Source organism: Streptomyces sp. NPDC090032 (assembly GCF_044748025.1).
Taxonomy (GTDB): domain Bacteria; phylum Actinomycetota; class Actinomycetes; order Streptomycetales; family Streptomycetaceae; genus Streptomyces.
Genome location: NZ_JBIVFF010000002.1, coordinates 228,249 through 322,501 on the forward strand (window position 1 = coordinate 228,249; position 94,253 = coordinate 322,501).

The following is a 94,253-nucleotide window of genomic DNA, read 5'->3' on the forward strand; positions in this document are numbered from 1 at the left end:
GCGCCGCGCTTGTGGCAGGTACGGACGAGGAGTTCGGTGTACGCGTGCATGAACGGAGCCGTCATGGTGACCTGGGCGCGGTCGGGCAGCAGGAAGTCAGCGCGGTGGCCGAAGGTCTTGATCAGGCTGAAGAGGTAGTCCCAACGGCCGGCGTTCAGCCCGGCACCGTGTTCCCGGAGTTCGTAGAGGATCTCCTCCATCTCGAACGCCGCGGTGATCGTCTCGATGAGGACGGTCGCCCGGACCGTGCCGCGGGGGATGCCGAGAAGTTCCTGGGCCAGGACGAAGACGTCGTTCCAGAGCCGGGCCTCGTAGCGGTTCTCCAGCTTGGGGAGATAGAAGTACGGGCCGTGGCCGGCGTCGATCTGACGTTGCGCGCAGTGGAAGAAGTACAGGCCGAAGTCGACCAGTGCGGCCGGTACTTGGTGCCCGTCGAACTCCAGATGCTCCTCATCGAGGTGCCAGCCGCGTGGGCGGACCACGATCGTGGCGAGCGGTCGGTCGGTGGCCAGCTGGTACTGCTTGCCCTGCGGGGTGGTGAAGTCGATGCGCCGCTCGATGGCGTCGAGGAGGTTGATCTGCCCTTCGATCACGTTGGCCCAGGTCGGTGCCGTGGCGTCCTCGAAGTCGGCCAGCCACACCTGGGCGCCGGAGTTGAGCGCGTCGACCGTCGTGCGGCGCTCGGGCGGTCCGGTGATCTCCACGCGCCGGTCGGTCAGGCCGGGGGCAGCAGGTGCGACGCGCCAGTCCGGGTCACGGCGGATCCGCTCCGTCACCAGCGGGAAGTCGAGGGGGGACCCGGCGGCGAGCCGGATCGCCTGGCGCCGGCGCTCCCTGAACAGGTCATGACGGCGCTGGTGGAAGGCGGTGGTGAGCGCGCCGATGAAGTCCAGGGCGGCGGGGGTGAGGATCTCGTCGTGGCGGTCGCCGGGAGCGGCGAGGACGCGGACGCGGCGCGTGAGGAGCTGCGGTGACATCGGGTTCTCCTGGCTGAGGGCGGAGCGGGGCGGGGCCCGGACGGGGACGGTCGTCCGGGCCCTGTCCGGCTCAGGGGGACTGACGGGGGCGGCGCGCGGAGCGGCGTACTAGTGGAACTGCTCCTCCTCCGTGGAACCGCTGAGGGCCGTGGTGGAGGAGGCCGGATTGACGGCGGTGGAGACGAGGTCGAAGTAGCCGGTGCCGACCTCGCGCTGGTGCCTGACCGCGGTGAACCCGTGCTGCTGTGCCGCGAACTCCCGCTCCTGGAGGTCGACATAGGCGGCCATCCCGTGCTCGGCGTAGCCGCGGGCCAGGTCGAACATGCCGTGGTTGAGGGAGTGGAACCCGGCCAGGGTGATGAACTGGAACCGGTAGCCCATGGCGCCCAGCTCCCGCTGGAACTTGGCGATCTGGTCGTCGTCGAGAGCCGCCTTCCAGTTGAAGGAGGGCGAGCAGTTGTAGGCGAGCATCTGGTCCGGGTACCGCGCGTGGACCGCCTCGGCGAACTCGCGGGCCTGAGCCAGGTCCGGGGTGCCGGTCTCGACCCAGATCAGATCGGCGTACGGGGCGTAGGCCAGACCGCGTGCGATGACCGGGGCCATGCCGTTCCGGACCCGGTGGAAGCCCTCCGCCGTGCGCTCGCCGGTCACGAACTCGGCGTCGTGTTCGTCGACGTCGCTGGTGAGAAGGTTCGCGGCGAGCGCGTCGGTGCGGGCCACGATGACGGTGGGCACGTCGGCGATGTCGGCGGCGAGGCGGGCCGCGTTGAGTGTGCGGATGTGCTGCGAGGTCGGGACCAGGACCTTGCCGCCGAGGTGGCCGCACTTCTTCTCCGACGCGAGCTGGTCCTCGTAGTGGATGCCGGCCGCGCCCGCGGCGATCATCGCCTTGGTCAGCTCGAAGGCGTTGAGCGGTCCGCCGAAGCCGGCCTCGGCGTCGGCGACGATGGGGGCGAGCCAGTCGATGGACGAATCCCCCTCGCTGGTGGCGATCTGGTCCGCGCGCAGCAGCGCGTTGTTGATGCGACGCACCACCTGGGGAACGGAGTTGGCCGGGTAGAGACTCTGGTCGGGATAGGTGTGACCGGCGAGGTTGGCGTCGGCCGCCACCTGCCAGCCGGACAGGTAGATGGCCTGCAGCCCGGCCTTGACCTGCTGTACGGCCTGGCCGCCGGTGAGTGCGCCGAGCGCGTGGATGTAGTCGTTCTCGTGCAGCTGCCGCCACAGGCGCTCGGCTCCGCGGCGCGCGAGGGTGTGTTCCTCGCGGACGCTGCCGGAGAGACGGACCACGTCCTCGGCGCTGTAGGTGCGCTCGATGCCCTGCCAGCGCGGGTCGTCGGCCCAGCGACGGGCGAGTTCCTCGGCTGCCTGCGGGCGTGCTTGTGCCATGACGGTCACCGTTTCCTCGATGCGTAGGTCTGCGAAGCTGTTGCCACCACGCCCCGAGGGGCGTCTGGGGATGGCACTGTGTGTCTGAGTAGGGGTGCGGCCCGCTGTCCCGCCGTGGGGAGGAGCTGAGCAATGCTGCCGATGCGGACGCGTCCTTCGCCGGGATCTCCGACGTCAGGGCGTGAATCGCGCCCCGGTTCCGGGTGGCGTCCGCCGGGGTCCGGCGGGCCGCACTGGAACTCTGGCACTGGCACTCAGTGCCATCAAGCGTGGATCAATGCCAACCTTTGCGAATCTTCCGACCCTTGATTGCCAAGATTGCGAAGGCCCGGTGCGGTGGTGACTCACGTACGCTGAGGCCGTCCTGAGGGGGAAGGAACACCATGGCGAAGACCTACGCGGGCGCGCGGCTGCGCCGACTGCGCGAGGAGCGCACCATGAGCCAGGCCGAGATGGCGCGCACGCTCGGCATCTCGCCCAGCTACCTCAACCAGATGGAACACGACTCGCGCCCCCTCACGGTTCCGGTGCTGCTGCGCCTCACCGAGGTTTTCGGCGTGGACCCGTCGTTCTTCTCCGAGCGGGACGCCAGTCGCCTGGTGGCGGATCTGCGTGAGGCACTCGCCGCCGAGACCGACGGGGCGCGCATCTCCGCGACGGACCTGGGAGAACTCGCCTCCCGGATGCCCGCGATCGCCCAGGTGCTGCTGGACCTCGGCCGCCGCAACCAGCGCCTGGCCGAACTGGTCGGCGCGAGTGGCGACCGTGGCACCGGCCTCGACGCACCACGCTCCCCGCACGAGGAGATCCGCGACTACTTCTACCGGCGCCAGAACTACCTCCACGAGATCGACCTCGCGGCCGAGGACCTCGCCGGCGTCATCGGCATCCGCCCCGGTGAGGTGCTGAGCACGCTGGCGGCCCGCCTGGCGGACCGGCACGGGGTGCATCTCAGCGCGGAGGCCGGCGAACGCCTGCACCACTACGACGCCGCGACCCGCACACTGCACCTGTCGACGCGGCTGAGCCCCGGCCAACGTGCCTTCCGCATGGCCACCCAGCTCGCCCTGCTGGAGCACGCCGACGACCTGGACCGGCAGGCCGCCGAAGACTTCGCCCCCGGATCACCCGCCCATGCCCTGGCACGGATCGGCATCGCCAACCACTTCGCCGCCGCGCTCATCCTCCCGTACCGCGACTTCCACACCGCCGCCGAAACGGTCCGCTACGACATCGAGCGCCTCACCGACCACTACGGCCTCGGTTACGAGACCGTCTGCCACCGTCTCAGCACGCTCCAGCGGCCACGGCTGCGCGGCGTTCCGTTCTCGTTCGTCCGCGTGGACCGTGCAGGCAACGTGTCCAAGAGGCAGTCGGCGACCGGGTTCCACTTCTCTCGCGCCGGCGGCACCTGCCCCCTCTGGAATGTCTACGAGGCGTTCGCTTCACCCGGTCGAATCCACGTCCAGGTCGCCGAAATGCCCGACGGGCAGAGGTACTTGTGGACCGCTCGCGCCGTCACCCGGCACCGTGGCGGCTGGGGCGAACCGGGCAAGACCTTCGCGATCGGCCTGGGCTGCGAGATCCGCCACGCCCACCGCCTCGTCTACTCCGACGGCCTCGACCTCGGCCGGACGGCGGCGGCCACCCGGATCGGCATGGGCTGCCGCGTCTGCGAACGCCTCGAGTGCCCGCAGCGAGCCGCACCGCCGCTCGGCCGGACGCTACGGATCGACCAGAACTCCAGCACCTTCGTCCCCTATCCGGTGGCACAGGACGGTCCGGAGAACCGACGCCCGGTGTGAGGACCCCGGACGGCCTCAGCGGAGCGCGGCCACCAACCCCGGTCTCCGGGTAGGCCCGGTTTCGACGGTCACTCCTTCGCGGCGAGCGGCGACGGCATTTCGTCGGCGTGCGGCGCCGCTCTGCGAGCAGTGTCGTTCTGTTGTCCAACTGCGCTGGGACAGATGGCTGTTCATGTGATGGATGCGTCGTGTGTGACGACAACAATCGCGTGCTCATCCACCAACGGCAGTGCGGCGATCTCCATCAAAGCCCTCCCTCGGCAGCACGGACGGCAGACGGCACCACATGGTCAGTACAGCACGGCCGTCACTTCACAGCACGGCCCTCACTTCGCGACCTGGCCCTCCGTCTTCCGTGAACCCTTTTCGCCGAAGGCGCGTAGGAACGCGTGCGGCGGCGCGGACGTCCGCCGCGCTCCCGGTACGGCGAAAGGAACAGCAATGGCGGGCACCGGAAACATCAAGGTCTCTCCCGATGAAATGCGGGAGGCGGCGACCTGGATGGACAACCAGCGGCAGCGCATGCAGGACGCCATCAGGGAAGCGAAGAACAAGATCGACCACGTCGTCGAGAACTCTTATGACACGCCGCAGTCGAAGGCCAAGTTCCAGCCCATGTGGGACAGCTACCAAAAGCAGCTGGAGCAGGGCGTCGACGAGATGCAGCAGATCGGCGACTACCTGAAGAAGACCGCCGACGCCTTCGTCAGCACCGACGACCAGACCGGCGGCGGGATCGGCTGACGCCGTACTTACCGGCCGGGGCCCGGCCCCCCGTAGCGGGGGCCGGGCCCCGGCCGGACCGGCGCAGGGCCGACCAGGAGAGGGACGACATGTCATCCCCGATCGAAATCCCCATCGACGAGCTGAAGAACGTCATCAAGCTGCTCGACGACATCAAGTCCCGTATCGCGGACAAGACCGGCCTCGAACGGGTCGGTGTCGAGAGCGACGTGGGCGACCCCAAGCTGATCGACGCCGTGACCGGCTTCGACGACGCCTGGAAGGGCGGGCACGAGCGCGTCCAGGACAACGTGGACGAGTTCCAGAAGGCCAACCAGGGAATCATCGACAACTTCGAGCAGACGGACCGTGAGACCACGGACGCGCTCGACGGCGACAACTAGGGAGCGAGTGTCATGGCTCAGACGGTCGACGCGACATCCACCGTGGCGGCTCCCCGGCAATTCACCCTGAGTTACCCCCAGACCTGGTGGAAGCTCGATCTCGACGCACAGACCAGGGACGCGAACATCCGTCGGGTCGTCGAGGCCCAGGTGCAGGGCGACGACAACATCGACCGCGAACTCCTCGACTCGCTGATCCGCAGCACGCGGACCACCGCACGCGAGGCACACGCGCAGGGCGCCCTGCAGGTGGCGGGAATGATCCAATTCACCGATGCCGGGGCGGTGTTGAGCGCGACGACGCTCGTCATGCGGGTGACACCCCCCGAGGACAGCTCCACCGACCTCGGTGAACTGCTCATCCCGGTGGCCCTGAAGAACGCCGACAACCCGATGGGCCGGGGCACCCGGGCCAACCGGGTGGAGATGATCCAGATCGACGAGATCGGCCCCGCGGGACGTGCCACCTCGATCGAGGACATCGACTACTGGGGGCGCGGCACCGTCCGCACGGCGACGATGAACACCATCGTGCCGGTGCCGCACAGCCGCGACTTCCTGGTCGTCTCCAGCCTGACCCCCAACCTGAGCCTGACGGAGGCGTTCTTCGACCTGTTCGACGCCGTCGCCGGCACGCTCCGGTTCCTGCCCTGACGACTCCCGACCATCCCGAGCAACGGAAAGTGAGGTCGGCGCGATGGCACGCCCCGACGTGGCCGAATGGGCGGTGCTCGGCCTCTCCGAGGACCCGACACCGGGCGAACCCGACATCCTCAAGGAACTCGCCAAGGACTACCGGACGGTGTCCGACGACGCCCATGACGCCTTCGACACCTTCGACCGCATCAAGAACCAGGACCTGGGCAAGGGCAAGTCGATGGAGGCCCTCAAGAAGGTCCTCGAGGAACTGCCCAACCAGGTGGCCGCCCTGCGGGACTCGTACGACATCGCGGCCAAGGCCATCGACGCGTACACGCCCCAGCTGTCGAGCCATCAGGACAAGGCGGCGCAGGCCCTCAGGGACGGTCAGGCCGCGCGGATCAGCCTCGACTCGGCGATCGCGACCGCTACCTCGGCGGCGCTTCAGGTGACCACCCTGGACAACGCCCCGCCACCGCCCGACAACGACGACGCCCGGCGTTCGGCGCGCGAGGCGATGGACAAGGCCAGGGACGCCCGCTCCCAGGCCGACAGTGCCGTGAACCTGGCGCAGAGCGAACTCGACGCCGCGAAGAACCTGGCCCTGGAGGCCCAGGGGCTGCGTGAGCAGGACGCCTCCGTCGCCGCGACCGCGATGGGCGACGCCCAGGACAAGGCCGTCAAGAAGAAGAACTTCTGGGACAAGCTCTGGGACACCATCGGTTCGATCTTCGGCATCATCAGCGCCGTGCTCGGCGTGATCGCCTTCTTCATCCCGGGACTCGGTGCACTCGGCCTCGTCCTGGGCGCCGTCAGCCTGGTCCTCGGCCTGGTGCCGCTGGGTATCAATATCGCCAGAGGCGTCGTCACCGGGGACTGGGACATCGCGGGGATCGTGCTCGGTGTCGCCGGCGCCGCGTTCGGCGGGTTCGCCGTGGTCAAGGGGCTCGCCGCTGGGTGGGGCGGCATCACGAAGGGCGTGCTGAACAACTTCAAGGGCATCAAGGGCGGCCCGGTACCGCCCCCGCGCGGCGGCGGTGGGGACATTCCGCTGCGCAACCTGCCGCCCGTACCGCCGCCCCGTTCGGTCCCGAACTACTCCAGGCCGTTCGGACCGGGCAACATGCCGCCGCCCCGTACGGTCCCGAACTACTCCAGGCCCTTCGGGCCCGGAAACATGCCGCCGGCACCGCTGCCCCGTCCCGTCCCGCCGGCACCGCTCCCGAACAACCCGAGCGCGATCACCCAGTATTTCCAGGACATCAAGAACAACGTCTGGGGCTGGGACAAGATCCCCGGCAACATCGGCACCAGCACCGCCTTCGGCGGCACCATCTACGCGCCGGGTGCGACGGACGGCGCGTGGAGCAGCATCGTGCACACCAAGCCGCTGGTGGGCAACACGAACGACGACGGCACCTGATCCGCCGGTCCACCGCAAGGCATGTAAAAAGGGCTCCCGCGCCAGGCGCGGGAGCCCTTCTCCGTACCTCGATCAGGACGCGGCCGGTGCCTCCGGCAGCGCCACCTCCGGGATCTGCACCGTGCGCAGCACCCCGTCACCGAGGTGCATCATCGCCCGGCCCGCCTTGGCCGTGCCGAGCCGGCCCCGGGGGATCTTCGCGCCGATCAGATCGCCGTCACCGACGTTCTGCGGACTGAGCAGCAGCCCCTGCCGGTTGCGCCGCATGTCCGCGCTCCAGCCGGAGTACGCGGATGCGATCCGGTCCAACTGGCCTGAGGCGATGAGGCCTTGACCGATCTCGGCGCCGGTCCGCGCGATGCGGTTGAGTACCTCCTCGGCCTGGGTCTGCAGCAGCAGGTCCGCGTCGTCGAGGATCACCACGACGCCGCCCGGGGCCTGTGCCAGCGCCTCCTCCAGGGCGTCCGGCTCGATGTCGGCGCCGTCGAACACGGCGAGCACCCCGGGCCGTCCTGCCAGGCCCCGCAACGGGGAACGGCGCGGTGCCCCGACGACGATCGTCGTGCCGGCGTCGAGCAGCGACAGCGCCATGGTCAGCAGTGCCGTACTGCGGCCCGACCGGGACGGACCGGCCACCAGGAAGGTGGGCGTCAGCGTCAAGTCCGGTCCCAGCGCCCCGAGTTGGTCGCCGCCGACTGCCGCCATCGCCCACATCGGGCCCGGCCGCTGCGCGGGCAGATATCCGGCCGCCTGCTCGTAGTCGAGCCGCTCCGGCAGCACGTCCACCCTGAACGGCCGTGCAGAGGAGGGCACTTGGGCGTCCCGCTCCTGGCATCCGGCACCGATCCGCTGCAGTTCGGCGGCCTGTGCCTGACCGCTGCCGTCCGGGCCGAGCAGCGCAATCTGCACCTCGGCCTTGTCCGCGCCACGCAGTGCGCGGCCGGAGGGGATGTCGTCGGGCACCGAGCGCTGGTTGACGCCGATGTTCGCGTACTCCGACTTCTCGTTGAGGCGCAGCACCAGCTTGTCGTCGGTGGTCGAGCTGATCCGGCTGGTGAACAGCGACCGGTCGCCCGCGAGCACCACATGGATGCCGACGCTCGCGCCGTCCCGCAGCAGTCCCGTCACCGCGTCCTGCAGGCTGCCGCCGTCGAACTCGCCGAGGGTCTTCTCGAACACCTCCCAGCGGTCGAGCAGCAGCAGGATGTGGGCCGGCCGCTCCTCGGGCGGCAGGGCCCGGCGCAGCTCCGGCAGATCGGCCGCGCCCCTTGCCGCGAGCAGTCCTTGACGGTGCGTCACCTCACGGACGAGCCGGGACAGCAGCCGAGCGACCCGCTCGGGCTGGGTGCGCTGCACGACGGCCCCGCAGTGCGGCAGCGACTCCAGGGCGAGCAGCGCGCCGTTGCCGCAGTCGATGCCGTACACGTGCAGATCGGCCGAGGAGTACGCACGGGCCGCCGACCCCGCGAGGGTGCGCAGCGTCTGTGAACGGCCGGCCCGCGGGGAGCCGATGATGTGCAGATGCCCGAGCGTGGCGGGGTCGAGGACCAGCGGGCTCTGTGTCTGATCCTCGGGCCGGTCCACGAGGCCGTACGCGACCGGCTGCAGCGCGTAGGAACCGCTGTCGGTGACCGGCGGGAGGTCGTCCGGGACGAGGGTGGAGGGCAGCGCGGGCAGCCACGGGCTGTGCTGCGGCGCGATGTTCATGTCCCGGTTGGCGAGCCGGATCGCCTCGACGAGGTCGGCGAGGTCGGTGATCGCGTCGTCGGACTGCTGCCGGGTGGCGCGCGGCCGTCCGGGCAGCGGCTGGCCGAGCTGGCTCCAGCCGATCGGCACCACCCATGGGGCGGGCGCCGTGTCCTGCGCGGTGCCGGGGCGCCGCCCGCCGACCCGCCCGGCCTGGAACGGCACGAGCGAGTTCTGGCCCAGGCGGACATAGGCCCGGCCGGGCGTGCTCTTCGCGATCGAGGCGGCCTCCGGGGAGGTCAGCACGTCCTGGCTCTCCGCGCTGTCGGTCACCCGCAGCGCGATCCGCAGGTTGGTGTTGGCGCGGATCTCGGGGGAGACGACGCCGCTGGGACGCTGGGTCGCCAGGATCAGGTGGATACCGAGGGAGCGGCCCCGCTGGGCGATGTTGACCAGGCCCTTCACGAAGTCGGGCAGATCGCGCACCATCGAGGCGAACTCGTCGATGACGATGAGCAGTCGGGGCATCGGCGTCCGGCTCGGCTCGCGCACCAGCAGATCGACGTAGTCCTCGATGTCCTTGGCGCCTGCCTCGGCGAGGATGTGCTCGCGCCGCCGCAGCTCCGCCGAGAGCGAGGTCAGCGCCCGCTCCACGAGATGGGCGTCGAGGTCGGTGACCATGCCCACGGTGTGCGGCAGCAGCGTGCAGTCCTTGAACGCGGAGCCGCCCTTGTAGTCGACCAGGACGAATGTCATGGCGTCGGGGCGGTTGGCCACCGCCAGCGACGCGACGATCGTCTGCAGCAGTTCGGACTTGCCGGAGCCGGTGGTCCCGGCGACCAGACCGTGCGGCCCGTCGCGCTTGAGGTCCAGGGCGAACGCGCCGTCGAGGGAGATGCCGACCACCGCCGACGTGGTGCGGCCGCCGGTCTTCCAGCGTGCGCTGATCTGCTCGGGAGTGGGGGAGTCCAGTGCCAGTACGTCCAGGAGGCGGGCGGCGCCGGGCAGCACCGCGCCCTCGTCCTCGGCGCCGCCGCTGTCGCGCAGCGGGCCGAGCGCGCGGGCGATGGAGCGGCACCAGTGCGCGGACACCACGTCGGCCCGGACCCCGGGCACGGTGGCTGAGCCTGATGTGCCGACCCTGAGGGTCCCGTCCCGCTCCTCGACCACCACGGCCTGGCACTCCTCGGGCAGCAGACGCTCCTCGGTGTCCAGGCACACCGTGTGCACCCCGACCGCGGGGCCGTCACGCAGGATCTGCACCACACCGGGCAGCGACCGCAGCCGGCGGGCGCCGTCCAGGACGACGAGGACGTCGGGCTCGCGGGTGCCGGCGCCGCGCGAGTCCCGGGCCGCGGCGGTGCGCGCCGCGATGAGCGCGGTGAGTTCGGCGACCCGGCGGGCCGAGGTCTCCGTGTCGGTGCCGACGGTGGCCGGCACCTCGCTCGACTGGTGGCGCACGTGCGGCAGCCAGCGGATCCAGGACCACACCTGCTCGCCGTCCTGGCCGCTCGTCAGGATGTAGATCCGCAGGTCCTTGGGGCTGTGCAGGACGGCGGCCTGGGCCGTGACCCAGCGGGCGAGAGCCCGTGCGGCCGGGCCGTCACCGGAGATGCCGAGCACCTTGTGCTCGCGCAGCGCCACCGTGACCGGCACGTCGAGCGCCGTCCAGGACACCTTGCGCCGGTGCTCGTCCTGAGTGGGGTCGGTGAGGACGACGGCGGACGGCTGGTCGGCGGTACCCACCCGCAGTTCGAGGAAGTCCGCGTCGGAGGTGCGCCGCTCCCACAGCCTGCGGCGCGGTCCGACCGCGGTGAGCAGGACGCTCGCCGGATCGGGGAAACCCCGGCGGCGCGAGGTGCGTTCGGTGACCAGCGCCTCCTGCGCCTCGGTCTCGATGCGCTCCTTCTTCTCGTTGTACTCGGCGAGCGTCTCGGCGTACGTCTGCTTGCCGCTGCGCTTGCTCACGTAGTGGTTGGCGACGATGGCGACCGGCGAGAGCAAACCGAACAGCAGCGCGTACAGGCGGCCGAAGATCAGCACGGCGGCGACGGCCATCACGACCGGCAGGATCGCCGTGATGTACGGCAACGGGCGCTTGGCCGGCTGGGTCGGCGGGGACGGCAGGGTGAACTGGGTCTTCGGCACCGGCGGGCGCAGCCGCGGTGGCCGGTTGTAGTCCCAGCCCGTGCCGTCCTCGGAGCGCTGCACCGCAGCGTCGGGCCGCTCCGGCACGACGAGTTCGAGCAGGCTGTCACCCACCCGCAGCTGGGCGCCGACCGGCCAGGACTTCTCCTTTTCGAGCGGCTCGCGGTCCAGCTCCAGCTTTCCGTCCGACTTCTGCGGTGAGAGGCGGCAGCGCCCGCCGGGACCGACGCGCAGCCCCGCGAACATCAGGTCGGGGACGCTGCGCTGGATCTGCGGGGTGCCGTCGGACGCGAGGCCGATCCGGTAGTCACCCATGTCGAGCCGGTGCACGGCACCGGCGCCGGGGCCGCCCACGACCCGCGCCTCGACCAGGCCGCTCGGTTCGTCGGGGTCGTCGCCGCCCGGGTGGCCGAGTCCGACGATCGCGGCGTCCCGCAACGGCGAGTCCCGCAGGGGGAGTTCGGGCGGCAGTTCGCCGCCGTCTATATGGATCCCGGAGCCGGTGGGCGGCAGCGGCCGGCCGCCGGCCTCGGCGAGCGCCTGCGCGATGGCGCCGACCGGGGTGTCGGGGTCGGCGTCCAGATGGACATCGAAGGCGTCGCCGGTGTCGTCGACGACGGTGAAGATCAGGGACACGGGGGACTCCTCCTGAGAGGCCGGAACCGATGGAGAGGGAAGGGAGAGGGGAGCGGTAGGGGAGGGAGAGGGAAGGGGAAACGCTGAGAACACGGGGGTGAGAGCCGTCGCCGGGGCGTCGGCAACGGGCCCTACGGCCGTGGCCGCGAGGTGGTTCACGAGGTCGTTCACGAGGGAGGGCAGGAGCGGCCGCACCACGGGTCACGTCACCCGGCCAGGGGGCCCGGTGAACCATCCCGGTGTAGGCCGCGTAGCCACCGGTCGACCCTCCCCGCACCGCACTTGACGTGATGAAGGTGGTTGCCATGAACCTGCTTGTCGTCCTGGCCGTCGTGCTCGTCCTGGCCCTGATCGCTGCCATCTCGGTGCTGGTCCGCACCGAGTTGAAGGCGAAGAGGCCGGTGTCGGACGCGCCACGGGCCGAGGTCACCGGACGGGAGGCACTGGACGCCATCGACCTCGGCCTGCGCCGGCTCGCGGCCGACTGCCGCCGCTCCGGCCGCTCGCTGCCCGATGTCTACGCCCTCGGCTACACCGGTGCCGAACTCTCCCTGCGGCTCACCGACCCCGACGCGCACGCGCCCGCCCCGTGGACCTCCGACGAGGAGGGAGAGGAATGGCGCGCGCAGACAACGGAGTTGAGCGACGCCGGGGCCGATGTCTCGGCGACGCAGCCTTACCCGCTCGCGGTGACGGTCGGGATCCACAAGGGCGAGCGGGTGCTCGTCGACCTGTCGCGGGCCTCCGCGCCGATCTCGGTGACCGGGGACGGCGAAGCCGTACGGCAGTTGGTGCGGGCCCTGGTGACCGAGCTGATCACCGGCCCCGTGGGGCGGCGCGCGGAGGTGACTCTCGTGGGGTCGGCCGCGACGGCCGAGATGACGGTCGGGCTCGGCCTGATGTCTGCGCGTCTGCACACCGTCGCCACCCTCGACGAGGGCCTGACCGGCGGCGTGGACCAGGCCTCGGGCCGCGAGCGGACCGGCTCGACCGCGGTGACCCAGGTCTTCCGGCTGATCGAGGGCGGCGGCCCGGTCGGGGTACAGGGGCGGGCGCCCCGGCTCTTCGTGCTGCACGCGGCCCAGTTCGTGGAGGAGCGCGCCGCCATGACGAATCTGCACACCGCCGACGCGCTTCTCGTTCTGGGGGAGGCCCCGGACTTCGCGTGGCGCTTCCACGTGAGCGCCGACGGCTCGCTCGACACCGGGCCGCTCGGCCTGTGGATCAGCACGCACGCCGGCAAGCTGGCATGACTCGTGGGCATATGTGATGTGTGCATGACAACTCCAATTTCTAAGCGGCCGTCAGACCACGGCTGTTGAGCCCGTCGCGCAGGGCACGCATCGCATAGTGCGTGCGCGACTTGACCGTCCCGGGCGGTACGCCCAGCACGCGTGCCGTCTGGTTCACGCTGCGCCCCATGTAGTAGACGTGCAGCAGGACTTCGCGCTGGAACGGCGCGAGATCGCGCAGCGCGTCGATCACGATCTGGACCGTGAGCGCATCGTCCACCCCGTCGGCGACAGGCAGTTGAGCCATGTCCGGGCCCTCCTCCTCGGGCGGCCGCGCCTGTCGTCCCCGGTACCCGTCGATCACCAGGTTGCGTACGACATGGAAGAGCCATGGGCGTATCGCCTCGGCGGTCGGGTCGAGCTCCGCGGCGTGCTGCCAGGCGCGTATCGCCGCCTCCTGCAGCACGTCCTCGGCGCGATGCCAGTCGCCGCCGAGCAGCCGGGCCGCGAACCGGAGCAGTACGGCTCCGTGGCGTTCGTACACCGCGCGCAGGAACACCTCGGCGGACACTGTGTCCGCGGGCGCGGCCTTGACGGATGCGGTCTTGGCGGGCACGGCCCCGACGGACACGGCCTCGGTGGGCGCCGCGTCACGGGCGGTCGTTGGGGGAGAAACCAGCATGGTTGTTTGCCTCCGGGCACTCCGAGTGCACCTTTGCACTTCTGAAGTCGGGCGTCGCCGGTAACAGACAGGTCCCATCCGTCACTTGGAGCGACTACAGCAGTTTTACGGCGATGCGGGCAACAAGGACGGGCCCGTTCCGTCACGGATGCTGACCGACTGTGACCGGTCGGGGCCGTGACGGTCAGGGTGGCGACGTGCGGCCTCTTCGCCCGGGTCGCGTGTCCGGATGCCCGCTCTGCCCGAAGCCGGGCCCGCTTTCGGTCCGTCGACCCTTCGGTCGCGGTCCGAAGCGGGCCCGCTTCCGGGCAATCAGACCTGAGGTCTGTCGTTCGGATCAGGCCGTCTGCCGTGCTGCGTGACCTACTGCGCGCCGTCCTGCTGCGCGAGCCGGCCCGCCTCGGCCGGGCCGAGCGCGCGGGCGAAGACCCGGACGTTACCGATGGCGCCCGGCCAGAAGTCGGCCCCCTTGCCCTTGAACTTGCCACGCCCGATCACGAGATGGCCCGTGGGCTGCTCGGGGTTCTGCGCCGTGATCTTCCCGGCCGCCTTGCCGTCCACGTAGATCCGCAGCTGGCTGTCGGCGTGGCTGTAGGTGCCGGTGAGGTGGTACCAGCGGCCGAACTCCGGGGCCGGTACGCCCTTGGCCAGGGCGCGCTTGTTGGCGAAGCTGAACGCGAAGCGCTTGCCCTCCGGGACGTACTGGAGATAGAAGACGCTCGAGTCCTTGCCGTCGAGCGAGACGGCCGTGCGGAACCCGTCGGCGTCGAGCCGCACCAGGGCCGACACCGTGTAGTCGTCGTTCACGGTGTCGAGGACCTGGGCTCCGGTGTCCGCGGACCCGGTCCGCCCGTCGAAGAGCAGGGCCGAGCCGTGCGGGCCCTGTGCCCAGCCGGCGCCGCCGATGAGCGTCGCGCCGTGCCCGCCGACCGGGTCGGCGACCGACTGGCCCTTCTTCTCACGCGCGGGCCACCAGCCGACGCCCTGCAGAGAGGCATCCGAACTCACCTTGTCTGAGGGGGACTTGGGCTTGGCCTCGGCCGAATCGCCGCCCTGGATGTTCAAGGCGACGAAGGTGAGAGCTACGGCGAGTACGGCGATCAAGCCGATCAGGGACCACCGGATGGTCTGCCGCTGATTCATGGGAGGAACCTCTCCTGAGCTGCGAGGGGGCGGTGTCTGCTCGTTGGCTGACGGATCGCGTCCGGAACTGGTTCACCGGCCGGTGCGGCCGGCAAACGGGCGGATGCGGGCAGCGCCCGATACGGAACGGGTGGGTGTCGACTCGCGGGGCGGAGGTATAAACACTCATCCGGGCCTGTTCGGGCCCGCATGCCCGAACACCCAAGGGACATACGGGAGTTGAAATGCGGTCAGAGGAGCGGCACCACCGGCTGCTGACCCTGGCGCGGCGGCGGGGCCGGGTCGAGGTCGCCGACCTTGCCGCCGACTTCGGGGTCGCACCCGAGACCATCCGCCGGGACCTCGGCGAACTGGAACGGCGTGGCCTGGTGCGCCGTACCCACGGGGGCGCGTATCCGGTGGAGAGCGCCGGGTTCGAGACGGACCTCGCACAGCGGGTGACGCTCCACGTGGAGAACAAGCGACGGATCGCGGCACAGGGCGCACGGCTGCTCGGTGACGCCGAGACCGTGTTCGTGGACGAGGGTTACACGCCGCAGATCCTCGCCTCGCTGCTACCCGCCGACCGGCCCCTGACGCTGGTGACCGCGTCGCTGCCGACCGCCGCGGCGGCCGTGGAATCCCCGCACCTCACGGTGCTGCTGCTGGGCGGGCGCGTCCGTTCCCGGACGCTCGCGAACGTCGGCTCCTGGGCCTGCGCCATGCTCTCCGGACTGGTCATCGATCTCGCCTACCTCGGATCGAACGGAATCTCCCGGGAGTTCGGGCTGACCACCCCCGACCCGGTCGTTGCGGATGTGAAGGCCAAGGCTCTGGAGGTGTCGCGGCGGCGCGTCTTCCTGGGGCATCACGGGAAGTTCGGCGCCAGCAGCTTCTGCCGCTTCGCCGAGGTCGGCGACTTCGAGACGATCGTCACCGATACCGGTCTGCCCGCGGCCGAGGCCCGCCGCTACTCCCTGCTGGGCCCCCAGATCATTCGGGTGTGACCATGTACCGATCGGGGCGAGCTGGTTCCGTCCGTTGATGTGCGCCACCGTGGAGGCAACTCGCACCCGTGTGGGCGGGCGACCTGCACGGCACCGGCTGCTCCCGGCACACACCCCGCACGGCCGGCGACATGGCACGGGCCGTGTGCCAGGCCGCCCGCCCGTACCGGTCGAGACTTCGGCCACGGCGACCGCCGTGCCGCGCCGGCCGTTGCCTGCGGGAGTGCGTCCGGCCGGACGGTCACCCCGTAGGGCGGGTCATGTGGAGGAGGTGTGTGTGGTGGACGACGTGTGATTCTTCATATATGCGGTGCGTGTTAGCCTGCCCGCGGTCGCGATCAGATGCATACGGGGGAGGCACCACGGTGGGCTTGGACGGCTACCAGGTCAAGGCGGGGATGACCGGCCAGGCTCAGCAACTCGACGACGCCGGAACGGACATGGACGGCGTCAGCTCGGCCGTCAAGTCCCGCACGAGTTACTCGTACGGCGATGTCGGCGGCGATGACGCCGCGTCGGCACTGAACGCGTTCGTCAAGGCCTGGGAGGCGGAGGCCAAGACCCTGGCGTCGGCGTTGCACGAGCTGGGTGGCAAGGTGCAGTTGGCCAAGAAGACCTACCACGGCACCGACGGCCTGGTGAAGACGCACGCGGACAGCGTCCCCGTCGGCGGCGCGAGCAGCCTCACCGACACATCGACGCAGGGCGGGCGCACCTCGGCCCTGTCCAGCTACTGAGGGGCGGGCCGGTGTCGTTCTTCTCCAACCCCCTCAACTCCCCTTCCTTCCGCCTCGAGTGGCTCGCCGGGCTGTCCAAGAAGATGCTCGGTGCCGGAAGCAAGAACGAGGTCCTCGACCTGATCGACGACGCCCTCTCGGTGCCCGAACCAGGCGGCGACCAGGGCGTGTTGGAGGGCCTGGCAAGTCTCTATCGCGGCCAGCTCGACCCGGTCGGCAGCGTCTTCGAACAGGTCGACCGGGTGGGCCGCAAGGGCCTTCCGGAGGTGTGGGTCGGCGACACGAGCGTCCTCGCCTCCGACGTGGTGAACGCCGCCGGGCGGTCCGCGACACAGATGAGCGAGGCGTTCCAGGGTTGCGCGACGGTGCTGCTGACGCTCGCCGACGCGATCGGCGCCGCGCAGCGCAAGGACGAGCAGGGCCGCGGTCAGCTGCTGGAGCAGAAGAAGACGCTCGGCGGCAAGGACGGTTTCTTCGACGACCTGCACGAGAACGACGAGGAGGAGTGGGACCGCAAGAACGCCGCCCACTTCGGCTCCTACGCGGTCGACCTGATGCACGCCGCCGTCTCCGACGCGCAGGAGGCCACCCGCGTCGCGGCCCGGGACCTGAACAAGTGGGCCGCCGAGGCACGGGCCGGAAAGATGCAGACCAGCGAACTCACCGCCGTCGACAAGCTGATGCTCGCCGACACCGGCGTCGCGGGCGCCGACACCGAGCTGAACGAGACCCTCACGGCGGGCGACCTGGCCCGCGCGTCGACGCGTATGGACCTCCTGAACCTCGACGACGAGACCGCCATGGAGCGGATGCTGGCGAAGTCGGACAACCCGCAGGAGCGGGCCTACCTGATGAAGGCCCTGGCCGCCGGCCACAGCGTCGCCGAGATCGAGACGTTCCAGAACAAGATCCACGGCAAGGACCCCGACTGGATGCGCCGCCACCTCACGCCGGTGGTCACCGCCACGGACAGCATGGACGACGAGGGCCTCGCGTCGGACGGCTCGAACAACAACAAGGACTACGTCACGTTCGACGGCCAGCGGTGGATCCAGGGCGGCGACGGCTCCGAGGGCACCTGCGTGGCCTCGTCCACCGTCACCTCCCGCGCCATGGTCGACCCGATGTACGCGCTCGACCTCACCGGCGGCCCCGACGGGCAGCAGGACGACCCCGAGGCCTTCAAGCAGCGCCTGGTGGCAGAACAGCACCGGCTGCACACCGAAGGCGACGGCGGCAAGAACTGGGGCGGCATGGGGCCCGAGGGGCAGGAACGGATCAACGACACCGCCGTGGGCAGCGCCACCGGCACGGACTACCAGCGCCAGGACCTGAACAGCAATGACGACCGCAGGGCGGTCCTCACCCAGGTCGAGAACTCGGTGGCGCAGGGACGGCCGGTCCCGGTCGACGTCTCGGGCAAGGAGGGCGCCCACGCCATGACCATCATCGCCCAGGAGGGTGACATGCTTCAGGTGTACAACCCCTGGGGCCAGACCACCTGGGTCAGCGAGGACGACTTCATCAACGGCCACATGGGCAAGGCTTCCACCAGTGATCTCCCCAACGCGTACAGCGTCTATCTTCCGCGGTAGCAGGGGCGGTGCCGCGATCGCGGCGGCCGTGCTCCTCGCTCTCGCCACGGGCTGCGGCTCGGGCACCGACGAACCGGCCGGCGGCTCCACGAGCAGCGCGAGCCACCCCTCGGGCGCCACAGGCCGCCCGACGAGCCACCCGGTGAAGGACACCAGCATCACCGCCGAGCCGGGCGAGCGCTTCACGCTCACCGTCGACCAGAACGCCTCCACCCGCGAGTACTGGTACCTGGTCGACCCCGAGCCCGACAGCTCGGTGCTGGTCAGCCGCGGCCGGGAAGACGCGTCGGACTCCGGTGACGAGCCGGTGGCCGGCGCCGGCCACCGGCTCACCTTCACCTTCGAGGCCAAGGGCAAGGGGACCACCCGGTTCACGCTGCTGCACTGCACGTTCACCACCTGCCAGGGCAACACCTCCAGCCTGCCCCCCGAGACGACCGGACCGTCCGCCACCCCGACCATGGGGACGGCCACCCCCTCCAAGGCCCCCGAGCGCATCACCTACACCGTCACCGTCCACTGAGCCGCAGCGGACCAGTCACATGAGACGAGACACCCGAGGCCCCGCCATGAACGACGACGCCCCGTACCCGCCCGACCGCACGGACGACGAGCTGGCCCAGCTCGACATCACCGTCCTGCTGCGTTACGGCCTCACCGCCGCGCCCGGCACCCGGCGCACCGCCCTGTTCGGCGACGGCGCCGCAGCAGCAGCAGTCATCCTCGACCGCCTCGGCACCGAGCCGCGCTCGGTCGCCTTCCTCGCCGACACCGTGCGCGCCGGCGGACTCGCCAACGCCGCGGAGCTGCCCGAGCCCCTGCCCCGCCGGGAGGCGGCCGTCCTCGTACGGGAGTGGCTGCAGGCCGGCACCGAACTCGTGGGCGGGATCACCGCCGACGACACCGCGGCCTCCTGGCTGCACGCCGTCGCGACCATCATCGAACTGAAGCAGCTGACCCGGGCGCGAGGCCGGAGTACGTGATCCGAGCACTCCCCGGCAAGGGCCTTCTCGCCGGAGCCGGCGTGAACCGATGTTCCTCACGGCCTTCGAGTCCGATGCCTGCCGGTGTACAGTGCACAACGCCCTTGACCTGCACAAAGCAGGCAGGGAGCCGTACTAGGAGTGAGTGCTGAATGCTGCGCACCATGTTCAAGTCCAAGATCCATCGCGCCACCGTCACCCAGGCCGACCTGCACTACGTCGGGTCCGTCACCATCGACCGTGACCTCCTCGACGCCGCCGATCTGCTGCCCGGCGAACTCGTCCACATCGTCGACATCGACAACGGCGCCCGCCTCGAGACGTACGTCATCGAGGGGGAGCGGGGGAGCGGTGTCATCGGCATCAACGGGGCCGCGGCCCACCTCGTGCACCCCGGGGACCTGGTGATCATCATCAGTTACGCTCAGGTCGACGACGCCGAGGCGCGTGCGCTGCGGCCCAAGGTCGTGCACGTGGACCGGGAGAACCGGATCGTGGCCCTGGGCGCCGACCCGTCCGAGCCCGTTCCCGGCGGGGACACGGAGCGCAGCCCCCAGTCGGTGGCAGCCACCGCCGGCTGACCGGCCGGCCGCAGACGCGAGGAGAGCCCATGAGCGACATCGAGATCCGCGACGAACGAGACAAGGGCCTCCTCGTGGCCCGCACGGTGGGAGAGCCCGAAAGCGCCGCCCTCGGGTACATCCAGTACTTCGTCGTCGACGCGCCCGAGAGGGCCCTCGTGCCCGTGCACACCGTCGTGGAGCCCGAGCACGAGGGCCGGGGCATCGCAGGATCCATGGCGCGCGAGCTCTACGCCATCGCCGCCCGCGAGGGCATCGCCGTCGCGCCCCTGTGCCCGTTCGTCGCACAGTGGGCAGCCCGCCACCCCGGAGAGGCTCCCGTCGCCCCTCCCGAGCTGATGGACGCCGCGGGGCGCGCTCTCGCCGATGACCCGGCGAAGTGGTGACCGCGTGATGCTCGCTCTCCTGCACACCTCCCCGGTCCACGTCCCCGTCTTCGACGCCCTGCGCGACATCGACCACCCCGGTCTCGCCCTGCGTCACCTCGTGGACGAGAGCCTGCTCGAACGGGCCAGGACCGCCGGGCCCGACGCCGTCGCGGACGACGTGCGCGCGCTGCTCGCGTCCGCTGTGGCCGACGGCGCGGGCGCCGTGCTCTGCACCTGCTCGACCATCGGCGGGGTCGCCGAGGCCCAGTCGGCCGCCGTCGGCGTCCCCGTCCTGCGGGTGGACCGGCCGATGGCCGCCGCCGCGGTCGAAGCCGGGCGGGCCGTCGCCGTGGTCGCCGCCCTGGAGAGCACCCTCGCCCCGACCGTCGCCCTGGTCGAGGAGGAGGCCGCCCGGGCGGGCCGCGCCGTGGACGTGACCACGGTGCTGGTCGCCGGTGCCTGGGAGCGTTTCGAGGCCGGTGACCGGGACGGCTACCGGGACCTCGTCGCCGCCGCCGTGGACGGGCTCACGGGCGTCGACGTCGTCGTGCTCGCCCAGGCCTCCATGGCTCCGGCCGCCGACCGGACCGCCACGACGGTCCCCGTCCTCTCCAGCCCCCGCCCCGGCCTGCGCGCGGCGGCGGACAACACGGCCTACGCTGAGCCGAGTTGAACGCGTTGCAGCGAATGCGACCGGCTTGAGCTGAACGAGGAGAGCCAGATGGCCCAGGACGAGACCGGCCCCGACGTCGTGATCAGCCCCACGGGATGGGTCGCCGAGCAGGCCCGCCTCTACGAGGAGTCCGGCGGCATGGAAGGCACCACGCTTCCGGGCCCGATGAGCGCGCCCTGCCTGCTGCTCGACTACCAGGGGCGCCGCTCCGGGCAGTGGCGCCGCACGGTCCTGATCTACGACCGCGACGGCGACGACCACCTGATCGTCGCCTCGAAGGGCGGCGCCGACCAGCACCCCGAGTGGTACCTGAACCTCGAGGCCAACCCGGATGTGCGGCTGCGCGTCGGAACGGAGCGGTTCACCGCCCGCGCCGAGACGCTCTCCCCGGAGGAAAAGGCCAGGGTGTGGCCCCACCTCGTGGAGATCTTCCCTCCGTACGAGGACTACCAGAAGAAGACCGAGCGGGACATTCCCGTCGTACGCCTCACCCGTACCAAGGGCTGAGAGCCGGACGGGGCGGTGTGTGGACCCGGCGGGCGTGGGCACGCGTGCCGGGAGACAGTGGCAGGGACCGGCCGCGCCCCGTCGGAGCGCGGCCGGCCTTCTACCCCCCTGGAGGAATCGATGACGCATCCCTTCCCCGACCCCGTCACACCGCCCACCCCGGGGCCCGACGTCCCCGATCCGGGGCCGTTCCCGGCCCCGATCCCGACGCCTCCGGCGCCCGGTCCGGAACCGGGTCCCACGCCGCAGCCCCCGCCTCCGCCGCCGACCCCTGGTCCGCCGGACCCCGACCCGCGGCCGACGCCCCCCGAGCCGGAGCCTTCACCCGTGTAGCGGCACGACCCGCGTGCCTACGCCGACACCTCGGACCGGTCGCCGCCCCACAGCGTGTGGAACGTGCCCTCGCGGTCCGTGCGGCGGTACGTGTGGGCGCCGAAGAAGTCCCGCTGGCCCTGCGTGAGCGCGGCCGGCAGGCGGTCGGCGCGCAGCGCGTCGTAGTACGCGAGCGCGGCGGCGAAGCCGGGCGCCGGGACGCCCTCGACCGTCGCGGCGACCAGGACGGCACGCCAGTCGTCCTGCGCCGCGCCGATCTCCTGCGCGAACTGCTTGTCCGCGAGGAGGCTCGGCAGGTCGGGCCGGGCGTCGTACGCCGCGGTGATCCGGTCCAGGAACGCGGCCCGGATGATGCAGCCGCCGCGCCAGATCGAGGCGATGGCGCCCAGGTCGATGTCCCAGCCGTACGCCTCGCTGCCGGCCGTGATCTCGTGGAAGCCCTGTGTGTACGACACGATCTTCGACGCGTACAGGGCCTGCTCGACCCGGTCGGCGAAGGCCGCGGCCTCCGGCTCGCTCAGCGCGGTGGGCGTCGGGCCCGCCAGGTCCTTCGAGGCGGCGCGCAGGTCCGCGTGGCCGGACAGCGAGCGCGCGAACACGGCCTCGGCGATGCCGGACACCGGAACGCCCAGGTCGAGCGCGATCTGCACGGTCCAGCGCCCCGTGCCCTTCTGCTCCGCCTCGTCGACGACGACGTCCACGAAGGGCTTGCCCGTCGCCGCGTCCAGGTGCGACAGGACCTCGGCCGTGATCTCGATCAGATACGAGTCGAGCCGGCCGGTGTTCCACTTCCGGAAGATGTCGGCGATCTGGGCGGGGGAGTAGCCCGCCACGTCGCGCAGGAGCTGGTAGGCCTCGCCGATGAGCTGCATGTCGGCGTACTCGATGCCGTTGTGGACCATCTTCACGAAGTGACCGGCGCCGTCCGGGCCGACGTGGGTCACGCACGGGGCGCCGTCCTTGGCCTTCGCCGAGATCTTCTCCAGCATCGGGCCGAGCGCCGCGTACGACTCCTCGCTGCCGCCCGGCATGATGCTCGGCCCGTTCAGGGCGCCCTCCTCGCCGCCGGAGACGCCCGTGCCGACGAAGTGGATGCCGCGCTCGCGCAGTTCGCGCTCGCGGCGCCGGGTGTCCGCGAAGTGCGCGTTGCCGCCGTCGACGATCATGTCGCCGGGCTCCAGGAGCGGCGCGAACTCCTGGATCACGGCGTCCGTGGGGTCACCGGCCTTCACCATGATCACCAGGCGGCGCGGCCTCTCCAGCGCGGCCACGAACTCCTCCGCGGTCTCGGTGGGGACGAACTCACCCTCCGATCCGAACTCCGCGACGAGGTCGTGCGTGCGGGACGCGGTGCGGTTGTGCAGGGCGACCGTGTAGCCGTTCCTGGCGAAGTTCCGGGCGAGGTTGCGCCCCATGACAGCGAGCCCCGTGACACCGATCTGGGCTGACTTGCTCATGCCTGTCACTCCTGAAGTAGGGAGGTGATCGTTCTTGTTCATTTGTAGCGCGGTGAGGCGTACCGTGACGCTGCGACGCTCTCTTCGCGCCCTGCGGACTCACTACGGACCTCTACGGACATCTCTGCGGAAGTCTCTACGGACAAGGAGTCGCCCGTGCCTCATTTCGACCTGCCGCTCGACGAACTGCGGTCCTACCGGCCGACGTTGGCGCGGCCCGAGGACTTCGACGCGTTCTGGGAAAAGACCCTGGCCGAGGCGCGGGAGCACGACCTCGGAGCACGCTTCGTGCCGGTCGACGTGCCACTGGCAGCGGTCGACGTATTCGATGTTACGTACGCCGGGTTCGGAGGGCATCCGGTCAAGGGCTGGCTCGTCCTGCCCGCGGGGACGAGCGAGCCGCTGCCCGCCGTCGTCGAGTACATCGGCTACGGGGGCGGGCGCGGGCTGCCCCACACGAACCTGATGTGGGCCGCGGCCGGTTTCGCGCACTTCGTCATGGACACCCGCGGACAGGGCTCCGGCGGCAGGGTCGGGGACACCCCCGACCCGGTCGGCAGCGGACCCGCGCACTCCGGCTTCATGACGCGTGGCATCGAGGACCCGCACGAGTATTTCTACCGGCGCGTCTTCACCGATGCCGTGCGGGCGGTCGAGGCGGCCCGTTCGCACCCCCTGGTCGACGCGTCGCGTGTCGCGGCGCTCGGGGGCAGCCAAGGCGGCGGCATCACGATCGCGGTCGGCGGCCTGGTGCCCGACCTCGTCGCCATCGCGCCCGACGTGCCGTTCCTGTGCCAGTTCCCCCGCGCGGCCACCCTCACCGAACGCCACCCGTACCGCGAGATAGCCCTGTATCTGAAGGCGCACATCGGCGCCGACGAGCAGGTCTTCCGTACGCTGTCGTACTTCGACGGCGTGCACTTCGCGGCGCGCGGCACCGCGCCCGCCCTCTTCTCGGTGGCGCTGGAGGACGAGACCTGTCCGCCCTCCACGGTCTTCGCCGCGTTCAACTCCTATGCCGGGCAGGACAAGACGATCAAGGTGTACACCTTCAACGACCACGAGGGCGGCGGGCCCTTCCAGCAGGCCGCCCAACTCGGCTGGCTGCCAGGCAGGTTGCGCGGCTGATACACGAACTACGCCTGGGAAAAGCCCCCTTGACCACTCTTGGCTCTTCGTGTCACCCCTGTGCGGGTCTTGTCATGAGTGTGCCGGAGCGGCTAACTTGCCGCTTCTGACGTATGTCTGAGGGGGCTTCCATGGCCGTACGCGGTCGGCATCGCCGGTATCAGCCGAACCGGATCAACCGGGCGTCGCTCACCGTCACCGCGGGCAGCGCGGGCATGGCGATCCCTCTCATCGGCGCGGGTGTGGCACACGCGGCCGACGCGGACACCTGGACCAAGGTCGCGGCCTGCGAGTCGAGCGGCAACTGGAGCATCAACTCCGGCAACGGCTACTTCGGCGGCCTCCAGTTCACACAGTCCACGTGGGAGGCCTACGGCGGGACCGCCTACGCCGCGCGCGCCGACCGCGCGACCAGGAGTCAGCAGATCGCCGTCGCCGAGAAGGTCCTCGACGGGCAGGGCCCGGGCGCCTGGCCGGCCTGCTCGGCCCGCGCCGGCCTCACCCGTGGCGGCGACACCGCGGGACCGCACACCGAAACCGTCGGTCAGAAGCCCCAGCGGACGGTCAAGGACGTCAAGCCCGAGGTCACGCCCCAGTCGACGGCGGGCACGGCCCAGATGTACACGGTGGTCGGCGGCGACACCCTCTCCGGCATCGCCGACGCCCGTGAAGTGCCGGGCGGCTGGCGGAAGTTGTACGAGGCGAACCGCCGCACCATAGGCTCCGACCCCGACCTCATCCTGCCGGGGCAGCGGCTCGCCCTGCACCCGTCGGCGAAGCCGCGCGACCCGGCCGCCCCGCAGAAGCGCGAACGGCATGCCGAGAAACCCGCCGCGAAGCACGAGAAGACCGACGGAGACAGGAAGAGCGACCAGAAGCGGGACACCGCCCCCGCGAAGAAGACCGGCACGGCCACCGCCACCCGGCCGCGGACCGAGAAGCCGGCCGCCTCCCAGGACGTCATCGCCCCCGTCTCGGCGAGCCTCAGCACTCCGTACCGCGCGGCGGGATCCTCCTGGTCGAAGGGCTACCACACGGGCGTCGACTTCGCCGTGTCCACCGGCACGACCGTGAAGGCCATCGCCGCGGGCCACGTCGTCTCCGCGGGCTGGGGCGGCTCGTACGGGTACGAGGTCGTGATCCGGCACGCCGACGGCAAGTACAGCCAGTACGGCCATCTCTCGGCGCTCAGCGTGAAGGCGGGGCAGCGGGTCGTGGCCGGTCAGCGCATCGCGCGCTCCGGCTCCACGGGCAACAGCACGGGCCCGCACCTGCACTTCGAGGTGCGGACGGGGCCCGGCTTCGGCTCCGACGTGGACCCGCTGGCGTACCTGCGGGCGCACGGCGTCAGGATCTGATGCGCTCGTCGCGCTCGCCGCGGGAGCCGTACCACCTGTCGTAGCGGTCGCTCTCGTCCTTCGCGGGGCCACGCGAGTCGGCGTCCCGCACGGGCGCCTCGACGCGCCGCGTCAGCGGCTCGCCGTCGGTGATCGCGCGCGGTGACCTGGGCACGGGCTGGGCGGGGAGCGCCGCGACGACCGACTCGGCGGCCGCCTTGCGCGACCCGCTGATCCGCTCCGTCGTCAGCAGGATCAGGCCGCCCGCGGCGACGACACCGCACGCGAGCGCGAGTGCGGTGCCCGTCGTGCCGTATCGGAACGTTTCACCGAAGAGCGTGAGCCCGACCGCCGCCGCGACCACCGGGTTCACCACCGTCACCGTGGCGAGCGGCGCCGCAAGGCCCGCGCCGCGGTACGAGGCCTGGGACAGGAGCATGCCGGACGTGGCGAGCGCCGCTATCACCAGGAAGCTCCAGAACTCGGCGAGCGCCCCGTCCTCGGTCCACTCCACCGCCACGGACTTGGTGAATACGGACGCGATGCCGAACGCGACACCCGCCGCACCCGCGAGCAGAACACTGCGCACCACGGGGTGGCGGTGCACGGCGTGGGCGAGGGTCATGAGGGTGAGGACCGTACCGACCGTCACGAGGGCGACCATCAGCCGCTCCGTGCCTTCGAGGGACTGCTCGGACGCCGACCCCGTGAGGGAGAGCAGACCGGCGAGACCCACCGTCGCCATGATCGCGCCACGCCAGGCGGTGGCCCCGGCCTTGCGGTGCACGAAGAGCGCCGCCATCGGCAGCGCGAACACGATCGTCAGCGCGCCCAGGGGCTGCACCAGGCTCAGCGGCCCGTACGCCAGGGCCGCCACGTGCAGGAGCGCTCCCAGACCGTTGAGCGCGACCGCGCACCACCACACCGGGCGGCGCAGCGGCGCGTACGTATGCTGGGGGGAGGACACCGCGACGCGCTCCTGGAGGATCGCGCCGCCCGCGTACGCGACCGCGGAGACGAGGGAGAGCAGCACGGCCAGTGTGAGTGCGCTCATCGGCCGCTCCTCACTGTGCGGCAGCGCATCCCGTGGCGCGGCGAACGGTCGGTTTCCATACCTCTACGATCTCTCTTTCCTGCGCTCACGTCGTCGTACCTGAGCACGCATTGGGTCCTACTGCCGATGGAGTACGACCCGCCACGGGGCCTCCACCCGGCGGGGGATATGGGGTGCACCCCACCCGTGACCTGCGGACGCCTACTTGCTGTACTGGAGCCGTGACAGTCCACATCGACCTGCGCGAACTCGGTTCCCTCGGCGGATTCTTCGCTCTGCATGACGCGAGGGAAGCGGAGAGTGATCTATCGACGCTGGAGCGTGCCTATCAGGTCGAGGCCGTGGCCCGCGACCCTCTCGCGTACCGCGTCGAGAAGGTCGCGCGGGCACTGTCCGTGCCCGAACCGCGCGTCGCGGTGTCCGTGGCCCAACTCGGCCTCGCGGCCCGCCTCTGGTCGGTGGCGCTCGGCAGCGCAGCCCTCTTCGGGCGCGTACCCGACCTCGACCCGGCGCTGCTGCTCTGGAACCCCGACGCCAGTGCGCCCGACGACCTCTTCCTCGTCGGTGCGGGGCAGCTCCCCGCCGACAGCGCGCACCTCGCGGAGCTCGTCCTCGACGGTCACCTGGAGCCCCTGTCGGCCGCCCTGCGCGCCCGCCACCGCGTCTCGGCCCCGCTGCTGCGCGGCAACGCCGGGTCCGCGCTCGCCGGCGCAGCCCGCGAGATCAGCCGCTGGGCGCGCCGCGCCGGGCGCCCCGACGTCGCCGCCCGCGCCCGCCTCCTGACCACGGAACTCTTCGCGGACCCCCGTCTCGCCGCGACCGGCACCCGCACCGGCACCGCCTTCCACCGCACCAGCTGCTGCCTCATCTACCGAGCCCCCGGCTGCGGCCTCTGCGGCGACTGCTGCTTCGAGCGGCCGCCGCAGCACTCTTCCCCACCGGCCGCTTCTGGGTGACCATGAAGGTGCGCGGCCGGGCATGCTACGGACGACGGGGGTGCTGCATGAAAGTGGGGCTGCTGACCCGGGAGTACCCGCCGGACGTCTACGGCGGCGCGGGCGTCCATGTCGAGTTCCTCGCAAGGGAGTTACGCCCCCTCGTCGACCTCGACGTGCACACGTGGGGCGAGGGCGGAGCCGAGGGACTGCGGCGCCACCGCGCATGGCAGGCCCTCGACGGGGCGAACGACGCACTGCGAACCTTCTCCGTGGACCTGTCCATCGCCGCCGCGCTCGAAGGCCGCGAACTCGTCCACTCCCACACCTGGTACGCCAATCTGGCGGGCCACATGGGCAAGTTGCTCCACGGCATCCCGCACATCGTGACCGCGCACTCGCTCGAACCCCTGCGCCCCTGGAAGGCCGAGCAACTCGGCGGCGGATACGCCCTGTCGGGCTGGGCCGAGCGCACCGCAGTCGAGGCGGCCGACGCGGTCATCGCGGTTTCGGGAGCCATGCGCGACGACATCCTGGCCTGCTACCCGGCGATCGACCCCGCGAAGGTCCGCGTCGTCCACAACGGCATCGACTCCGCCCTCTACCGTCCCGACCCCGCCACGGACGTCCTCGCCCGCGTCGGCATCGACCAGGACCGCCCGTACGTCGTCTTCGTCGGACGCATCACACGGCAGAAGGGTGTGCCCCATCTCCTGCGGGCGGCAAAGGAGTTGGACCCGTCGGCCCAGTTGATCCTGTGTGCCGGAGCGCCCGACACCCCGGCCATCGGGCGTGAATTCCGCACCCTCGTGGACGAGTTGCGCACGCTGCGGGACGGCGTCCACTGGATCCCGCAGATGCTGCCCCGCACCGATGTGGTCCAACTCCTCACCCATGCAAGAGCGTTCGTCTGTCCTTCGGTGTACGAGCCCCTCGGCATCGTGAACCTGGAGGCGATGGCGTGCGGCACCGCCGTCGTGGCCTCCGCCGTCGGCGGCATCCCCGAGGTCGTCGCCGACGGGGCGACCGGCCTGCTCGTGCCCTACGAGGAGCGCGACCCGCAGGCATTCGAGAGCGGGCTCGCGCGGGCCCTGAACCGGCTGGTGGCCGACCCCGGCGAGGCGGCCCGCATGGGCGCTGCCGGCCGGGAGCGCTCGGAGCGCGAGTTCGGCTGGGACACCGTGGCCCGGCGCACGGCCGACGTGTACGAGGAGATCCTCAATTCGACGCAGCCGGTCGAGAAGGCGTGACAGACAGGCAAGACGGAGCAGTTCCTCGAAGCGAAATAGATCCTCAAGGCGAAGCTGGGGGCTGGGATGCGCGGTGGACCTTCGGTGCTCGGGATCGTACTGGCGGGCGGGGAGGGCAAGCGGCTGATGCCCCTCACGGCCGACCGGGCGAAACCGGCGGTCACCTTCGGCGGCACGTACCGCCTCGTCGACTTCGTCCTGTCCAACCTCGTCAACGCGGACATCCTGCGCATCTGCGTCCTGACCCAGTACAAGTCGCACTCGCTCGACCGGCACGTCACGACGACCTGGCGCATGTCGAGCCTGCTCGGCAACTACGTCACGCCCGTCCCGGCCCAGCAGCGGCTCGGCCCGCGCTGGTACCTCGGCAGCGCGGACGCCATCCTCCAGTCCCTGAACCTCGTCCACGACGAACAGCCCGACTACATAGCGGTGTTCGGCGCCGACCACGTCTACCGCATGGACCCGCGCCAGATGCTCCAGCAGCACATCGAGAGCGGCGCGGGCGTCACGGTCGCGGGCATCCGCGTACCCCGGGCGGACGCCTCGGCGTTCGGGATCATCACGCCGGCCGGCGACGGCACACGCGTGGACCGCTTCCTGGAGAAGCCGGCCGACCCGCCCGGCATACCCGGCTCCCCGCACCAGGTCTTCGCCTCCATGGGCAACTACGTCTTCACCACGAAGACCCTCATCGACGCGTTGCAGCAGGACTCCGAGACACCCAACTCCGTTCATGACATGGGTGGTTCGATCCTCCCGATGCTCACGGAGCGCGGCGTCGCCCAGCTCTACGACTTCGACGGCAACCACGTCCCCGGCGAGACGCCCCACGAGCACGGCTACTGGCGCGACGTCGGCACCCTCGACGCGTACTACGAGGCGCACCTCGACCTGCTCTCGGACAAGCCTGCCTTCAACCTCGACAACCGGCGCTGGCCCATCTACACGCACCCCGGGCAGCTGCCGCCCGCCAAGTTCTGCGCGGGCGGCATCGCGGGCCAGTCGATCGTCAGTCCGGGCTGCGTCATCCGAGGCCAGGTCACGCGCTCCGTCCTGTCCCCGGGCGTCACCGTCGAGGAAGGCGCCGTCGTCCAGGGCTCGGTCCTGCACGACAACGTACGGATCGGCAGGGGCGCGGTGGTGCGCGGAGCGGTCCTCGACAAGAACGTGGACGTCCCGCCGGGGGCGGCCATCGGCGTCAACCGCGAGCGTGACGCCGAGTTGTACACCGTGTCGAAGGGCGGGGTGATCGCGCTGGGGAAGGGCCGACAGGTCGTGGCCTGACGGTTGTTCCGGATCCGGAGGGCAGACCTCGTCGGCGGATGCCCTGAGCCGTGCCTCGTTCGCGGGCTCCCGCTGTCGTGTCCCTTGACGAGTACACGCACGCGCCAGAAGAATGACCGCGCTGCGCTTTGACAACGTTGTCTAGGACTCTAGGAGGCGGTCTCGCCATGAGATGGACCCAACGGCTGCGCGGAGTGGGGACGGCGGTGGCGGCGGCCGCGCTCCTGGGCGGTGCGCTCGCCGTACCGTCGGCCCAGGCGGCCGCGGCCACCGACGAGGGCCGGCTCACCGATCTGGTCAACCCGTTCATCGGCACGGAGAATGAGGGCAACACCTACCCGGGCGCCGCCGTGCCCTTCGGCATGGTGCAGTTCTCGCCCGACACCGGCCACAACACGGGCTACGACTACTCCGAGAACCACATCCGCGGGTTCTCCACCGTGCATCTGTCCGGCGTCGGCTGCGGCCTCGGCGGCGATCTGCCGGTGCTGCCCACGACCGGCGACATCACGTCGACCGACTACGCCAAGTACGCCGCCGAGTTCAGCCACGACGACGAGAAGGCGAGCCCCGGCTCGTACAAGGTCGGCCTCAAGACGGGCATCGAGGCGGAGCTGACCGCGACGAAGCGGACCGGCGTGCAGCGGTACACCTTCCCCGCCACGGACAAGGCCAACGTCCTCATCAACGCCGGCCAGTCGCTGCACAAGACCCTGAACACCAAGGTCGAGATCCTCGACAACCGCACCGTGCGCACGGCCATCACCGGCAGCGGCTTCTGCCAGGACACGAAGCCGTACACGGTGTACACGATCACGCGCTTCGACCGGCCGTTCACCACGTCGGGCACGTGGAAGGGCGACGCGGTCACCGAGGGCTCCAAGGAGTCGACGGCCGGCGGCGAACGCAGCGGCGCGTACGTGCGCTTCGACACCACCAAGGACCGCAGCGTCGAGGCGACCACGGCGATCTCGTACGTCGACGCCAAGGGCGCGGCGCTCAACCTCCGTTCTGAGGGCGGCCGTTCGTACGACCGTGTCGAGCACGCCGCGCAGGCCGCGTGGGAGGGCCGGCTCGACGACGTCAAGGCGCAGGGCGGCAGTGACACGCTCCGCCGCACCTTCTACTCGTCCCTCTACCGCTCGTTCCTCGCGCCGAACATCGGCAGCGACGTCGACGGCCGTTACACCGGCTGGGACCAGAAGATCCACCAGGCCAAGGGCTACACGTACTACCAGAACTGGTCCCTGTGGGACACCTACCGCACCCAGGCGCAGCTCCTGTCGCTGCTCGCGCCGCGCGAGTCCCGCGACATGGCGATCTCCGTCATCAAGATCGACGAGGAGAGCGGCTGGCTGCCCAAGTGGGGCTACGGCACGGTCGAGACGAACATCATGACCGGCGACCCGGTCACCCCGTTCCTCACCAACGCGTACCAGCAGGGTCTGCTCAAGGGGTATGAGGAGCAGGTGTACCGCGCGCTGAAGAAGAACGCCGACGGGGTCCCGCCCGCCGACTCCGCGCCGGTCGGCCGCGAGGCCAACAAGGAGTACATCGCGGACGGCTTCGCGCCGTACATCAAGGACCGCGCGCATGTGAAGCCGGGCGACTCCGACTACGACCACGGCGCCTCCGCGACCCTGGAGTACGCGCTGTCCGACGCGATGCTCGGGCAGATGGCGAAGGACCTGGGCCACAAGGACGACGCGGCGCGGTACACGCAGCGGGCGCAGAACTACCGGAAGATCTTCGACAGTTCGACCGGCTTCTTCCGGGCGCGGGACGCGGCGGGCACCTTCACGGGCCCGGCCGACCCCGCCAAGAGCGAGGGCTTCCACGAGGGCACGTCCTGGCAGTACCAGTGGCTCGTCCCGCAGGACCTGCCCGGCATGGTCGGCCTGATCGGCGGCACGAAGCCGGCCAACGACCGCCTCGACTCGTTCTTCGCGTACGACCAGCTGGTGCAGGACCCGGCGAAGACCGCCCGTGAGGTGTGGGTGAACGGTCCGTACGACTACTACAACGCAGACAAGTACAACCCGCAGAACGAGCCCGACCTGATCGCGCCCTACACCTACCTCTCGACCGGCCAGCCCTGGAAGACGACCGACGTGGTGCACGCCGCGCTCACGCTCTTCACGGACGCCCCGACGGGCATGACCGGTAATGACGACCTCGGGACCATGTCCGCCTGGAACGTCCTGTCGTCGATCGGAATCTTCCCGGTCCAGCCCGGCACGGACACCTGGGGCCTTTCGACCCCGGTCTTCGAACGGGTGGACGTGACCCTCGACCGGCGCTACTACCCGAAGGGCCGCCTCACGGTGAAGGCTCCGGGGACCTCGGACTCGGCGCGGTACATCCAGTCGGCGCAGACCGACGGCACCTCTTTGGGGAGGACCTATCTGACGACGGACGACATCCGCGGGCTGCGGGAGCTGTCCTTCACGGTCGGCGACAAGCCCTCCACCTGGGGCACTTCCGCCGACGCGGCGCCGCCGGCGCTGAAGTAACGCACCGCACGCCCCACCGGCACCACGAGACCCGCCCCTTCACTGAAGGGGCGGGTCTTAATCTGTTGTTTACTGTGTGTAGCTTGATCGTACTTGACCGTAATCACTGGAGAGCGGTTGACTGCTTTCCCCCCGTCGTCGAACGCGAGAGCGGCCTCAGTGAACTCTCAGCAGTCCCAGCGCACTCGGCCCGCGCCCAGCCCGGACCTCCTCGCGCCACTCGACCTGGCGTTCTGGAACATCGAGACCGCCGAACACCCCATGCACCTGGGCGCCTTGGGGGTGTTCGCCGCAGGTTCGCCGGGCGACGCCCGGCACGCGGCGGAGCTCCTCGCCGCCCGTGCCCCCGCCGTCCCCGGCCTGCGCATGCGCATCCAGGGGGTACGGATCCCCGTCGGTGGCGCGGCACGCGTGCCCGTGTCCGACTTCGCCCCGCTCGACCACGTACGGCTGGGCGATCCCACCGCGGACTTCCACGCGGCGGCCGGCGCCCTGATGGAGCGGCCGCTCGACCGGGCGAGGCCCCCGTGGGAGGCGCATGTCCTGCCGGGCGCGGACGGTACCTCGTTCGCCGTCCTGTTCAAGTTCCACCACGCGCTGGCCGACGGGCTGCGGGCGCTGACGCTCGCCGCGGGCGTGATGGACCCGATGGACCTGCCCGTCTCCCGGACGGCGCCCGCCGCCGAGCCGCCCCGCGGATTCCGGCTGCCGTTCCCCGGCATGCACGACCTGCGGCTGGGAGACCTCGACCCGCGCAAGCTGCCCGGCCTCCTGCGGGAAGGCGCCTCCAGTGCCGTCACGGCGCTGGACATCGGCACCTCCGTCGTCCGCGCCACCTGGGACGTGCACACCTCGCCCGCCTTCTCCTCGACCGCCACCGGCACCCGGCGCACCGAGGGAGTCGTCCTCGAACTCGACGATGTGCACCGCGTCCGCAAGACGGTCGGCGGCACCGTCAACGACGTCCTCATCGCCGTCGTCGCCGGGGCCCTGCGGCGCTGGCTCGAAGAGCGCGGCAACGGCAGCGAAGGGGTGCGCCCGCGGGCCCTGATCCCCGTCTCGCGGCGCCGTCCCCGTACGGCCCACCCCCAGGGCAACCGGCTCTCCGGCTATCTGGTGAAGCTGCCGGTGGACGAGGGGGACCCGCTCGCCCGGCTGCGTTCGGTGCGCACGGCCATGGACCACAACAAGGACGCGGGCCCGCAGCGCGGCGCCGGCGCCGTGGCTCTGCTCGCCGACCACGTGCCGCCGCTCGGTCACCTGCTCGGCGGGCCCGTCGTCGCCCACGCGGCGCGGCTCCTGTTCGACATCCTCGTCACGAGCGTCCCGCTGCCGAGCCTCGGCCTGCGGCTCGGCGGCTGCCCGCTCACCGAGGTCTACCCCCTGGCGCCGCTCGCCCAGGGGCAGTCCCTCGCGGTCGCGGTGTCGACGTACCGGGGGCGTGTCCACTACGGCCTGGTCGCCGACGCGGCCGCGGTCCCCGACCTGGACCTGCTCGCGACCGGCATCCGCGAGGAGCTGGCGGCGCTGGTGCGGGTGTGCGAGACGGAGCGGGGGACGGTCTGACGGCCGTCCTGGTCGCCACCGGCGGCGCCCTTCGGCCGTACCGGACCAAGGTCCAGGACCGACGTTCCCGGCCGGGCCCGGGAGCGGGATAAACTGCCCACTTGGCGGAATGTCGACAGCAGGTTGTAAGGTTCCGCCTTTTGGGAGTATCCGCGGTCACTCACAGCACGCCGCGGTCCGAGTGACGCGAGGAACGCAGCGGCGATGACGATGACAGAAGACAGCCCGACGGGCGCCACCGACGCCACGGTGGTGTCGCAGGATTCGTTCGGCCCCGGGATCGACCCCGAGCGGCTCGCCGTCTGCCTGAGCGTGCTCGACGAACTCGACAAGCTGGATGTCGACCACCCCGACGCGATCCAGGTCCGGCGGGCCACGGCCGGTGTCTACCGGACCGTGAAGCAGCGCCGCCGCCAGGACCGCCGCGCCGCGAAGACCGCCCACGACAAGGCCGTCACCGAGGCCACCGCGACCGGCTCCGCCGAGCGCATCGACGACGAGACCGAGGGCCTCCTGCCGTCCTCGCAGGTCAAGGAAGGGCAGCTCGCGGGGATACTCCAGCGTCCCCGCTCCTGCTACACCTGCAAGGCCCGGTACGTCGAGGTCGACTACTTCTACCACCAGCTCTGTCCCGAGTGCGCCGCCGTGAACCGCGCCAAGCGCGAGATCCACGCCGACCTCTCCGGTAAGCGCGCCCTGCTCACCGGCGGCCGCGCCAAGATCGGCATGTACATCGCGCTGCGCCTGCTGCGCGACGGCGCCCACACGACGATCACTACACGGTTCCCCAAGGACGCCATCCGCCGCTTCAAGGCGATGGACGACTCGGCGGACTGGATGGACCGCCTCGAAGTCGTCGGCATCGACCTCCGGGACCCGGCCCAGGCCGTGGCCCTGGCCGAGCAGGTCGCCGAGCAGGGCCCGCTCGACATCCTCATCAACAACGCGACGCAGACCGTACGCCGGCTGCCCTCCGCCTACGCCGCCCTCGTCGACGGCGAGAGCGCCCCGCTGCCGGCCGGTGAGCTGCCCGCCCACCACGTCATCGGCGCGTTCAACTCCGGCGCGGTCGACGGCCTGGCCGCGCTTCCCGCCGGAATCGCCGGCATCGATGCCCAGCAGGTCGCCGATCTCGCCCTGGTCGCGGGCAACGCCAGCGTCGCCCGGCACCGGGACGGCAGCGCCATCGACGCGGGCGGCCTCGTCCCGGACGTCGTCGAGAGCAACACGTGGGTGCAGACGATCGAGCAGATCTCCCCGGTGGAGCTCCTCGAGACCCAGCTGTGCAACTACACGGCGCCGTTCATCCTGATCAGCGCGCTGCGCCCGGCGATGGCCGACGCCGCGAAGAAGGCGTCCAGCGGGCGCGCCTACGTCGTGAACGTCTCGGCGATGGAGGGCGTCTTCGGCCGCGGCTACAAGGGCGCGGGGCACCCGAACACGAACGCCGCGAAGGCCGCCATGAACATGGTGACGCGGACCAGTGCCCAGGAGATGTTCCAGACCGACGGCATCCTCATGACCTCGGTCGACACCGGCTGGATCACCGACGAGCGCCCGCACTACGACAAGCTGCGCCTCGCCGACGAGGGCTTCCACGCCCCCCTCGACCTGATCGACGGCGCGGCCCGCGTCTACGACCCGGTCGTCCGCGGCGAGGCCGGCGAGGACCTGTACGGCGTCTTCCTGAAGGACTACGCGCCCGGCAAGTGGTAGTGCCTCAGCGAGTGTCCGGCAGCCGGTGACGGAGCTGCTGGTGGACGGCATCGGTAGGGCCCGCGGACGCGGCCCTGACCCGGGTCCCGCCGTCCACCAGGAGGTCGGCCCCCGTCACCCAGGCCGCCTCGTCCGACACCAGCCAGCGCACCGCACGCGCCACGTCCACCGGCTCCCCGATCCGGGCCAGCGGCAGCCCCGCCGCCACGGACTCCTCGGCGTCCTCCCACACGAAGCGCGCCATCTCCGTGCGCACGAGACCGGGGGATACGGAGTTGACCCGCACCGACGGGGCCAGTTCGCCCGCGAGTTGCTGCGTCAGGTGCAGCAGCGCCGCCTTGCTCGTCCCGTAGGCGCCGACGCGGGGGCCGACGTGCCCGGCGCCCTCCGTGCAGATGTTCACCACGGCCCCGCCGTGCTCCGACATCCACGCCCGCCAGGCGCACTGCACAAGCCGCAGCGGCGCCTGCACGTTGACGGCGAACGCCTCGCGCCAGACCTCCGGATCCGCCTCCATCAGCGGCCCGTACGGTTCGTTGGTCGCGGCGTTGTTCACCAGGATGTCGAGCCGGCCGAACGCGTCGAGGGCCCGCTCCGTCAGCTCCCACAGATGCGCGGGATCCGCGACGGACCCGGCGAGCCCCGTGGCTTCGGCGCCACTCTTCGTCAGCGCGGCGACGGTCTCGCGGACCCCGTCCGGATCGCGCGCCGTCACACACACCCGCGCCCCCGCGCCCGCGAGCGCCTCGGCGACGGCCCGGCCGATGCCCCGCGACCCCCCGGTCACGACGGCCACCCTGCCTTCCAGCGAGAGCTCCGAAGTCATGGGGCGTACGGTCTCATGACAGGGCGTCAGTCCGACATGTCAACTACGTAGCGATGATGTGAAGTTGGTGGACGGGTGCCCCTGCGCGACCAGCTCGGCCACCGGCCGCCAGTCCTCCATCACCCCGGCGTCGAGGCCCACGACCTTGCCCGCGTCGTCCGCCTGACGCAGCGTCACCGCATCGTCGGCCAACGGGTCTTGGGCGAAGGCCACCGCTTCCTCGGGTGTCATCGGCCCGCCCTGCGCCTCCAGCGTGAGCGCGCTCTGCGGCGAAAGTCCGCGCGCCGGGTCCGACATCGCCAGGTAGCGCTTCGCCGGGACGTGCAGCTGCACCAGGCGCGCGACCCGCTCCCCGAGCAGTCCCCGTACCGCGTCCGCTGCCGTGTCCGCGTGGCCCGCGTCGTCGCCCGGGCGCAGCAGGTGGCCTATGTCGTGGACGAGCCCCGCGAGCTGGAGCTCCTTGTCGCTGGGGTGGCCGCGGCGCAGCAGCGCGGCGGTCTGCAGCGCGTGGTCGTGCAGGTCGACGGGGTCCCCGCTGCGGTCGGGGGTGTCCCACGCGCCGCGGCAGGCGTGCAGAAGATCCATCAGCTCGTCGACGCTGCGCAGCTCGACCCGTGTCATGTGTGGCTCCTCCCTGGACCCGCTTGCCGGTGTCCCGGCAGGACACCATGGCCATCTTTCGCCGGGGACAACGGGACATTAACGGCGAGTCCGGACCGGCGATAAGCTGATCGCGGCAGTGATCTTCAGTGCCGGCGTGGCTGCGGGGCCGAGGAGGAGACGGACACGGATGGCAGGCGGGCAGTCCCCGGCGGTGGACGAACCCAGTGATCCGGACTTCGATCTGCGCGTGCCGGACCAGCGGCGCGGCGGCCTGCGGGCCCAGGGCCCGGTCGTGGCGGTGGTGTCGCTCGGCGGCGCCCTCGGCGCCTGCGCCCGCTACGGCGCCGCGCTCCTGTGGCCCACATCGCCGGGCGCCTTCCCGTGGACGACGCTGTGGGTGAACGCGCTCGGCTGCTTCGTGATCGGCGTGTTCATGGTGATCATCACCGATGTGTGGGCGGCGCACCGCCTGGTGCGGCCGTTCTTCGGCACCGGCGTCCTGGGCGGCTTCACCACGTTCTCCACGTACGCGGTGGACATCCAGCGGCTGGTGGACGGCGGCCGGGTCCGGACGGGCCTGGTCTATCTCGCGGCGACACTCCTGGTGGCGCTCGCCGCGGTCGCACTCGCGGTGGAGCTGACGCGCCGCGTACTGGCGTGGAGGAAGCGATGACGCGACTGACCGGGCGTGCCCTGCGGGTGACGGTCTTCGTCGGCGAGCACGACACCTGGCACCGCAAGCCCCTGTACAGCGAGATCGTGCACCGGGCGCACAAGGCGGGCCTCGCGGGGGCGAGCGTCTTCCGCGGCATCGAGGGGTTCGGGGCCTCGTCCCTGATCCACACCTCGCGGCTGCTCTCGCTCAGCGAGGACCTGCCCGTGGCCGTCGTGATCGTCGACACCGAGGGGCGGGTGCGGGCGTTCCTGCCGGAGCTGGACGAGCTGGTGTCCGAGGGCCTGGTCATGCTCGACGACTGCGAGGTCATCCGGTACGTGGGCCGCGAGAGCGGCGGAACGCGGGCGTGAACTGGCTTCTCGTGATCGCCGGGGCGATGGTGGGCGCGCCGCTGCGCTACCTCACCGACCGGGCCGTGCAGACCCGCCACGACAGCGTGTTCCCGTGGGGCACGTTCACGGTGAACGTCTGCGGCTGCCTCGTGCTCGGGCTGCTGACCGGCGCCGTCGCCGCGGGCGCGGCCTCGTCGCAGGCGCAGCTCCTCATCGGCACGGGCCTGTGCGGCGCCCTGACGACATACTCGACGTTCTCCTACGAGACCCTCCGCCTCGGCGAGGACGGGGCGCGGCTCTTCGCCGTGGCCAACGTGGTCGCGAGCGTCGCCGCCGGACTCGGCGCCGCCTTCGCGGGGGTCGCGCTCGCGGACGCCCTCTGGGGCTAGGTCGAAATGGGGCCAGGCCGCAAAAGGCCAGGCCGCAAAAGCCCGGGTCGAGAAATCGGCGGGACGAAAGCCTGAACGCCACGCCCGTCACATCCGTACCCTCCCGTACCAACAAGTAGCTCGCCCGCACGGCGAGTTGACGCCGGTATTGGGAGGACTGCTTGCGACGCATCAACGGGACCGCGCTCATCTTCGCCGCCCTGGTGGCCACCCTGGGCGCGCTCGCCTTTCCGATCTGGTCGTACGCCGACCGCTCGGGCACCGGGCAGGCCAACCTGAACGCGGGCAGCGTGGCCACCCAGTGGGGCCCCCTGTCGGCCACCGACCGGGACTTCCTGGTCAAGGTGCGGCTCGCCGGGCTCTGGGAGATCCCGGCCGGCCAGCAGGCGATGGAGCGGGCGCCGACGCAGGCGATCAGGATGGCGGGCGACCACCTCGTCGTCGGCCACACCGACCTCGACAAGCGCGTCCGGTCGGTTGCGGGCCGGCTCGGCGTGGAGCTGCCGAACCAGCCCAACCCGCAGCAGCAGGGCTGGCTCGACCAGCTGACCGCGGCGAGCGGAAAGGACTACGAGAACAAGTTCGCCAACCTGCTGCGCGACTCCCACGGCAAGGTCTTCGCGCTGATCGCCCAGGTCCGCCACACCACCCGCAACACCCTCGTCCGCGAGCTCGCCACCGACGCCAACCAGACCGTCCTCGACCACATCACCATGCTGGAGAACACCGGCGACGTGGACTTCGACGCCATCGCGAACGAGGCGGCGGGCAGCGCCACCGCCAGTCCCACCGGACCGCCGCCCCCGGGAGGCGTGCTGCCGCCCGCTCCGAACCCCGCCGAGCCCTCCGGTTCGCCGTATGTCACGTCCCAGCCGTCTGCCGAGCCGACCGACGATCCGGGGCGATCGATCAATACGGACCGGCCTGATCCAGACGAAATCCCCTAGTCATCGCCCAGTCGGGTGTCATATTGCCGATGGCCGAATGAATCCCCGGCGGCCCCCAGCCGTCTCTCTGGTTTCGGCCCCATCGAGCGGGGCCCTGCTCATATGGATACTCTGTAGCCGACGGACAGCACAACGCGGTCCTACCAGCACCCGTGGTCCGTCGCGGGACGGCCCCATCCTGGGCCGCCCAGGCAGGAAACCGGCGCCACCGCGCCCGAACCGGTATCGAAACCAGGCCCGACCGGGCGCCGGAAGCCCGACGGGAACGCCGGGCGGGACGCGCCGGACAGGGTTACCCGACACACAAGGAGTGCGCGGTGACACCAGAGAAGACGAATCGCGAGCAGCGCCCCCGAGAACGCACGGAGCGCGCGGGACGGCGGCCCGAGAAGCTGGGCAGCCTCGACGTCTGGGCCCGCTCGGCCCCGATCAGGCTCGCGGGCTACGAGGAGGACCTAGCCGAGCCCCACATCCTCCCGAGCGTGGACTGACGGACCCCCGCCCCGTAACCGCCCCTGACTGCGCGTGCCAGACTCACGCACATGCTGATCAGGGACGCGGAGGACAAGGACTGGGCGCAGATCTGGCCGTTCTGGCGGCGGATCGTCCGATCCCGCGAGACGTACGCCTGGGACCCGGACACCCCCGAGGCGCAGGCCCGGACCCTGTGGATGGGTCCGGGCAAGCGTGTGTTCGTCGCAGAGGTGGACGGCGCTGTCGTCGGCTCGGCCTACGTCACGCCGAACTACGGCGGTCCCGCCGCCGGCATCGCGAACGCGGGCTTCATGGTCGACCCCGCCCACGCCGGCCACGGCATCGGCCGCACCCTTGCGCAGTACGTTCTGGAGCGTGCGAAGGCCGACGGCTACCGCGCCATGGTGTTCAACGCGGTCGTCGAGACCAACCCCGCCGTCGCCCTGTGGACCTCCCTCGGCTTCACGATCCTGGGCACGGTCCCGGACGCGTTCGAGCACGCGCGGCACGGCCGGGTGGGGCTGCACATCATGTACCGCGCGCTGTGACGCGCCGGCCCCCGACAGCCCCGGGTCCCCGCGGACCTGGTTCGCGCCTTCTTCGCACCCGCTGACAGACGGCCGTTTTCGGACATTCGTCGCGGGTGCCCGCCGCGGGCTCGGTGCCGATGAGAGGTCATCGGATCACTCTCTCAACTTCCGCCTCTGCGCGGCCCATTGACGTGCCCGCGGACCCCTACCATCATCAGACCTCCGATGAATGCCCAGCCTTGAGCCGCATCAGGGAGTGCTGAGTATGAGTTCGTACCCAAGACGCCAGGTCCTCGGAACAGCGGCGGGCATGGCCGCCGTGGCCGCGGTGCCGCTCGTCGCCGCCGGACCGGCGGCCGCGTCCGACGCGACGGCCACCGAGCGGACCGCCTCCGCGGACGCCGTCTGGGGCCCCGTCCCCGACCCGGTGCCCGTTCCGCTCGACGCCCACTTCGACAACGACGGCGTCGACACCTCGGCCGCCCGCGGCGGCGACTTCGACGGCAGCGGCTACACCTTCCCCGGCGAGGAACTGCCCGCGGGGCGCGTCGAACTCGACGGGATCGCCTACGACTTCCCGTCGTCGGCGGCGGGCGCGAAGAACAACATCGTGGCCATGGGGCAGCGCGTCGAGCTGCCCAAGGGTCGCTATCTGTCCGCCCTGTTCCTCACCGCGGGCAGTTACGGCAACGCGTCCGGCAGCGCGACCGTCCACTACGCCGACGGCTCCACCGCGAGCGCCGGACTCGGCGGCGCCGACTGGTACTCCTCCGGCGGCCCCCTCTCCGCCGCCTACCGCTACAAGCCCGACGGCACCAAGGACACCAGCCGCGTCGGCATCGGCACCAGCGAGATACCCCTCGACGCGCAGCGCGAGGCCGTCGCGATCACCCTGCCCAAGCTCAACCCGGCCGAGGAGAACAAGACCGCCCTGCACGTCTTCGCGCTCTCGCTCCAGCCGGCCGCGCAGGGCCGGGCGCTGGCACTGCGCGACGCGCGCTCCACGTTCTCGCTCCTGGAGTCCACCGGCGCGCAGAGCGTCGAGGCGACCGTCGTGAACGCGGGCACCGTCGGCATCGTCACCGGCGACGCCCTCACCGTCAGCGTCGACGTGCCCGGCGCCCGCACCGTCGAGCCGGCCCGCGTCACGCGCCTCGCCCCCGGTGAGCAGGCCCGCGTCCGCGTCGGTATCCGCAACCGCGCGGGCACGGCGCCCGGCACGATCCAGGACGGCAAGGTCGTCGCCACCGGGCGCGGACACGAGGCCGCCGCCAGCTCCAGGAAGCTCACGCTCGGTGTCCCCGACTACGAGCCGACCGACGCGTCCCTCTCCGGACACCAGGCCCCGTACTGGTTCCACTCCGCGAAGTTCGGCATCTTCATCCACTGGGGCGTCTACTCGGTGCCCGCGTGGGCGCCGGTCGGCAAGCAGTACGCCGAGTGGTACTGGGACCAGATGCAGGACCCGAACAACCCGACGTACGCCCACCACAAGGCGACGTACGGCGAGGACTTCGCGTACGACGACTTCATCCCGATGTTCACCGCGAAGAAGTGGGACCCGCGCGCGTGGGTCGAGCTGTTCCGGGACGCGGGCGCCCAGTACCACGTCCTCACGTCGAAGCACCACGAGGGCTTCGCGCTCTGGGACACCAAGGTGTCGGACCGCAACTCCGTGAAGATGGGTCCCAAGCGGGACATCATCAAGGAGCTCTTCGAGGCGTCCCGCCGCTACACCCCCGAACTGCACCGCGGCCTGTACTTCTCGATGCCCGAGTGGTTCAACCCCGACAACCCGTGGATGGGGCACGCCCCGCGCAACCCGTACACCCTGGAGCCCGTCCCCTACACCGGCTACACCTCCGGCAAGGACTACGTGAAGGGCCTCCAGGCCCCGCAGATGCTGGAACTCATCCACGAATACGACCCGCAGCTCCTGTGGTGCGACATCGGCGGCGTCAACGACTCGCACAACGTCCTCGCCGAGTTCTTCAACCACGGCAAGAACCGCCCGAAGCCCTACGAGGTGGCCGTCAACAACCGCTCCGGGATCGGCTTCCACGACTTCACGACACCCGAGTACACGACGTACGACAACACCGTCGTCGCCAAGTGGGAGTCCAGCCGCGGACTCGACCCCTACAGCTACGGCTACAACGCCGAGACGCCCGACGACAAGTACATGACCACCGAGGAGGTCGTGCACAGCCTCGTCGACATCGTGTCGAAGAACGGCAACTTCCTCCTCGACATCGGGCCGCGCGCCGACGGCACCATCCCGGAGATCATGCAGACCCGGCTGCGCGAGACGGGCCACTGGCTCAAGGTCAACGGCGAGGCCATCTACGACACCACGTACTGGTCGCGGATGGCGCAGCTCGGTGAGGACCTGCGGTTCACGGTCAGGCCGAACAAGGCGTTCTACATCCATTCGCTCGCCGAGCCGGGCGCACAGCTCACGGTCGAGGCCGCGGTGCCGGTCAGGGCCGGGGACAAGGTCACGATGCTCGGCTACGACCGTCCGCTCAACTGGCGTACCACGGGCGGGAAGTTCGTCGTGGACGTTCCGGCTGCGGCACGCGCGGCGGGCGAGCACGTGTGGGTGTTCAAGGTGGAGTGGAAGGGCTGAGGTATGACGGGGTGAACCCGTGAGTGAGTGAGTGAGTGAGCAGCGGCGGACGGGTCGGGGGCCGTCCGCCGCCTGTCGTGCGTGCCGTACCCAGTCCTCTGATTCATCCGATGAGTTCCGCGAGATGTCCAAGTGATTGCAAGGAACGATCCATTGACACTCCCTCACGAGGGCTTGAATCATCGGACCTCATGACGGATCCGAGCTCCAAGATCACGCCCCGGCGACGCAGACACCGACTGATCGGCACCGTAGCGGCGTTCCTCCTGCTTGCGGCACCGGCCCCCCTGGCGCGTGCGGCACCCCAGGACCCCATGCCCCGCACCGTGCCGAGCCTCACCAACTGGACGCCAGAACAAGGCAGTTACTCCTTCGGGCCCGGCGCCCGCCTGGTCGCGCACGACGCCGCCTCGCGCCGCGTCGCCGCCACCCTCGCCGATGACCTGCACTCCGCGGGCAAGGGCACCGTGCGGGTCACCGGCGGTCCGTCCCGTGCCGGCGACATCGTGGTCGATGTGGAGCCGTCAAAGAGCGGATCCCTGGGCGCCGAGGGCTATGAACTCCGTGCCGCACAGCGGCTCGAGATCACCGGAGCGGCCGAAGCCGGAGCCTTCTACGGCACCCGCACCCTCCTCCAGCTCCTCGCCCAGGGCGACCAGGTGCCGGCCGGACGCACCGTCGACGTGCCCCGGTACAAGGAACGCGGCGTCGGCGTCTGCGCCTGCTACGTGCACATCTCCACGGACTGGATGGAGAACCTGGTGCGCGACATGGCGTACCACAAGCTCAACCAGCTGCTCGTCGAGCTGAAGGTGAAGAGCGACCGGCACCCCGAGGCCAACACCTGGGGCTACTACACCAGGAGCGAGATCCGCCGCCTCGTCGCGCTCGGCGAGAAGTACCACGTCACCATCGTTCCGGAGATCAACTCCCCGGGGCACATGGACCCCTGGATCGAGAACCGCCCCGACCTCCAGCTCACCGACTCCGACGGCAAGCCGCAGCCGTCCCGCCTCGACATCACCGCACCCGCGGCCTTCGACTACTACAAGAGCCTCATCGACGAGTACGGCGAGGTCTTCCCCGCCAAGTGGTGGCACATGGGCGCCGACGAGTACATGCTCGGTTCGGACTTCGCCAAGTACCCGCAGATCGAGGCGTACGCGAAGAAGAAGTACGGCGAGAACGCCACGCCCCAGGACGCGTTCATCGACTTCGTCAACCGTGTTGGCGAGTACGCCGCGAGCAAGGGCAAGCGGCTGCGCATCTGGAACGACGGCCTCACCGGCGCCAACACCGTCCCGGTGACGGCCGGCACGACCATCGAGCACTGGCTCGGCGTCAACGTGAAGCCGAGCGAGCTCATCGCACAGGGCTACCCCGTGATGAACTCCGCCTACGCCCTCTACCTCGTGCGCGGCGGCTTCCACACCGACACGCAGAAGCTCTACGACGAGCAGTGGGATCCGCGCAGCTTCGAGGGCGAGAAGCTCGCCTCCCGCGAAGGCATCACCGGCGCCAAGATCAGCCTGTGGCCCGACAACGGGCGGGGCGAGACGGAGAACGAGGTCGCCGCTGCGGCCCGGCTGCCCCTGAGCCACATCGCGCAGGCGACGTGGAGCGACCCGCACCCCGACGCGACGTACGCCGGCTTCACCGCACGGGCCGAGGCCGTCGGCCGGGCACCGGGACAGCGCGACCTGACCCGGCCGCCCGTCGCCGACGGCACGTACACCCTCGCCGACACGCGCCACCACACCCAGGCGGCCGGCTTCGAACTCACCCGCACCCCGGACGGCTATCTCACCCTCAAGTCCACCGCGACCGGGAGCTGCCTGGAGACCCGCAGCGGAAAGCTCACCCTCAACGTGCCGCTGCAGCCCGGCTCGGCGGTGACGCAGGAGACCTGCGACGCGAAGAGCACCCTTCAGCGCTGGCAGGTGTCCCGCGCCGGCGGTGGCTACGTGCTCACCAACGCCGTCACGCGCATGACCCTCGACGCGACATCCGACGGACGCCTCGTGCAGAACCCGCCCGACCAGCAGAACCCGACCATCTGGACGCTGACCCAGCGCTGAACCGGCGCTGTCCCGAAGGGATCCCACCCGCAGATGACCGTCAGCAGACGACTCTTCATGGCCGCCGCCGTGACCACCGCCGTGGCCGCGTCGAGCAACTCCCTCGCCCTGGCCACCCCGGCGGCGACCCGCACCACGGCGGAAGAACCCCACTTCCGCATCCCCATCAGCACCGAGGACTCCCCGGAGGACCTGGTCGCCAAGGCCTCCCAGGTCCGCCCGACGAAGCGTCAGATCGCCTGGCAGAGCCTGGAGAAGACCGCCTTCCTGCACTTCGGGGTGAACACCTTCACCGGCCTCGAATGGGGCACCGGCGACGAGGACCCCAACGTCTTCCAGCCGACCGGGCTCGACACCGACCAGTGGGCACGCGCCCTGCGCGACGGCGGATTCAAGCTCGCCATCCTCACGGTCAAGCACCACGACGGCTTCGTCCTCTACCCGTCCCGCTACACCAAGCACAGTGTCGCGTCGAGCAGTTGGCGCGGCGGCCAGGGCGACGTACTGCGCTCCTTCGCCGGCTCCATGCGCAAGTACGGCATCAAGGTCGGCGTCTACATCTCGCCCGCGGACGAGAACCAGTACCTCGACGGCGTCTACGCCAACGGCAGCGAGCGCTCCGCCCGCACCATCCCCACGCTCGTCGAGGGTGACGACCGGGCCGGCGCCGACGACATCCGCACGTTCACGCTCGACGCGACCGACTACGGCGCCCACATGCTCAACCAGCTCTATGAGGTGCTCACCGAGTACGGGCCCGTCGACGAGGTGTGGTTCGACGGCGCGCAGGGCCGCATCCCGCCGGAGAAGGTCGAGACGTACGACTGGGACAGCTGGTACGCGGTGATCCGCGCGCTCGCCCCGGGTGCCACCATGGCCGTGCGCGGGCCGGACGTGCGCTGGGTGGGCAACGAGGGCGGGCTGGCGCGGGAGGACGAGTGGAGCGTCGTCCCGGTCAAGGACTCGGGCAACGGGAGCGTCGACTACGCCCTGCGGTACGACGCGCCGGACCAGGGCAGTCGTGACGCGCTCGCGCAGTCCCGCGCCGTGGCCCAGTACCTCCAGTGGTGGCCCGCCGAGTGCGACGTCTCCATCAGGCCCGGATGGTTCTACCACGCGGACCAACAGCCCAAGAGCGTCGACCAGTTGGCCGACATCTGGTTCCGGTCCGTAGGCCGCAACTCCGTGCTGCTGCTCAACATCCCGCCGGACAAGGACGGCCTGCTGCCCGCCGCGGACGTGGCGCGGCTCAAGGAGTTCCGCGAGCGCATCGACCGCGAACTGCCCGAGGATCTTGCGGCCGGCGCCCGCGTGCGGGACGACCGCGAGGGGACCCGAACCGTGGACCTGGGCACCGAGCGGGAGGTCGACCGGATCCGGCTCGCCGAGGACATCCGGCACGGGCAGCAGGTCGAGCAGTTCGTCGTCGAGGCGCGGGTCGGCGGCGCCTGGACGGAGGTGACGCGGGCCGGCACGGTCGGCGCGAGCCGCGTCCTGGTCCTGCCGGCGCCGGTGAAGGCCCGCGAGTGGCGCCTGCGGATCACGCAGCGACGCAGCGGACCGCACATCGCACGGTTCGGGCTGTACCGCTCCCGGGTCTGAGCCGCGAAGCGAGGTGTGTGTGGGGTGGCCCGCCGGGTGCGGGCCACCCCACGCGTGCGAGGATCGGCCGATCCGGTCCAGCGTGTGTACGAGGCGGAACCATGACTGCGGAAGACATGACCCCGAAGGCGGCCTGCTGCGCCGCGCGCCGTGAAGGTGCCGGCGAGCCGCAAACCCTGCCGCTCGCTCCGCCGGCCCGTCGCGCCTCCGGCAAGGGCATGGCGAATCTGCCTGGAGGTACGTTCCGGATGGGCAACGAGGACGACCGGGCTAACCCCGGCGACGGCGAGGGACCGGTCCGCGAGGTCACCGTCGGCCCCTTCCGGATCGACGAACACGCCGTCACCAACGCCCAGTTCGCGACCTTCGTCAAGGAAACCGGCTTCGTGACCGCCGCCGAGCGCTTCGGCTGGTCGTACGTCTTCGCCGGGTTCCTCGACCCCCGCCTCGCCCGCGCGACGCCCGCGCCCGCCGGCACTCCCTGGTGGCGGGGCGTCGAGGGCGCGACCTGGCGCACCCCGGAAGGCCCCGGCTCCGGCATCGGGGACCGGGCGCGGCACCCCGTGATCCACGTCGGCTGGGACGACGCGAGCGCCTACGCCGCCTGGGCCGGCAAGCGTCTGCCCACCGAGGCCGAGTGGGAGTACGCGGCCCGCGGCGGCCTCGACCAGGCCCGCTACCCGTGGGGTGACGAGCTGACCCCGCGCGGCCACTGGCGCTGCAACATCTGGCAGGGAGAGTTCCCCGTCGTCAACACCGGCGAGGACGGGCACACCGGCACGGCGCCCGTCGACGCCTACCGGCCCAACGCGTACGGCCTCCACAACACCGTCGGCAACGTGTGGGAGTGGGTCGCCGACCGGTTCACCGCCGAGCACCCGGCGGGACCGCTCACCGACCCGCGCGGCCCCGCCGAGGGGGACACGCGCGTGATGCGCGGCGGCTCGTACATGTGCCACGACTCGTACTGCAACCGCTACCGCGTGGCCGCGCGCACCGCCAACACACCGGACTCCAGCAGTGGGAACTGCGGCTTCCGGTGTGCGGCGGACGTGTAGGGCCTGTCAGACCCGGGTCCCGGTCACCCGGCGGCGTACACCCGCTCCCCGCCCACGAACGTCTCCAGGACGCGCGTCGTACCGATCTCCTCGGTGGGACCCGCGAACGGGTCCCGGTCGAGCACGGCCAGATCGGCGAGGCGGCCCGGCGTGATCGAGCCCGTCACGTCGTCCAGGTGGTTCACGTACGCGCTGCCCGCCGTGTACGCGGTGAGCGCCGCGTCCAGGCCGATCCGCTGGCCGGGCAGGAACACCTCGGTGCCGGGGGCCGCGTCGGGCAGGACGCGGTTGACCGCGACATGGATGGCCTCGATGGGATCCGGGCTGCTCACCGGCCAGTCGCTGCCGGCCGCGAGCGTCGCGCCCGAACGCTGCAGATCGCCGAACGGGTACTGCCACGCGCTGCGCTCCGGACCGAGGAACGGGATCGTCAGCTCGTCCATCTGCGGCTCGTGCGCCGCCCACAGCGCCTGCATGTTCGCCGTCGCGCCCAGCTCCCTGAACCGGCCGATGTCGTCGGGGTGCACCACCTGGAGATGGGCGAGATGGGGGCGGGTGTCGGTGCGCCCGTTGGCGCGCCTCGCCGCCTCCACCGCGTCGAGGGCCTCGCGCACGGCCCGGTCCCCGAGGGCGTGGAAGTGCACCTGGAAGCCGCGCGCGTCCAGCTCGGTGACGTACTTCTGCAGGTCGAGCGGCGGGACGAAGCTGATGCCGCTGTTGTCGGAGGCGCAGCCGCAGCCGTCCAGGTAGGGGCCGAGGAGGGCCGCCGTGCCGTTCTCGGCCACACCGTCCTGCATGATCTTCACGGTCGAGCAGCGCAGCCGCCCGCGCGTGCCCGCCGCGCGCCGCGCCACCAGCTCGTCGATCTGCTCGGTGCCGCGCGCACGGTCCCACCACAGCGAGCCGACGACCCGCGCCGTGAGGCGGCTGTCCCCGGCCGTCGCGAGGTACGCGTCCGTGGGGTCGGTGAGGTTGGCGTGGTCACCGAGGAGGGCGTCCTGCCATGCGGTGACGCCCAGGGAGTGCATCAGTGCCTGGGCGCGCAGCAGGCCGGTGATCTTCTGCTCCAGGGTGACGGGCGGCAGCAGCCGGCCGATCAGGTTCGCCGCGCCCTCCTGGAGCATGCCGGTCGGAGTGCCGTCCGCGTCGCGCTCGATGCGGCCGTCGGCGGGGTCGGGCGTGCGGGCGTCGATCCCGGCGAGTCGCAGGGCGCGGGAGTTGACCCAGGCGCCGTGGTGGTCACGGTTGACGAGGTAGACCGGCCGGTCGGGCACGAGGGAGTCGAGCTCCGCGGCCGTGGGCAGGCCGCCGGGGAACGCCTCCATCGACCAGCCGCCACCGGTGATCCACTCGTCGTCGGGGTGCGCCTGCGCGTACGCGGTGATGCGGCGGCGGTACTCGTCGAGGGTCGTCTCCCCGCTCAGGTCGCACTGGCCCAGCTCCATGCCGCCGCCCACCGGATGCGCGTGCGCGTCCTGGAAGCCGGGGACGAGCAACTTGCCTGCCAGGTTCACCACTTCGGTGGCCGGGCCGATGAGTTCGCGTACGTCGTCGTGGCCCACGGCGACGATCCGCTCGCCGCGCACGGCGACGGAGGTCGCGCGCGACCGGGCGGGGGAGAGGGTGTGGACCGGGCCGCCGGTGAAGACCAGATCGGCGGGTGCGGTGTCGGGCATGGGACGTGACTCCTTGGGGTGTGAGGGGAAGGGGGCTGGTCAGGAACGTTCGGTGGCCAACGGGACCGTCTCGGGAGCGGTGCCACGGCCCGTGACGAAGTACGGGGAGCGGCGCACGTACTTGGCGTACGCGGCCATCGCCACACCGGACGCGACGATGGCGAGCGGTACCGACAGCATGAACCACCCGTTGTCCGGGCTGAGTTCGAAGCGGTCGCTCATCGTCACGTACGAGCGGGCGAGGTAGACGCCGATGCCGAGGAGCGCGATCCCGCTGACCGCGGGCGCCACGACCGCGCGCAGCGCCCCGGACAGCGGCCCGCGCAGGGCGGAGCGGAAGCGGACCGCGCAGGCGAGCGCCGTCAGGCCGTAGTACAGGGCGACGACCAGGCCGATGGAGTTCACGGCGGCCAGGATCATCTCGTTGAGCTTGGGGATGGCCAGGGCGAGCAGGGAGACCCCGGCCGAGATCGACATGATCAGGACGGTGCCCTGGGCGGGGGAGCCGTAGCGGGGACTGACGCGCGTCCACACCTCGCCCATCGTGCGGTCGCGGCCCATGGCGAGCAGGCCGCGGGCCGTCGGGATGACGCTGGACTGGAGCGAGGCCACCGCCGAGAACATCAGCGCGAGCAGCGGCAGTGTCGCCCACGGCTCGTCGGCGAGCTTCGCGCCGAGGTAGGTGAGGCCCTGCGGGCCCTGGGCGATCAGCTCGGGCAGGCTCATCTCGCGCTGGAAGGCCACGGCCCCGTAGAGGAACATCGCGAGCATCGTGAACAGCGCGATGAAGCCGCCCCGGCCGGCGTCCCGCACGTTCTTCGTCTCCTCCGTGACGCTGAACGCCGCGTCCCAGCCCCAGAAGAAGAACACCGCGAGGACGAGGCCCTGCGCGAACGCCGTGCCGTCGTGGATCGCGAACGGGTTCAGCCACGACCACTGGAAGGCGTGGTCGCCCGACACCAGGGCCCAGCCGCAGAACGCGAGCAGGACCGCGTACTCGAAGACGAGCAGCCAGGTCTGCAGCCGCGTGGCCTTGCGGACGCCGGTGATCGCCGTGTACGTCACGACTGCCAGGACCACGAGGCCGACCACCGTGCTCAGGGCCGTCGAGTTCGGGTCGAGCGTGAGGCCGAGGGCGTGGTGCCAGCCGGCCTTGTTCGCGAACTGGAGGAAGACCGACCCGGTGACGGCGCTGGTGTACGCCATGAAGATCACCGTGCCGATCAGGGTGACCCAGCCCGTGATGAAGCCGGGCCACGGGCCGAGCGACTTGCCGACCCACACGTAGCCGCTGCCCATGTTCGGCTCGGAGCGGTTGAGGCGGGCGTACGCGGAGGCGATGCCCAGGATCGGCAGGAACGCCACGAGCAGGACCGCCGGGGCCTGGAGGCCCACCGTCGCGGCGAGCGCGCCCATGCCGATCCCGATGCTGGTGGTGGCGGCGGTGCTGGACGCGGCGATGGCGACGCCGTCGACGACACCGAGGGAACGGCGCAGGCCAGGGGGTTCGCTGCTCATTCGGACACTCCTGAAACCGGAGGAGGGGAGGGAGGGTGCGATCAAACAGGCCTTGTCAATGTTGCGTCAATGGTGTTGACATAAGGGGACGGGCGGCGCGACGGAAGGGATTTCGGGATGACCGAGGGGCGGATTCCGGTGGAGCGGCGGCGCCGCAAGCCGACCAAGTCGGGGGTGCTGCTCTCCGGTGACCTGATCGTCGACTGCGCGCTGCGGCTCGTCGCGCAGCACGGGCCCGACGCGCTGAGCGTGCGCAGGCTGGGCGCCGCGCTCGGCTGCGACCCCAGCGCGGTGTACCGCTATTTCCACAACACGGACGACCTGCTTCTCGCCGTCGCCGACCGGATCATCGGCGAGAGCATGGACGGCTTCGAGCCCGGCGACGACTGGGTCGCGAACCTGCGGAACATGGCGCGCCGGATCCACCGCGCCTACAGCGAACACCCCCGGATCGCCGCCCTGGCCGCGTATCGGGTGACCCGTAGGATCAACGAGGTCCGGGCCGTGGAGACCGGTATCGGGCTGCTGCTGAGCGCGGGCTTCGACGACGCCACGGCTGTGCGGTACTACGCCGCGTTCGTCGACACCGCGCTCGGGCACGCGGCCCTGGACGCCGCTCATCTGGCGCTGCCGCCCGAGCGGCGGGCCCAGGACCACAGCGCCTGGACGGACACGTACCAGTCACTGCCGGCGGACTTGCATCCCCGACTGGCCGCCGTGCGCGAGCACCTGCCCATCATGGCGCAGAGCTCCTTCGAGACGGCGCTTGAACTGCTGCTCTCGGCGCTGGCGGCCCAGGCGCCGCGCTGAGGGGCCGGGGGTGCGGGGGAGGTCAGGCCGGCTCGGCGTCGAGCTGACTGCGCATCCACGCCTCGACCTCGCCCACGTGCGCCGCCGCCGCGGCGCGCGCCGCCTCCGGGTCGCGGGCGACCAGGGCGCGGTGGATCCGGGCGTGCTCGCGGCCCGTGCGCTCGAACGCGCCCTCCTCCTGGTAGCCGCGCCACACGCGTGCCCGGAACGTCCGTGACGAAAGACCCTCCAGGATCGCGGCCATCGTGTCGTTGCCAGCGGCCGTGGCGATCGCCCGGTGGAACGCGAGGTCGTGGGAGAGGATCTCCTCGGGGTCGTCCGTGGCCGCCATCGCCGCCAAGTGCAGCTCCACCTCGGCGAGTTGCTCCGGCGTGATCCGCGCGGCCGCGAGCGCCGTCGCCGTCGATTCGAGCACGCGGCGCACCTCCATCAGCTCCACCAGACGGGCTCCGCGTGAGAGGTCGGCGACGACACCGAACGTCTCCAGGAGGTCCCCGGCGTTCAACTGCGTGACGTAGATGCCGGATCCGTGCCGCGCCTCCAGGACGCCGAGGACCGTGAGCGCCCTGATCGCCTCGCGCATGGAGCTGCGCGAGATACCGAGCTGGGTGGCCAGATCGCGCTCCGTGGGCAGCCGCTGACCCGGTTCGAGCAGTCCCTCGCCGATCATCGCCTTGATCTGCTCGATGGCCCGCTGCGTCACGGTGCCCTTCTGCGGGGCGGTCTGTTCCACGGACGCTCCTCAATTTGCCGGATGCGCCGCAGTCTAGCCAGAGATGTGGTCCGACCACTACGGCCTGAAACACGGAAAAGTTGGCGCCGAGGGGTGTTGTGGCCGCCAAGTGGTCTGATAAATATTTCCGCCATCAGGTACCAGAAGTCGCTCGATCTCGCTCGATGAGGAGCCGTCAGATGGCCGGCAGAACAGTGCGCAAGCGGAACAGGTCGCGGATCGTCGGCGCGGCGGCGGTCGCCGCTTGCGCCGCCCTGGTGCTCACCGCGTGCGGCAGCACGAAGGACGACGTCGCCTCAGGCGGCAAGGGCGGGGGCGACGGAAAGGGCAAGGTCGGAGTCATCCTGCCGCTGCTCACCTCGCCGTTCTGGCAGTCGTACAACGACTACGTGCCGAAGATGGCGAAGTCCGAGAGCGTGGACGCGCTCAAGACCGTCAACTCCAACAGTGACCCCTCGCAGCAGATCACGGACATCAACAACCAGCTCAACCAGGGCGTCAAGGGCCTCGTCGTCGCGCCCCTCGACAGCGCCGCGATCTCCGCCGGCCTCGACCAGGCCGAGCGCAAGGGCGTCCCCGTCGTCGCCGTGGACGTCGCGCCCGAGAAGGGCAAGGTCGCCATGGTCGTGCGCGCCAACAACGTCGCGTACGGCGAGAAGGCCTGCGAGTACCTCGGCCAGCAGGTCAAGACCGGCAAGGTCGTCCAGATCATGGGTGACCTCGCCTCCGTGAACGGCCGCGAGCGCTCGCAGGCCTTCCGCGACTGCGTCAAGAAGAAGTACCCGGACCTGAAGGTCCTGGAGATCCCCGCCAAGTGGGAGTCCGACACCGCCGCGTCCAAGCTGGACACCCTCCTCAACGCCAACCCCGACATCAAGGGCATCTACATGCAGGCGGGCGGCGTCTACCTCGCCCCCACCCTCCAGACCCTCAAGTCCAAGGGCCTGCTGAAGAAGACCGGCGAGAAGGGCCACATCACGATCGTCTCGAACGACGGCATCCCGCAGGAGTTCGCAGCGATCCGCAAGGGCCAGATCGACGCGACCGTCTCCCAGCCCGCCGACGCCTACGCCAAGTACGGCATGTACTACATCAAGGCGGCGATGCAGGGGAAGACGTTCAAGCCCGGTCCCACCGACCACGACTCGGAGATCGTCAAGCTGCCCAGCGGCATCCTCGAGGACCAGCTGCCCGCGCCGCTCGTCACCAAGGACAACGTCGACGACCCGAAGCTCTGGGGAAACACGGTCAAATGAGCACCTCGACGACAACCACGCCGGCGCTCCGTCCGCTGGTCGAGGCGTCGGGCATCGCCAAGCGGTACGGTCCCACGGTCGCCCTGCAGGACGGTCGTCTGACCGTCCTGCCCGGCGAGTCCCACGCCCTCGTGGGCCGCAACGGCGCCGGCAAGTCGACCCTGGTCACGGTCCTCACCGGCCTCCAGGCGCCGGACGCGGGCACCCTCCTGTTCGACGGCGAGCCCGCGCCCCCGCTCAGTGACCGCGACGCCTGGCGCGCCAAGGTCGCCTGCGTCTACCAGAAGCCGACCGTCGTACCCGAACTGACGGTCGCCGAGAACCTCTTCATCAACCGGCAGCCCGGCAGCCGCCGCGGCTTCTTCTCCTGGCGCACGCTCCAGGAGGAGGCCGCGCAGGTCCTCGACACCTGGGACATCCACGTCGACCCCGACGCCCGCACCGCCGACCTCAAGGTCGAGGACCGCCAAATGGTGGAGATCGCACGGGCGTTGAGCGGCGGCGCCCGCTTCATCGTCCTCGACGAGCCCACCGCACAGCTCGACAACCGTGAGATCGAGCGCCTCTTCACCCGCATGCGGGCCCTCCAGGAGTCCGGCGTCACGTTCCTGTTCATCTCGCACCACCTCCAGGAGGTGTACGAGGTCTGCCAGACGGTCACCGTGCTGCGCGACGCCCGCTGGATCACCACGGCGCCCGTCGCGGAACTGCCGCGCGCCGCACTGGTGGAGGCGATGGCCGGCGAGGTCATCGCCGAGGAGCGCGCGGCCGCCCGCGCGGCCGTGGAGCACGAGCCCGACGCCACCGTCCTCCTCGACGCGCGCGGCCTCACCTCGGATGCGTACCACGACGTCGACCTGACCATCCGCAGCGGCGAGGTCGTCGGGCTCGCGGGATCCAGCGGCAGCGGCAAGATCCAGCTCGCCGAGGCGTTCGCCGGACTGCACACGCCGACCGCAGGAACGGCTCGACTGGATGGCAGGAAACTGCCGTTCGGCGACGTGAGTGCCGCGCTCGCCGCGGGCGTCGGCTGCGTCCCGCGTGACCGGCACGAGCAGGGGCTCGTCACCGGCATGACCATCGGCGACAACGCCACGATGAGCGTTCTCGGGCGCCTGGGCCGCCACGGCTTCGTCGGCACCGACCGCAAACGCCGCTTCGCTGCCGACCTGATCGACCGCCTCGACATCCACGCGGAGGGCCCCGACCAGCCGGTGTCCGACCTCTCCGGCGGCAACGCCCAGAAGGTCGTCATGGCCCGCGCCCTCGCCTCCGACCCTCGCCTTCTCGTCCTCATCAACCCCACCGCGGGCGTCGACGTGAAGTCCAAGGAGTCCCTGCTGTCCCGCATGGACAGCGCCCGCGAGGACGGCACCGCGGTCCTCGTCGTCTCCGACGAACTCGACGACCTGCGCCGCTGCGACCGGGTCCTCGTCCTCTTCCACGGGAAGGTCGTCGCCGAGCACGCGGCCGGCTGGAACGACCACGAGCTGATCGCCTCCATCGAAGGAGTGGACCATGGCTGACACGAAGGCCCCGTCGGCCTTGACCACGACGAAGATCGGAGCGCCCGGAAAGGGGCCCGCCAAGGCCGTACTGCTGCGTCGAGCTCGCGAACTGGCCCTGGTTCCAGCCCTGTTGCTGCTCATGGTGCTCGGAGCGATCGTCAACGACTCGTTCCTCACCGAGCGCAACCTCATCTCCATCCTCGGGGCTTCCGCGGCCCTCGCGATGGTGGTGCTCGCCGAATCGCTCGTCCTGATCACGGGCAAGTTCGACCTCTCCCTGGAGTCGGTGGTCGGCATCGCGCCCGCCGTCGGCGCCCTGCTCGTCCTGCCGGTCTCCCAGTCCGGATTCGGCACCGAGTTCCCGACCGTGCTCGCGTTGCTCGCGATCCTCGTCGTGGGCGCGGCGATCGGGGCCTTCAACGGCATCCTCGTCGTGAAGTTCAAGCTCAACGCCTTCATCGTGACGCTGGCCATGCTGATCGTCCTGCGCGGACTGCTCGTCGGCGCGACCAAGGGCAAGACGCTCTTCGGCATGCCCGATGCGTTCTTCTCCCTCGCGACCACGACGTTCCTGCGGATCCCGATGTCGGTGTGGCTGGCCGCGATCGCCTTCGGAGTGGTGGGCCTCTTCCTGAAGTACCACCGGATCGGACGCGCCCTGTACGCGATCGGCGGCAACGCCGACGCCGCCCGCGCGGCGGGAATCCGCGTCGAGCGCGTGATGCTCGGCGTGTTCGTCATCGCGGGCGTCCTCGCCGCGGTGGGCGGGATCATGCAGACCGGCTACGTCGGCGCGATCAGCGCCAACCAGGGCAACAACATGATCTTCACCGTGTTCGCGGCGGCGGTCATCGGCGGCATCAGCCTCGACGGCGGCAAGGGCACCATGTTCGGCGCCCTCACCGGCGTCCTGCTGCTCGGCGTCGTCCAGAACCTGCTGACCCTCGCCCAGGTTCCGTCGTTCTGGATCCAGGCCATCTACGGCGGAATCATCCTCCTCGCCCTGATGATCGCCCGTGTCACGACCGGCCGCGCCCAGGACTGACCCCTGCCTCAGCAAGAAAGGCCACTCGTGTCTCCAACTGCCGCCCGCATCACCGCGGTTGACACCTACGACATTCGGTTCCCCACCTCCAGGGAGCTGGACGGATCCGACGCCATGAATCCGGACCCCGACTACTCCGCCGCCTACGTCGTGCTCCGCACCGACGCCGCCGACGGAGTCGAGGGGCACGGATTCACGTTCACCATCGGCCGTGGCAACGATGTCCAGGTCGCCGCGATCGACGCCCTGCGGCACCATGTCGTCGGCCGGGGGGTCGACGAACTGTGCGCGGATCCGGGGACGTTGAACCGCGACCTGATCGGCGACAGCCAGCTCCGCTGGCTCGGCCCCGAGAAGGGCGTGATGCACATGGCGATCGGTGCCGTCGTCAACGCCGTGTGGGACCTGGCGGCCAAGCGCGCCCGCAAACCGCTGTGGAAGTTCCTCGCCGACGCGACACCCGAGTGGCTCGTCTCGCAGATCGACTTCCGCTACATCGCCGACGCGCTCACCCCCGACGACGCGCTCGCGCTTCTCAGATCGGGCCGCGAGGGCGCGGCCGAGCGCGAGAGCGCCCTGCGTCAGCGCGGGTTCCCCGGCTACACCACCTCGCCCGGCTGGCTCGGCTACTCCGACGAGAAGCTCGGCCGGCTCGCCCGGCAGGCCGTCGCCGACGGCTTCCGGCAGATCAAGCTGAAGGTCGGCGCCGACCTGGCCGACGACATCCGGCGCTGCCGCACCGCCCGCGCGGTGATCGGCCCGGACATCCGCATGGCGATCGACGCCAACCAGCGGTGGAACGTCGGCGAGGCCATCGAGTGGACCAAGGCGCTCGCCGAGTTCGACCCGTACTGGGTGGAGGAGCCGACCAGCCCCGACGACGTCCTCGGCCACGCCGCGATCCGCAAGGCCGTCGCCCCCGTGAAGGTCGCCACCGGCGAGCACGTCCAGAACCGCATCATCTTCAAGCAGCTCCTCCAGGCCGGCGCCATCGACATCCTCCAGATCGACGCGGCCCGTGTCGGCGGCGTCAATGAGAACCTCGCCATCCTGCTGCTCGCCGCCAAGTTCGGCGTCCCCGTGTGCCCGCACGCGGGTGGCGTCGGCCTGTGCGAACTCGTCCAGCACCTCTCGATGTTCGACTACGTCGCCGTCGCCGGCACCACACAGGACCGCGTCATCGAGTACGTCGACCATCTGCACGGCCACTTCATCGACCCCGTCGTGATGCGCGACGGACACTACGCGGCGCCCACCGTGCCCGGCTTCTCCGCCGCGATGCGGCCCGAGTCCATCGCGGAGTACACCTACCCCGGCGGCGCGTTCTGGGCCGCCGACCTCGCCCGGCAGGGCGTCACCGACCAGAAGGGTGCAGCGGCATGACCGACGCAAGCGACGTACAGGACTTCGCGGGGCTCAAGGCCCTCGTCACCGGTGGAGCGTCCGGGATCGGCCGGGCCACCGCCGAACTCCTCGCCGCTCGCGGCGCGAGCGTCGCCGTGCTCGACCTCGACCCGGGCAGCGTCGACAAGCCGCTGCGCGGATACACCGCAGACGTGTCGGACGACGCGTCCGTCCGCGCCGCAGTGGCCGCCGCCGTGGCCGACCTCGGCGGGCTCGACGTCCTCGTCAACAACGCGGGCATCGGCGCCCAGGGCACCGTCGAGGACAACGACGACGAGCAGTGGCACCGCGTCCTCGACGTCAACGTCCTCGGCATCGTCCGCACGACCCGCGCCGCCCTGCCCCACCTTCGGGAGTCGTCGCACCCGGCGATCGTCAACACCTGCTCCATCGCCGCGACGGCCGGGCTCCCGCAGCGCGCCCTGTACTCGGCGTCGAAGGGCGCGGTGTACTCCCTGACGCTTGCCATGGCCGCCGACCACGTCCGCGAAGGGGTCCGCGTCAACTGCGTCAACCCGGGGACCGTGGACACCCCGTGGGTCGGCCGGCTGCTGTCCGCCGCCCCCGACCCGGCCGCCGAGCGCGCGGCCCTCGCCTCCCGTCAGCCCACGGGCCGCCTGGTCTCGGCCGACGAAGTCGCGGGCGCCGTAGCGTACTTGGCGAGCCCGCTGTCCGGCGCCACCACCGGCACCGCCCTGGCCGTCGACGGCGGCATGCAGGGCCTGCGGCTGCGCCCGGCGGGCCAGTGACCGCCATGCGCACCCGCACACTGGGCCGAAGCGGCGTCGACGTCACCGAACTGTCCTTCGGCGCCGCCGCCATCGGCAACCTGTACACGCCCGTCGCCGACGAGGAGGCCCGGTCCGCCGTCGACGCGGCCTGGGACGCGGGCATCCGCCACTTCGACACCGCGCCGCACTACGGCATCGGCCTGTCCGAGCGGCGCCTCGGTGAGGCACTCGCGGGCCGGGACCGGTCGGCGTACACCGTCTCCACCAAGGCGGGACGCCTCCTCGTACCGGCCGAAGAGAACGGGGGCGACGACCTGGAGCACGGGTTCGCCGTGCCCGCCACACACCGCCGTGTCTGGGACTTCAGCGCGGACGGGGTGCGCCGCTCCCTGGAGGACAGCCTGACGCGGCTCGGCCTCGACCGTGTCGACCTCGTCTATCTGCACGACCCGGACGACCACGGCGAGCAGGCGTTCCGCGAGGCCTACCCGGCCCTTGAGCGGCTGCGTGCCGAGGGTGTCGTCGGGGCAATCGGCGCCGGCATGAACCAGGCCGCCATGCTCACCCGGTTCGTCCGCGACACCGATGTGGACGCCGTCCTGTGCGCGGGCCGCTACACCCTCCTCGACCAGGGGGCGCTGACCGAGCTGCTGCCCGAGGCGCAGGCACGCGGAACGTCGGTCGTCGTCGGCGGCGTGTTCAACTCCGGTCTCCTCGCCGACCCCCGGCCCGGAGCGACGTACGACTACGCGGTGGCGCCCAGCGAAGTCCTTGACCGTGCCTGCCAGTTGCAGGCCGTGGCGCAGCGGCACGGCATCACCCTGCGGGCAGCAGCGCTCGCCTTCCCGCTCGGTCATCCGGCCGTGGCGAGCGTCCTGGTCGGCACCCGCTCGCCGCGCGAAGTCCTGGACACGGCACAGCAGTTCGCCGTCGCCGTACCGGCCGCGTTCTGGCAGGAGGCCCGCGCCGAAGGGCTGCTCGCTGACGACGTCCCCGTCCCCGTAGCCGGAAAGGAGCACGCGTGAGAATCGCCCTGCACACCAAGGTACGCGCCGACCGCGTCGAGGCGTACGAGGCCGCGCACCGCGAGGTCCCGGCCGAACTCCAGGAGGCGATCCGCGCGGCCGGTGCCACGTCGTGGACCATCTGGCGCAGCGGGACCGACCTGTTCCACGTCCTGGAGTGCGAGGACTACGCCCGCATGCTCGCCGAGCTGGACAAGCTCCCCGTGAACATCGCCTGGCAGGCCCGCATGGCCGAACTCCTCGATGTCGTCCATGACTACTCCGCCGACGGCGCGGACGCGGGCCTGCCCGTCGTCTGGGAGCTGTGATGCCCGTGACCGTCGACGCGCACCACCACGTCTGGGACCTCTCCGTACGCGACCAGGACTGGATCACCGGCGAGCAACTCGCCCCGATCCGACGGAGCTTCACGCTGGACGACCTGGCACCCCTCGCCCGCCGGTCCGGTGTCACGGCCACCGTCCTCGTGCAGACCGTCGCCGTGGAGGAGGAGACCCCGGAGTTCCTCGCCCTGGCGCACGACAGTGAACTCGTGGCCGGTGTGGTCGGCTGGGCCGACCTCACGCGCCCGGACATCGCCGACACCCTGGCCCGCCTCGCCGAACTCCCGGGCGGGCGTCACCTGAAGGGCATCCGCCACCAGGTCCAGGGGGAGCCCGACCCCGAGTGGCTGCTGCGGGCCGACGTGCGCCGGGGCCTCACGGCCGTCGCCGACGCCGGTCTTGTGTACGACCTGGTGGTCCTGCCTCATCAGCTCCCGGCCTGCGCACGGGCAGCTGCCGGTCTGCCCGGACTGACCTTCGTCCTCGACCACTGCGGCAAGCCGCCCATCGCGTCGGGCGCCACCGAGCCGTGGACGGACGGCGTACGCGCGCTCGCGGCCCTGCCCAACACGGTCTGCAAGCTCTCCGGCCTGGTCACCGAGGCCGACTGGGCGACCTGGACGCCGGGGGCGCTGCGGCCGTACGCCGACACCGTCCTGGAGGCCTTCGGGCCCGACCGCGTGATGTTCGGATCGGACTGGCCGGTGTGCACCCTCGCGGCGACGTACGAACAAGTCATTGAATCCGCACAGGAGTTGACCGGGTCGCTGACCGCCCCCGAGCGCGACGCGGTCTTCGGCGGCACGGCGACCCGCGTCTACGGGCTCTGACTCCGGGAGGTTTCTACCGGCTCTGACGGCGGAGGTGCCTACGGCCTCTGGCTGCGAGAGGCGGCGAGTCGCGTCGGACGCAGGAACTCGCGTACGTACGTCCGCTCCCAGCAGGCGCCCGTGGCCCGCAGCTCGCGCCAGGTCGTGAAGCGGTAGCGGTAGAGCCGGGCGCGGACGTAGGTGGGCGGGGCTTCGGCGGGGAACGGGCTGCGGCGCAGCAGCCGCAGTGTGTCGCGGTCGCCGGACAGGAGGCGCTCCACCAGGCCCCCGAACCACGACTCCGCGTACAAGGGGGACAGCGCGGCGAACCACATCATCCAGTCGAGCCGCAGATGGTACGGGGCGAACTGGCGGGGCCAGTACCCCGGATCGCCCGGCTTGCCCTTGAACTCGTAGGCCAGCCAAGGGGATTCCTCGCGCGGAACGGGGTCGGTCGTGCCCTCGATCACGATCTCGTGCCGGATGCGCCCGACCGTACCGAAGGCGCCGTAGGTGTTGACCAGGTGCAGAGAATCGTAGGAGCGGTTCATGGTCTGGCGCCGGGACAGCAGGTTGCGCGCCGGGTGGTAGCTCAGCGCGACGACGAGTGCGGTGACGGCGATGACGACGCACTCGTACCAGAGCGGGGCGGCGGCCGGGTGCGGCGGTTCGCGCACGAGGGAGAAGTCCACCGCTGTCACGGCGAGCAGGATCGTCAGCCAGTTCAGCCACGAGAAGTTGCCCGACAGGACCAGCCACAGCTGGGTGAGGATCATCAGGCAGGCCGCGCCCGTCGCGATCGGCTGCGGGGTGAACAGGAGGACGGGTACGACGAGTTGGGTCACGTGGTTGGCCCCGGCCTCGACGCGGTGCAGGCGGCGTGGGAGCCGGTGGAAGAACCAGCTCAGCGGGCCCGGCATCGGCTGCGTCTCATGGTGGTAGTACAGGCATGTCAGCTTCCGCCAGCACTCGTCCCCGCGGATCTTGATCAGGCCCGCGCCGAACTCGACGCGGAAGAGGACCCAGCGCAGGAGCAGCAGCACGAGCAGTGACGGCGCCACCCGTTCGTTGCCGAGGAAGACGGCGAGGAAGCCCACCTCCAGCAGGAGCGACTCCCAGCCGAACGCGTACCAGGTCTGCCCGACGTTCACGATCGACAGATAAAGCACCCACGGCACCACCCACAGCGCCATGGCGGCCCACAGGGGCAACCGGTCGGCCAGGCCCGCGACGAGCGCGGCCGACACCGCGGCCCCGCCCCAGGCGACGACCGCGAAGAACCGGTCCGAGTAGTACGCCCTGAACAGCGTCGGCGCCTGCCGCCACGGCACGCGCTCCAGATAGCGCGGAACCGGAAGCATCCCGCGCTCGCCGATCAGCGCGCGGAACTGCAGGGCCGCCCCCACGAAGGCCACGAGGTACAGCGCCGCCAGGCCGCGCTGGAAGATCAGGCGGCCGAGCCAGTACCCGGGCGAGCTGAACCACTCCACCCCTCCAGTGTGACGGAGAGTGAGCGCATTGCGCTTGCGGGATGCGCGACTCCGCCACAAATAATGGGTCAAAGTGCCCATATGTAGGCGGGAGAACACGGTGCGCTCACCCACCAGGACCCTTGTCACAGCCTTGGCGATATCCGCCGCGTTCCTGGTCGCCGGGTGCTCGGGGGACAGCGGCAAGAGCGCGTCGGCCGACAAAGGGGAGCTCTTCCTCCAGCCCGTGGCGGAGGTGGGCCCCGACCCGTTCACCGACTCCACCGCCAGGACCACCGAGACCCCCGCGCCCGTCACTCGAACGCCGCAGCTGCCGTCACCGGACGACACCACCTCCGCGACCCCGCAGGGCAACCACGCCGTCAACGGCTCGACCCCGGGCCTCTACGGCGGAACCCAGTCCGTCGGAAGCTGCGACGTCGAGAAGCAGGTCGCCTTCCTCACCTCGGACACGGACAAGGAACGCGCCTTCGCCGAGGCCTCGGGCATCTCCCAGGCCTCCGTCCCCAGCTTCCTGCGCGGCCTCACCCCCGTCGTGCTGCGCGTCGACACCCGCGTCACCAACCACGGCTACCGCTCCGGCGAGGCGTCGAGCTACCAGTCCGTGCTCCAGGCCGGCACCGCCGTACTCGTCGACGACCGGGGGATGCCCCGGGTGCGGTGCGCGTGCGGCAACCCGCTGAAGCCGCCCGTCGCCCTCAAGGGGACGCCGCACACCGAGGGGCAGCAGTGGTCCGGCTACCGGCCCACCCAGGTCGTGGTCGTCACCCCGGCCCCGAAGACCATCACGAACATCGTCATCGTGAACATCACGAACAACACGTGGATCGAGCGGAAGGTCGGTGACGACGGGCACCACGACAAGCGCGTGCCGCCGCCCCCGATCCCGAAGCCCAGCCCCTCCGACAGTTCCAGGTCGCCCTCGTCGTCCGCGTCCACATCGCCGAGTTCCAGCGGCAGCACCAGCCCCTCGGAGTCCTCCAGCGGCACCGGTACCGGCCCGTCGGAGTCCTCCAGCAGCGCCAGCCCCCCGTCGTCGCAGCCGCCCGCGTCGGAGGAGTCGGGGCCGGCCACGGAGCCCGCGAGCCCGCCGACCAGCGCGCCCGGCGACACCGCCACGGACTCGCCCCCCGGCGACGGCTCCAGCGACGTCGGCCCGGAGACCGTCCCCGACAGCCCCGAGATCCCCCCTGTTCCCGACGCCCCCGACAGCGCCGACGAGCCCGACGGCACCGGCCTCGTCTTCGACAGCTGACGGGCCCGTCGACAGCTGACGGGCCCGTCCCGGCGCGTCCCGGGGTGCGCCGGGACCGTCCGGAGCACCCCGTGCCCCGCATGCGAGTGATTCGCGCTGCGCCTAGCGTGGCCCCATGGAAGCCGGTACGGGGGGCGGGGAGCCCCACGACTGCGCCCACTGCGACGGGGCGGCCGGGGGAACGGCCTGCTGCTTCCTCGCCGAGTTCGGGGACCACCTGGGCATGGGCAGTTTCGACTGGGACCTCGACACCGGCCTGATGCACATGGACGCCAAGGCCCACGAGATCTTCGACGTACGCCCCGAGGAATACGACGGGCGCCCCGAGACCCTCGCCATCCGCGTCCCCCCGACCGAGTCCACCCGGCTCGACGGCGTCGTCTCCACCGCCCTGAAGGACGGCAGCGAGAACTACGGCGCCTACTTCCGCATCAAATGCCGCGACGGCAGGATGCGCTGGACCCACGCCCAGGGCTACATCCGGCGCGACGACACCGGCCGCCCCCGCCGCATCGTGGGCATCGTCCGCGAAGCCGCCCAGGAGCTCAGCGACAGCTCGGCCCGCCGCGAACAGGACGACCTGCGCCGCCGCCAGACCAGCGTCGTCCAGGGCACCACCGCCGCACTCGCCCACGCCCGCACCGTCCAGGACGTCATCGACGTGCTCAAGGACAGCCACGGCCTCCAGCACCTCGGCGCGACCAGCCTCGTCATGGGCCTCGTCAAAGCCGGACGCATCCACCTGGTCGCGGACGGCCCCGAGGGCAGCTTCGTGCCCGGCACCAAGGTCACGCGGATCGACGAGCCGTATCCCATGGGCGACGTCGTGCGCACCCTCGCGCCCCGCTTCATCGAGTCCCCCGACGACTTCGCCGAGTCCTACCCGATCCTGTGGCCGCACATCACCCAGCTCGAGATCACGGCCGCCGCCTACCTGCCGCTCATCGCGCAGGCCCGCCCCATCGGGGCGCTCGGCCTGCTCTACCACGACAAACGCGGCTTCACCGAGGAGGAGCGCAACGTCCTCGTCGCCCTCGGCAGCAGCATCGCCCAGAGCCTCCAGCGCGCGATGTTCTACGAACAGGAGAAGGACCTCGCCCAGAGCCTCCAGCAGGCCATGCTGCCCCGCACCATCCCCGCCGTGTCCGGCGCCGACATCGCCGTCCGCTACCGCTCGGCCTCCCTCGGCCGCGACATCGGAGGCGACTGGTACGACGTGATCCCGCTGCCCGGCGGACGCGTCGGCGCCGTCATCGGCGACGTCCAGGGACACGACACCCACGCCGCCGCCGTCATGGGACAACTGCGCATCGTGCTGCGCGCGTACGCCGCCGAAGGGCACACGCCCGCCACCGTCATGGCCCGCGCCTCCGTCTTCCTCCACGAACTCGACACCGAACGGTTCGCGACCTGCCTGTATGCCGAGGCCGACCTCTCGACCGGGGTCGTCCAGCTCGTGCGGGCCGGGCACCTGGACCCGCTGCTCCGCCTCACCGACGGGACCTGCCGCAGACTGCCCGTCGACGGCGGCCTGCCGCTCGGCCTCTCCGCCGAGTTCGGCCGGCTCGAATACCCGGTCGGGACTGTCGAACTCGACCCGGGCCAGGCCCTGATCCTGTGCACCGACGGCCTCGTCGAGCAGCCGGGCACCGACCTCGACGACGGACTCCAGGCCCTCACGGCCCTCGTCGGCCACGGCCCCCACGATCTGGGGGACCTCGCCGACCGGCTGTGCGAGAGCGTCGACGAACGCGGCGGGGACGACGACGTCGCGCTCCTCCTGCTGCGCCGCCGCGGCATCGGCGCGCCCCAGTCGGGCGGGCGCCTGCAGCAGCATGTCGCGCCGAACGACCCCGAGGCCCTGCATGAGGCCCGGCACATGATCAGGGCCGCCGTCCGGGCCTGGGGCGCGGGCAGGCGCGCGGACGAGATCGAGCTCGTCGCCGACGAGATGATCACCAACGCGCTGATGCACACCGACGGCCCCGCGATCGTCACCCTCCGCGTGATCACCGCGTCCGACCGCAGGCTGCGCGTGGAGGTCGAGGACACCTCCAGCGCGCTGCCGCGCCGGCGCGAGGCGGGCGAGGAAGGCGTCTCGGGGCGCGGCCTGCTCCTCGTGGACCGGCTCGCGGACGTGTGGGGCGTGGAGGCGCGGGGGAGCGGCAAGTGCGTGTGGTGCGAGTTCGTCGTGCCGGCCCGCGACTGACCGGCGGCGCGGCGCCGGCTCACCTGGCGTTGTCGGTGCCCGGTGGCACTCTGGACCTATGCCGGAACTACCCGAGGTCGAAGCGCTGACTGACTTCCTCACCGAGCATCTGGTGGGGCACGAGATCGTCCGCGTCCTGCCCGTCGCCGTGAGCGTCCTCAAGACGTACGACCCGCCGCCCGCCGCCCTGGAGGGCCGCACGGTCACCGGCGTGACGCGGCACGGCAAGTTCCTCGACCTCGACGCGGACGGACTGCACCTCGTCACGCACCTCGCGCGCGCGGGCTGGCTCCACTGGAAGGACCGGCTCCCCGACGGCCCGCCCCGCCCGGGCAAAGGACCGCTCGCCCTGCGCGTCGCCCTGGAGGACGGCGAGGGCTTCGACCTCACGGAGGCGGGCACACAGAAGAGCCTCGCCGTGTACGTCGTCCACGACCCGGCCGACGTCCCGGGCATCGCGAGACTCGGCCCCGACCCGCTCGCCGACGGCTTCGACGAGGCACGCTTCGCCGCCCTCCTGGACGGCGAACGCAGGCAGATCAAAGGGGCGCTGCGCGACCAGAGCCTCATCGCCGGCATCGGGAACGCGTACAGCGACGAGATCCTGCACGCCGCGAAGATGTCCCCGTTCAAGCTCGCGTCGAGCCTGACCGCCGACGACGTGTCCGTCCTCCACAAGGCCCTGCGCGACACGCTGACCGAGGCCGTCGAGCGCTCGCGCGGCGTCGCGGCCGGGCGGCTCAAGGCCGAGAAGAAGAGCGGGCTGCGGGTGCACGGCAGGGCCGGGGAGAAGTGCCCGGTGTGCGGCGACACGATCCGTGAGGTGTCCTTCCACGACTCGTCGCTCCAGTACTGCCCGACCTGCCAGACAGGCGGCAAGCCGCTCGCGGACCGCAGGATGTCGAAGCTCCTGAAGTGACGACCGCTTCGACGGGCTGCCCGAAGTCCCGTGCCGGGAACGGAGGTTCACCGCATCGGGATGGCCACCAGACGCGTCCCGTCCACGGTCCGCACCTCGAAGCGGGCGATCTCCTGAGGGCGCAGCGCCACCGCACTCTGCGTCGTGGTCGCCGCGGCGTCGTGGGCCCGCACGGCCCAGCTCGTCACCGTCTGCCGCGAACCGTCCTTGCCGACGGCCACCAGCTCGCACACCCGCGGACCGCGCGCGTCGCGGACCTCGATCCCCAGCGCGGTGCCCCACTCGTGGCCGGACGCCGTCACCGACGCCGACACCCCGGTCCGCGCGTCCCGGGCGTCCAGCCGTACGGCGCCGTCGCCGGACCCGCCGCCCAGGACCGCGACACCAGGCCCCACCACGGCGAGCACGACCGCCGCCGCCATCGCGCACAGCCACCGCCTGCGCCCGCCCCGGCGCACCCGCTCCATCCCCGCCACCAGTTTGTCCAGGAGCACGGGCCCCGCCTCGGCCACCGTCTCCACGGCCGGTGGCGTCGCCCGCGCGTACAGCGCCAGAGCCGCCGTCGCGGACCCGAACCCCCCGACCCGCGCCACGCACCCGGGACACTGCCCGAGATGGTCCTCGAAGCGGAAGCGGTCCGCCTCGTCGAGGACGCCCAGCGCGTAGGCGCCGGCGTCGCGATGCCGATCCAGGGACCTCATGCCGTTCCTCGCGTCGTACGTGTATGACCTCTGACCGCACGGCGTGTGCCGCTCGACCTCCCGTACGCAACCGGCCGTCGAATCACTCAAGTCCCACCAGGATTGGCCACCGCCGGACAACCACCTACACTCCAGCCGCATGCTGCGCGTACTGGCCGTGGACGACGAGGAACCCGCGCTCGCCGAACTGCTCTACCTGTTGCGGGCCGACCCGCGGGTGCGCGCGGCCGAGGGCGCCACCGACGCGAACGAGGCGCTGCGCCGCATCGGCCGTGCCCTGGACGCGGGAGGCGACGACGCCAACGCCATCGACGTGCTCTTCCTCGACATCCAGATGGCCGGGCTCACGGGCCTCGACGTGGCCCGGCTGCTCGCCGGGTTCGCCAAGCCACCGATGATCGTCTTCGTCACCGCCCACGAGGACTTCGCCGTGCAGGCCTTCGACCTGAAAGCCGTCGACTACGTCCTCAAGCCCGTCCGCAGGGAACGCCTCGCGGAGGCCGTGCGCCGCGTCGCCGAACAGGCCGCCGTCGCCAGGCCCGCAGTGGACCTCTCCGCCGACCGGATCCCCGTCGAACTGGGCGGCGTCACCCGCCTCGTGGCCGTCGCCGACATCACGTACGCCGAGGCCCAGGGCGACTACGCCCGCCTGCACACCGCCGACGCCAGTCACCTCGTGCGCATCCCGCTGACCACCCTGGAGGAGCGCTGGCAGCCGCACGGGTTCGTCCGGATCCACCGCAGCCACCTCGTCGCCCTGCACCGCATAGACGAACTGCGCCTCGACGGCGGCGGCATGAGCGTGCGGATAGGCGACGCCGAACTCGCCGTGAGCCGCCGCCACGCGAGCCGCGTCCGCGAGCTCCTGATGCGGCGGGCGGGCGGCTGACCGCAAACCGCGTGACCTGGGCCGATACGCGTCGACCCCTTCCGCTCGGCCCGCACCCCCGCCTACACTCCGGCCGTGTCCGCCAGCGCTGAGCCCGCACCCCGCCGCGAGGTCGTGACCGGCGAGCCGCGCGCGGTGCGCCGGCTGCCCGGCCACCCCACCCAGTGGGAGATCGACGAACAGACGACGCTGGGCGCGGCCTACGTCCGCTCCCTGATGCGCAGTCAACTCCGCACCGGACTCACCGCGTTCGCGGTCCTCGCCCTGCCCGTCGTGACCCTGCCCCTCTTCTTCGGCGCGCTGCGCAACACCACCGTCGTCTGGATCGTCCTCGGCTTCGGCTGCTACCCGGTCCTCGTCCTCATCGCCTGGTGGTACGTGCGCAGGGCCGAGCGCAACGAACGCGACTTCGCCCGCCTCGTACACGGCCGGGCCGTCCGCGACCGGCACGGGGCGCCGTGAACGAGGCGTACGCGATACCCGCCGTGGCCGTGGTCGTCCTGGCCACCGTCCTCATCGGCGGCTTCGGGCTGCGCATCTCCCGCACCACCTCCGACTTCTACGTCGCCTCGCGCACGGTGGGCCCCGGCCTCAACGCCGCGGCGATCAGCGGCGAGTACCTCTCCGCCGCCTCCTTCCTCGGTGTCGCCGGACTGCTGCTCGTGCACGGCCCCGACATGCTCTGGTACCCCGTCGGCTACACCGCCGGATACCTCGTCCTGCTCGTGTTCGTCGCGGCCCCGCTGCGCCGCTCCGGCGCCTACACCCTGCCCGACTTCGCCGAGGGCCGCCTGGAGTCCCGCAGCGTCCGCAGAGTCGTCAGCATGCTCGTGGTCGGCGCCGGCTGGCTCTACCTGGTGCCCCAACTCCAGGGCGCCGGGCTCACGTTGCAGATCCTCACGGGTGCGCCGCGCTGGTTCGGCGGGGCGCTCGTCGCCGCCGTCGTCGTCCTCGCCGTCGCCGCGGGCGGCATGCGCTCCATCACCTTCGTGCAGGCCTTCCAGTACTGGCTGAAGCTGACCGCACTGCTCGTACCCGCGTTCTTCCTGGTCCTCGCCTGGCACGGCGACGGCGGGGCCCCGCCGCCCGCCGACGGCATGCCCTGGTCCGGCGCGGGTTCCGGGCAGCCGCTCGCCACCAGCCGCGCGGACCACCCGCTGTACGCGACGTACGGCCTCATCGTCGCCACGTTCCTCGGCACCATGGGCCTGCCGCACGTCGTCGTCCGCTTCTACACCAGCCCGAACGGCCGCGCGGCCCGCCGCACCACGGTCGCCGTGCTCGCCCTCATCGGGCTCTTCTACCTGCTGCCCCCGATCTACGGCTGGCTCGGCAGCCTGTACGCGCCCGAACTGAGCGCCACCCAGGACGCCGACGCGGCCGTCCTGCTCCTGCCGGGGCGGGCCGTCGGCGGGCTCGGCGGGGACCTGCTCGGAGCGCTGGTGGCGGGCGGCGCCTTCGCCGCGTTCCTGTCGACCGCCTCGGGTCTGACGATGGCCGTCGCGGGCGTGCTCAGCCAGGACGTCCTGCCGGCCCGCGGCGTACGGCACTTCCGCCTCGCGACACTCCTCGCGATGACCGTGCCGCTGGGCGGGGCGCTCCTGGTCAGCGGGGTGCCGGTGGCGGACGCCGTGGGCATGGCGTTCGCGGTGTCGGCGTCCTCGTTCTGCCCGCTGCTCGTGCTCGGCATCTGGTGGCGGCGGCTCACCCCGCCCGGCGCGCGGGCGGGGCTGCTCCTCGGCGGCGGCTCCGCGCTCGTCGCGGTCACCCTGACCGTCGCCGGCGTCGCACAGGGCGGCTGGCTGCACACACTGCTGGCCTGGCCCGCCGTATGGTCGGTGCCGGTCGGCTTCCTTGCGATGATCCTCGTATCGCTGGCCACCCAGGACTCCGTACCGCCCCACACCAGCGCCACGATGACGCGGCTGCACCTCCCGGAGTCGCTCAGCACCCAGGGGACGATCACCACGGGGGAGCCGGGATCCCGCCCGTGACCACCACCGCCGTACTCCTCGCCCTGTGCCCGCTCCTCCTCGCGGGCGGCTTCGTCCTCGGCCGGCGCACCGCGCACCCCGGCGGACGCAGCGACGTCGGCACGCCCGTGGAGCGGGCCACCTTCGACACGCTGCACACCGCCTCGCTCGCCGCGCCGCCGCTGCGGGCCGGGCTCACCGAGGAGTCGGCACGCAGGTCGGCCCGCAGACTGCGCACGCTGCTCGGCACCGACGCGCTCTGCCTCACCAACCGCACCGCCGTCCTCGCCTGGGACGGTGCGGGGGACCAGCACGGCAAGCAGGTCATGGGGCATCTCGAAGGGCTGCTCGACACCGGGCGCAGCGCGGCGTTCGGGTGCGGCTGCGGTGCCGTCGACTGCCCGCTGCGCTGGGCCGTGGCCGCCCCGATCGTCACCGACGGGCGTGTGCTCGGCGCCCTCGTCGCCTACGCGCCCCGCGAGTCCGCCGTCCTCGCCCGCGCTGCCGACGAGGTGGCCCGCTGGATCTCCGTACAGCTGGAGCTGGCCGAACTCGACCGCTCCCGCACTCGCCTCATCGAGGCCGAGATCAAGGCGCTGCGCGCGCAGATCTCGCCGCACTTCATCTTCAACTCACTCGCCGCCATCGCCTCGTTCGTGCGCACCGACCCCGAGCGGGCCCGTGAACTCCTTCTGGAATTCGCCGACTTCACCCGCTACTCGTTCCGCCGCCACGGCGACTTCACCACGCTCGCCGACGAACTGCACTCCATCGACCAGTATCTGGCCCTGGTCCGGGCCCGGTTCGGTGACCGGCTCTCGGTCACGCTCCAGATCGCGCCCGAGGTGCTCCCGGTGGCGCTGCCCTTCCTGTGCCTTCAGCCCCTCGTCGAGAATGCCGTGAAGCACGGTCTGGAGGGTGCCGTCACCCGCAGCCGCATCACGATCGGCGCCCGGGACGCGGGCGCGGAGGCGGAGGTCGTCATCGAGGACGACGGGGTCGGCATGGACCCGGGTGCGCTGCGGGCGATCCTGCGCGGCGAGGGCGGCACCTCGACCGGGATCGGCCTCTCGAACGTCGACGAGCGGCTCCGGCAGGTGTTCGGCGACGACTACGGCCTCGTCATCGAGACCGGCGCCGGCGCGGGCATGAAGATCACCGTGCGGATCCCCAAATACCGCGCAGGCGTGCACTCCTCGGGCGTCGAGGTCGAGTAGCGAGCGGCACGGAGGGCGCAGGGCCTCAGAACAGATGGATCGCCAGATGGCCGAGCGGCAGCCCCAGCTGCCACGCGGGAGTCCACACCTTCGGCCCGTCGTCCTCCTCGTCGGGCAGCGGACCGCGCCCCGGCACGGAGTCCAGGTCCGGCGCGAGCAGCTCCGTCTCCTCCAGCCATCGCCACGCCGCCTCGGCCAGTTCGAGGTCCGGCGAAGGTCTGTTCTCATCGAGTGCCTGCGCCGCCAGGCGTCCCATGTGCTCGCGCACCCAGTGCTGCCACGGCTGGTCGTACGCCGTCAGCGACAGCCAGGTCTCCAGCTGGGACACGACCCGGATGCCGGACAGCTCGCCGTCCGTGTCCGACAGGAAGATCGTCAGTGCGAGTGCGTCGCGCCCGGCCCGGAACTCGAAGGACGTGGGCGGCATCAGATCACCGGTGCGCAGCAGCTCATCGGCGATGTACTCGGCGTACAACCACGCCATCGGCACCGTCAGTTCGCCGCCGCCGGCGCCCGATGTGCCTTCCTTGCTCCCGTGCAACATCCCTTCCTGCCTTCCTCCGGTCCGTGCGCTCCGCCGGCCCCCGGGCCCTCGCGCCCGACCGGGCAGGGGAGGACAGCGGATTACTCAATCGAGGACCGGGGCATCGGGCAAGGCGCTTTACGGAGGCTTGACCTGCCGTCCGGTTTCAATGCGGGGCGGCCGGGTTCGCCCCGTAGCCCGGGAGCACCCTGCGCAGTGCGCGCAGCGCGTAGTACGCGCGGGATTTCACCGTACCGGGCGGGATGCCGAGCGCCTCGGCCGCCTCGGCCACGGAGGCGCCCCGGAAGTACACCTGCAGGAGCACCGCCCGGTGTTCCGGGCTGAGCGTCGCCACGGCCTCGCGCACATCGAGCGCGGCCGCCGAGCGCTCCGCGTGGTCGGCGCAGACCCGCGCGCTCTCCAGGACCGTGCCGCCGATCTCCGGCGGCCGGGCGAGCCGCGCGCGCCGGGCGTCTATGGCGAGCCTGCGCCCGACGGTGAACAGCCAGGGCCGCACGGACTCGTAGTCGGCGTGCAGTGCCTCCGGGTGCTGCCAGGCGCGCACGAATGTCTCCTGGACCAGGTCTTCCGCCCGCTGCCGGTCGCCGTCGCACAGCCGCAGGAGGAAGGAGAGAAGCGGCCTGCCGTGCTCGCGTTGGAGCTCGGCCAGTACGTGTTCTGCCGTTCCGGCGGGTCCTTCGGTCTTCATGGCGGTCGTCATGGCCGTATGGCAGCGCAGCGCACGCCTCACGCCCAGAGCGCGGGCGGTGGTCTGCGGCGGGCGGTCGATGCGGTCGGCGAGCGGTGCGGTGAACGGGGCCGACAGGGGCGGAACATGACGCCGTTCCAGCGACTGCGGCGGTATGGAGCCTTGACTCGGTCCGGTGCCCGTACGTGTATGCGTGTGTCGAAAATCACCTTATTCACCGAACCATGGAGCTCGGCCGATGACGTACCGCACACGGAGCACGAGACGCACCCAGCACACAGGACGCACACGGCACGCGCAGCACTCGTGGCGCGCACGGCAGGGCGCGGCGGTCCTGGCGGCCGCGCTGATCGCGGCGGGCGCGGGCTGCGCGGCGCCCGAGAGCGGCACGCATCGCGCGGCGCCCCGCGGCAGCGACAGCCCGGCGCCGTCGGCCGCGGGCGGTGCCACCGGCGTGCAGCGCGACTTCACTCTCGTCGCCTCCGGTGAGGTACTGCCGCACGCGTCGATCATCAAGGAGGCGAACACCGACGCGGGAGGCGACGGCTACGACTTCGAGCCGATGCTGGCCGGCGTGAAACCGGTCGTCTCCAAGGCGAACCTGGCGATCTGTCACATGGAGACGGTCTACGGCGCCAACGGCCACTACACCGGCTACCCGAACTTCAAGTCGCCGCCCGAGGTGGCCGAAGGGCTGCGTGCCACGGGCTACGACGCGTGTTCCACGGCCTCGAACCACACCCTCGACGACGGTGCCGCCGGTATCGACCGCACCCTCGACGCGATGGACCGCGCGGGCCTCGGCCACGTGGGCTCGGCCCGCACGGCCGCCGAGGCCGGCCGGCCCGGGTGGCTGAGCGCCGGCGGCGCCAAGGTCGCCCACCTCGCGTACACGCACGACACGAACGGCCGGCCGCTGCCCAAAGGGCGGCCGTGGGCCGTGAACATGATCGACGGTCAGAAGATCGTCGACGATGCGCGGGCGGCCCGGAAAGCGGGCGCGGACGTGGTCGTCGTCTCCCTGAACTGGGGCACCGAGTGGCAGGAGGAGCCGGACGAGGACCAGCTGAGTCTCGCTGACGATCTCACCGCGTCGCGCACCGACGGCCGCCCCGACATCGACCTGATCCTCGGCACGCACGCGCACGTCCCGCAGGCGTACGAGAAGGTCAACGGCACCTGGGTGGTCTACGGCATGGGCGATCAGATCGCCGGCGAGATGTTCGACGGCGAGGGCGCCAAGGACCCGCACGGCAACGACGGCACCATCGGCCGCTTCACCTTCGCGCCCCCGGCCGAGCCGGGCGGGCGCTGGGAGGTACGCAAGGCCGAGTTCCTCCCCCAGTGGTTCAACGTCGGCTCGGGCCGCGTCATCAACGTCAACCAGGCCATCCACGACGGCCTCGGCCTGGCGGACGTCCGCGACCGGATCCGCCAGGTCGTCCTCAGCCGGGGCGCGGCCGAGGACGGCCTGACGATGGGCCGCTAGGCGACGAGCAGGAGGCGACGGGCCGGTACGGTCAGGGCTTCGCCAGCGGGTCCGTCCTCGCCAGCTCCGACCGCTTGTACGAGTAGCCGAAGTAGATGACGAGCCCGACGGCGAACCACACGGCGAACCGCACCCACGTCTGCCACTGCAGGAACGTGATCAGCCAGATCGAGAAGACGACCCCGAGGGCGGGCACCACCGGCATACCCGGAGTGCGGAACGTGCGGGGCAGGTCGGGCTTCTTGTAGCGCAGCACGATCACCGCGATGCACACCACGCCGAACGCCAGCAGGATGCCGATGTTGGTCAGCTCGGCCGCCTCCCCGATCGGCAGGAACCCGGCGATGAGGGCCGACGCGCACCCGACGATCCACGTCACGCGCGTCGGCACGTGCCGGGTCGGATGGGTCTTCGCGAACCACTTGGGCAGCAGCCCGTCGCGGCTCATCGAGAACCACACACGCGTGACGCCCAGCATGAACGTGAACATCACCGTGAGGATGCCGATGATCGCGCCCACCGCGATGACATCCGCGAGACCGCTCAGGCCGACCGACTTGAAGGCGGTCGAGAAGCCGCTCTCCGGGTCGATGTCCTTGTAGTTCTGCATGCCGGTCAGGACCAGGCAGGCCAGCACGTACAGGACCATCGAGATCGCGAGCGAGTAGATGATCGCCTTCGGCATGTGGCGCTGCGCGTCCTTGGACTCCTCGGCCGCCGTCGACATGGCGTCGTAACCGAAGACCGCGAAGAAGACCGTGGCCGCTCCGGTGAACGCGCCGCCGACCCCGAAGGGGAAGAACGGCGTGTAGTTGCCCGTGTTGATGTGGAAGAAGCCCACCGCGATGACGAGCACCACCACCAGGACCTTCAGGACCACCACGATGGTCTCGAAGCGCGCCGCGTTCTTGATGCCGAGCGTCAGCAGATACGCGATCAGCAGACACAGCAGGGCGGCGAACAGATCGACCTTGTGACCGTCGCCCGTGCCCGGCGCACCCAGCATCCAGTTCGGCAGGTCGAGCCCCATCTCGCCGAGCAGGAAGCCGAAGTAGCCGGAGATGCCGATGGCGACCACCGCCACGATCGCCGTGTACTCAAGGAGCAGGTCCCAGCCGATGAACCAGCCGACCAGCTCGCCGAGGACCGCGTACCCGTACGTGTAGGCGGACCCCGCCTTCGGGATGAGGCCGGCGAACTCCGCGTACGACAGCGCGGCGGCCGCGCTCGCGACGCCCGCGATGAGGAACGAGACCAGGACCGCGGGCCCCGCCGTGCCGTTGGCGACCGTGCCCGCGAGGGTGAAGATGCCGGCGCCGATGATGCCGCCGACCCCGATCGCGGTGAGCTGCCACAGACCGAGGGAGCGGGTGAGCTGCTGCTCGCTGCTGCCCTCGGCCTCCTCGATGTGTTCGATGGGCTTGCGGCGCAGTACGCCCTGCCCCATCCGAAGTCCTCTGAGACCGGCCATGGGCTCCACCTCTTCGCGGACGACAGTCGGCTGACGGGCGATCATGATGGCCCAGCCGCGGCGGCGACGGAAGACGGCACGCTCTATGGGGTGTGAGGGTTCGCGTGAGGTTCTGGTGGTCAGGGCACCACGGTGACGGGCCAGCGCCCGGCCTTCACCAGCCGGATCGCGACCGACCCGACGATGCGGTGCCCGGCCTGTTCGGACGCGCCGACGACCACGGCGTCCGCCTTCAGCTCGTCCGCGGCGGTGACCAGGCCGTTGTACGGGTCGCCGCGGAAGGTGTGGAACTCCCAGCGCACCTCGTATATGCCCTTCACCCGCTCCGCCGCCTCCCTGATCTCGGCGATCAGACCCTCGGCGATCTCGTCCGTGGTGTCGGCCACGGGGACGCCGAGCGCGGCGCCGGTGGCCATGACGGGCTGGACGTAGACGACGGCGAGGAGAGCGCGCTGGCGGCGCGCGAGGCCGCCGGCGTAGGACGCGGCGCGCAGCGACGAGTCGGAGCCGTCCACTCCGACCACGATCACCTTGGGGCCGTCCGTACCGCGTTCGAACTGGTGTGGCTGCTCTGCGTTCACAGCGGTGAGGCTAGCGGAAACCCCAGGTCCCACAGGTGTTGGGGGCGCCACTTCCTGTACGGGCCCATCGCGGGCACTGCTGGTCCCATCGGGTGCTTTCGGGCGGCGGCGCGGCGTTGGAATCAGGCCCGCTGGGGTCACCGTGCGACGCATTGGTCATGAAATCAGATCAGAACGATCCAGGGCGGCGGGCCTTGTTCCGCGGCGCCGCGCTCCTCGGCCTCGCCGCCGTCGCCGGCTGTACCGGCACCGGAGGCGCCGGCGCTCCCCACTCGGCCGCCCCCGCCGCGGGAGGACCGCAGGCGGCCAAGGCGATGCGGCCCTCCCTGTACCGCCTCCAGCCCTTGGCCGGATACGGTCCGCCGCACGCGGCGCCCGAGCACCTGAAAGTACGGCGCGAGCCGATCCTCCAGATGGACGCCCACGACAGGAGCATGGTCCTCACCTTCGACGACGGGCCCGACCCCCGCTACACCCCGCAGATCCTGCGGACGCTGCGTGAACACGAGGTGCGAGCCATGTTCTTCGTCTGCGGGGAACAGGTCGAGTGGAACCGGGACCTGCTGCGCGAGATGGCCGACGACGGCCACGTGGTGGGCAACCACACCTGGACCCATCCCCTTCTGACCACGATGTCGCGCTCGGCGGTGCGCTCCGAGATCGAGCGGACCTGCGAGATCATCGACGACACGATCGGCGAGCCGCCCGCCTGGTTCCGCGCGCCGTACGGAGCCTGGAACCGCAACGTCTTCCGGATCGGCGCCGGACTCGGCATGGAACCCCTCGCCTGGACCCTCGACACCAACGACTGGACGGAGCCGGTGCCGGGCACCCGCGCCATCGTCCGGACGGTCCGGGCCGAGGCGGCCCCCGGCGTGGTGGTCCTCAGCCATGACGCGGGCGGTAACCGCTCCCACAGTGTTGCCGCCCTGCGCACCTATCTGCCGGAACTCCTCGAATCGGGCTATCGCATCATGGTGCCCAGGCGTCGGGGAGTCTGAGCCGGGTTTTCGCCCGCCGGGTCAGCGCACCTCGACCAGGCGGGCGAAGACGACGACGTTTCCGTCGTAGCCGTTCTCCTTGGAGAATCCGCCGCCGCACGTGATCACCCTCAGTTCGGACGCACCGGTGCTGCCGTAGACACGGTTCCCGGGGAAATTCGCCTTCTCGAAGACCTGGATGCCGTAGATCTCGAACACGGCGGTCTTCTGGTCCTGGCGCAGAACCTCGACGTGGTTTCCCTTTTTGAGCGAGCCGAGGCCGTAGAAGACCGCGGGCCCCTGGTCGTTGTCGACATGGCCGACGACGACCGCGGTGCCCTTCTCGCCCGGAGACACGCCACCGGTGAACCAGCCCGCGAGATTCGGGTCCTCGGGCGGCGGGGCTTCCACCCAGCCGTCCGGGTCGACCCCTACGGGCGTGACCGGGGCGTCCACCTGGAGCGCCGGGATCTTCACCCGGTTCGCCGCGGAGAACGGCAGCGGCTTCGGCGCCTTCGCGCCGGACGTGGACGGGGAGCGGAGATCCGCCGCCGCCGCGGATGCGGGCTGCGGGGGACCGATGTCGAATTCCCCCGTTCCATTGCGAATCAGCGCGAGTCCGGTGAGCAGAACCAGCGCGATCACGCCCCACGGCGCGCGCTTCTTCTGCTTACCCTCCTCGTCGGCCGGCTGGGACGAAGACATTCGTTCACCCCTCTCAACGCGGCGGCGAGACCGCGTCACTTGCGCTTACGAAAAAACTAAGCGCGGCGCACGCGGCGGGCCACAGAGCAGGTGCGAACGGGGCAACGCTTCCGCCGGTCAGGCGACGGGGCGGTGCGGTGACGGCTCGTCGGAACCCGTCGTGTGCCAAATGTGCGGGCCCGCGCCGCGCCACTCGACCAGATGGGGATCGTCGAGAGTCATGTCGGACTCGCCGAGCCCGGCCTCGCGCAGCAGCCGGACCAGGTCCTGATCACTGTGCGCGAGCCCGACGGCCCGCCCCCGCACGGTGACATGCCGCCCGCCCTCGGGCGCGGGAGGGTGTACGACGATAGGGGTGTGCCAGGCAGTCATGGCACCAGAGTGCGTCGCCGGGGCGCAGGGCGCAGCCCGCGCCCCACTGGAGAGGCAGGCAGTGATGACGGACAGCACCGCACCCACCGGTTTTCCGCGCGGCATCGGCGCTCCGGCGCTGCGCGCGCTCAACGCGGCCGGATACACGGAACTCGCCCAGCTCGCGGGCGTGCCCGTGAACGAGCTGAAGGCCCTGCACGGGATGGGTCCCAAGGCGCTGCGGGTCCTCGGCGAGGCGTTGGCCGAACAGGGCCTCGCGCTGGGCGGGCCGCGCTGACCGGGAGGTGAGCGCGGCCCGCCGGCCTCATCCTCCGGCGTGCGGGAACAGCATGAGGAACGGTTCCACGGTGGCTGCGACCCCGCGGCTGTAAGGCGCGTCGAGGTCCCAGACCAGGAAGAGCAGGAAGGCGATCAGCGCCGAGAAGAGCCCGGCGAGGACCAGTTCGCGTGCCGTTCTGCGGATCTGGAGTGCGAAGACCATGCCGATGGTGACGAGCCCTCCCGCGATCAGGCCGAACCAGACCACGCCCGGCATCGTGGCGCCGGTGGAGTCCGCGCGCGCGTTGCGGGCGTCGTCCGCGGCGGTGATCTGGTCGAGCAGCGGCTGATAGGCCTGCGCCTCGAAGTCCGTCTTCGGCTGGTAGTCGGTGACGTCGTGGCGCACTTTGTCGAGGAGCCGGGTCCCCTCGGCGGTGAGATGGCCCTTGTTCTTCATCGTGCGCCACTCGGTGGTGACGACATGGCTGACATAGGTGTCGACATCCGAGCGGATACGGGTTCTGACCTCCGTGGGATAGACGCGGACGCGTTCATGGATCTCGTGCAGCGCCTGCGCCTCGTTGCGTACGTGGTCCTGGGCGGCGCTGCGGCCCTCCCAGACGCCCGCGATGGCGAGGCCCAGGACGATCGCGTACACCACGCCGATCATCATCGTCATGTACTCGATGACGTCCGGGGTCTCGCTCGGGTCGTCGTCGTCACCGATCCGGCGCTGCTGAAGGACGGTCACGACGAGGACGACCGCGCACGCGGCCACCATCGCGAGGGTGAGAACAAGCCATTCCGACAACGGGACCTCCGGTGGTCAGCGCGGGCGCAGCGCGGCGACGGCGAGCACCGCGGGCGCGGTGATGAGCAGGGTGAGCGAGACCAGGGAAGGCCCGCCGCTCGGCGGCGCCTTACGGGGCGCGGGGCGGTATTCGGGGTAACTGACCGGCGTCGGCGAAGGCTTGGGACGCACCGTCGGCTTCGGGGCGGGCGGCGGCGGGGCCTTCACGGGTGGCGGAGGAGGAGGTGGTGGAGGAGGTGGTGGCGGCGGCGGTGGGGGTGGTGGTGGAGGAGGCGGTGGTGGTGGCGGTGGTTTGGGGGCCGGGGGCGGCGGGGGCTTCCGTGGCGGTGGCTTGACCGGGCCCGCCCGGCAGACGACGCCGTCACCGGCGCGGGCTATCGCATCGCCGCCTTCGCCGATCGAGGCGTACGCGCAGTCGTCGGCCGGGGTCAGCGCGGCCACCGTGGCACCGGCCGCGGGCGAGCCCATCAGCCAGACCAGCGCGAGCACCGCCACCACCCGTGTGACCAGGGTCGACCTGGCCCCTCTGGATCCGTACACGACGGAGATCATGGGCGGCGCGAGCCGCTGCCACGCCCCGGCCGCCGCGGATTGGTCCGAAGGTGGGGAGATGGGGGGCGCCAGGTTTGCCCGCGGCCACCGGAGCGCACGCCGGTCCCGCCCGAATGCGTCCCGCGCCCCCTCGCCGAAAAGAAAATTTCCGCCCCGTTGAACGCACCCGCAGTCGCCGCGCGTACCTAGGGCCATGTGCGGCCCCTTCCGGGATCGCACAACACCCAAGCAAACAGCGGGAGTTGGCAATGAACACCTGGCGGAGCGCCTCACTCGTAGCGACAGCTGCGGCCCTGCTGGCGCTGACGACGGCGTGCGGTCAGGACCAGGGCGACCAGTCGCCCAACGGCCAGTCCGTGGGCAACGCCGCCCCGGCGCAAGGCGGTTACGGCAACGGGGACGCGTACGGCGGCTCGGACGGCTACGGATCCGGGGACGCGAAGGACGCGGGGGCGGCCAAGGCCAAGCCGGCCGGGCAGCTCGCGACCTGGGACAGCAAGAAGCTCGGCCAGGTCCTCACGGACAGTGCGGGCTTCACGATGTACCGCTTCGACAAGGACACCGCGCAGCCGCCCAAGTCGAACTGTGACGACGCCTGCCTCAAGGCGTGGCCCGTGGTCCCCGCGGACGGCGCCGAGGCCGCGCCCGGCGTCGACCAGTCGCTGCTCGGCGAGGTCACCGCGGCCGACGGCACCAAGCAGCTGACGATCGACGGCTGGCCCATGTACCGGTACGCGATGGACACCAAGCCCGGCGACGCGAAGGGGCAGGGCGTAGGGGGCGTGTGGTACGCCGCCGGTCCCGACGGCAAGAAGGCGAGCCCCGCCGCCGCGCAGCCCGCCGACCTGGCCGGCCTTTCCACGCGCAAGGACCCGAAGCTCGGCGAGATCGTCGTCGACAAGAACGGAATGACCGTCTACCGGTTCCTCAAGGACTCGGCGTGGCCCATCAAGTCGAACTGTGTCGACACCTGCGCGGAGAACTGGCCGGCCGTCGCGCCCGTGGCGAAGAACGACACGAAGGGCATCCTCAAGAAGGGCTTCATGACGTACGACCGTCCTGACGGCGGCAAGCAGCAGACGATCAACTGCTGGCCGATCTACACCTACTCCGGTGACAAGAAGCCCGGCGACACCAATGGGCAGGGCGTGGGCGGCACTTGGTACGCCGCTTCGCCCGAGGGAAAGCCCGTGGGAGCGCCCAAGTAGGGGCACCGCGTAGAGTCTGCGACGGATTTGGCGAATCGCCGGTCTGTTCTCCCCGTGGTGACGCGGAGGGAGCAGGCCGGTTCTTTTCCGTTGCAACAGAGAGGGTTTCGGGGTGATTTCGGATCATTGCCATTCGGCACTTGCCGGAGGCAGTGACCGAGAACGGACGGTCAATTTCCGTTTTGACTCGCTCCATTGGCGGGCGATCAGTAGCCTCAGCTCGAACACCGGCTCGCCTACGCCTTGGAGACATTGATGGAGCGTCCCGCCTGGGCCCCTCAGGGCATCGACATCTCGGTGCCCAGTGTGTCCCGGATCTACGACTACTACCTGGGCGGTTCGCACAACTTCGAGGTGGACCGGGAAGCGGCCCGCAAGGCGATGGAGTTCCTGCCGGGGCTCCCGAAGATCATGCAGGCGAATCGTGCCTTCATGCGTCGGGCGGTGCGTTACGCGGTCCAGGCGGGCGTCACCCAGTTCCTGGACATCGGATCCGGAATCCCCACGTTCGGCAACGCCCATGAGGTGGCCCAGGCGGCCGACCCCGAAGCGCGCGTCGTGTACGTCGACCACGACCCGGTCGCCGTCGCGCACAGCCGGGCCGTCCTCGACGGCAACGAGCGCGCGGCCGTCGTGGCAGCCGACCTGCGCAAGCCCCGGGAGATCCTCGCGGCCCCCGAGGTCGGTGAACTCCTCGACCTGGACAAGCCGGTCGCCCTGCTCCTCGTCGCCGTCCTGCACTTCGTCGAGGACGCGGACGACCCGCAGGCCGCCGTCGCCGAGCTGCGGGACGCCCTCGCGCCCGGCAGCCTCCTAATCGTCACGCACGCCGCGTACGAGGGCATCCCCGTGCCCGCCGCGCGCGCCGCAGGCACGGTCGACGTGTACAAGAACATCCGCAACCCGCTGATCATGCGCTCGCGCGACGAGATCGCGCGGTTCTTCGAGGGATACGAGATGGTGGAACCCGGACTCGTGCAGATGCCCGAATGGCGGCCGGAGAACGCGCCCGCGGACGAGGACCCCTATGCCTTCTCGGGGTACGCCGGCGTGGGGCGCAAGGCGTGAGCGGCGAACCGGACGGACCCGAGGACAGACTGCGCAGGTTCGCCACCATCTGGAGCCGGGCGATCTTCCCGGTGACGGCGACCTCCCTGACCCGGATCGAGTTCGAGAAGGAACTCATGCCGCTCGCACGGCGGTTGCGGGACGCGCTCGGCGAGCGGACCCTCGACGCGCCCGCGGCCCAGGCCGTCGGCGCCTCCCTGATCGGCGTGCACTGCACCGACCCCGAGGCGCTCACCCGCACCCTCGACGTCGTCGACGCGTACCTCGTCCTGTACTGCCGTACCGACGACGACCGGCGCGAGGAAGAGCTGCGGGCGCGCTGCGCACGACTCCAGCACTCCGTCGCGGCCGGCTTCGCCCAGGCCCTGCGCGAGCGGACCCTCACCGAGCAGGAAGCCATCTCACGGGCCGCGTTGAGCGCGCGCAGCGCGGTGGCCGAGGCCCTGCACGCGAGCGAGGCGCGCTTCCGCGCGGTGTTCCACGGCGCGGCCATCGGCATCGGCATAGCAGACCTCGAAGGCACGGTCCTGGAGGCCAACGACGCGCTGGTGCGCATGTTCGGCGGCGCCGAGAACCTGGTGCGCGGTCGCAACGTCGTCGAGTGGACCCACCCCGACGACGCGCCGCACGTGTGGCGCCTGTACGCGGAACTGGTGCGCGGCGAGCGCGAGCACTACCGCGTGGAGAAGGCGTTCCACCGCCCCGACGGCACCTCCCTGTGGACGAACCTGACCGTCTCCCTCCTGCGGGACGCCGACGGCGTGCCGCAGTACCAGCTGGCGCTGATGGAGGACACCACCGAGCGTCGCCTCCTGAACCTGCGGCTGCGCTACGAGGCCACCCACGACGCGCTCACCGGGCTCCCCAACAGGACCCTGTTCTTCGAGCGCCTGGAGAAGGCGCTCGCGGCCGGCGACGGCATGCGCTTCGGCCTGTGCTACCTCGACCTCGACGGCTTCAAGACCATCAACGACAGCCTCGGCCATGCGGCGGGCGACCGACTCCTCGTCGAGGTCGCCGACCGCCTCCAGGCCTGCGCGACCGCGCCCGGAGAGATGGTGGCGAGGCTCGGCGGCGACGAGTTCGTCGCACTGACCACCGGCCGGGAGACAGTGTCCGAGGTCGACGACCTGGCCGGGCGCATCATGCACGCGCTGGCCGCCCCCATCCGTATCGACGGCCGCGAGCTGACCGTACGCGGGTCCATCGGCATCGTGGAGGGGCCCGCGGCGGGGGAGCGCAGCCCTGCGGAGGTGTTGCGCAGCGCCGACATCACCATGTACCGGGCCAAGTCGGCGGGCGGCAACCGCTACGAGCTCGCCGACCCCGAGGCCGACGCGCGCGCCATCACCCGGCACGGCCTCACCACCGCGCTGCCCGCGGCCTTGGAGCGGGGCGAGTTCTTCATCGAGTACCAGCCGCTCGTGCGCCTCGACGACGGCAGCGTGCGGGGCGCCGAGGCGCTGGTGCGGTGGCTGCATCCGCAGCACGGGGTGCTCGGGCCCGACCAGTTCATCCCCCTCGCCGAGGACACGGGCCTCATCGTGCCCCTCGGGCGCTGGGTCCTGGAGGAGTCCGTACGTCAGGCCCGGGTCTGGCAGGAGCGTTACGAGGACGCCGGGCCTCTGCGCATCAACGTGAATCTGTCCCCGATGCAGCTCACCCACCCGGGCCTCGTCTCCGACACGGTCGACATCCTGGAGCGCTTCGGGCTCGCACCCGGCGCGCTCTGCCTTGAGGTCACCGAGTCCGCCCTGATCGGCGCGGACGACGATCTCCTCAAGCCGCTGCGCCGGCTCGCCGAGATGGGTGTGGACATCGCGCTCGACGACTTCGGTACGGGCTACTCGAACCTCGCGAACCTGCGCCGGCTCCCGGTGAGCGTCCTCAAGCTGGACCGCTCCTTCACACAGGGAATGCAGCGGTTCCCTGCCGACCGTGTCGACCTGAAGATCGTCGAGGGCATCGTCGGGCTCGCGCACAGCCTCGACCTCTCGGTCACCGTGGAGGGCGTGGAGACGGGCGCGCAGGCCGAGCAGCTGCGCGACCTGGGCTGCGACACCGCGCAGGGCTGGTACTACGCGCGCCCCGGCCCGCCGGACCGCCTGCACGAGCTCGCCCTGTGCGACGCGACGGGGTGAGGGCCCGGTGATCCGCTGGGTGTACGCCTTCGTCGACCGGCCCGCGGAGCGGTTCGGGGTGGCCTGCGACTTCTGGACGCGGGTCACGGGGACGACGCTGTCCGCTCCTCGCGGCGACCACGACGAGTTCGCGACGCTGCTGCCGGACGGCTCCGCCGATCCGTACCTGAAGGCGCAGGCGGTCAACGGCCCCGGCGGCGCACACCTGGACTTCGCGGTGGACGACCTTGCTCGGACGACGCGCCTGGCGCGCCGCCTCGGCGCGACACCCGTCCACGCGGAGGACGGCCTGGAGGTCCTGAGCTCACCCGGCGGCCAGCTGTTCTGCCTGGTCCCGTGGTCCGGCGAGCACCGGCGCCCCGACCCCGTCACGGCCCCCGACGGGACGAGGAGCCACCTGGACCAGGTCTGCGTGGACCTGGCTCCGTCGGTGTACGAGGCGGAGATCGACTTCTGGACCGAGTTCACGGGCTGGACCTCGACGCCGGACAGGCTCCCGGAGTTCCACGCGATCCGCCCCCCGGCGGAACTCCCGGTACGAATCCTGCTGCAACGCCTCACGACGGCCCGCCCCACCGGCGCCCACCTGGACCTGGCCTGCACAGACATCGAAGCAACGCGCACCTGGCACGAATCCCTGGGCGCGACACTCCTGGCAAGGCACAGTCACTGGCTGGTCCTACAGGACCCCACGGAAACGACCTACTGCCTGACGTCCAGACCTCCCGAGTAACCAACGGGCCCCCGACGCTCAGGCCTACGCAAATCCCACGAACCCCCTCAGGGGCGCGGGGAACTGCGCAAATCCCACGAACGACCGGCACCCGACAAAACACTCCGACCCCCACGATCGGGGGCGCGGGGAACCGCGCAAATCCCACCCACCACCGGCACCAGACAAAGCACCCCGCCCCCACGATCAGGGGCGCGGGGAACTGCGCAACCCCCCCAAAGACGACCCGCACACATCCCCCGCCAAAAGAATGCGTCACCGCTCAAGCAGCATCCGCTGAAGCTCCCGCGCAGCCCGAGGCGGAGCCACGTCGCTGCGATGGGCCAGCGCAATCGTCCGGTGCAGCCCGGGACGGGCCAGCGGGGTCACCCGCAGATCGGCCCCCGCCCGCGTGGCGACCATGTGCGGCACGACGGCCACCCCCAGCCCCGCCCGCACAAATCCCAGCACCGCGTCCATCTCCCCGCCCTCCACCGCGAAATCCGGCTCGAACCCCTCCGCCCGGCACGCGGCAACGGTCAGTTCCCGCAGGTCATAGCCGTGCCGGAACATCACAAGCCGCTCGCCCTCAAGATCGGCGATGTGCACGGACCGCCCCCGCCCGGGCCGCGGCGCGTCCGGTGACGAGACGACCACCAGGTCCTCCCGCAGCAGCTCCACGGTCGTCAGCGCGGGCGCCGGCGCGGGCAGCGGCAGCACCACGAGCGCCAGATCCAGCGCGCCGCGCGCGAGTTCGCGTACGAGGTCGAGGGAGCCGCCCTCCTCGATCATCAGCCGGATGCCGGGATACCGGTCGTGAAAGGTGCGGAGCACGTCGGGCAGCAGACCCGTGCACAGCGAGGGCGTGGCACCGAGCCGCACCCGGCCGCTCTTGAGCTGCGCCAGCTCCTGCACCTCCTGTCGCGCCGTGTCCGCGTCGGCGAGGATGCGGCGGGCCAGTGGCAGGAGCGCCTCGCCCGCGTCGGTGAGCGTGATGTTCCCGCGGGCGCGCAGGAAGAGATCCGCGCCCAGCTCCCGCTCCAGGGACCGGATCTGCTGGGACAGCGACGGCTGGGCGACATGGACGGCCTCGGCGGCCCGGGTGAAGTGCCGGGTCTCGGCGACCGCGACGAAGTACTGGAGCTGCTGGAACTGCATGACCCCCACAGTAATCGCTCGATAGCCTGTGCCTATGGAAATGAGCCGGACCATGTCTTGGACCGATCGGGCTCATCGGCTCTAGCGTGCGTGGCATGGCTCTGGCAACACGGACGGACCGACGGCCGTCCATGACGCGTACGCTCTGGGACTCGTCCGTCGGCAAGAAGACAGTGATGGCCGTGAGCGGCCTGATCATGCTGCTCTACTTGGTCGTCCACATGATCGGCAACCTGAAGATCTTCTTCGGGCCGGGCGAGTTCAACCACTACGCCCACTGGCTGCGCACGGTCGGTGAGCCGTTCATGCACTACGAGTGGACGCTGTGGCTCGTCCGCGTCGTGCTCGTGGTCGCCGTCGTCGCACACGCCACGTCCGCGTACCAGCTGAGCCGACGCGACATCAGGGCCCGCCCGGCCAAGTACGTGCACAAGAAGGCGCGTTCGAGCTACGCCACGCGCACGATGCGCTGGGGCGGCATCATCCTCGCGCTGTTCATCGTGTGGCACATCCTCGACCTGACAACCGGCACCGCGCACCCGGGCGGCTTCCAGCCGGGCCACCCGTACCAGAACGTGATCGACACCTTCTCCACCTGGTACGGCGACGTCGTCTACATCGCCGCGGTGCTCGCGCTCGGCCTGCACGTCCAGCACGGCTTCTGGAGCGCGGCGCAGACCCTCGGCGTGGGCAGCGCGACCCGCGACCGGGTCCTGAAGACCATCGCCAATGTTCTCGCGCTGCTGCTCACGGCCGGCTTCGTCGCCGTACCCGTGGGCGTCATGACCGGAGTGGTGAGCTGACCCATGAATTCCTACGCGGAGTACGCGACCGGAGAGCCGGTCGTCGACACCAAGGCCCCCGAGGGCCCCGTCAACGAGCGCTGGGACACCCGCCGCTTCGAGGCGAAGCTGGTCAACCCGGCCAACCGCCGCAAGCACACCGTGATCGTCGTCGGCACCGGCCTGGCCGGCGGCTCCGCGGGCGCCACGCTCGCCGAACAGGGCTACCACGTCGTCCAGTTCTGCTACCAGGACTCCCCGCGACGCGCCCATTCGATCGCCGCGCAGGGCGGCATCAACGCCGCGAAGAACTACCGCAACGACGGCGACTCCGTGCACCGTCTCTTCTACGACACGGTCAAGGGCGGCGACTTCCGCGCCCGTGAGTCGAACGTCCACCGCCTTGCGCAGATCTCCGTGGAGATCATCGACCAGTGTGTCGCGCAGGGCGTCCCGTTCGCCCGCGAGTACGGCGGCCTGCTCGACACCCGCTCCTTCGGCGGCGTCCAGGTCTCCCGTACGTTCTACGCCCGCGGCCAGACGGGCCAGCAGCTCCTCCTCGGCGCGTACCAGGCGCTGTCCCGGCAGATCGCCGCCGGGAACATCGAGATGCACGCGCGCACCGAGATGCTCGACGTGATCGTCGTCGACGGCAAGGCGCGCGGCATCGTCGCCCGCGACCTGGTCACCGGGAAGATCGACACGTACTTCGCCGACGCCGTCGTCCTCGCGTCCGGCGGCTACGGCAACGTCTTCTACCTATCGACGAACGCCATGAACTCCAATGCGACGGCGGTGTGGCGGGCCCATCGCCGCGGCGCCTACTTCGCGAACCCCTGCTTCACCCAGATCCACCCCACGTGCATCCCGCGCACCGGCGACCACCAGTCGAAGCTGACGCTGATGAGTGAGTCGCTGCGCAACGACGGCCGGATCTGGGTCCCCAAGGCCAAGGGCGACGACCGCCCGCCGAACAAGATCCCCGAGGACGAGCGCGACTACTACCTGGAGCGCATCTACCCGTCCTTCGGCAACCTCGTGCCCCGCGACATCGCCTCGCGCGCCGCGAAGAACGTGTGCGACGAGGGCAGGGGAGTGGGCCCCGGCGGCCAGGGCGTGTACCTCGACTTCGCCGACGCGATCAGCCGCATGGGCAAGAAGGCCGTCGAGGAGAAGTACGGCAACCTCTTCGACATGTACGCGCGGATCACCGCGGAGAACCCCTACGAGGTGCCGATGCGGATCTACCCCGCCGTGCACTACACGATGGGCGGCCTGTGGGTCGACTACGACCTGCAGACGACGATCCCGGGCCTCTTCGCGGTCGGTGAGGCCAACTTCTCCGACCACGGCGCGAACCGCCTCGGCGCGAGCGCGCTCATGCAGGGTCTGGCCGACGGCTACTTCGTGCTGCCGTCGACCATCAACGACTATCTCGCGCGCAACCCGCACCACGAAGAGGTGAGCAGCGAACACCCCGTCGTCCAGGAAGTGTTGGCCGAGACCGAGGACCGCCTCCACCTCCTCCTCGCCGTCGACGGCGACCGCACCCCCGACTCCTTCCACCGTGAACTCGGCGAACTCATGTGGGAGTTCTGCGGCATGGCCCGTACGGACGAAGGCCTGCGCAAGGCCCTCGACCGGATCCCGCAGATCCGCGAGGAGTTCTGGCGCCGCATCAAGGTGCCGGGCACCGGCGAGGAGTTCAACCAGTCGCTGGAGAAGGCCAACCGCATCGTCGACTACCTGGAGCTCGCCGAGCTCATGTGTCTCGACGCCCTGCACCGCGCCGAGTCCTGCGGCGGCCACTTCCGCGAGGAGTCCCAGACCCCGGACGGCGAGGCCGCCCGCCGCGACGAGGAGTTCTCCTACGCGGCCGCCTGGGAGTTCACCGGCACCGGTGACGCCCCCGTCCTGCACAAGGAAGACCTCGTCTTCGAGTACGTCCACCCCACTCAGCGGAGCTACGCATGAAGCTCACCCTGCGCGTCTGGCGCCAGAAGAACGCCGACGCCGAAGGCGCCATGTCCACGTACGACGTGGACGGCATCTCGCAGGACATGTCGTTCCTGGAGATGCTCGACACGCTCAACGAGGAGCTCATCCTCAAGGGCGACGACCCCGTCGCGTTCGACCACGACTGCCGTGAGGGCATCTGCGGCGCCTGCTCGCTCGTCATCAACGGCGACGCGCACGGCCCCGAGCGGACCACGACCTGCCAGCTCCACATGCGGTCCTTCAAGGACGGCGACACCATCGACATCGAGCCGTGGCGTGCCTCCGCCTTCCCCGTGGTGAAGGACCTCGTCGTCGACCGGACCGCCTTCGACCGGATCATCCAGGCCGGCGGCTACATCAGCGCGCCGACCGGGGCAGCGCCCGAGGCGCACGCGACACCCGTGCCCAAGCCCGACGCGGACTTCGCGTTCGAGCACGCCGAGTGCATCGGCTGCGGCGCGTGCGTGGCTGCCTGCCCGAACGGCTCGGCGATGCTGTTCACCTCGGCGAAGGTCAACCACCTCAACGTCCTGCCGCAGGGCGCGCCCGAGCGCGAGACCCGTGTCCTCGACATGGTCGGGCAGATGGATGCCGAGGGCTTCGGCGGCTGCACACTGACGGGCGAGTGCGCGACGGCGTGCCCGAAGGGGATCCCGCTGCCGTCGATCGCCGCGATGAACAAGGAGTGGCTGCGGGCGACCCGCAAGGTCAGCAGGGGCTGAGGCCGTACGGCCGACGCACGCAAGACGTCCCGCGGCACAGCGCGGGCGGGCGGGACCGGGAGTGGTGCTCAACCCCCGGTCCCGTCAGGATTTCCGGCCCCGCATCGTGTCCGGGTTTGTGCCCGGGCGCCCCTGTGGGCTTCTGCCATTCAACATCCGCACATCCGGGATCCCGCTGGCGGCCACGCGCACGCCAGCGCACGGCGGAAGAACGTAACCGGACAGGCCGCGCTCCCCAGCGGCCCTGTCCGCCCACGTGCCGCTGAGGCCCCTGTCCCGGAGAGAGCCATGACCGTCCCCACCCTCGCCCCCGCCGCGCCGCCCGCCGCAGGGACCACCCACTACACCGTCACCCTGGCCCGCGACGAGGCCGATGTCAGGGCCGCGCAGCGGCTGCGCCACGACGTCTTCGCCCTGGAGATGGGCGCCGTGCTCGCCACGCCCGAACCCGGCCTCGACATCGACGCCTTCGACGCGTACTGCGACCACCTTCTGGTCCGTGACACCACCACCGGACAGGTCGTCGGCACCTACCGGCTGCTGCCGCCCGAGCGCGCCGCGGTCGCGGGGCGGCTCTACTCGGAGGGCGAGTTCGACCTCGGCCCGCTCGCCGCGATCCGCCCCGGCCTTGTCGAGGTCGGCCGCTCCTGCGTCCACCCCGACCACCGCGACGGCGCCGTCATAGGCCTGATCTGGGCGGGCATCGCGCGCTACATGGAGCGCGGTGGTCACGAGTGGCTGGCCGGCTGCTGCTCCCTGCCGCTCGCCGACGGCGGACAGCTCGCCGCGGGCACCTGGGACCGGGTGCGGGACAAGTACCTCGCGCCCGAGGAGTTCCGCGTACGTCCCCGGCTGCCCTGGTCCTCCGAGGGCGTCGAGCGCCAGGGACGCACCGAGCTGCCGCCGCTCCTGCGCGGCTATCTTCGGCTCGGCGCCTGGGTGTGCGGAGAGCCGGCCCACGACCCGGACTTCGGCGTCGCCGACCTGTACGTACTGCTGTCGATGCGCAGCGTCAACCCGCGCTACATGCGGCACTTCCTCTCGCTCGCCCCGGCCTGGTGAGCGCCTGGCTGCCCAGCGCGCCCTGCACCCCGCAGAGCTGCGCCCAGGCGGACGGAGCCGTGGCGGGCGCGCCGCGCGCCGTGCTCCGGCTCCTGGTACTCGTGTTCGTCACGGCCCTCGGCGTCGCCCTGACACCCGTGGTGGGACGCTGCCCGTCCCGGGTGCGCGACGCCCTGGTCAGACGCTGGTGCCGGGGTCTGGTGCGGGCGGTGGGGGTGCGCGTGCGGATCACGGGGGCCGTCGTGCCGGCCGGGGGAGTGCTCGTCGTGGCCAATCACATCTCGTGGCTCGACATACCGCTGACCGCTGTGGCCCGCCCGGCCCGCATGCTCGCCAAGCGGGAGGTGGCCTCCTGGCCCGTGGCCGGGCCGATCGCCGCGCGGGGCGGCACGCTCTTCATCGAGCGGGACCGGCTGCGGGCCCTGCCCGACACCGTCGCGCGGATCGCCGACGCCCTGCGCGCCGGTGCCGCGGTGGCCGCGTTCCCCGAGGGCAGTACGTGGTGCGGCCGCGCGCAGGGACCCTTCCGGCGTGCCGTGTTCCAGGCCGCCCTGGACGCCGGTGTGCCGGTGCAGCCGGTGCGGATCTCCTACCGGACCGCCGGGGGAGCCCTCAGCACCGCGCCCGCGTTCGTCGGCGACGACCCGCTCCTCGCGTCCCTGTGGCGGATCGCCGTGACGCGCGGAACAGTCGCCGAGATGGAGGTGCTGCCCGTGATCGTCCCGGGCGGCCATCCCGACCGCAAGAGCCTCACGGAGGAGGCGGAGACGGTCATCGTCCGCGGGGGCGGATTCGGCGGCGGGCCGCGCATCCCGCATCCGACACCCGGCGGTGACCGGGCCCCCGTGCGGGCCGCTTGAGAGGTGACCCCGGCCGCGACAGGTCACCGTGACAGGTCACCGGGCCAGCGCGCGGGCCAGATAGGGAGCCGTACGGCTGCCCCTGGCCCGCGCCACCTCCGCGGGCGGGCCCTGGGCGACGATGTGTCCGCCCTCGTCGCCGCCGCCCGGTCCCATGTCGATGACCCAGTCGGCGCCGGCCACGACCGTCATGTCGTGCTCGACGACGACCACCGAGCTGCCCGTGTCGACGAGACCGTGCAGCTGCCGCATCAGGACCTCGGTGTCGGCGGGGTGCAGACCCGCCGTGGGCTCGTCGAAGAGATAGAGGGTGTGGCCGCGCCGCACCCGCTGCAACTCGCCCGCCAGCTTGATGCGTTGGGCCTCGCCGCCGGACAGCTCGGTGGCGGGCTGGCCGAGCCGCAGATAGCCGAGGCCCACGTCCAGGAGAGTACGCAGACTGCGGACGACGGCCGGGGCGTCGTCGCCCGCCTCCTCGAAGAACGCGGCGGCGCCCTCCACCGTCATGTCGAGAACCTCCGCGATGTTCCTTCCCCGGTAGCGGACTTGGAGGGTCGCGGAGTTGTAGCGCGCGCCGCCGCAGTCCGGGCAGGGCGCGTACGTGCTCGGCAGGAAGAGGAGCTCGACGCTGACGAAGCCCTCGCCCTGGCAGGTCTCGCAGCGGCCTCCGGCCACATTGAAGGAGAACCGTCCCACGCCGTACTTGCGGGCCTTCGCCTCGTCGGTGGCCGCGAACACCTTCCGTACGACGTCGAACAGGCCCGTGTACGTGGCCAGGTTGGAGCGCGGCGTGCGCCCGATCGGCTTCTGGTCGACCACGACGAGGCGGCCCACGCCCTCCAGTTCCTCGGTGATCGAGCCGATGAGCGTGGACTTCCCGGAGCCGGAGACACCGGTGACGGCCGTGAACGTCGACAGCGGTACGTCCACCGACACGTCGCGCAGATTGTGCCGGGTCACCGGGCCGACCCTCAGCCTGCCGCGCGGCTCCCGCACCGTGCGCGCGGGCATCGGCTCGCGGCCGAAGAGGAAGCGCGCCGTCGCCGAGTCCGCGACGGACGCCAGGTCCGCCACGGGACCGCTGTGCAGGACGCGGCCGCCGTGCTCGCCCGCCAGCGGGCCGACGTCGACGAGCCAGTCGGCCTTGCGGACGACATCCATGTGGTGCTCGACGACGAACACCGAGTTGCCGGCCGCCTTGAGCCGGTCGAGGACCGTGAGGAGCGACTCCGTGTCGGCCGGGTGCAGGCCCGCCGACGGCTCGTCGAGCACGTAGACCACACCGAACAGGCCGGAGCGCAACTGCGTTGCCAGGCGCAGGCGTTGGAGCTCGCCGGCGGACAGCGTGGGCGTGGCGCGGTCCAGGCTGAGGTAGCCGAGGCCGAGCTCGGTGACGGTGGCGATCCGGGCCAGGAGGTCGCCGGTGAGGACCCGCGCGGTCTCGGAGGCGTCGCCCGGGACGTCGAGGATCTTCGCCAGGTCCGCGAGCGGCAGACGCGCGAGATCCGCGATGGAACGGCCGCCGAAGGTCACCGCGAGCGACTCGGCCCGCAGCCGCGCCCCGCCGCACGTCGGGCAGGGCGCGCTGTCGAGGAACCGCTCCGCTTTCGTGCGCAGCGTCTGGCTCTTGGAGTCCGCGAACGTCTTGAGGACGTAGCGGTTCGCGCTCATGTACGTGCCCTGGTAGGGGCGTTGGATCCGGCCCGCGTCGCGGACGGGGTGCACGGTGACGACGGGCTGGTCGTCCGTGAAGAGGATCCAGTCCCGTTCGTCCTGCGGCAGTTCACGCCAAGGCCGGTCGATGTCGTGTCCGAGCGTGTCCAGGACGTCGCGCAGGTTCTTGCCCTGCCAGGCACCCGGCCACGCGGCGATCGCGCCCTCGCGGACGGACAGGGACGGGTCGGGCACGAGGAGCGCCTCCGTCGTGCGGTGCACCACGCCGAGCCCGTGACAGTCGGGGCACGCCCCGGCCGCCGTGTTCGGCGAGAAGGCGTCGGAGTCCAGCTGTTCCGCGCCCGGCGGATAGTCGCCCGCACGCGAGAACAGCATGCGCAGCGAGTTCGACAGCGTTGTCACCGTGCCGACGGACGAGCGGGACGTGGGGGAGGAGCGGCGCTGCTGGAGTGAGACCGCCGGCGGAAGGCCGGTGATCTCGCCGACCTTGGGGGCGCCCACCTGGTGAATGAGGCGGCGCGCGTACGGGGCCACGGACTCGAAGTAGCGGCGCTGCGCCTCGGCGTAGATCGTGCCGAACGCGAGAGAGGACTTCCCCGAGCCGGAGACCCCCGTGAAGACGGCGAGCACGTCGCGCGGGATGTCCACGTCGACGCCCCGCAGATTGTGCTCACGGGCACCCCGCACACGGACGAACGGATCGTGGTCGGGCTCGTGCATGGTGCGGGCTCCGTAGGGTGGCTCGGATGAGGTGTCACGCAGGGGCAAACCCTACGATTCTAGGTCGTGGGGGGCCCGTGCCGGGGGGCCGCCGGGGGGGCGGGGGGGGGGGGGGCCCGCCCCGAGACCCCCCCCCCCCCCCCCCCCCCCCCCCCCCCCCCGGGGGAGA

85 protein-coding genes (1 of these 85 only partly in view) are annotated in these 94,253 nt (G+C 71.1%); 61 read left to right on the forward strand and 24 right to left on the reverse strand.

Going from position 1 to position 94,253, the window contains the following annotated elements; all coding sequences use genetic code 11:
- A protein-coding gene (gene aceB, locus ACIPWY_RS04775) for a malate synthase A (RefSeq protein ID WP_401532211.1) crosses the window boundary here: on the reverse strand, positions 1 to 977 show its 5' portion. 622 nt of this gene lie to the left of the window's left edge; 977 of the gene's 1,599 nt are visible here — the first part of the coding sequence; its start codon is at positions 975 to 977; its stop codon lies off the left edge, out of view.
- Between the two features lie 108 nt (positions 978 to 1,085).
- The gene (gene aceA / locus ACIPWY_RS04780) at positions 1,086 to 2,366 is read right to left on the reverse strand and encodes an isocitrate lyase (RefSeq protein WP_401532212.1); all 1,281 of its coding nucleotides are present in this window, start codon (positions 2,364 to 2,366) and stop codon (positions 1,086 to 1,088) included.
- Between the two features lie 383 nt (positions 2,367 to 2,749).
- Between aceA and ACIPWY_RS04785 the strand changes: the two genes are divergently transcribed.
- The 5 genes from ACIPWY_RS04785 (at position 2,750) to ACIPWY_RS04805 (ending at position 7,360) form a co-directional block, all read left to right on the forward strand.
- Positions 2,750 to 4,171, forward strand: a complete 1,422-nt coding sequence (locus tag ACIPWY_RS04785; protein ID WP_401532213.1) for a short-chain fatty acyl-CoA regulator family protein — start codon at positions 2,750 to 2,752, stop codon at positions 4,169 to 4,171.
- Positions 4,172 to 4,612: 441 nt separating this feature from the next.
- Positions 4,613 to 4,915 (forward strand): WXG100 family type VII secretion target, encoded by a 303-nt coding sequence (locus tag ACIPWY_RS04790; protein ID WP_362905071.1) that lies wholly within the window; start codon positions 4,613 to 4,615, stop codon positions 4,913 to 4,915.
- Between the two features lie 89 nt (positions 4,916 to 5,004).
- Positions 5,005 to 5,298, forward strand: a complete 294-nt coding sequence (locus ACIPWY_RS04795; protein ID WP_362905069.1) for a hypothetical protein — start codon at positions 5,005 to 5,007, stop codon at positions 5,296 to 5,298.
- Between the two features lie 12 nt (positions 5,299 to 5,310).
- The gene (locus ACIPWY_RS04800; RefSeq protein WP_362905067.1) at positions 5,311 to 5,952 is read left to right on the forward strand and encodes a hypothetical protein; all 642 of its coding nucleotides are present in this window, start codon (positions 5,311 to 5,313) and stop codon (positions 5,950 to 5,952) included.
- Positions 5,953 to 5,995: 43 nt separating this feature from the next.
- Positions 5,996 to 7,360: a DUF4398 domain-containing protein gene (locus ACIPWY_RS04805; RefSeq protein WP_362905065.1), complete on the forward strand. Its 1,365-nt coding sequence runs from the start codon at positions 5,996 to 5,998 to the stop codon at positions 7,358 to 7,360.
- A gap of 72 nt (positions 7,361 to 7,432) precedes the next feature.
- Here the strand turns inward: ACIPWY_RS04805 and ACIPWY_RS04810 are convergent, their stop codons facing one another.
- Positions 7,433 to 11,830, reverse strand: coding sequence for an FtsK/SpoIIIE domain-containing protein (locus tag ACIPWY_RS04810; protein WP_362905063.1), 4,398 nt, complete (start codon positions 11,828 to 11,830; stop codon positions 7,433 to 7,435).
- A 305-nt stretch (positions 11,831 to 12,135) separates the two neighbouring features.
- Here ACIPWY_RS04810 and ACIPWY_RS04815 point away from each other — a divergent pair, with 305 nt between their 5' ends.
- Positions 12,136 to 13,083 (forward strand): hypothetical protein, encoded by a 948-nt coding sequence (locus ACIPWY_RS04815; protein ID WP_401532217.1) that lies wholly within the window; start codon positions 12,136 to 12,138, stop codon positions 13,081 to 13,083.
- A 40-nt stretch (positions 13,084 to 13,123) separates the two neighbouring features.
- Here ACIPWY_RS04815 and ACIPWY_RS04820 read toward each other — a convergent pair whose 3' ends face one another.
- Together ACIPWY_RS04820 and ACIPWY_RS04825 are read right to left on the reverse strand one after the other, a co-directional pair.
- Complete coding sequence (locus ACIPWY_RS04820; protein WP_362905059.1) at positions 13,124 to 13,744, reverse strand: sigma-70 family RNA polymerase sigma factor; 621 nt, start codon at positions 13,742 to 13,744, stop codon at positions 13,124 to 13,126.
- A 363-nt stretch (positions 13,745 to 14,107) separates the two neighbouring features.
- On the reverse strand, positions 14,108 to 14,887 hold the full coding sequence (locus tag ACIPWY_RS04825) for a LamG domain-containing protein (RefSeq protein WP_362905058.1): 780 nt from the start codon (positions 14,885 to 14,887) through the stop codon (positions 14,108 to 14,110).
- Positions 14,888 to 15,111: 224 nt separating this feature from the next.
- Here ACIPWY_RS04825 and ACIPWY_RS04830 point away from each other — a divergent pair, with 224 nt between their 5' ends.
- The 9 genes from ACIPWY_RS04830 to ACIPWY_RS04870 all read left to right on the forward strand — a co-directional run bounded on the left by ACIPWY_RS04830 (position 15,112) and on the right by ACIPWY_RS04870 (position 21,317).
- Positions 15,112 to 15,873, forward strand: a complete 762-nt coding sequence (locus tag ACIPWY_RS04830; protein WP_393703040.1) for a DeoR/GlpR family DNA-binding transcription regulator — start codon at positions 15,112 to 15,114, stop codon at positions 15,871 to 15,873.
- Positions 15,874 to 16,238: 365 nt separating this feature from the next.
- Positions 16,239 to 16,610, forward strand: coding sequence for a hypothetical protein (locus ACIPWY_RS04835; RefSeq protein ID WP_383887504.1), 372 nt, complete (start codon positions 16,239 to 16,241; stop codon positions 16,608 to 16,610).
- Positions 16,611 to 16,621: 11 nt separating this feature from the next.
- Positions 16,622 to 18,205 carry a peptidoglycan-binding protein gene (locus tag ACIPWY_RS04840; protein ID WP_401532220.1) on the forward strand — a complete coding sequence of 528 codons (1,584 nt, stop codon included), beginning with the start codon at positions 16,622 to 16,624 and terminating at the stop codon, positions 18,203 to 18,205.
- Positions 18,206 to 18,233: 28 nt separating this feature from the next.
- Entirely contained in the window at positions 18,234 to 18,728 is a 495-nt protein-coding gene (locus tag ACIPWY_RS04845; RefSeq protein ID WP_401532222.1) for a protease inhibitor I42 family protein, read from the forward strand.
- 19 nt (positions 18,729 to 18,747) lie between these two features.
- Complete coding sequence (locus ACIPWY_RS04850; RefSeq protein ID WP_393703036.1) at positions 18,748 to 19,188, forward strand: hypothetical protein; 441 nt, start codon at positions 18,748 to 18,750, stop codon at positions 19,186 to 19,188.
- A gap of 152 nt (positions 19,189 to 19,340) precedes the next feature.
- Entirely contained in the window at positions 19,341 to 19,769 is a 429-nt protein-coding gene (gene panD, locus ACIPWY_RS04855; RefSeq protein ID WP_362905048.1) for an aspartate 1-decarboxylase, read from the forward strand.
- Positions 19,770 to 19,798: 29 nt separating this feature from the next.
- Positions 19,799 to 20,155, forward strand: coding sequence for a GNAT family N-acetyltransferase (locus ACIPWY_RS04860; protein ID WP_401532225.1), 357 nt, complete (start codon positions 19,799 to 19,801; stop codon positions 20,153 to 20,155).
- A gap of 7 nt (positions 20,156 to 20,162) precedes the next feature.
- On the forward strand, positions 20,163 to 20,810 hold the full coding sequence (locus ACIPWY_RS04865; RefSeq protein ID WP_393703284.1) for an aspartate/glutamate racemase family protein: 648 nt from the start codon (positions 20,163 to 20,165) through the stop codon (positions 20,808 to 20,810).
- Between the two features lie 48 nt (positions 20,811 to 20,858).
- Positions 20,859 to 21,317 carry a nitroreductase family deazaflavin-dependent oxidoreductase gene (locus tag ACIPWY_RS04870; RefSeq protein WP_401532227.1) on the forward strand — a complete coding sequence of 153 codons (459 nt, stop codon included), beginning with the start codon at positions 20,859 to 20,861 and terminating at the stop codon, positions 21,315 to 21,317.
- 350 nt (positions 21,318 to 21,667) lie between these two features.
- Here ACIPWY_RS04870 and gndA read toward each other — a convergent pair whose 3' ends face one another.
- Positions 21,668 to 23,107 carry an NADP-dependent phosphogluconate dehydrogenase gene (gene gndA, locus ACIPWY_RS04875; protein WP_393703032.1) on the reverse strand — a complete coding sequence of 480 codons (1,440 nt, stop codon included), beginning with the start codon at positions 23,105 to 23,107 and terminating at the stop codon, positions 21,668 to 21,670.
- Between the two features lie 156 nt (positions 23,108 to 23,263).
- Here gndA and ACIPWY_RS04880 point away from each other — a divergent pair, with 156 nt between their 5' ends.
- Together ACIPWY_RS04880 and ACIPWY_RS04885 are read left to right on the forward strand one after the other, a co-directional pair.
- A complete protein-coding gene (locus ACIPWY_RS04880) occupies positions 23,264 to 24,235 on the forward strand; it encodes an acetylxylan esterase (protein WP_362905038.1) in 972 nt (323 codons plus the stop codon).
- A 131-nt stretch (positions 24,236 to 24,366) separates the two neighbouring features.
- Complete coding sequence (locus ACIPWY_RS04885; RefSeq protein ID WP_401532230.1) at positions 24,367 to 25,593, forward strand: transglycosylase family protein; 1,227 nt, start codon at positions 24,367 to 24,369, stop codon at positions 25,591 to 25,593.
- Here ACIPWY_RS04885 and ACIPWY_RS04890 read toward each other — a convergent pair.
- Positions 25,583 to 26,626, reverse strand: a complete 1,044-nt coding sequence (locus tag ACIPWY_RS04890) for a DMT family transporter (protein ID WP_401532232.1) — start codon at positions 26,624 to 26,626, stop codon at positions 25,583 to 25,585. The two genes, ACIPWY_RS04885 and ACIPWY_RS04890, sit on opposite strands and share 11 nt — an antisense overlap.
- A gap of 221 nt (positions 26,627 to 26,847) precedes the next feature.
- Between ACIPWY_RS04890 and ACIPWY_RS04895 the strand changes: the two genes are divergently transcribed.
- The 6 genes from ACIPWY_RS04895 to ACIPWY_RS04920 all read left to right on the forward strand — a co-directional run bounded on the left by ACIPWY_RS04895 (position 26,848) and on the right by ACIPWY_RS04920 (position 35,893).
- Positions 26,848 to 27,582, forward strand: coding sequence for a (2Fe-2S)-binding protein (locus ACIPWY_RS04895; RefSeq protein WP_401532234.1), 735 nt, complete (start codon positions 26,848 to 26,850; stop codon positions 27,580 to 27,582).
- A gap of 47 nt (positions 27,583 to 27,629) precedes the next feature.
- Positions 27,630 to 28,811, forward strand: coding sequence for a glycogen synthase (glgA, locus tag ACIPWY_RS04900; RefSeq protein WP_401532236.1), 1,182 nt, complete (start codon positions 27,630 to 27,632; stop codon positions 28,809 to 28,811).
- Positions 28,812 to 28,877: 66 nt separating this feature from the next.
- Complete coding sequence (gene glgC / locus ACIPWY_RS04905; protein ID WP_362905030.1) at positions 28,878 to 30,098, forward strand: glucose-1-phosphate adenylyltransferase; 1,221 nt, start codon at positions 28,878 to 28,880, stop codon at positions 30,096 to 30,098.
- A gap of 167 nt (positions 30,099 to 30,265) precedes the next feature.
- On the forward strand, positions 30,266 to 32,611 hold the full coding sequence (locus ACIPWY_RS04910; protein ID WP_401532238.1) for a GH92 family glycosyl hydrolase: 2,346 nt from the start codon (positions 30,266 to 30,268) through the stop codon (positions 32,609 to 32,611).
- A 159-nt stretch (positions 32,612 to 32,770) separates the two neighbouring features.
- The gene (locus ACIPWY_RS04915; protein WP_362905026.1) at positions 32,771 to 34,177 is read left to right on the forward strand and encodes a wax ester/triacylglycerol synthase family O-acyltransferase; all 1,407 of its coding nucleotides are present in this window, start codon (positions 32,771 to 32,773) and stop codon (positions 34,175 to 34,177) included.
- A 204-nt stretch (positions 34,178 to 34,381) separates the two neighbouring features.
- Positions 34,382 to 35,893, forward strand: a complete 1,512-nt coding sequence (locus ACIPWY_RS04920) for an SDR family NAD(P)-dependent oxidoreductase (protein ID WP_383887536.1) — start codon at positions 34,382 to 34,384, stop codon at positions 35,891 to 35,893.
- 4 nt (positions 35,894 to 35,897) lie between these two features.
- On the opposite strand, the gene ACIPWY_RS04925 is transcribed toward ACIPWY_RS04920, so the two are convergent.
- On the reverse strand, positions 35,898 to 36,719 hold the full coding sequence (locus ACIPWY_RS04925; protein ID WP_393703018.1) for an SDR family oxidoreductase: 822 nt from the start codon (positions 36,717 to 36,719) through the stop codon (positions 35,898 to 35,900).
- A 39-nt stretch (positions 36,720 to 36,758) separates the two neighbouring features.
- Positions 36,759 to 37,340, reverse strand: a complete 582-nt coding sequence (locus ACIPWY_RS04930; protein ID WP_362905020.1) for an inositol oxygenase family protein — start codon at positions 37,338 to 37,340, stop codon at positions 36,759 to 36,761.
- 169 nt (positions 37,341 to 37,509) lie between these two features.
- Between ACIPWY_RS04930 and crcB (ACIPWY_RS04935) the strand changes: the two genes are divergently transcribed.
- The 10 genes from crcB (ACIPWY_RS04935) to ACIPWY_RS04980 all read left to right on the forward strand — a co-directional run bounded on the left by crcB (ACIPWY_RS04935) (position 37,510) and on the right by ACIPWY_RS04980 (position 48,037).
- Positions 37,510 to 37,995, forward strand: coding sequence for a fluoride efflux transporter CrcB (crcB, locus tag ACIPWY_RS04935; protein ID WP_362905018.1), 486 nt, complete (start codon positions 37,510 to 37,512; stop codon positions 37,993 to 37,995).
- The gene (locus tag ACIPWY_RS04940) at positions 37,992 to 38,348 is read left to right on the forward strand and encodes a DUF190 domain-containing protein (protein WP_389546114.1); all 357 of its coding nucleotides are present in this window, start codon (positions 37,992 to 37,994) and stop codon (positions 38,346 to 38,348) included. Before crcB (ACIPWY_RS04935) ends, ACIPWY_RS04940 begins: the two co-directional genes overlap by 4 nt.
- Positions 38,345 to 38,719, forward strand: a complete 375-nt coding sequence (gene crcB / locus ACIPWY_RS04945) for a fluoride efflux transporter CrcB (protein WP_362905014.1) — start codon at positions 38,345 to 38,347, stop codon at positions 38,717 to 38,719. Before ACIPWY_RS04940 ends, crcB (ACIPWY_RS04945) begins: the two co-directional genes overlap by 4 nt.
- 161 nt (positions 38,720 to 38,880) lie before the next feature.
- Positions 38,881 to 39,666, forward strand: a complete 786-nt coding sequence (locus ACIPWY_RS04950) for a DUF4142 domain-containing protein (RefSeq protein WP_362905012.1) — start codon at positions 38,881 to 38,883, stop codon at positions 39,664 to 39,666.
- Between the two features lie 317 nt (positions 39,667 to 39,983).
- Positions 39,984 to 40,157 (forward strand): hypothetical protein, encoded by a 174-nt coding sequence (locus ACIPWY_RS04955; protein WP_362905011.1) that lies wholly within the window; start codon positions 39,984 to 39,986, stop codon positions 40,155 to 40,157.
- A gap of 51 nt (positions 40,158 to 40,208) precedes the next feature.
- Complete coding sequence (locus ACIPWY_RS04960) at positions 40,209 to 40,688, forward strand: GNAT family N-acetyltransferase (RefSeq protein WP_362905009.1); 480 nt, start codon at positions 40,209 to 40,211, stop codon at positions 40,686 to 40,688.
- A 247-nt stretch (positions 40,689 to 40,935) separates the two neighbouring features.
- Entirely contained in the window at positions 40,936 to 43,299 is a 2,364-nt protein-coding gene (locus ACIPWY_RS04965) for an alpha-L-fucosidase (protein ID WP_401532243.1), read from the forward strand.
- A gap of 191 nt (positions 43,300 to 43,490) precedes the next feature.
- Positions 43,491 to 45,377 (forward strand): family 20 glycosylhydrolase, encoded by a 1,887-nt coding sequence (locus ACIPWY_RS04970; protein ID WP_401532245.1) that lies wholly within the window; start codon positions 43,491 to 43,493, stop codon positions 45,375 to 45,377.
- A 33-nt stretch (positions 45,378 to 45,410) separates the two neighbouring features.
- Complete coding sequence (locus tag ACIPWY_RS04975) at positions 45,411 to 46,979, forward strand: alpha-L-fucosidase (protein ID WP_401532247.1); 1,569 nt, start codon at positions 45,411 to 45,413, stop codon at positions 46,977 to 46,979.
- Between the two features lie 101 nt (positions 46,980 to 47,080).
- Positions 47,081 to 48,037, forward strand: a complete 957-nt coding sequence (locus ACIPWY_RS04980; protein ID WP_401532249.1) for a formylglycine-generating enzyme family protein — start codon at positions 47,081 to 47,083, stop codon at positions 48,035 to 48,037.
- Positions 48,038 to 48,060: 23 nt separating this feature from the next.
- Here ACIPWY_RS04980 and ACIPWY_RS04985 read toward each other — a convergent pair whose 3' ends face one another.
- Positions 48,061 to 49,713 (reverse strand): amidohydrolase, encoded by a 1,653-nt coding sequence (locus ACIPWY_RS04985; RefSeq protein ID WP_401532252.1) that lies wholly within the window; start codon positions 49,711 to 49,713, stop codon positions 48,061 to 48,063.
- Positions 49,714 to 49,752: 39 nt separating this feature from the next.
- Positions 49,753 to 51,231, reverse strand: coding sequence for an APC family permease (locus ACIPWY_RS04990; protein ID WP_362904999.1), 1,479 nt, complete (start codon positions 51,229 to 51,231; stop codon positions 49,753 to 49,755).
- A gap of 117 nt (positions 51,232 to 51,348) precedes the next feature.
- Between ACIPWY_RS04990 and ACIPWY_RS04995 the strand changes: the two genes are divergently transcribed.
- The gene (locus ACIPWY_RS04995; RefSeq protein ID WP_362904997.1) at positions 51,349 to 52,041 is read left to right on the forward strand and encodes a TetR/AcrR family transcriptional regulator; all 693 of its coding nucleotides are present in this window, start codon (positions 51,349 to 51,351) and stop codon (positions 52,039 to 52,041) included.
- A gap of 22 nt (positions 52,042 to 52,063) precedes the next feature.
- On the opposite strand, the gene ACIPWY_RS05000 is transcribed toward ACIPWY_RS04995, so the two are convergent.
- Positions 52,064 to 52,774: a FadR/GntR family transcriptional regulator gene (locus tag ACIPWY_RS05000; protein ID WP_340457697.1), complete on the reverse strand. Its 711-nt coding sequence runs from the start codon at positions 52,772 to 52,774 to the stop codon at positions 52,064 to 52,066.
- Positions 52,775 to 52,953: 179 nt separating this feature from the next.
- On the opposite strand from ACIPWY_RS05000, the gene ACIPWY_RS05005 reads away from it, so the two are divergent.
- From ACIPWY_RS05005 to ACIPWY_RS05040, 8 genes are read left to right on the forward strand one after another with little or no spacing between them, the layout of a single operon-like run.
- On the forward strand, positions 52,954 to 54,030 hold the full coding sequence (locus ACIPWY_RS05005; RefSeq protein ID WP_100592964.1) for a sugar ABC transporter substrate-binding protein: 1,077 nt from the start codon (positions 52,954 to 52,956) through the stop codon (positions 54,028 to 54,030).
- Positions 54,027 to 55,556, forward strand: a complete 1,530-nt coding sequence (locus ACIPWY_RS05010) for a sugar ABC transporter ATP-binding protein (RefSeq protein WP_393702999.1) — start codon at positions 54,027 to 54,029, stop codon at positions 55,554 to 55,556. Before ACIPWY_RS05005 ends, ACIPWY_RS05010 begins: the two co-directional genes overlap by 4 nt.
- Positions 55,549 to 56,583: an ABC transporter permease gene (locus tag ACIPWY_RS05015; RefSeq protein ID WP_362904993.1), complete on the forward strand. Its 1,035-nt coding sequence runs from the start codon at positions 55,549 to 55,551 to the stop codon at positions 56,581 to 56,583. The genes ACIPWY_RS05010 and ACIPWY_RS05015 overlap by 8 nt, the downstream gene beginning before the upstream one ends.
- A 27-nt stretch (positions 56,584 to 56,610) precedes the next feature.
- Positions 56,611 to 57,966: an L-fuconate dehydratase gene (locus ACIPWY_RS05020; RefSeq protein ID WP_362904991.1), complete on the forward strand. Its 1,356-nt coding sequence runs from the start codon at positions 56,611 to 56,613 to the stop codon at positions 57,964 to 57,966.
- On the forward strand, positions 57,963 to 58,736 hold the full coding sequence (locus ACIPWY_RS05025) for an SDR family oxidoreductase (protein WP_362904989.1): 774 nt from the start codon (positions 57,963 to 57,965) through the stop codon (positions 58,734 to 58,736). The genes ACIPWY_RS05020 and ACIPWY_RS05025 overlap by 4 nt, the downstream gene beginning before the upstream one ends.
- Before the next feature lie 5 nt (positions 58,737 to 58,741).
- On the forward strand, positions 58,742 to 59,743 hold the full coding sequence (locus ACIPWY_RS05030) for an aldo/keto reductase (RefSeq protein ID WP_401532257.1): 1,002 nt from the start codon (positions 58,742 to 58,744) through the stop codon (positions 59,741 to 59,743).
- Positions 59,740 to 60,051 (forward strand): L-rhamnose mutarotase, encoded by a 312-nt coding sequence (locus ACIPWY_RS05035; protein ID WP_362904985.1) that lies wholly within the window; start codon positions 59,740 to 59,742, stop codon positions 60,049 to 60,051. The genes ACIPWY_RS05030 and ACIPWY_RS05035 overlap by 4 nt, the downstream gene beginning before the upstream one ends.
- The gene (locus tag ACIPWY_RS05040) at positions 60,051 to 60,896 is read left to right on the forward strand and encodes an amidohydrolase family protein (protein ID WP_393702993.1); all 846 of its coding nucleotides are present in this window, start codon (positions 60,051 to 60,053) and stop codon (positions 60,894 to 60,896) included. The genes ACIPWY_RS05035 and ACIPWY_RS05040 overlap by 1 nt, the downstream gene beginning before the upstream one ends.
- Positions 60,897 to 60,934: 38 nt before the next feature.
- Here the strand turns inward: ACIPWY_RS05040 and ACIPWY_RS05045 are convergent, their stop codons facing one another.
- A complete protein-coding gene (locus ACIPWY_RS05045) occupies positions 60,935 to 62,365 on the reverse strand; it encodes a lipase maturation factor family protein (protein ID WP_401532260.1) in 1,431 nt (476 codons plus the stop codon).
- A 133-nt stretch (positions 62,366 to 62,498) separates the two neighbouring features.
- On the opposite strand from ACIPWY_RS05045, the gene ACIPWY_RS05050 reads away from it, so the two are divergent.
- The 3 genes from ACIPWY_RS05050 (at position 62,499) to ACIPWY_RS05060 (ending at position 66,748) form a co-directional block, all read left to right on the forward strand.
- The gene (locus tag ACIPWY_RS05050; protein WP_362904979.1) at positions 62,499 to 63,620 is read left to right on the forward strand and encodes a DUF6777 domain-containing protein; all 1,122 of its coding nucleotides are present in this window, start codon (positions 62,499 to 62,501) and stop codon (positions 63,618 to 63,620) included.
- A 115-nt stretch (positions 63,621 to 63,735) separates the two neighbouring features.
- Positions 63,736 to 65,829: a SpoIIE family protein phosphatase gene (locus tag ACIPWY_RS05055; RefSeq protein ID WP_362904977.1), complete on the forward strand. Its 2,094-nt coding sequence runs from the start codon at positions 63,736 to 63,738 to the stop codon at positions 65,827 to 65,829.
- A 58-nt stretch (positions 65,830 to 65,887) separates the two neighbouring features.
- Positions 65,888 to 66,748, forward strand: coding sequence for a DNA-formamidopyrimidine glycosylase family protein (locus tag ACIPWY_RS05060; protein ID WP_362904976.1), 861 nt, complete (start codon positions 65,888 to 65,890; stop codon positions 66,746 to 66,748).
- A gap of 47 nt (positions 66,749 to 66,795) precedes the next feature.
- Here the strand turns inward: ACIPWY_RS05060 and ACIPWY_RS05065 are convergent, their stop codons facing one another.
- The gene (locus ACIPWY_RS05065) at positions 66,796 to 67,449 is read right to left on the reverse strand and encodes a zf-HC2 domain-containing protein (protein ID WP_362904974.1); all 654 of its coding nucleotides are present in this window, start codon (positions 67,447 to 67,449) and stop codon (positions 66,796 to 66,798) included.
- Positions 67,450 to 67,588: 139 nt separating this feature from the next.
- Between ACIPWY_RS05065 and ACIPWY_RS05070 the strand changes: the two genes are divergently transcribed.
- The 4 genes from ACIPWY_RS05070 (at position 67,589) to ACIPWY_RS05085 (ending at position 71,528) form a co-directional block, all read left to right on the forward strand.
- Entirely contained in the window at positions 67,589 to 68,338 is a 750-nt protein-coding gene (locus ACIPWY_RS05070; RefSeq protein ID WP_393702988.1) for a LytR/AlgR family response regulator transcription factor, read from the forward strand.
- A gap of 114 nt (positions 68,339 to 68,452) precedes the next feature.
- Positions 68,453 to 68,800: a hypothetical protein gene (locus ACIPWY_RS05075; RefSeq protein ID WP_116506061.1), complete on the forward strand. Its 348-nt coding sequence runs from the start codon at positions 68,453 to 68,455 to the stop codon at positions 68,798 to 68,800.
- Positions 68,797 to 70,332, forward strand: a complete 1,536-nt coding sequence (locus ACIPWY_RS05080; RefSeq protein WP_401532264.1) for a cation acetate symporter — start codon at positions 68,797 to 68,799, stop codon at positions 70,330 to 70,332. Before ACIPWY_RS05075 ends, ACIPWY_RS05080 begins: the two co-directional genes overlap by 4 nt.
- Positions 70,329 to 71,528: a sensor histidine kinase gene (locus tag ACIPWY_RS05085; protein ID WP_401532266.1), complete on the forward strand. Its 1,200-nt coding sequence runs from the start codon at positions 70,329 to 70,331 to the stop codon at positions 71,526 to 71,528. The genes ACIPWY_RS05080 and ACIPWY_RS05085 overlap by 4 nt, the downstream gene beginning before the upstream one ends.
- Positions 71,529 to 71,553: 25 nt before the next feature.
- Here ACIPWY_RS05085 and ACIPWY_RS05090 read toward each other — a convergent pair whose 3' ends face one another.
- Complete coding sequence (locus ACIPWY_RS05090) at positions 71,554 to 72,072, reverse strand: hypothetical protein (protein ID WP_362904966.1); 519 nt, start codon at positions 72,070 to 72,072, stop codon at positions 71,554 to 71,556.
- A 145-nt stretch (positions 72,073 to 72,217) separates the two neighbouring features.
- The gene (locus ACIPWY_RS05095) at positions 72,218 to 72,772 is read right to left on the reverse strand and encodes a sigma-70 family RNA polymerase sigma factor (protein ID WP_362904963.1); all 555 of its coding nucleotides are present in this window, start codon (positions 72,770 to 72,772) and stop codon (positions 72,218 to 72,220) included.
- Between the two features lie 226 nt (positions 72,773 to 72,998).
- Here ACIPWY_RS05095 and ACIPWY_RS05100 point away from each other — a divergent pair, with 226 nt between their 5' ends.
- Positions 72,999 to 74,249: a CapA family protein gene (locus ACIPWY_RS05100; RefSeq protein WP_401532268.1), complete on the forward strand. Its 1,251-nt coding sequence runs from the start codon at positions 72,999 to 73,001 to the stop codon at positions 74,247 to 74,249.
- A 31-nt stretch (positions 74,250 to 74,280) separates the two neighbouring features.
- On the opposite strand, the gene ACIPWY_RS05105 is transcribed toward ACIPWY_RS05100, so the two are convergent.
- Together ACIPWY_RS05105 and ACIPWY_RS05110 are read right to left on the reverse strand one after the other, a co-directional pair.
- A complete protein-coding gene (locus ACIPWY_RS05105) occupies positions 74,281 to 75,720 on the reverse strand; it encodes an amino acid permease (protein WP_401532269.1) in 1,440 nt (479 codons plus the stop codon).
- A gap of 119 nt (positions 75,721 to 75,839) precedes the next feature.
- Complete coding sequence (locus tag ACIPWY_RS05110; RefSeq protein ID WP_362904956.1) at positions 75,840 to 76,301, reverse strand: universal stress protein; 462 nt, start codon at positions 76,299 to 76,301, stop codon at positions 75,840 to 75,842.
- Positions 76,302 to 76,459: 158 nt separating this feature from the next.
- On the opposite strand from ACIPWY_RS05110, the gene ACIPWY_RS05115 reads away from it, so the two are divergent.
- Positions 76,460 to 77,302, forward strand: a complete 843-nt coding sequence (locus tag ACIPWY_RS05115; protein ID WP_362904954.1) for a polysaccharide deacetylase family protein — start codon at positions 76,460 to 76,462, stop codon at positions 77,300 to 77,302.
- 21 nt (positions 77,303 to 77,323) lie between these two features.
- Here the strand turns inward: ACIPWY_RS05115 and ACIPWY_RS05120 are convergent, their stop codons facing one another.
- On the reverse strand, positions 77,324 to 77,986 hold the full coding sequence (locus ACIPWY_RS05120) for a class F sortase (protein WP_362904952.1): 663 nt from the start codon (positions 77,984 to 77,986) through the stop codon (positions 77,324 to 77,326).
- A gap of 117 nt (positions 77,987 to 78,103) precedes the next feature.
- Complete coding sequence (locus ACIPWY_RS05125; RefSeq protein ID WP_393702977.1) at positions 78,104 to 78,358, reverse strand: hypothetical protein; 255 nt, start codon at positions 78,356 to 78,358, stop codon at positions 78,104 to 78,106.
- A gap of 64 nt (positions 78,359 to 78,422) precedes the next feature.
- On the opposite strand from ACIPWY_RS05125, the gene ACIPWY_RS05130 reads away from it, so the two are divergent.
- Complete coding sequence (locus ACIPWY_RS05130; protein WP_362904948.1) at positions 78,423 to 78,635, forward strand: DNA-binding protein; 213 nt, start codon at positions 78,423 to 78,425, stop codon at positions 78,633 to 78,635.
- Between the two features lie 27 nt (positions 78,636 to 78,662).
- Here the strand turns inward: ACIPWY_RS05130 and ACIPWY_RS05135 are convergent, their stop codons facing one another.
- Positions 78,663 to 79,427, reverse strand: coding sequence for a DUF4239 domain-containing protein (locus tag ACIPWY_RS05135; protein WP_362904946.1), 765 nt, complete (start codon positions 79,425 to 79,427; stop codon positions 78,663 to 78,665).
- A 15-nt stretch (positions 79,428 to 79,442) separates the two neighbouring features.
- Entirely contained in the window at positions 79,443 to 79,967 is a 525-nt protein-coding gene (locus ACIPWY_RS05140) for a hypothetical protein (protein WP_393702974.1), read from the reverse strand.
- Positions 79,968 to 80,227: 260 nt separating this feature from the next.
- Between ACIPWY_RS05140 and ACIPWY_RS05145 the strand changes: the two genes are divergently transcribed.
- From ACIPWY_RS05145 to ACIPWY_RS05160, 4 genes are all read left to right on the forward strand, one after another.
- Positions 80,228 to 81,187, forward strand: coding sequence for an SCO0930 family lipoprotein (locus ACIPWY_RS05145; protein ID WP_389546017.1), 960 nt, complete (start codon positions 80,228 to 80,230; stop codon positions 81,185 to 81,187).
- Between the two features lie 255 nt (positions 81,188 to 81,442).
- Complete coding sequence (locus tag ACIPWY_RS05150; protein ID WP_362904940.1) at positions 81,443 to 82,255, forward strand: SAM-dependent methyltransferase; 813 nt, start codon at positions 81,443 to 81,445, stop codon at positions 82,253 to 82,255.
- Positions 82,252 to 84,396, forward strand: a complete 2,145-nt coding sequence (locus ACIPWY_RS05155) for an EAL domain-containing protein (RefSeq protein ID WP_362904938.1) — start codon at positions 82,252 to 82,254, stop codon at positions 84,394 to 84,396. Before ACIPWY_RS05150 ends, ACIPWY_RS05155 begins: the two co-directional genes overlap by 4 nt.
- Positions 84,397 to 84,403: 7 nt before the next feature.
- Positions 84,404 to 85,129: a VOC family protein gene (locus ACIPWY_RS05160; protein WP_393702971.1), complete on the forward strand. Its 726-nt coding sequence runs from the start codon at positions 84,404 to 84,406 to the stop codon at positions 85,127 to 85,129.
- Positions 85,130 to 85,384: 255 nt separating this feature from the next.
- Here the strand turns inward: ACIPWY_RS05160 and ACIPWY_RS05165 are convergent, their stop codons facing one another.
- Positions 85,385 to 86,266, reverse strand: a complete 882-nt coding sequence (locus ACIPWY_RS05165; RefSeq protein WP_362904933.1) for a LysR substrate-binding domain-containing protein — start codon at positions 86,264 to 86,266, stop codon at positions 85,385 to 85,387.
- A gap of 131 nt (positions 86,267 to 86,397) precedes the next feature.
- On the opposite strand from ACIPWY_RS05165, the gene ACIPWY_RS05170 reads away from it, so the two are divergent.
- The 5 genes from ACIPWY_RS05170 (at position 86,398) to ACIPWY_RS05190 (ending at position 91,690) form a co-directional block, all read left to right on the forward strand.
- Positions 86,398 to 87,069 carry a succinate dehydrogenase gene (locus ACIPWY_RS05170; RefSeq protein WP_362905342.1) on the forward strand — a complete coding sequence of 224 codons (672 nt, stop codon included), beginning with the start codon at positions 86,398 to 86,400 and terminating at the stop codon, positions 87,067 to 87,069.
- Between the two features lie 3 nt (positions 87,070 to 87,072).
- Positions 87,073 to 89,022, forward strand: a complete 1,950-nt coding sequence (locus ACIPWY_RS05175) for a fumarate reductase/succinate dehydrogenase flavoprotein subunit (RefSeq protein ID WP_362904931.1) — start codon at positions 87,073 to 87,075, stop codon at positions 89,020 to 89,022.
- Positions 89,019 to 89,768, forward strand: a complete 750-nt coding sequence (locus ACIPWY_RS05180; RefSeq protein WP_361394259.1) for a succinate dehydrogenase/fumarate reductase iron-sulfur subunit — start codon at positions 89,019 to 89,021, stop codon at positions 89,766 to 89,768. Before ACIPWY_RS05175 ends, ACIPWY_RS05180 begins: the two co-directional genes overlap by 4 nt.
- Positions 89,769 to 90,056: 288 nt before the next feature.
- Positions 90,057 to 90,830, forward strand: coding sequence for a GNAT family N-acetyltransferase (locus tag ACIPWY_RS05185; protein ID WP_393702967.1), 774 nt, complete (start codon positions 90,057 to 90,059; stop codon positions 90,828 to 90,830).
- Positions 90,827 to 91,690, forward strand: a complete 864-nt coding sequence (locus tag ACIPWY_RS05190; RefSeq protein WP_362904929.1) for a lysophospholipid acyltransferase family protein — start codon at positions 90,827 to 90,829, stop codon at positions 91,688 to 91,690. The genes ACIPWY_RS05185 and ACIPWY_RS05190 overlap by 4 nt, the downstream gene beginning before the upstream one ends.
- 36 nt (positions 91,691 to 91,726) lie before the next feature.
- On the opposite strand, the gene ACIPWY_RS05195 is transcribed toward ACIPWY_RS05190, so the two are convergent.
- Positions 91,727 to 94,084 (reverse strand): ATP-binding cassette domain-containing protein, encoded by a 2,358-nt coding sequence (locus ACIPWY_RS05195; RefSeq protein WP_393702965.1) that lies wholly within the window; start codon positions 94,082 to 94,084, stop codon positions 91,727 to 91,729.
- Between the last annotated feature and the right edge of the window lie 169 nt (positions 94,085 to 94,253).

Bases quoted from the DNA above. Each gene is read 5' to 3' on its own strand.
- ACIPWY_RS04990 (WP_362904999.1), bottom strand. From the start codon at position 51,231: ATGAGCAGCGAACCCCCTGGCCTGCGCCGTTCCCTCGGTGTCGTCGAC.
- ACIPWY_RS04865 (WP_393703284.1), top strand. From the start codon at position 20,163: ATGCTCGCTCTCCTGCACACCTCCCCGGTCCACGTCCCCGTCTTCGAC.
- ACIPWY_RS04870 (WP_401532227.1), top strand. From the start codon at position 20,859: ATGGCCCAGGACGAGACCGGCCCCGACGTCGTGATCAGCCCCACGGGA.
- ACIPWY_RS05025 (WP_362904989.1), top strand. From the start codon at position 57,963: ATGACCGACGCAAGCGACGTACAGGACTTCGCGGGGCTCAAGGCCCTC.
- ACIPWY_RS04930 (WP_362905020.1), bottom strand. From the start codon at position 37,340: ATGACACGGGTCGAGCTGCGCAGCGTCGACGAGCTGATGGATCTTCTG.
- ACIPWY_RS04795 (WP_362905069.1), top strand. From the start codon at position 5,005: ATGTCATCCCCGATCGAAATCCCCATCGACGAGCTGAAGAACGTCATC.
- gndA (WP_393703032.1), bottom strand. From the start codon at position 23,107: ATGAGCAAGTCAGCCCAGATCGGTGTCACGGGGCTCGCTGTCATGGGG.
- ACIPWY_RS05120 (WP_362904952.1), bottom strand. From the start codon at position 77,986: ATGTCTTCGTCCCAGCCGGCCGACGAGGAGGGTAAGCAGAAGAAGCGC.
- ACIPWY_RS05130 (WP_362904948.1), top strand. From the start codon at position 78,423: ATGACGGACAGCACCGCACCCACCGGTTTTCCGCGCGGCATCGGCGCT.
- ACIPWY_RS05145 (WP_389546017.1), top strand. From the start codon at position 80,228: ATGAACACCTGGCGGAGCGCCTCACTCGTAGCGACAGCTGCGGCCCTG.
- ACIPWY_RS04960 (WP_362905009.1), top strand. From the start codon at position 40,209: ATGCTGATCAGGGACGCGGAGGACAAGGACTGGGCGCAGATCTGGCCG.
- ACIPWY_RS05105 (WP_401532269.1), bottom strand. From the start codon at position 75,720: ATGGCCGGTCTCAGAGGACTTCGGATGGGGCAGGGCGTACTGCGCCGC.
- ACIPWY_RS04980 (WP_401532249.1), top strand. From the start codon at position 47,081: ATGACTGCGGAAGACATGACCCCGAAGGCGGCCTGCTGCGCCGCGCGC.
- ACIPWY_RS04940 (WP_389546114.1), top strand. From the start codon at position 37,992: ATGACGCGACTGACCGGGCGTGCCCTGCGGGTGACGGTCTTCGTCGGC.
- glgC (WP_362905030.1), top strand. From the start codon at position 28,878: ATGCGCGGTGGACCTTCGGTGCTCGGGATCGTACTGGCGGGCGGGGAG.
- ACIPWY_RS04790 (WP_362905071.1), top strand. From the start codon at position 4,613: ATGGCGGGCACCGGAAACATCAAGGTCTCTCCCGATGAAATGCGGGAG.
- ACIPWY_RS04910 (WP_401532238.1), top strand. From the start codon at position 30,266: ATGAGATGGACCCAACGGCTGCGCGGAGTGGGGACGGCGGTGGCGGCG.
- ACIPWY_RS05055 (WP_362904977.1), top strand. From the start codon at position 63,736: ATGGAAGCCGGTACGGGGGGCGGGGAGCCCCACGACTGCGCCCACTGC.
- ACIPWY_RS05010 (WP_393702999.1), top strand. From the start codon at position 54,027: ATGAGCACCTCGACGACAACCACGCCGGCGCTCCGTCCGCTGGTCGAG.
- ACIPWY_RS05095 (WP_362904963.1), bottom strand. From the start codon at position 72,772: ATGACGACCGCCATGAAGACCGAAGGACCCGCCGGAACGGCAGAACAC.
- ACIPWY_RS05030 (WP_401532257.1), top strand. From the start codon at position 58,742: ATGCGCACCCGCACACTGGGCCGAAGCGGCGTCGACGTCACCGAACTG.
- ACIPWY_RS05115 (WP_362904954.1), top strand. From the start codon at position 76,460: ATGAAATCAGATCAGAACGATCCAGGGCGGCGGGCCTTGTTCCGCGGC.
- ACIPWY_RS04970 (WP_401532245.1), top strand. From the start codon at position 43,491: ATGACGGATCCGAGCTCCAAGATCACGCCCCGGCGACGCAGACACCGA.
- aceA (WP_401532212.1), bottom strand. From the start codon at position 2,366: ATGGCACAAGCACGCCCGCAGGCAGCCGAGGAACTCGCCCGTCGCTGG.
- ACIPWY_RS05170 (WP_362905342.1), top strand. From the start codon at position 86,398: ATGACGCGTACGCTCTGGGACTCGTCCGTCGGCAAGAAGACAGTGATG.
- crcB (WP_362905018.1), top strand. From the start codon at position 37,510: ATGGCAGGCGGGCAGTCCCCGGCGGTGGACGAACCCAGTGATCCGGAC.
- ACIPWY_RS04985 (WP_401532252.1), bottom strand. From the start codon at position 49,713: ATGCCCGACACCGCACCCGCCGATCTGGTCTTCACCGGCGGCCCGGTC.
- ACIPWY_RS04825 (WP_362905058.1), bottom strand. From the start codon at position 14,887: ATGAATCAGCGGCAGACCATCCGGTGGTCCCTGATCGGCTTGATCGCC.
- ACIPWY_RS05125 (WP_393702977.1), bottom strand. From the start codon at position 78,358: ATGACTGCCTGGCACACCCCTATCGTCGTACACCCTCCCGCGCCCGAG.
- ACIPWY_RS04850 (WP_393703036.1), top strand. From the start codon at position 18,748: ATGAGACGAGACACCCGAGGCCCCGCCATGAACGACGACGCCCCGTAC.
- ACIPWY_RS05195 (WP_393702965.1), bottom strand. From the start codon at position 94,084: ATGCACGAGCCCGACCACGATCCGTTCGTCCGTGTGCGGGGTGCCCGT.
- ACIPWY_RS05070 (WP_393702988.1), top strand. From the start codon at position 67,589: ATGCTGCGCGTACTGGCCGTGGACGACGAGGAACCCGCGCTCGCCGAA.
- ACIPWY_RS04995 (WP_362904997.1), top strand. From the start codon at position 51,349: ATGACCGAGGGGCGGATTCCGGTGGAGCGGCGGCGCCGCAAGCCGACC.
- ACIPWY_RS04885 (WP_401532230.1), top strand. From the start codon at position 24,367: ATGGCCGTACGCGGTCGGCATCGCCGGTATCAGCCGAACCGGATCAAC.
- ACIPWY_RS04830 (WP_393703040.1), top strand. From the start codon at position 15,112: ATGCGGTCAGAGGAGCGGCACCACCGGCTGCTGACCCTGGCGCGGCGG.
- ACIPWY_RS05060 (WP_362904976.1), top strand. From the start codon at position 65,888: ATGCCGGAACTACCCGAGGTCGAAGCGCTGACTGACTTCCTCACCGAG.
- ACIPWY_RS04860 (WP_401532225.1), top strand. From the start codon at position 19,799: ATGAGCGACATCGAGATCCGCGACGAACGAGACAAGGGCCTCCTCGTG.
- ACIPWY_RS05150 (WP_362904940.1), top strand. From the start codon at position 81,443: ATGGAGCGTCCCGCCTGGGCCCCTCAGGGCATCGACATCTCGGTGCCC.
- ACIPWY_RS04800 (WP_362905067.1), top strand. From the start codon at position 5,311: ATGGCTCAGACGGTCGACGCGACATCCACCGTGGCGGCTCCCCGGCAA.
- ACIPWY_RS04815 (WP_401532217.1), top strand. From the start codon at position 12,136: ATGAACCTGCTTGTCGTCCTGGCCGTCGTGCTCGTCCTGGCCCTGATC.
- ACIPWY_RS04785 (WP_401532213.1), top strand. From the start codon at position 2,750: ATGGCGAAGACCTACGCGGGCGCGCGGCTGCGCCGACTGCGCGAGGAG.
- ACIPWY_RS05185 (WP_393702967.1), top strand. From the start codon at position 90,057: ATGACCGTCCCCACCCTCGCCCCCGCCGCGCCGCCCGCCGCAGGGACC.
- ACIPWY_RS05180 (WP_361394259.1), top strand. From the start codon at position 89,019: ATGAAGCTCACCCTGCGCGTCTGGCGCCAGAAGAACGCCGACGCCGAA.
- ACIPWY_RS04805 (WP_362905065.1), top strand. From the start codon at position 5,996: ATGGCACGCCCCGACGTGGCCGAATGGGCGGTGCTCGGCCTCTCCGAG.
- ACIPWY_RS04820 (WP_362905059.1), bottom strand. From the start codon at position 13,744: ATGCTGGTTTCTCCCCCAACGACCGCCCGTGACGCGGCGCCCACCGAG.
- ACIPWY_RS04975 (WP_401532247.1), top strand. From the start codon at position 45,411: ATGACCGTCAGCAGACGACTCTTCATGGCCGCCGCCGTGACCACCGCC.
- ACIPWY_RS05015 (WP_362904993.1), top strand. From the start codon at position 55,549: ATGGCTGACACGAAGGCCCCGTCGGCCTTGACCACGACGAAGATCGGA.
- ACIPWY_RS05065 (WP_362904974.1), bottom strand. From the start codon at position 67,449: ATGAGGTCCCTGGATCGGCATCGCGACGCCGGCGCCTACGCGCTGGGC.
- glgA (WP_401532236.1), top strand. From the start codon at position 27,630: ATGAAAGTGGGGCTGCTGACCCGGGAGTACCCGCCGGACGTCTACGGC.
- ACIPWY_RS05165 (WP_362904933.1), bottom strand. From the start codon at position 86,266: ATGCAGTTCCAGCAGCTCCAGTACTTCGTCGCGGTCGCCGAGACCCGG.
- ACIPWY_RS04920 (WP_383887536.1), top strand. From the start codon at position 34,382: ATGACGATGACAGAAGACAGCCCGACGGGCGCCACCGACGCCACGGTG.
- panD (WP_362905048.1), top strand. From the start codon at position 19,341: ATGCTGCGCACCATGTTCAAGTCCAAGATCCATCGCGCCACCGTCACC.
- ACIPWY_RS05040 (WP_393702993.1), top strand. From the start codon at position 60,051: ATGCCCGTGACCGTCGACGCGCACCACCACGTCTGGGACCTCTCCGTA.
- ACIPWY_RS05090 (WP_362904966.1), bottom strand. From the start codon at position 72,072: ATGTTGCACGGGAGCAAGGAAGGCACATCGGGCGCCGGCGGCGGCGAA.
- ACIPWY_RS05100 (WP_401532268.1), top strand. From the start codon at position 72,999: ATGACGTACCGCACACGGAGCACGAGACGCACCCAGCACACAGGACGC.
- ACIPWY_RS05175 (WP_362904931.1), top strand. From the start codon at position 87,073: ATGAATTCCTACGCGGAGTACGCGACCGGAGAGCCGGTCGTCGACACC.
- ACIPWY_RS04890 (WP_401532232.1), bottom strand. From the start codon at position 26,626: ATGAGCGCACTCACACTGGCCGTGCTGCTCTCCCTCGTCTCCGCGGTC.
- ACIPWY_RS04965 (WP_401532243.1), top strand. From the start codon at position 40,936: ATGAGTTCGTACCCAAGACGCCAGGTCCTCGGAACAGCGGCGGGCATG.
- ACIPWY_RS05005 (WP_100592964.1), top strand. From the start codon at position 52,954: ATGGCCGGCAGAACAGTGCGCAAGCGGAACAGGTCGCGGATCGTCGGC.
- ACIPWY_RS04925 (WP_393703018.1), bottom strand. From the start codon at position 36,719: ATGACTTCGGAGCTCTCGCTGGAAGGCAGGGTGGCCGTCGTGACCGGG.